The sequence below is a fragment of the Bacillus sp. VA13 genome (genome assembly GCF_055710085.1).
On sequence record NZ_JBVQPP010000002.1, the window covers coordinates 57,301 to 172,643 of the forward strand.

The window sequence follows — 115,343 nt, forward strand, 5'->3', positions numbered from 1 at the left end:
GTATATGAAGAAATGCCAGGATGGACTGAGGATATCACAGGCGCGAAAAGCTTGAGCGAGCTTCCGGAAAACGCGCGTCACTATCTTGAGCGCGTGTCTCAGCTGACAGGCATTCCGCTTTCTATTTTCTCTGTCGGTCCAGACCGTTCACAGACAAATGTCCTTCGCAGCGTGTACCGTGCGAACTAAATAGAATTTGCTTATAAGCCCCTAATTCAGGGGCTTATTTTTTGTTTGAAAGCCGCATATAAGTTGGTCTGAGAAAAAAATATGAAAAAAAACCAAAAAAGTTATTGCCACTTCTATTTGTTCGTGATATTATAAATCTCGTTGTTACGGAAACTGCTTCAATAGAGTACAAGATAGAACTTGTTCCAAGTCGTTTGCTCTATGGAAATTCCGACATCTTAAGAGCCATTAGCTCAGTTGGTAGAGCATCTGACTTTTAATCAGAGGGTCGAAGGTTCGAGTCCTTCATGGCTCACCATTTCGTGAAGGCCCGTTGGTCAAGCGGTTAAGACACCGCCCTTTCACGGCGGTAACACGGGTTCGAATCCCGTACGGGTCATTGATTTACTTTAGCGTTATTGCTAAATTCCTTATTTGTCTGCGAGGGCTGACACGACAGCTCTCGCGGCAAATTACTGTAAGGTCCGGTAGTTCAGTTGGTTAGAATGCCTGCCTGTCACGCAGGAGGTCGCGGGTTCGAGTCCCGTCCGGACCGCCATTTTACTTTACTTAGTAGAGAAAAATAAAACATTTGGCTCGGTAGCTCAGTTGGTAGAGCAACGGACTGAAAATCCGTGTGTCGGCGGTTCGATTCCGTCCCGAGCCACTTACCAAACGCATCTGCAATCGTAGGTGCGTTTTTTCTTTTAGGAAAAAGGCAAACATGAAGAGTGTTATAATAGAAGAAAAAGGGAGAACCGGCCCTGCGGCCGGTTCAAAGAAGAAGACGTCATTGATAAAGACGCACTCCGGTGAGGGGAGGTTTCAGTAAAGTTAACTATTTTAAAAAAAGTTGACCAGCATGACAAAAGATAAACAATGGGCGGATAAAGGTGAAATATGTGTTTTTTTCCAAACCTTTATTTTTTTTATCTTTTGACCTTAAACCGTTATAATAGACAAGGACCCATTGTTTACATGGGCCATAAATGATGAAACGAATGTTATATAGATGAAATGAAGTTATTCGGCAGGAGGAAAATCAAAATGATGGATAAAAAGATCCTTGTAGTAGATGATGAAAAACCGATTGCAGATATATTGGAATTTAACTTAAGAAAAGAAGGCTATGAAGTGCACTGTGCCCACGACGGAAACGAAGCCGTTGAAATGGTAGAAGAGCTTCAGCCTGATTTAATTCTTTTAGATATCATGCTTCCTAATAAAGACGGTGTTGAAGTGTGCCGTGAAGTCAGAAAGAAATACGATATGCCGATCATTATGCTGACGGCTAAGGATTCAGAAATTGACAAGGTCATCGGGCTTGAAATCGGTGCTGATGACTATGTCACAAAACCTTTCAGCACACGCGAGCTCCTGGCACGTGTAAAAGCGAACCTGCGCCGCCAGCTGACAACAGCGCCAGCGGAGGAAGAGCCGTCCTCTAACGAGATTCATATCGGCTCTCTCGTCATCTTCCCTGACGCGTACGTCGTATCAAAAAGAGATGAAACAATTGAGTTGACTCATCGTGAGTTCGAATTGCTTCATTATTTAGCAAAACATATCGGACAAGTGATGACCCGTGAACATTTGCTTCAAACTGTTTGGGGCTACGATTACTTCGGCGATGTCAGAACGGTTGACGTAACAGTCCGCCGGCTTCGTGAAAAAATCGAGGACAACCCGAGCCATCCAAATTGGATTGTCACACGCCGCGGCGTAGGTTATTACTTGAGAAACCCAGAACAGGACTAATGCCCCTATGAATAAGGTTGGTTTTTTTCGGTCGATCCAATTTAAGATTACCTTGATTTATGTGCTTTTGATTATCATTGCAATGCAAATCATTGGTGTATATTTTGTCAATCAGGTAGAGAAGTCGCTGATCAACTCGTATGAACAATCGTTGAATCAGCGAATCGACAACCTTTCTTACTATATCGAACAAGAATATAAAAGCGATAACGACAGCACTGTTATCAAGGATGACGTCAGCCGTATTTTGAATGACTTCACGAAAAGTGATGAGGTTCGGGAAATTAGTTTTGTAGATAAGAGCTATGAAGTGGTCGGTTCTTCAAAGCCGTATGGTGAGGAAGTGGCAGGGAAACAAACGACCGATCTGATCTTTAAAAGAATTTTTTCTACTAAACAATCGTATTTAAGAAAGTATTATGACCCGAAAAGCAAAATCAGAGTTCTCATTTCCGCGAAGCCCGTCATGACTGAAAACCAAGAGGTTGTCGGCGCGATCTATGTTGTCGCGAGTATGGAAGATGTCTTTAACCAAATGAAGACGATCAACACGATACTGGCATCCGGCACAGGTTTGGCACTTGTTTTGACGGCCCTTCTCGGTATTTTTCTGGCAAGAACCATTACCCATCCGCTTTCGGATATGAGAAAGCAGGCGATGGAGCTTGCGAAAGGGAATTTCTCGAGGAAGGTTAAAAAGTACGGGCATGATGAAATTGGGCAGCTCGCCACTACGTTTAATCACTTAACAAGAGAGCTTGAAGATGCCCAGGCGATGACAGAAGGAGAGCGCAGAAAGCTTGCCTCCGTTATTGCCTATATGACAGACGGCGTTATCGCCACAAACCGAAACGGAGCGATTATTCTCTTAAACAGCCCGGCGCTGGAGTTGTTGAACGTTTCACGTGAAACAGCCTTAGAAATGCCGATTACGAGCTTGCTGGGGATTCAAGAGAATTATACATTTGAAGATTTAGTGGAGCAGCAGGATTCTATGCTGCTTGAGATTGAGCGCGATGATCAACTAACGGTGCTTCGCGTGAATTTCTCTGTGATCCAAAGGGAACATGGCAAAATCGATGGTTTAATCGCTGTCATTTACGATGTAACCGAGCAAGAGAAAATGGATCAGGAACGCAGAGAATTCGTTGCGAATGTATCACACGAGCTGCGGACGCCGCTCACGACAATGCGCAGTTATTTAGAGGCGTTAGCTGAAGGTGCGTGGGAAAATAAAGATATTGCCCCGCGTTTCTTAATGGTGACGCAAAATGAAACAGAGCGTATGATCCGGCTTGTCAATGATCTGCTTCAGCTTTCGAAATTTGACAGCAAGGATTATCAATTTAATCGGGAATGGATTCAGATTGTCCGGTTTATGTCGCTTATTATTGACCGTTTTGAAATGACAAAAGAGCAGCATGTGGAATTTATCAGAAATCTGCCGGACAGAAATCTGTACGTCGAGATTGACCAGGATAAAATTACGCAGGTACTCGATAATATTATTTCCAACGCTTTAAAATACTCACCGGAAGGCGGACATGTCACATTCTCAATTGATGTCAATGAAGAGGAAGAACTCCTCTATATCAGCGTCAAGGATGAAGGGATTGGAATTCCGAAAAAGGATGTCGAAAAAGTCTTTGACCGCTTCTACAGGGTTGATAAAGCGAGAACGAGAAAGCTCGGCGGCACCGGTCTGGGATTGGCGATTGCCAGGGAAATGGTTCAGGCGCACGGCGGAGATATTTGGGCGGACAGCATAGAAGGAAAAGGCACGACGATTACATTTACTCTTCCATATAAAGAGGAACAAGAGGATGATTGGGATGAAGCGTGAAAATATAAAAACGATATTACTTACGGTACTCGTCATCATCAGTCTTGTGTTTACGTGGGGGATATGGACGTTCCAGCCAAACTTTTCTGAAGGCTCATCATCAACAGAGTCTACTGTGCGTGAGAAACATAAAATCGAAAAAAATACCCAGAAGTTGTCTGAAACGGTAAGGCCGAGGGACATGTTTATCCATGATGACGGCGCTCATTACAAAGTGGGTGATGAAACCCTCTATGAAGAAGTCTGGTCTGACTTGCCGCATTGGGATGTAAAAGGAATTAAAGATATTTCTGATCAGTATGACAAGGTTGGATTCAAGAGCTGGTTTTATGGAATAGGCGGTTATGAAGCGAAGCTTGATTTGCAATTCAATGACACGATTCCGATTGATATTTTCCAAACGCTGTTTAAATGGTCCAATCAATCGTTTGAATACAGTTCGTTTGATCATATTCTGATTCCGTTCAATGAAACAAAAGCGAACAAGAAAATTTATTTGGTGTCTTACAGCAAACAGCTCATTCTGGAAGTGACCGTTGAATCAGCAAACTACCGGAACATTATGAACGACTTGAAATACAGGCAATCAAACATGCCGGCGTACAGTTTGTTCTCAATCGGCTCAAAGAAAGAGTTCCTGCTGCCGAACAAACCGCTTACGATGGACAAAAAAGAGTTTGTCACAGAATCAATTAAAACAAACACCTTTAAGCAGGCTTTGTTCAGCGATCCGAGCATTGTAAGGGAAGATTCGAATTACAACAACAGAAATGTGCTGACAGATGGGATCAGCCGTTTAGATGTAAATCTAAGCCAGCGCCAGGTGCAATTCCAGCAGCGCAATTTAGTCCAGAGCACATCTTATCAAACAGGTGAGTTAATCAAAAAGAGCCAAAAATACCTAGAGGATACGGGAAGCTGGACGGATAACTATCAATTTTTCAATATCAATGACAGCCAGCAGCTGAGCTTCTATATCTTTATGGATCAGATGCCGGTCATTAACAGCACCGCCAAACCGTTCGGAGCGACATCGGCGATTACGGTGCAATGGGCGAACGATGATATTCTTAGTTATAAGCGGCCGAATTACAGTCTCGGAACGAATCCGATCAAAACAAGCGAGACAGAGCTGATGAGCGGCAGCGAAGTGAAGATGCTGCTTTCTAAACAAACCAAATATGATATGGACAAAATTGATCAGATCTTCCTTGCTTATCAATTGGTATCAACATCAACCAATGATGACCCTCTAGTTGAGCTTGAACCAGTTTGGGCGATGAAAATAAACGGAAAAATGGTGCCTATTACAAAGGACTTATTGACGAAGGAGGGGGCAAACAGTGGAGTGGAATAAGACAAAATCAATCTTCATCGTTGCCTTCCTCATTTTAGATATATTCTTAGGCTATCAGTTTTTTCAAAAATGGCAGGCTACCAGCAAAGAATATGAAGTCATTAAAAATGATGTCGAGCATGACATGAAAGCCGACCATATCACGTATGAAGGCCTGAATAAGGATGCAATAGAAGGCTACCGGATCACAGCAAATCAAAAGGCCTTTACCAAGGAGGAAATTGAGGCACTCAAGGATCAAAAGCCTTTGATGGACATGCCTAGTGATGATCATAAAGTAACGAGCCTGAAAATGAAGTTTACGAATCCGATCGCCCTATCAAAGAAGAATATCGAGGACGATGCCCAGGCACTTGTTTCTTCGAAAATCCAAGATGGTGAAAAATATAAGCTTTGGAAGGTTGACAAATCGAAGAAAGAAATTATTTTCTTCCAAACGTATGAAGGCGATTATATATACCAGAAGACCGATAATTCTTCTAATATGATCGGACAAGTGGTGCTGCACTTAAACGCTAAAAACGAGGTTGTGTCATACGATCAGACAACGCTCGAGACGTTCAAGCAAATTCAGAAAGAAAGCTTAATTACTGAAATGGATGCGGTTGAGCTATTGTACTATCAAAATCAATTAAAAGAATACAGCACTGTGAAGAGCTGTAAATTCGGCTACGTTGCACAATATCCGCTGACAAGTACGCAGGTGCTGGCGCCGGTATGGAGAATTACGGTCGAGTACGATAAAAAAGTGAACGGCGAGAAAAAGACAGTACAAGAGTATTTTACTGTGAATGCTTTGGAGAGTACGATTTTAGATACAGATCAATGAAAATAATGGAGTGAGACAGACATGAGCTTGCAATTTAGCGTACTTGCGAGCGGGAGTACGGGAAATGCGTTTTATCTTGAAACAGAGGATCACGCATTTTTGGTGGACGCCGGTTTGAGCGGGAAAGCCATGGACGGGCTAATGGCGCAAATCGGGCGTAAGCTGGATGATGTAGACGGCATTTTTGTGACGCATGAGCATAGTGACCATATTAAGGGCCTCGGCGTGGTCGCCAGAAAGTACAAGCTTCCGATCTATGCGAATGAGAAGACATGGAAAGCGATGGAGAATCAGATCGGCAAAATAGACACCGATCAAAAGTTTGTGTTTCCGATGGAGACGGTGAAGTCGTTCGGCGGACTTGATGTCGAATCGTTTGGCGTCTCCCACGACGCAGCGGAACCGATGTTTTATGTATTCCATTATAACGGCCGAAAGCTCGCATTAATGACAGATACGGGATATGTCAGCGACCGGATGAAAGGCATCATCCGCTCAGCGAATGTGTTTGTGTTTGAAAGCAATCATGATGTTGGGATGCTGCAAATGGGAAGATACCCATGGAGCATTAAGCGGCGGATTTTAAGTGACGTCGGGCACGTTTCCAATGAAGATGCTGCCTTGGCGATGACTGATGTCATTGGCGACGAGACGTCTCGTATATACCTGGCGCATTTGAGCCAGGACAACAACATGAAGGAGCTGGCGAGAATGTCTGTGCAGCAGACATTGGCTACTAAAGGATTTGTGACGGGTGAGACATTTGATTTGTATGACACCGATCCGAAGAAGGCCACTCCGCTTTGCGCTGTATAATTTTTCTATGTAAATCATGACTATTATAGGAGCTTCTAACCCACAATATAACCATATTAACGTTCTTGGAAAGGATGGAATATGGTGGATTACGATCGTGAGGAAGAACATACTACTCCTGAACAGCCAAAGAGAAGCAAAAAAGGATATTTTCTTTCTAGTCTGATTGGCGTGATTGTCGGTGCCGTATTAATGGCGTTTCTCATGCCGTACTTTTCAAATGAAGGGTTAGATACGGGTGCCTTAGATCAGCAGCAGAACAACAACAATGGCCGGGAATCAATCAGGACGGTGAATGTCAGTGTCAACAATGCGGTCACCAAGATTGTCAGCAATGTGTCGCCTGCCGTTGTCGGCGTTGTGAACATCCAAAAATCAGACATTTGGGGAGAGAGCGGTGAGGCTGGGAGCGGCTCCGGCGTCATCTATAAGAAAAATGACAACTCTGCTTATGTCGTGACCAACCATCATGTCATCGAGGGCGCTTCCCAAATTGAAATCAGCTTGAAAGACGGCTCGCGTGTATCGGCTGAACTTGTCGGCAGTGACCAGCTGATGGATCTTGCCGTTTTACGGGTGAAAAGCGATAAAATTAAAGCAGTCGCCGACTTCGGTAATTCAGATAAAGTCCAATCTGGTGAGCCGGTTATCGCAATCGGGAACCCGTTAGGCCTTGAGTTTGCAGGTTCTGTCACACAGGGCGTCATCTCGGGTACGGAGAGGGCAATTCCTGTGGATTCAAACGATGACGGACAGCCTGACTGGAACGCAGAAGTCCTGCAAACAGATGCGGCCATTAACCCTGGGAACAGCGGCGGCGCTTTGTTAAATATGGATGGGAAAGTCATTGGTATCAATTCAATGAAAATTGCCGAATCGGCGGTTGAAGGGATTGGCCTGTCGATTCCGTCTAAGCTTGTGATCCCTGTGATAGAGGATTTAGAGAAATACGGCAAAGTCAAACGTCCGTTCCTTGGCATTGAGATGAAATCGCTAAGCGATATTGCAAGCTATCATTGGGATGAAACATTGAAGCTTCCTAAGGATGTCACCAATGGAGCGGTTGTGATGGGTGTAGATGCCTTCTCACCTGCCGGAAAAGCAGGGCTGAAGGAACTGGATGTCATCACGGAATTTGACGGATACAAAGTAAATGATATTGTTGATCTGCGGAAACGGCTTTATCAGAAAAAAGTCGGTGACCGGGTGAAGGTGAAGTTTTACCGCAGCGGTAAAGAAAAATCCGTTGACATCAAGCTTTCCTCCGCAGATCAATTAGGAAGTTAGCTAAAAACAGTCTGGCACCGTTGCCAGACTGTTTTTTATGCAAAAAAACTGAACGGGGGTCACGCCCGTTCAGTTGAACAAGGATATATCGAATATGAAGAAAAATACAAGATGGATGTTACACGTGAAACAGCAGGCAATGCCTGTTAACTGTAAATGCTTCCGTTTTCAGCATTGACTTTAATGGTTTGTACTGTGTGGTTGCTGGCTGTGATTTTAATGATGTACACATAGATGCCGTTCTCTTTCTTCAATGCAGAAGACTTGACTGTACCTTTGCATTTGTTCGCCGCAGCTCAGTCTGCTTGCGAAAGAAAGAAAACTGCAGCTGCTGCTTGAGGATCACGCTGAAGCGGTGTTTGACCAGGATAGAATGAAACAGGTCATTCTGAATATGGCTTACAACGCGGTGCAGTATACAGATGAGAAAACCGGCGCTATCACCATCTCGCTGCAAAAAGACCATGATGGCGTTATGCTGATGATAGCGGACAACGGCACAGGCATCGCGCCGGAGCATTTGCCGCATTTATTTGACCGGTTTTACAGGGCAGACCCATCCCGCTCCCGAAAATATGGAGGTTCGGGACTGGGGCTTGCCATTACGAAGTCGATTATCGACAGCCACAATGGGACGATTGAAGTAAAAAGTGAAATCGGCAGAGGCACTGTTTTTCTGATCAGGCTTCCTGCGCCGGAATAGGGTTATGATTCGGCAGGCGGTTGAGAAAATTTCTTCAGCCTGTATTGGAGGCTTTGTCTGCTGATGCCAAGCTCCTGAGCAGCTTGCGAGATGTTATGGCCGTGTTTTCTTAACACGTTCTCAATCACGTATTTTTCGAAGCTCTCCATTTTTTCCTTTAAGTCCGCGGCCGGCTGGTGTCTTGGTGTTTCAGGCTCCGGGATGTCAGCCGGCTTGATTTTCATGCGGTATTGATAGGGCAGATGAGAAGCCGTAATCGTTTGCTCGTCCGTCATGAAATTCATTGCGCCTTCGATCATATGCTCAAGCTCACGTATATTTCCCGGCCAGTCGTAGGATAGGAAAAATTGCTTCACATCTTCGCTGATGTGTTCGACATTCATTTGGAACAGGTGGTTGTTTTTCTGGATGAACTCCGACGCGAGAAGCAAAATGTCTTCCTTTCGTTCCCGAAGCGGTGGGATAATGAGCGTCACGACGCTTAGCCTGTAATACAAGTCCTTCCGCATTCGTTCGCCCGCAATCGCATCAATCGGGTCTTCGTTCATCGTGGCAATAATACGCACGTCAATCGGTGTATCCTTTGTCGAACCAATGCGCCTGATTTTCCGTTCTTGAAGGGCGCGCAGCAGCTTCGCCTGAAGACTGAGATTCAGCGAGTTGATTTCATCTAACAGCAGCGTGCCGCCATGCGCTTGTTCAAACAGGCCGGGCTGGTCTACAGCGCCGGTAAACGCGCCTTTTTTCGTTCCAAACAAAATGCTTTCCACAAGGCTGTCTGGCAGTGCCGCGCAGTTTTGTGAAATAAACGGGCCTCCTGAACGATCGCTGCCGTTGTGGATACTTTGCGCAAACAGCTCTTTTCCAGTGCCGGTTTCGCCTGCGAGAAGGACAGATGATGACGTCCGCGTTGCCCGCTTGGCGTTTTCGATGACGTCTTGAATGGCCGGACTGGTGCCGAGAATGCTGTCAAACGTATAGGTTGTGTTGCCTTTTTTGTTCATATTCTCCCTGATCAGCCGTTCAAGCTTTGTCACATCCTTGGCAATTTCGACTGCGCCCCTGATCTTGCCGTCCTTGACGATGGGATATGTATGATTAATCGTCGTTATTTCCTGCCCTTTATTATTGAAATAGCTCTGTTTGACGTTTTTAATCGTTTTGCCTTCCTGAAGGGCCTGTACAAGCGTGCTGTCCTGCTGTTTTGAAAACATAAACACATCCATCAGGTTTTTATTCAGGACGTCATGCTTCTCCATATCTTCAATTTGCATCATTTTATTGTTATAAACGATCGTGTTTCCGTGCTCGTCTACCACGTGCAGGCCAACATCGATTTCATCCAAAATGCTTTGAAACACTAACGTGAGGAACTCGCTGTCTTTGACCACTGTATGAACCTCCCTCAATTATTTTCTTAATATTGCTTCTATTTTATAAAAGAATGGAGAGGATATGCAAAAGAATTTTGCACTTGCTGAAATTTTTGCTCGAAATATCTGAATGTTTTTGCACCTTGTCCAAGAAATTTGTAGAAAACACACGAAATCTTGATTTGGCACAGAACTTGCATTTATAAAAAGGGAAAGCAGGATAACATGTTGAAACAGAAAACAAGGGGGAATTCAAATATGCCAGCTTTATCTAAATCCAAAGAAATTATTGATCAGACGTCTCATTATGGAGCCAACAATTACCACCCGCTCCCGATTGTCATTTCTGAAGCGCTGGGTGCTTGGGTAAAGGACCCGGAAGGCAATGAATATATGGATATGCTGAGTGCTTATTCTGCGGTAAACCAGGGTCACAGACACCCGAAAATTATTCAGGCATTGAAAGATCAGGCTGATAAAATCACCCTCACATCACGCGCGTTTCACAACGATCAGCTTGGGCCTTTTTACGAAAAAACAGCTAAACTAACGGGCAAAGAGATGATTCTGCCGATGAATACAGGAGCTGAAGCGGTTGAATCTGCGGTGAAAGCGGCAAGACGCTGGGCTTATGAAGTGAAAGGCGTAGCCGACAATCAAGCGGAAATTATCGCATGTGTCGGGAACTTCCACGGCCGGACGATGCTGGCGGTATCTCTTTCTTCTGAAGAGGAATATAAAAGAGGATTCGGCCCGATGCTTCCGGGAATCAAATTAATTCCGTACGGAGATGCGGAAGCGCTTCGTCAGGCGATTACGCCGAATACAGCGGCATTCTTGTTCGAACCGATTCAAGGCGAAGCGGGCATTGTCATTCCGCCTGAAGGGTTTTTGCAGGAAGCGGCGGCGATTTGTAAGGAAGAGAATGTTCTGTTTATTGCTGATGAAATTCAGACGGGTCTTGGACGTACAGGCAAGACGTTTGCCTGTGACTGGGACGGCATTGTTCCGGATATGTACATCTTGGGTAAAGCGCTAGGCGGCGGTGTGTTCCCGATCTCCTGCATTGCGGCGGACCGCGAGATCTTAGGCGTGTTTAACCCTGGCTCACACGGCTCCACATTTGGCGGAAACCCGCTTGCCTGTGCAGTGTCTATCGCCTCATTGGAAGTGCTGGAGGATGAAAAGCTGGCGGATCGTTCTCTTGAGCTTGGCGAATACTTTAAAAGCGAACTTGAGAGCATTGACAACCCTATCATTAAAGAAGTCCGCGGCAGAGGGCTGTTTATCGGTGTGGAATTGACAGAAGCCGCACGCCCTTATTGTGAGCGTTTGAAGGAAGAAGGGCTTTTATGCAAGGAAACGCATGATACAGTCATTCGTTTTGCACCGCCATTAATCATTTCCAAAAAGGATTTAGATTGGGCGATAGAGAAAATTAAGCACGTGCTGCAAAACGCATAATTCCGCACCATGGCGGGATATTCACTTCGTTTGTATAAATTTACAACAGAAAAATAAGCACTCCCTATTTGCTCAGCTACAGTATTTTAGTATAATGTATCTTTATGAGAAGAAGTGAATTTTATATTAAATAGATAGAGACTCTTTGGACAGCAAACTGGGATACGCACCATGTAGATGTTCCAGCTTAGATCCAATACAAGTTGCTGAAGGGGTGCAGAATGTGAATACAAACCAAGATAACGGAAATCAGCTCCAGCGGACAATGAAATCACGCCACTTGTTCATGATTTCATTGGGCGGAGTGATCGGAACCGGTTTCTTCCTTGGAACCGGATTTACCATTAACCAGGCGGGACCGCTCGGCGCGGTTCTGTCCTATTTAGTGGGCGGCTTTATCATGTTTTTGACCATGCTTTGCTTAGGGGAGCTGGCGGTCGCCTTTCCTGTGTCGGGGTCCTTTCAGACCTATGCGACAAAATTTATCAGCCCGGCCTTCGGGTTTGCATTCGGCTGGCTGTACTGGCTCGGCTGGGCAGTTACATGCGCTATTGAATTCTTATCAGCGGGACAGCTGATGCAGCGTTGGTTTCCGCATGTGGAGGTCTGGATTTGGTGTCTTGTATTTGCGGCACTGATGTTTTTACTAAATGCGATAACCGCGAAAGCCTTTGCAGAATCTGAATTTTGGTTTTCCGGGATTAAAATCTTGATTATCCTTTTATTTATTATTCTCGGCGGAGCTGCCATGTTTGGCCTGATTAACCTGAAGGGTGGAGAGCAGGCGCCGTTTCTGACACATTTTTATGAAGACGGGTTATTTCCGAACGGCATAAAGGCAATGCTGATTACGATGATTACCGTGAACTTTGCGTTTCAGGGAACTGAGCTGATCGGGGTTGCAGCAGGAGAAAGTGAAGACCCTGAAAAAACAATTCCGCGGTCCATCAAACAGACAGTATGGAGAACACTTGTCTTCTTTGTTCTTTCCATCGTTGTCATTGCCGGCATGATTCCGTGGAAACAGGCTGGAGTCGTGGAAAGTCCGTTTGTTGTCGTATTTGAGCAAATCGGAATCCCGTATGCTGCTGATATCATGAACTTTGTTATATTGATTGCGCTCTTATCTGTTGCGAATTCAGGTTTATACGCATCGACACGTATCCTGTACGCGATGGCGAATGAAGGACAGGCCTTCAAAGCGCTGGGCAAAACAAATCAACGCGGTGTGCCGATGTACTCGTTAATCGTAACGATGGCTGTGGCCTGCCTGTCACTTCTGACAAAATTTGCGCAGGCTGAAACCGTATATATGGTGCTATTATCATTGGCGGGCATGAGCGCACAGGTCGGCTGGATTACGATTTCGCTTTCCCAAATCATGTTCAGACGCAAATATATCCGTGAAGGCGGCAAGACAGAAGACCTGAAATTCAAAACACCGCTGTATCCAGTGCTTCCGCTGGTTGGCCTGACGTTAAATACGGTCGTTCTCATCAGCCTTGCATTTGATCCAGAGCAGCGTATCGCGCTGTATTGCGGCATACCGTTTATGGTCATTTGCTACATCATTTATCATGTCGTCATTAAAAAACGCCAGCAGGCAAATCGTCAGCTAGAGCTTTAAAAACGTTGTCCGCAAGTCATCTTTGTTATAACCCGCATAGGACATTATCTTATATGTTGAGGTGGAATCACAGATGGATAAAACGATTTCGGTTATTGGAATGCCAATGGATTTAGGACAAGCACGACGCGGAGTGGACATGGGACCGAGTGCCATCCGGTACGCCCATTTGATCGAGAGGCTGTCAGACATGGGCTATACGGTTGAAGATCTCGGTGACATTCCGATCAGCCGCGAAAAAATCAAAAACGATGAAGAATTAAAAAACCTAAATTCCGTATTGGCGGGAAATGAAAAGCTCGCTCAAAAGGTCAACAAAGTCATCGAAGAGAAAAAATTCCCGCTTGTCCTAGGCGGCGACCACAGTATTGCGATCGGCACGCTGGCAGGCACAGCGAAGCATTACGATAATCTCGGCGTCATCTGGTATGACGCGCACGGCGACCTGAATACACTTGAAACATCACCATCAGGAAATATTCACGGCATGCCGCTTGCCGTCAGCCTCGGCATCGGCCACGAGTCACTGGTTAAGCTTGAAGGCTATGCACCTAAAATCAAACCGGAAAACGTCGTCATCATCGGCGCCCGGTCACTTGATGAAGGGGAGCGTAAGTATATTAAGGAAAGCGGCATGAAGGTGTACACGATGCACGAAATCGACCGTCTCGGCATGACAAAGGTGATCGAAGAAACCCTTGATTATTTATCAGCATGTGACGGCGTCCATCTCAGCCTTGATCTGGACGGACTTGATCCAAACGACGCACCGGGTGTCGGAACCCCTGTCGTGGGCGGTATCAGCTACCGGGAGAGCCACCTGGCTATGGAAATGCTGTATGACGCAGGTATCATTACCTCAGCTGAATTCGTTGAGGTCAACCCGATTCTTGATCACGAAAACAAGACTGGCCAAACAGCAGTAGAGCTCGTAGAATCCCTGCTAGGGAAAAAGTTGCTGTAATAAGAAAACCCCCGCATCCCGCGGGGGTTTTTCATTTATCCAATCATTTTCTCAGCGACTTTCATCTCCTGTGAATGGGTTTGATGATCTGCAATAAACCATCCTGATAAAATCACCGCTGCGACGCCTGCACCAATCAGAAATTTTTTCATTTATATAACCTCCGTTCGTTTGATGAGTTCTTCAATTTGTAATGCTTCATAAAAAAAGTGGGCAGCTTCTTTGTAAAGCTCATGCTCCTTATACCGTTCTCCAGCCAAAATGGAAAGTTCTCTTACACTGTCATACTCTTTCTCGGACACCAAATCATCCATATATTGTTTGCATAAGTGAAACGTTTCCGCATGACCTCCTTTTGCATAAATGGCATACAAAATGTCTATTTTTGCCTCACATATTCTATTCGGCTCAGCAGTCAATTTTTCCTTCACATCTTGGTAATAAGATAAGGCCTGTTCTTTCTTTTTGATCTTAAACAGCTCTCGTATGAGCAAGTAGACAGAATGATAGTAATAGGCAGAGCAGGCGTATTCTTCGTTCTGTAAGGCCTCTTCTAATTTAGAGACCGCCTCTTCGGACTTGCCGCTTTGCGCATGAAGAAGGCCGAAGTTATGCAAAAGCTGGGCTTCAAAAAAATGATCCTCTAATTCTCTCGTGATCCGAATTGCTTCGTCCAAATATGTTTCAGCTTCTTCAAACTGCCCAATCTCGGTAAAATTGCCTGACATGGTGATCAGCGCTGAAGCCAGTTTCTTTTTATAATCGGTCTCTTCCCTGAACGTTTTAACTGCTTGCCGTGTATGGTTGAGGGACACAATATTTTGTCCCAGCTTATAATAGAGCTTTCCGACCTTCAGGTGAAATTCGGCTTTCTCAATCGGATCGGGAATGTTGTCGAGATACTGCTCTGCATCTTTATACAGCCCAATGGCAATGTCATAATTATTCTTATAGGCCTCATACATGCCTTCAAACAGAAAAAAGTAATATTTCAGCATGTCAGACGTAGCATTCATATGAGAAGGCTCCTCATGCTGAAAGCCCTGTCCTCTCGCCTCGTGAAGCAAAACCTTGTGTCGCAGTTCCAGCAAGGAGAAGTAGGCAAGAACCTCCTGATCCTCTTCCATGTCATCCAATAAAGGCTTTACTTCTTCAAATAAACGGGAGGACTCTTCAACTTCATGTTTCTTGATGGCAAGGTACCAATCGTTGAGCATGTTAGCGATTTCTGCGGGTGCAATCTTATTCATTTGAAACTCCTTTCTCTAGTGACTTATCAATCTCAGTTGCTTATTCTGATAGTAACACCTCTTTCTATTTTATGTAAAATCCTCTAGTCAATATATAAAGGAGAGATGAGATGACAATCATGCTGACCCCTATGCAGACAGAAGAATTTCGGTCTTACCTCACATACACGGCCAAGCATTACGCGGAAGAAAAGGTGAAGGCGGGAACATGGCTGCCTGAAGACGCATTGCTTTTGTCTAAGCAGGCCTTTTCTGATCTGCTTCCGAGAGGGCTGGAAACACCCCATCATCATTTATGGAGCCTTACGCTGAATGAAAAGGAAATCGTTGGCTGGCTCTGGATACATGCTGAGCCGGAGCATCCGCAGAAGGAAGCGTTTATTTACGATTTCGGGTTATATGAACCGTACCGTGGCAAGGGCTACGCAAAGCAAGCATTAACGGCTTTAGAACAGACGGCACGAAGCATGGGAATCCGGAAGCTGTCCCTCCACGTCTTTGCCCATAATCACACAGCACGGAAGCTATATGAGCGGACCGGATTTCAAGAAACGGACGTGGTCATGAGCAAGAAGCTTTAATAAAAAGGGCCTGAAAAAGGCTTTTTTTTGCGGACAGACTTCTGTAAATGATTTCTAAAAATTCTGTAAATAACCTAGTTACTTTCCTTATTTTCCTAATATAATGTGGGTGAGGAAATCACCTTTCCTACATTCACAAGAAAAGAGGAGATGTAATGAAGTTGAAGAAACGGTTGTCAATGTTTTTGGTAGCGCTTACAATGTGTGGCGGCCTGTTTGTTTCTCCCGCCAAAGCCGTAAAGACCACAAACTATGCTGAAGAAATCGCCGCACTGCAGCCAGGCACGACACCGGAAGAGATCATGAAATCCGCCAGCCAGATTGCCAAACAGCAGCACGTAAAGCAAGACGTTATTCTAGAACAGTTCTATAAGGAAATCACAGCTGATAAAGCTGAAGGAGACCGGCTTGCCAAGGAAAGCGGCATGTCTATCATGGGCGGCTCATCCGGCACGAAAAAACTCCCGACAAGCGCGAAAGGCAATATCTATTACACCAACTCCTACACAGCCTACTATAATCATGGCCACGTCGGCATGTACTCCGCCGCTGACAAAATTGTTGAATCTGTTCCGAGCGACGGCGTCAGGCAGATCGCTTATAATGCCAGAGACGTGGAAGATAACTCCATCGTACAGACAGTCAATGTCACTTCTTCAAAGAAAACATCCGCTGCCGACTGGGCGGTATCAAGAGTCGGCGACCCATACTCATTTAACTTCGTCAATAATAGAAATACCGGCCATGACGGCGCGAAAAACTGTTCGAAGCTCCTATGGTCTGCATTTTTACTGAAAGCAGGCATTGATATAGACAGCAATGGAGGCTTAGGCGTATATCCGCGCGACATCACAAGCTCTTCGTATACGACAACCATCATGACCATTTACTAAGGAGAAGGATATGAAAAAGTGGATGATCACCATTGCCATGCTGATTCTCGCAGTAGTCGCACTATTTGTCTTCATTTCTCCTCTCAAAAGCCATAAAGCCGTGAGTCAGCAGGATCTCAGAGACCCCGATTTTCTTGTTGATAAAGAAGTCCTGCTGTATTTCTCATCCTCTGCGGATCAAGATGCATTTGGCGGCGGGAAAAGCTATGCCCTGTTTATCAGCCAAGACGGGTCGCTGTCTTCATTTAAGATGAAGGGCCTTGAGCTAGGGTCAGCCAAGGTACACGGCGACAGTGTGATGCTGGAGGATAAAAACACGATTTTCACGATCAAAAATGGCTTGCGCTCCTATAAAAGAGCCTATCAGCACACAGGTGACAGCGCGGGCTTTCTGCAAAATACGAACGGCTTTTACACACTCTACAACTCCGGTTACGACAAAAAAGGAGACGGATACCGCTCAGAGCTGTACCGCCAGATGGACGGAGAGTGGAAAAAAGATATCATCCCCTCCTACATCCGGGCCTCCGGTTTTCATGACGGCGCCATTTACGCACTCGTTCCGACAGATGACGAAAAAGGCTATCAGCTCCTTCAGATTCAAGCAGATCAGAGGAAGCTCACCTATCACACCATAACAGAATGGCAGTACCGGGAAGGAGCCTCAGTCGAATCCCAGCTTGCTGTGGACGACCAAGCTGTTTATGCCATGATTCGCGGCCAAAAGGCGCGCAATCTTTATCAAATGGTCAAGATCAACAAGAAAAGCGGAAAAGTAGAGCTTCATGACATCGCCGAATACAAAAACGATGAACAAACGATATACAGCTCCATGCCCTTCAGCTTCAAAAAAAGCTTCTTCTCTTATGGGTACCTGTACTTCATTGACGGCTTCGGAAAGGTATATAAAATCGATGCAAAGACAGGAAAAACAAGCAATGCATTCAACCTTTCGCCGGAAAAAATGAAAGCTGATTTCAAAGAAATCACCCTAAAAGACAACAGCCTCTATTTCTTCACGTACACCTACAACCAGCCTGCAACCATTGAACAATACAGCCTGAAAACCGGAAAGAAAGTGAAAGAAAAAGAGATTAGGAAGGTAAAGGATGTCGTGACGCCGAAGAGTCATTTGAAGCTGTATGATTTTGAGGTGATGAAGGGGTTTTAAGGGCAAGGAGGTTAGTATGGGAGCCATCGCTGTGTTATTTATCGTATTTGGTTTTCCGATCATCGCAGGTGTATTTGGTATAGCGGGTCATTTTTTATTTAAGAGATTTTGGGTGGCGCCGCTCATTGTCCTTATCGCGAGTTTGATATTGTTGTTTACGTTAGCTTCGGGCAACAGTTCTTTCATGTTTTGGGTTGTACTCTATACGGCAATTGCGTTAGTAACCAGTGTTGTCACATTATTTCTCAGGAAATGTTTTTTCAACTAGAGCTGCTTAAAAAGAGACTGGTGAAGTCTCTTTTTCTTTGATACATATATATGTATGAGTCTGCAATTAACTGCGGGTAAGGTATAGGAAACGAATGTAAAGGAGGAATTACATGCACACCAAACGGGTCATTCTTCTGGCAGTGATCATCGGCATAATCTCGACGGCTGTTGTGTTCCTGCTGAATGGAGGAAAAGCGGACTGGTTTGACCTCATCGGAACCATTATCGGCTGCACTCTTGGCATTTTTGTTGTTTTAAGAATGCAGAAAAAACAAGCGTAAAACAGGGAAAGGGTCATGCCGAACCGAAGTCATGTGCTAGGGCGAAGAGTCCAAAAACATGAATGGGAGGAATGGCGTTGACTGGAAACAAAGCGGTTGTGTACAAAGGCAAAGGGACTGTAGCGGTGGAGGATATCGGTTATCCGGAGTTAATCTTGAAGGACGGGCCCGGCGTCCCGAAGGCGAATGTGAATCGAAAATGTGAGCATGGGGTAATTCTCAAAGTCATTACAACCAACATTTGCGGGAGCGACCAGCATATGGTCAGAGGCCGCACAACGGCGCCTGAAGGCTTGGTGCTCGGGCATGAAATTACCGGAGAAGTCATTGAAACGGGGCGTGATGTTGAATTTATCAAAAAAGGCGATATCGTATCCGTTCCTTTCAATATTGCCTGCGGGCGTTGCGTGATGTGCAGAACGCAAAAAACGCATGTGTGCCTGAATGTTAATCCGGACCGGCCGGGATCGGCTTACGGCTACGTCGATATGGGCGGCTGGGTCGGCGGCCAGTCTGAATACGTCATGGTGCCGTACGCTGACTTTCAGCTTTTGGTGTTCCCTGATAAAGAACAGGCGTTAGAAAAGATTCTCGATTTGACCATGCTGTCCGACATATTCCCGACCGGCTTCCACGGAGCTTACACAGCGGGCGTGCAAACAGGTTCAACCGTTTACATCGCGGGAGCGGGTCCTGTCGGCTTGGCAGCTGCACACTCCGCTCAGCTCCTTGGTGCCTCTACCGTGATTGTCGGCGATCTGAACGAAGACAGACTGGCACAGGCGAGAAGCTTCGGCTGTGAAACGGTCAACGTACAAAAACACGACCGCCTCGGCGAGCAAATTGAACAAATACTAGGTGAACCAACCGTTGATGCCGCAGTGGACTGTGTCGGCTTTGAAGCATCCGGACACGGCAACCAAGGGGAAGCGCCAGCCGCCGTGCTGAACTCGATCATGGACGTCACTCAGGTCGGCGGAAGCCTCGGCATTCCAGGCTTATACGTGACCGAAGATCCCGGTGCAAAGGATGCCGAAGCTAAAACAGGCTCTCTAAAGATCCGTTTCGGACTCGGCTGGGCCAAAGCCCATACCTTCGTCACTGGACAAACACCCGCCATGACCTACAACCGCAATTTGATGAAAGCGATTCTGAGCGGCAGAGCGCAAATCGCAAAAGCCGTCAACGCCACCGTTATCTCTCTGGACGACGCACCAAAAGGCTACAGCGACTTCGACAAAGGCGCAGCCAAAAAATTCGTCATCGACCCGCATGGAACGCTGAAGTGAAAAGAAAAAGCCGGACGTTCAGTTGAACGCCGGCTTTATTGCTGGTAATCTGTTTCTTCAAATCGACTTCCCATTTCATCCTGTACGATGAATTCCTCTTCGATTTTGTCCAGTCCAATCAGAATATAAGGGTTTTTCTCATTTGCTTTGGAAGCAGGTTTCCGCTTCACAGTTACAATCGTTTCTTTAGGCGAGTATTTGACGCCTGACACCTCAAGCTTCTTATCCTTCTCGCTGCTTCCGAGAGAGACAATCACCATCTTTCTGCCTTCTAAAACGGTGAAGACTTGATACCCTTTTACGTCATCATGCATTTGAAGATAATTAGCGTATATTTCTAGGTCTGGACTGCCTTCACCGATTCGATCCTTCTCTAATACCCAATAAGACGGCTGACACCCAGCAAGCAGCAACATGATCACAAAAAGCCAAATCCATCTGGAGCGCAAATGCAGACCTCCCCAAACATCGGTTACATCCAAACTAATATACGGGCGAAATAGAGTCATCAACAGCTTGTTTGTCGAATTGTGGATAAAACTCAGCCCGAAGCACTACTAACATGTGAATAAATAGGTTATATTGGGAAGAGAATATTTGCAAAAATGCAAGAAACCATCGGAGGATTTGAACATGAAACAAACGTATTATTCCTGTGAAGAACACATCGAAACCGTGCTAGATATGTACATAGACGACCACGAACTGCCGCCCGAAATCAGAAAAATCGAACATACTAACAGTTTATCCACAGCCTGTGAATTATGTGGAGACCCCGCAGTATATATAGTGGGGAACGAATGATCTTACACAAAATACAGAAAAGATATCCACAATTGTGGACAATATATATGAATAACTTGTTTCTAAAGTGGGGATGACCTGTGAATATCAATATTGTGACAATCGGAAAACTAAAAGAAAAATACCTCAAGCAAGGCATTGAAGAATACACGAAACGACTTTCGGCCTACGCAAAAATCGACATCATCGAACTCCCGGACGAAAAAGCGCCGGAAAACCTAAGTGATCAGGACATGAAAATCATAAAAGACAAAGAAGGCGACCGCATCTTATCCAAAATCAGCCCCGACGCCCACGTGATTGCTCTCGCCATCGAAGGAAAAATGAAAACATCCGAAGAACTGGCCGATACAATAGATAAGCTGGCTACTTATGGAAAAAGCAAAGTCACCTTCGTCATCGGCGGATCACTCGGACTGAGCGACGCAGTGATGAAGCGAGCAGATGAAAAGCTGTCGTTTTCGAAAATGACGTTTCCCCATCAGTTGATGCGTCTTATTCTGGTGGAGCAGATTTATCGGGCTTTTCGGATTAATCGTGGGGAGCCTTATCATAAGTAAATGAGGTTTTTTTGATACTAAAGTGTATTGAGGGTCATTTAAGTTGATTAGAAGCAGAAGTTATAATAATGAATTGATTCTTTATCATCCTCAATAAGGATAATTTACTCGCTAATAAAATACAGCTATTAACCCATTAAACCTATATATAATTAAATTATTAAATATATTCATATTGAATAATTATAGGAAGGAATGAGTATAAATGGAAGAAGAGTATAAGTATAGGTATAATAAATTACCTATAACTCCTACAATTATAGAAGATTTAATAATTGGATTGTTTAATGGGAAAACGGTTAAACGAGATGAAATAGTAACTAAAGTACTGAATCACCATAAGATTAATGGTGGATTACCACCTGAGGCAAAAGATTTTTCAAGGTCAGTAAAAAGAGCGCTTGAAAATATGGCAAAAAAAGAATGGGTAACAAATAGGTCATATGGATTCTGGGAGGTAAATAAGAGAGATTTGCCGGTAATAGAAGATAATGAGGGACAGGAAGAGGATGTAACTAAAGTAGAAGAAATCCCTGCACATGCTGTTTATGGAAATGGTATTTCTGCGGTGTATTTATATTACTTTGACAGTTATAAAAAACTTTCCTTGTTACAGAATAATCGAACATGGCCATGCAAGATTGGACGAACAGATAGAGACCCGATTATCCGAATTCTTTCTCAAGTATCGACGGCATTACCAGAAACCCCAACTATTGAATACATTATTAAAACTGATGATGCATCCCTATTGGAAACAATGTTACATTCTATCTTAAAAGTGAGAGGAAAACAAATTGAAAACTCGCCTGGCTTAGAGTGGTTCGATACAAATCCAGATGAAGTAATTGAATTAGTCGATTTTGTAAATAAAAAATTGCTAGATTCATAAAAGAATTCTGACCACCGTAATAATGCTAGTTTATATAATAAGTATACCTCATTTAGATATTACACAGAGAGCCTTATCATAAATAAGAAGCCTAAAATTAATTTTAAAATAAGTAGGTGAGTTTTTGATACAAGAGTTAGTTAATTTTTTTGAAAAGACTAGTATATCTTTTCTTAAAGAACAGAAAGCCTTTATATCAAGTGGTATTTCTGAACGATCTTTGTGTGGAGAGTTGATGAAGTATTTGACAAGCGAGATAAGAAAAACAACTTTTTCCGATTACCATGTTGACGTTGAGTATAATCGAAACAAGGGGAAAAAAAAGACAATTTTAAATGAAAGAAGGAAAGTAATACCTATTACTAGTGATATTATTATTCATAGTAGAGGAGAAAATATAGAACAGGATAACTTAATTGCAATTGAAATGAAAAAATCTAGTCATCCTCAAAGTGAAAAAAATCAAGATAGAAAAAGATTAATTGCACTTACTAAAAATTTTTTTGATGATATATGGATTTTCGACGGTACAACTTTACCCGACCATGTATGTCGATATGTTTTAGGAGTATACTATGAAATTAATTTAGAGTTGAGAATTGTAGAAATCGAGTATTATCATCAAGGAAAACTATTTTTAAGTAAATTAGAAAGTTATTAATTTTAAATAAGAGGTGTGGTATGAAAAAATATCTGAATACAAGTGGTTCATATTGGAGAAAATGGGACTTGCATATCCACTCTCCTGATTCTATTTTGCATAGTGAATACTCTGGCAATTGGGATTTGTATATAGAAACTTTAGAAAGTCTTACAGATATTAGTGTTATTGGAATAACAGATTATTTTTCAATTGAAGGTTATAAAAAAGTTATTGAACAGAGAAATACAGGTAGACTATCTAATATTGATTTAGTTATACCCAATATTGAACTTAGACTAGATAAAACAACACATAAGGGTGCTCCTATTAATCTACATATACTTTTTGATCCTGAACTACAACCAGAAATTATTGAACGATACTTTCTTAGCGAGTTAGAATTTATATATAAAGGATCTACATATAAATGTATAAATAGTGATTTGCAGAATTTGGGAGAAATATTTCTGAAAGAGGATGAGGCTTTTTCCCGTGAAAAGGCATTGAAAGAAGGAATGAAGCAGTTCAAGGTATCAATTGAGGGAATAGATAAAATCCTAAAAAAACACACTAAATTGCTTAATAATAAATATTTGATTGTCTTACCTAATAGTAATACTGACGGTAACTCAGGTCTAAGAGACGATTCCTTTTTAGCAGTGAGAAGAGAAATTTATCATTTTGCACATGCTATATTTAGTAGCAATCCTAGAGATCGAGAGTTTTTTTTAGGTAAACACAACTATAAAAACACAATAGAACAATGCGGTAAATTAATGCCATGTATTCATGGATCAGACGCTCATTCATTTGATAGAATTGGAAAACCTGATAATGATAGATTTACTTGGATAAAATCTGAACCTACCTTCGAAGGTTTAAAACAAATAGTTCATGAACCATCTAGCAGAGTTTTGATTCAACCTCACCATCCTGATCAAAAAAATAACTATGATGTAATTTCTTCTATAAGTTTTAAATCAGCAACGAGTGACTTTAGTGACAGAGAAATAAAATTAAATCCGGGTCTAAATACTATAATTGGAGGTAAATCATCCGGAAAATCGTTATTACTTTATAAGATTGCCCAATCAATTTCAAAACATGAACTTGATACTAGAGAACAACAAGAGTTATGGAGAAACCCTTATAAAGGGACCTTTATTGAAGAAGCACCATTTGAAGTTAAATGGAGAAATGGATCTGTAACCAGCAACATTTCTGATGAGCAAATAGGTAAAGTAACATATATCCCACAGATGTATATCAACACTTTATCTGAAGATACTGCTAATCATGTTTTACAAGATAAAATTTTATCAATACTGCTTCAAGATCCAAGTAACCAATTTTTTATGAAAGAAAAACAGGAAGCGTTACAAAGCACTAAGAGAAAAACAGCAGAAGCTATAACTAGATTGGATGAAGTTCTTCAAAAAAAGAAAAGTAAGGAGTTAGAAATTATAAAAATAGGCGATGAAAATGCTATTCTGATGGAAATAGAGAAACTTAAAGATGATATGGCAAATAAGTTATCAGTGTCTGAATTAACAGAACTAGAGGAAAAACATATAAAGGAAAAAGAACTAATTAAAGATGAAGTAATAAAGAAAATAGATTTAACAAGAAAAATGGGGAGATACAATCAGGATATATCAAAAGAATTAAATATTATCTATGATCAAGTTAATGAAAGTTTAAAACAGATCGACCGAAAAGACGAATTTTTTGAAAGCAGTATTGATAATTTAAGACAAAAAATTAGTGAAGCCTTTATAGAGATTCAAAATAATATTCAAGAAAGAGTAAGTTCTTTAAATAATGAAAAAGAAAAATTTGAACATGAATTAGTTGCTGTTCAGGATGCGTTAAAGCCTTTAATTACAAAAACAAAAAATATGGGTGAGATCCAACTAATTAAGAGTAAATGTGAGAATGAGGAACAAAACTTAATTCAAATTATAACGAAAAAAGAGGAACTTAAAGTATTAGAGGGACAATTAATACACACAGCTGAAGAATTAGTTGCATTACAAGCTGGAAACATCGATATAAATCAAAGTATAATTGATTATTTTAATCAATCAAAATACTTAAAAGATATATCTATTGATGTGAAATTTGAGTTTAGGCAAGATGCTTTTGATGTGAATTTCATGAATAAGTTTTCAAGGAGAGGAAAAGTAGGAAGTTTATTTCCAGGTTGTGCTGAAAAAGCTATATTTTCAGATGACGAATCTTTTATCTTTAATAAAGAAGACTATGCAACAAAAATAAAATTCTTATTAAAATCAATATTAGAAAATAAGGATTTAAAGTTAAAAAAAGGAACCACAAAAATAAATGCTATACAATCATTGTTCGCTGATTACATTGAAGTTATATTTGATCTCAAAAAAGACAATGATGCACTCTTAGAAATGTCTCCTGGAAAAAGAGGGTTAGTTTTACTAGAACTATTTTTAAACATTAGTAATGAGAGTCATCCTATACTAATAGATCAACCAGAAGATAATTTAGATAATAGAACAATAACTACTGATCTAGTGAAGTTTATTACTGAAAAAAGTCTAAACCGACAAATAATAATTGTTACTCACAATGCAAACCTTGTTGTATTGACAGACAGTGAAAATGTAATAATTGCAAATCAAGACCCAATGTTACTTGAAAATGAAGAACATCGATTTGAGTATATAAACGGTGCAATTGAATGTGATTTTCATGACAAAGATAGTATTAAAATCAAATCAAAAGGGATAAAATCTCATATATGCGAGATTCTCGAAGGTGGAGCGGATGCTTTTACTCAAAGAGAGAAGAAGTACGGTTTTTAAAAACTATCTTCTTAGCAGTCACACTTGTATGTATGAGTCATTGGCTTTTACCAACCTTTTTAGAGGGCTGGAGTTATCAATTTGTATCATGTAAACTGATACATTGATCTTTTCAGTCCTTACAAAAAACTTAGTGATTTGAGTTCAAAAAAAGGAGAAGCTTAACCATAATGACAAAATTTGAAGTGTTTACATCTAGAATGAAAAAAACCCACACTCGTTCTAGAGTAATGACAAATCTTTTTTTATATAATTTTAGTTTTATAAGAGTATCTTTTTTATTTGTTTTAATTTTATCTAGTATGCTTATGATATATTTAGATCCACATAATAAAATAGTTCATAAGCTATTAATATTTTTCGGAGTCTTTTTAGCTGTTTATTGTTGTTTTTATATTTCTAACAAAAATGTTACTAAGGATGTTTTGAAAGCGGATATAAAATATTGTATCCGTACATCTAAAATAGCAGCCTATTTGAATTTTTTTATGTTTTTATTTATTGGAATTTATATGGTGATAAAAAGTGATTTATTTTTAATAATTGCTTCTTTATTTTTATTATTAACAATACTATTTTTCTTGGTGGGTTTATTTTATTATGTTTTATTTTTCATTCTTCAGTTCTTATTTGTGTTTGTACGAGAATGGTTTTTCACAGAAACACTTTTAATTTATGACAGGAAAGAAGTTTCAATTTTTAAAATTAAATTGTCAGTTAGAGAAAAAAATACTTATATTGTTTTTAGTATTTTGGAATTTATTTTGATTATGTCTTCAATTGTTCTTTGTGAAAGTTGGATAATTAATCTAGTGATTGATAGGAAACAAAGTGAGAGCTCACAAATCATTGAATTGTTTTTAAGAGTCTCTGATTGGTTGCCATTTTCTAATTTTATGGCCTATTTGTTTCCTATCTTAATGGTTATAATAAGTCCAGTCAGAAGAAAAAAAGAAAAAATTAGAGAAGTTGCATTTAAAAGGTCAATTATTAATCATAAGAGAAAAAGGAATAGAAAATTAAAGTGATTTCGGCTATTGGATTTCATCAAGGAATTTATAATGTGAATAACAACGTAAAACTAGATTCTAATACAAAATCTGTCAGAATCTTAATAAGGAGAAAGAAGATAATAATTTAGATAAAGTAATTCATTGGATTCTTAAAGAAGCTAATCTTAAGTGAAATCTGAAATAGTATCAAGAGAACAAAGATGGCTAGCTAGGATTGCAGGCATGATAATTTTCTATTTCGACTGGCTTAATAGTTAGTAATAATAGAGTGGGGGTTGTGTTATATTATCTTGTGCCTCCATCCGGTGTGAATTGCCATATTTTTTTGCAACTCTTTCACCGAAGCATTTCTCTGATCACCTTCTGAATGTATGTAGTTTTTTTCTTTTAAGCACTAGTTTCTATCCATGAAAAACTCCCCTAAGGCAACCAGATTTCTTCTTTCATCTGTTTACCTATAGGGGAGGAGTCTATCATCATCCCTGAACCCCATATTCCCTCACTTCATATACCGATACTCCCGCAAACTCTCCAAAATCGCAACCTCCTGCAGCAATTCCTCACCCACATTCGTTTCCTTCACTTTCTTCCGCTCAAGCTCTTTGTCCACTAATCGTTTGACCGTTAAGACATCGGTTCCGGTGCTTAGGACTTCTGCCTTGGAGTTGAAGTGTTTATGGGCGACGAGCTGCATGCCGTAGGAGTTGTATAGCAGCGTGTAGCCGGCGATGCCTGTTGTGGATTGGTAGGCTTTGGAGAAGCCGCCGTCGATGACGATCATTTTTCCGTTTGCTTTGATGGGGTCTTCTCCTTCGATTTCTTTTACGGGTGTATGGCCGTTGATGATATGGCCATGATCTGGATTGAGGCCGAATTCTGCCAGGATGTTTCGGCAGGTTGCCTCGTCTTCGCGTAAATAATAATACGGGTTTTTCTTCTCTTTATGCGTTTCCTTCTCTTTAATGAAATACCGCTCAAATGTGGTCATGGCGCGTTTTCCGAAGAGGGAGGAGTACTCGCCTGTCCATAAATACCAGGCCATATCTGTCGCCAGGTCATCGGTTTCTTCCGGGTGGGCAAACGCTTCCCGTAAGAATCGTTCAAATACATCGAGCAGCTCACGGCCCGCATACGGTTTATCCTCAATCATCATCGTTTCCATATTGCCGTTTTCATCGACTGGAATACAGCCATGAATTAACAGGTTGCCGTTATATTTTAAATAAAGGCTGCCTTTTTTCATCATAAAATTCATATGGCGGCCCAGCTTTTCGGAATGCTGGACAGAGAATAGCAGTTTGTCTATGACTTCTGCTTCTTCTTCTAATAGCTGATCTGGCTGTTCCGGATTGATTGTCGCAAAGCAGGTGTTTTCCAGTTGATATGTTTTTCCATGCAGCGTGATTTCATTTTTGTCATAATCTATTTTCTCTAATAACAGCCGCTCTTCCATATTAAAGTTCGGCCGTCTCTTGATAATCGGGCTCTCAAGCTTGAATTGGATCATGGCAATCGCTTGATGGATTTTTGTGATTTGCTTAATCTCATCCTCTGGCCTGTTGTCGTCTGCTTTTGGACGGAACGCTGGATTATCATCGTAATATTTTTCGGCCAGGTTCAGCAGCGGTCTTAGATTGATGCCATATACGTCTTCAATAATATCCAGGTTGTCGTAGCGGGCACAGATGCGGATAATATTGGCCAGGCATACTTTGGAACCGGAATAGGCGCCGATCCAAAGGACATCGTGATTTCCCCACTGAATATCGACAGAATGATAGTTGATCAGTTCTTCCATAATTCTATCCGGCTGCGGTCCGCGATCGTAAATATCGCCGACCACATGCAAATGGTCGACCACCAATCGCTGAACGCTGTAAGCAAGACCGGTGATCAGCTTATCAGCTTGGCCAAGTTCAATGATCTGATCAATGATTTCGGAGTAATATTGCTCCTTGTTGCCAGCTTGTTCTGTTTTATATAGCAGCTCCTCCGTAATATAAGCAAACTGGGCAGGCAGTGCTTTGCGTAATTTGGAGCGGGTATACTTGGAGGAGCAATATGAAACGAGCTTAATCATTCGATTTATCGTTTCTTTATACCACTCGTTTAATGCGGGTTTCGCATCAAAGTCATGTTTGATTAACTTCAGTTTGTCTTCCGGATAATAGACCAATGCCGCTAATTCATCGATTTCTCTATCGTAAATGACACCGCTGAAGATGTCGCGTATCTTCTCTTTGACTCGTCCTGAACCATTGCGCAGCACGTGCTGGAATGCTTGATACTCCCCGTGCAAATCACTGACGAAATGCTCAGTGCCTTTTGGCAGGTTCAATATCGCTTTCAAATTGATGATTTCTGTTACCACTTTTTCTTCACAATCGTATTTTTGTGCGAGTAGATCTAAGTACTTGCTTTCCAAAATCGTCCATCCCCTTTTTAGAATAAACCCCTATTTATGAGCATGTGCATGATAAGGTGAATTTAAAAGTATGACATTATTTTTAAACATTGGACCTTTATATGATAGTAACTCATAACTGCTTTTAGAGACAATTGAAATGAGTAAGAGAGGAGCAGAGATGAGCGTGGAATTAAGAAAAGTGGAAACAGGAGAGAAAGCAGAGCTCAAAAAAACCTTTAACAACAGTCTCCACGGAGAGAGCTATTTGGTCCGGGGTTAGGCTGAAGGGACAGAGCTCCTTATTCTTGTTATCAAATTTGCATTATTAATATAGTGATAACAATCATTTGTTTACCCTAATCACTACTTGATTATCTAAGAGTGGGAGTAATTGTTGTCTTTGTTTCTATCTTCTTGAAGACCTGTATACCTGTTGTAGTCTATTAATGATGTTTTGATTCGGAAGTGAGACATGACTTTTAATCTATATGATATAGGTTTCAGTGGATCTATATCAATTGCGAATGAGTGATATATCCTAGAACCAGAAAAAATATTCTGATTTTTTAGTCTAATGTGTTGACTCATATTGGACTATATGGAATAATTGGGTTATATTAGTAGAGAAGGAGGGGATATTATGAAAAAGGAAAACACAAACAATGAGCCTGTAAAAAACTTAGAGTTTAAGGGTCTATTAGACGAATCACAGAAGTTAGCAAAAGTGAATGACCTTTGGTACTTTGTGAAATCAAAAGAAAATCGCTGGATTCTTGGAAGTGGTCATTAATTAGGGGGTATAAAGGAGAGTTTAACTCTCCTTTACCATTTTTCGGGGGGGTTAATCATGTATGACAAAACAGTATCAATCAATTTAGATTCTAAGTGTAATGCGTCTTGTGATCATTGTTGTTTTTCTAGTTCGCCAACTTCTACAATTAAGATGGAAAAGGATTATATAAGAGACTTAGTTACTGAATTTGCAAAAAATAAAACCATTCAAGTGATTTCATTTACAGGCGGGGAAATTTTTTTAGATTATATATTTTTAAAAGAACTAATGGAAATCATTAAACCATATGAAAAACAAATAACGTTGATTTCTAATGGGTTTTGGGGTGTCAGCAGGAAAAGGGTTCAAGAATACTTTTATGATATGAATTCGTTAAATGTCGTAGCCTTAACTATAAGTTATGATGAGTACCATGCTCCATTTGTTAAATCGTCCAGTATTAAAAACATATTAGAACATAGCAGGAAATACCCTGATATCGACATTTCTCTTAATATGGCAGTTACTAAAGACAAGATGTCAAACCACATTTTGGAGGAGTTGGGTGATTCAATCTTAGGTGTAAAGATTACAAAATTTCCAATGATATCAGTTGGTGCTGCCAGAACTAGGATTAGACAAGAAAATATACATAAGTTTTACAATCTTGATGATGAGGATTCCTTATATTGTCCCGGATATGAGATTGTATATCATCATGACGGAGAGATTTATCCGTGTTGTTCACCCGCTATTTTTGAAACAAAAATAACCTTAAGAGAAGAGTATAATCAGAATTTTGAAAGAACAGTGGAAAAGTTAAATTCAAATTTGCTATTATTTATTCTTAGGAAAGAAGGATTCAAATGGTTCTTGGACATTTTAAAAGAAAACAATAAAATAGAGGAATTTGATATCCCTTATGAATTTTCTTCGATTTGTGGTGTTTGTGGTTCTCTATTCAACTCCGCGGAAAAAATAAACTACTTTTATCCTCACATGGAAAAATATTATTATGAAAATTTTGAAGTATGAAGATGAAAAATATGAAGTGATTGTACAAAAAAACGTTTTTATAAAAGATAAAACAAGTGGAGATTATTATAAGAAAAACTTAGATTCTCTTACAGATGAACAATTATCATACTTTAAAACTTATAAAGAGAAAGTGTCATCAAAGTTTTTTTACCTGTTCTTATCTTTTACGGCTACAATGTTCATGTTGAATTATATCCATTTGATAAAATTGCAAAAAGAGTTAACCACTGTAATATTCGGATGGGAAATCTGGATAATTATAGCTATTTACTTTATAATGAATATAGTGCTTCATGAAATGGGACATATTTATTCTTTAAAATTTTTTGGGAAAAACTTTGATAAATTTGGTTTTAAACTGAACTTTTATGTGTTCCCTGCTTTTTATGTCCAATTGAATGAAACCTATATGCTATCCAGAAATGAAAAGATAATCGTTCATTTATTCGGCTTGTTTATCAATTACTTTATAATTAATATTCTAGAACTAATAAATCATTTTACAATTTCCAGTGAACCCTTAACGGTGGCATTTATGCTATTCTCATCTACTTTACTGTGGAACTTAGTTCCAATATTGAATTCTGATGGATACAAAATTCTTTTGGCTTATCTTGGCTTAGACGAATATAGCCGCTTTAAAACAAATCATTGGTTAGTGCTTACTATTCAAATTATAGGAGTTGGCCTTGCGGTAAATTCCGTTGTACATTGGATATTATTTATTGTAAACTAGAGTAAAAGATCTCCAAATTAATCATCGAAAAAACATTTCTTCCAGTGCTGAATCGGAAACGAAAGAGGTACTTCAAAAGTGAAAACAGTAGTAACCAATTAACAAAGTAGAAGTAGCTCTTTCTTTATGTAAATATTTCCTAGGAGTATGCATATGAACATAGCGAATTATACTTTAAAAGTGAAGGGCAAAACGTTACTTCAGGACACTGACTTACATTTTTCGAGTGGGAAAATCAACCATGTTGTCGGAAAAAATGGAGTCGGTAAATCACAGCTTGCTAAAGACTTTTTGTTGAATAATAGCAAACGAATCGGCAGAGATATTCGTCAAAATGTTTCTTTAATATCCAGCTCGTCGAATATACCTAATGATGTTTCTAAGGACTTTTTATTACACTTTTTGAGTAAAAAATTTGATGCAGAAATGATAGATAAAATTGCACATTTACTTAATCTGGATAATATTGATGGAAAAGTTCTGATCAAAAATTTGAGTGATGGACAAAAGCAAAAATTAAAATTGCTCAGCTTCTTATTAGAGGATAAAAATATTATTGTTTTAGATGAAATAACGAATTCATTAGACAAAAAAACGGTTATAGAGATTCATGGCTTCTTAAACAAGTATATTCAGGAGAACCCCGAGAAGATTATCATTAACATTACACATGATTTGTCTGATTTAAAGGCGATAGAAGGGGATTATTATATATTTAATCACCAAGAAATTCAACAATATCATTCAGTGGATAAATTAATTGAAGTGTATATAAATGAGTAATAAAACAGTGGGGGCTTGAGATGAATTTAGAGTTTAAAAAGAGTATTAGCAACAAAGTTATCATTATTTTAGGAGCAATGTTTGTATTTTTATTTTTGCTGGGATATTTTTTACTTGTTGGAATTGATAAAGTCAGCAATGTTACACCTGAAATGTTTTTCTTTAGCTCCTATACTGTTGCAACCCAGTTTGGTTTGATGTTATTTTCATTTGTTATAGCTTTCTTTATTAATAGAGAGTATTCAAACAAAAATATTCTCTTTTACAAATTAATTGGAGAGAACATCTATACTTTCTTTTATAAAAAGATAGCTGTTTTATTTTTGGAATGTTTTGCATTTATAACGCTAGGCCTGCTAATCATATCATTGATGTACCATGATTTTTCGCATTTTGCATTATTACTTTTTTTATTTTCTGCAGTTATACTGCAGTATATTCTAATTATCGGAACTATAAGCATGTTATGTCCTAATATATTAATTAGTATAGGTGTCAGTATCGTTTATTGGATGACTTCTGTTATCTTAGTAGCTATAAGCAATAAAACGTTTGGTTTCATTGCTCCTTTTGAGGCAGGTAACACTATGTATCCCCGAATAGAAAGAGTGCTGCAATCTGATAACATGACACTTGGGAGTAATGATATTTTATACATTATTTTATATTTAGTTTCAATCATGATTATAAATGCGATTATACTTCGTTTTTCTAAAACGAGATGGATCAAAATGGGCATATGATAAAGGAAGCTACTTCTCTCAGTGAAGTAGCTTTTTGTGTGCATCTATATTATCGTTACTCTGAGATAAATGCATGTGGCCTGTTGATTTTGTTAAGGGGAGGGCGTCTTTCTGCTTGCATCACCCAATCTATTGTTGTTTTTCTTTCACCATCTTTATAAAGAGGAAAAAGATAATGAATACGATAAAGTAATTCATTGGATTCTTAAAGATGCTCATCACTAATGAAATCTGTAATAGTATCCAAAGTATGAAGATGGCTAGTATTGCAGGAATGATGATTTTGTACATGTCGACCACCTTCCATAGTTAATTGTCCCTTGTTTCTTTATTAGAAGCAAGATGCAGTAGCCTACAACAAAAAACTATTAGCCTGCACCACAAACTGCGACTGCTCATAATTATAAGAAATCTTCGAGTAATCAAACGGAATCCCATTCGTCAGATGAAAGATACTCTCAATATAAAGCTTCGGCAGTCCAGCTTTCAGCCCCAAATACTCCGCTTCCTCCTCATTCAGCTGGCCCACGTGCAGAAACAAATCAGAAAAACCAATCTTCAATCCCAGTCCTTCCCTGATGTAATGGAAGATGGAGTGGGAGACGATTTCGTTGTTTAAATACGTCACGATGGATTTGTTGTAATAGGATTCTTCGTAGCATAGGGTTTGGCCGTTGATGTAGCGGATCCTTTTGACAAAGTAGATGTCTTCATCAAGTCCGATGTTTAGATTTTCTGCCGCTTCCGGTGTCGGCTTTCTCACGTCCAGCTCAATGACTTTTGAGGTGACATTGAAATCCTCGAGGTCTTTTTTAAATCCTTGATTTGACAGAAGGCTGATGTAGCCTTTTCGTTTATGTTTTCTGACGAAGATGCCGCTTCCTCTGAGCTGAAAGATTGCGCCTTTTTGCTCTAATAGATCCAGGGACTTTGTGATTGTGCTTTTGCTGACTTCAAATTGGGCCATGAGGGTTTCTAGCACTGGCAGTTTATCTCCCTGCTGAAGCTCATTTTCTTCTATATAATTTTCGATTTCTTCTGCGATTTGCTGGTACTTTAACATACACATTCCTCATTTATTCGTTTAGTTTCACTTGTCAAAATTATAGCATAAACCGCTTACAATCATAGTAAGTATACAAATATTTTGTAAGGCTATTGATAAATTATACCGGTACAATTATAATGAAAGCGTAACCAAACAAAGGGGTGGGTGAAAATGTCGGGGAAAGTGAGAGATTATACAAGACTAGCGAAAGACATTTTGGAGGCCGTAGGCGGGGAAGAGAATGTAATAGGAGCTTCTCGCTGTGCTACTAGGCTTCGGTTGGTGCTGAAGCGATCTAACCCTAAAGCGAAGGATATCGTGAAGTCGATGCCCGGCGTCATTACGGTTGTAGAGAACAGCGGTCAATTCCAGGTTGTCATTGGACAGCATGTAGGGGAAGTTTTCGAGGAGTTTTCAAAGCTGGTCCATATTGATCTTTCTGGCGAACAGAGCGAGAATAAAGGAACGATGTTGAACCGGATCATTGCGACGATGTCAGCTGTGTTTGCGCCGTTTGTATACATTCTGGCCGCTGCTGGTATTTTGCAAGGGGCATTAATTATCATTAACTTATTGTTTGCTGGTTTTGAGAAAACAGGAGTTTATCAGGTTTTCAGTTTCATATCTTGGGCGCCGTTTACGTTTTTGCCTATTTTTATCGCGATTACGGCATCAAAGCATTTTAAGACCAACACGTATATCGCTGTAGCGTGCTGTGCCGCGTTAGTCAGTCCGACATGGGCGGAGATGGCAGCTCAAATCGCAGACGGAAAGAGCATTTCTTTCTTAGGGATTGCTTTATCGCAAACGACATACACGTCTTCCGTGCTGCCGCCATTATTTTTAGTGTGGATATTGTCTTATCTTGAACGATTCTTGAATAAGAGAATGAACGAAGTGGTCAGACCGTTATTTGTTCCGTTTCTATGCATGGTCATCATGGTGCCGCTAACGATTGTCCTCATAGGCCCTGTGACAACATTAGGCGCAAACGGAATTGCAAACGGTTACAACTTCTTGGCGGAAAACGTGCCGGCTTTGGCAGGAGCAATCATCGGGGCATTCTGGCAGGTCATCGTCATCTTCGGTGTACATTGGGGCATCACGCCGATGGTATTGGCAAACTTTGATTTATACGGTCGAGATTCATTTCAAGCGTATCAAACGATTGCGGTCATTGCGCAGGTTGGGGCCGTGCTTGGCGTCATTTTGAAAGCGAGAAACAAGGAAACGAGAAAAGTCAGCGTCTCAGCTGGAATCACAGGATTGTTTGGCATTACAGAGCCGGCGATCTATGGTGTAACCTTGAGATTTAAGAAGCCGTTTATCTTTGGCTGTATTTCCGGCGCGGTTGGCGCAATCGTGGCAAGCTTCTTTCATCCGTATTACTTTGCCTATGCGGGACTTCCGGGACCGCTGACGATCGTGAATGGTATCAATGAACAATTCCCGACATCCATTTGGGGCATTTTAATCGGTGCTGCGATTGCGGTGATTCTCCCTGTTGTGCTGATTCAGATCTTTGGCTACGGTGAAGATACTGCTGCACAGACGGAAAAGGAAAATGGTCAAACGGCACAGGCAAATGAAGAAACCGTATATGCTCCGTTTAGCGGCAAGGTGATCCCGCTTTCTAAGGTGCCTGATGAGGTATTCAGTTCAGGTGCAATGGGACAAGGGTTGGCGATTGAGCCATCCGATAATAAATTGTTTGCCCCGTTTGACGGAACCGTCGTCATGGTCGCGCCTACAAAGCATGCGATCGGCCTTCGTTCGGCGTCTGGCGTCGAATTGCTTGTGCACGTCGGACTGGATACGGTGACATTAGACGGCACTCCTTTTACATTGAAGGTGAAAGAGGGCGATACCGTCAAAAAAGGCGAAGTGCTTGTTGAATTTGATAAAGCTTTCATTGAAGAGAAAGGGTTAACAACGATTACCCCAGTCATCATCACGAATTCACATGCGTATCAAGAAATTCTCATCGAGGATCTTGAAGAAAGTACGTTAGACCAAAAATTATTTACAGTCGTAAGCTGAGGAGGAATGAAACATGGGAAACATGCCGAAGGATTTTTTATGGGGCGGTGCTTTAGCTGCCCACCAATTTGAAGGCGGATGGAATCAGGGCGGTAAAGGGCCGAGTGTCGTCGATGTCATGACAGCGGGTGCGCACGGTGTGCCGAGAAAAATCACTGACACTATTGAAGAAAACGAATTTTATCCGAATCATGAAGCCATTGATTTCTATCACAGATACAAGGAAGATATCGCTTTGTTTGCAGAAATGGGATTAAAATGCTTGCGGACGTCCATCGGCTGGAGCCGGATTTTTCCGAAAGGCGATGAGGCTGAACCGAACGAAGCGGGTTTGCAGTTCTATGATGATGTGTTTGATGAATTGCTGAAGCACGGGATCGAGCCGGTCATTACCCTGTCTCATTTTGAAATGCCGCTGCATTTGGCAAGAGAATATGGCGGCTTCAGAAACCGGAAAGTCGTGGACTTCTTCGTCAACTTCGCAGAGGCTTGCTTCAACCGTTACAAAGATAAAGTGAAGTACTGGATGACATTTAACGAGATCAACAACCAAATGGACGTGAACAATCCGCTGTTCCTATGGACGAATTCAGGTGTGGTGGTTGGAGAAAACGAAAACGCCAAGGAAGTCATGTACCAAACGGCGCACCACGAATTAGTGGCGAGCGCTTTAGCAGTGGCAAAAGGAAAAGACATCAATCCAGACTTCCAGATTGGGGCCATGGTGTCACACGTGCCGATTTATCCTTTCTCCTCCAATCCTGAAGATGTGATGCTGGCTGAAGAAGAAATGAGACAGCGCTATTTCTTCCCGGATGTGCAGGTTCGCGGTTATTATCCAAGCTACGCGTTGAAGGAATTTGAACGGGAAGGCTACCATATCACATTTGAAGACGGCGATGATGAGATTTTAAGAAACGGAACCGTTGATTACTTAGGCTTCAGCTATTATATGTCCACAACTGTGAAAAGCGATGTGGAAAATGATAATACGGGCGATATCGTCAACGGCGGCTTGCCGAATGGTGTCGAAAATCCGTACATCACATCGAGTGACTGGGGGTGGGCAATTGATCCAACTGGGCTGAGATATACGTTAAACCGTTTTTATGACCGGTACCAAATCCCGTTATTCATCGTTGAAAACGGCTTTGGCGCGGTGGATACGCTGGAGGAAGACGGCAAGATTCATGATCCGGAACGAATTCAATATTTGAAATCACATATTGAAGCATTGGAAAAAGCGGTTACTTACGATGGTGTAGATTTAATTGGCTACACGCCGTGGGGAATTATTGATATCGTCTCCTTCACAACAGGGGAAATGAAAAAACGCTACGGCATGATCTATGTTGATCGTGATAATGAAGGAAACGGATCCATGAAGCGATATAAGAAAGATTCATTTGAGTGGTACAAAAACGTCATTCAAACGAACGGCGAGGAATTATAAGCTGCTGGCCCGAATTGAGTACTTTTACTGAAGTGCCTGATTCGGGTTTTTTAGTATTAGTTGTTAATTTTTAGAGGTGAGGGATTAATAAGAGGAACAGATCACTTTTTTCTGAGAGTAAAAATAATATACAGTAATGGAAGCACTTTACCAATATTGATTTTGTTATTTTAGTTCACCTATAAGGTTCTTTTTTGTATAATTAAAAATTAGGATGATAAATAGGGTTGGTAGATGTATTTCAAACGAGGCGGAAATAAAATGTCTAAATAATTAAAATGATTCCCTAAGTAAATCTCCTAATATGAAGTTTTAGTGGAAAGGAGCAACATTAGAAAATGAAAAATATCTTAATTAGAGCTGGTATATCACCATTTGATACATTTGACGCAGCCGAAATGATTGTTCGCAACTCCATTGGCGGTAACGTAGGAAACTTAGTCTACGCATACAGTGTATTTCGTACGTTGATGACCGAAGGAACTACAATTACACCTGATTATTATAGAATTAACCCAAAAGATGCCGATAAAATTAATAAAAAGTATGATATGTATATCATACCGCTGGCAGATGCATTCAGGGAGGATTTTGTACCTTCATTACGCAAATACACACAATTAATAAAGAAATTAACCATCCCAGTTGTTGTGATTGGTGTTGGTTTGCGGGCGCCGTTTGAACCAAAGTTAAATGAAGGTTTTCCTTTTGATGAGGATGTAAAGGCGTTCGTGAGTGCCGTGCTGGAGAGATCAAATATGATCGGTGTCCGCGGTGAGATTACAGCGAAATACCTTTCCAGATTAGGATTCCGTGAAGGTATTGACCATACGGTAATTGGCTGTCCTTCTATGTATGCGTTTGGAAGAGAACTGAAGATAAGAGAAACCCATATCACACCAGATTCAATGGTGACGGTTAACTCATCAAGATTGTCTCCTAAGCATGTGCTGGACTTTATTACGAGAAGCATGAAAGAGTTCCCGAATCATTACTTTATTCCGCAATGGCGAAAAGAAATGATCCTGACTTATGCTGGTGCGCCTGCTATAGCGGAACCTGCAGATAACTATCCGGTCAGCATGGAAGATCCAGCTTATCAGAATAATAGAGTACGGTTCTTTTTGAATGTACCGACTTGGTTAGACTTTCTAAGACAAGCTGATTTGAGCTTTGGTGCAAGATTGCATGGAAATATTGCAGCTACCATTGCTGGAACACCGAGTCTATTGCTTCCGAAAGATGCGAGAATGAGAGAATTGGCTGAATATCATCAGTTAACACATGTTATGGCTAATGAGATAACAGAGGGCACAAAACTGTCAGAACTCATCGAAACACTTGATTTTCAACAGCCTGTGAAACGTCAGGCGCAAAATTTTGATCATTTCATCAGCTTCTTAAACAAGAATGAATTGGATCATATTTATAGAGAAACTCTGACTCCTAATACTATCCCTTTTGATGAAAAACTATCCAGCATCAAGCTTCTTCCATATGTAACTCCTGTCAGCGGCTGCAGTTCAACAGAAACTGCTCAGCGTTGGGAAGCACTTGTTACATTAGAAAATGCCAAAAAGGAAAAAGCCATTAAAGATCTAAAAAAGAAAATGGCTGATAAAGACAAAAAAATTAAAAAGTATCAAGGCACTTTAAATCGAAAATCAGTGCGCTTGGCTTTAAAAACAGCAGATATGCTAGGCAAGAAATAATTTCATCCACTAACATTACAACTATATTACAATTGTATAAAACATGCAATATTTTTGGAATAAAAAAGAAAGCCGCAATGCTGCCAATCTGGCAATATTGCGGCTTTCTTATATTAGTTGCGGATAAGGTAATCAAACGCGCCGAGAGCGGCAGTTGCACCTGATCCCATCGAAATAATGATTTGGTTGTACGCGCTGTCTGTGCAGTCGCCGGCAGCGAATAAGCCTGGGACGCTTGTCGCGCCGTGTTTGTCGACGATGATTTCGCCGATGCGGTTGCGTTCAACCGTTCCGTCTAACCATTCTGTGTTTGGCACGAGACCGATTTGGACGAATACACCTTGGAGTTCAACGTGTTTTTCTTCGCCTGTTTCGCGGTCTACGTATGTGATGCCGTTAACGCTCTGATCGCCTGTGATTTCTTTTGTTTGTGCATTTTTCACGACAGTGACGTTTGGCAGGCTGTAGAGACGTTTTTGCAGGACTTCGTCTGCTTTCAGTTCTGGCGCGAACTCTAGCACAGTAACGTGATTGACAATACCTGCAAGGTCAATCGCTGCTTCAATTCCAGAGTTTCCGCCGCCGATAACCGCTACGTCTTTGCCTTCAAACAATGGCCCATCACAGTGCGGGCAGTATGCGACACCTTTGTTTTTGAACTCTTGTTCACCAGGTACGTTGACATTGCGCCAGCGGGCACCTGTTGACAGGATCACTGTTTTACTTTTCAGGACAGCGCCGTTTTCAAGTTCAAGTTCAAACAGATCTTTCTTCTCAAGGCGTTTTGCGCGCTGGAGGTTCATGACGTCAATATCATATTCCTTCACGTGCTCTTCAAGACTTGCAGCAAGCTTTGGACCTTCCGTCGCTTTGACGCTGATGAAGTTTTCGATGCTCATTGTGTCGAGAACCTGTCCGCCGAAGCGCTCAGCGACAACACCAGTGCGGATGCCTTTACGCGCAGTGTAGATGGCTGCACTTGCGCCAGCAGGTCCGCCTCCGACAACAAGAACGTCAAACGGGTCTTTGTCAGCAAACTCAGATGCATCTGCGCCGCTGCCCAATTTCGCAAGAATTTCTTCAAGCGTCATACGGCCGCTTCCGAAGGATTCGCCATTCAGGTAAACGGTCGGCACTGCCATGATATTTTTGCTTTCAACTTCTGATTTGTATGCTGCACCGTCGATCATCGTGTGCGTAATGTTCGGGTTCAGCACGCTCATCATGTTTAAAGCTTGTACAACGTCAGGACAGTTGTGGCATGTCAGGCTGATATAAGATTCAAAGTGGTATTCACCGCTGATCTTTTTCACCTGATCAATGACTTTTTGGTCTACCTTAGGCGGTCTGCCGCTCACTTGGAGCAATGCCAAGACTAATGATGTGAATTCGTGGCCCAGAGGGATACCGGCGAATGTAACGCCAGTGTCTTCTCCGACACGATTGACACTGAAGCTTGGCGTTCTGTTTAATTCAGCTTTTTCAACTGAAATTTTTGATGACATGGAAGCCAGCTCATCAACGAGAGCCAGCATGTCCTTAGAAGTGTCATCTTCGCCTGCGCTAACTTTGAGAACAATATCATTCTCAATTAGCTGCATGTATTGATTTAATTGTGCTTTGATATTTGCATCAAGTACCAATGGAATGCACTCCTTAGATTTTACCTACTAGATCAAGGCTAGGTGTAAGAGTTTCGCCGCCTTCTTCCCATTTAGCCGGGCAAACTTCACCTGGGTTTTGACGAACGTATTGTGCTGCTTTTACTTTGCTGATAAGGTTGCTTGCGTCACGGCCGATACCGCCTGCATTGATTTCTACAGTTTGGATGACGCCATCTGGATCGATGATGAATGTTCCGCGGTCAGCAAGACCAGTTTCTTCGTCAAGAACATCGAAATTGCGAGAGATCGTTTGAGATGGGTCACCGATCATAGCGTAAGTGATTTTGCCGATTTTTTCAGAGCTGTCATGCCAGCCTTTGTGTACGAAGTGAGTATCTGTAGAGATAGAGTATACTTCAACACCTAATTCTTTTAGCGTAGCGTATTGTTCTTGAAGATCTTCAAGCTCAGTTGGGCATACGAAAGAGAAATCTGCTGGGTAGAAGCAGAATACGCTCCATTGGCCTTTCAAATCTTCGTTTGTCACATCGATGAATTCACCGTTTTTGAATGCTTTTGCTTCGAATGGAAGTACTTCTTTACCGATTAAAGACATAATGTTTATTCCTCCTAAAAATGTATTAGAAAGCATAAGTGCTTTCAATAATAATTCTAATTATATATGAATTATTAATTAATATATATTTTTTGTCAAGCCATAACCCCATGAATATCATTCTTTTTTTCGTTTTATTTAAGGGTGACAGGAAAGATTTAGGCATCCCTTTTATAGCAAATGAGAATATTAATAAGGGTTGATTCTCAATTAGACAAGGTTTTCCGGGACTTTTGTGAATCAGAATGTCAGTCCGTTTAAGCATTTGAACATTTTATGACACAATGAGCAAGGGGCAAATCGTTTGATCATTTTTCTCAATAAACAAATAGCAGAAAGAACGGAACAGCAAGCATGCTATCACATGATGATCTTGGGGATTGTTTCTAGCTATTATTGTATCACTGTTTATGATATTTAAAACATAGCTTATGTCTCCTGTTATTTGAGATAGAAGAAATCATAGATGAAAAAAACACGGTTCAGTTGAAACTGACCGTGTTTTTTTATGACTGTTATTCAGACCAATTCGTATGGAAAACGCCGTCCATATCTGTCCGTTCGTACGTATGGGCGCCGAAGTAATCGCGCTGCGCCTGCAAGAGGTTCGAATTGGAACGTCCTGTGCGGTAGCCGTCGTAATAAGAGAGCGCAGTGGTTAAGCATGGGAATGAGATTCCTGTGCTGATGCCCTCGCAAACGACTTTTCGCAGGCCTGTTTGATAGGCTTGGAGCTTATCTGTGAAATAAGGCGCGATCAGCAGGTTTGCCAGATTTGGCTGCTCGCTGAATGCTTCGCTGATCACATTTAGGAAATCTGCGCGAATGATGCAGCCGCCTCGGAAAATCAAGGCGATGTCTTTGAGCGGCAGGTTCCATCCGTAAAGCTCAGATGACATTTTGTATTGGGCAAAGCCCTGTGCGTAGGCGCATACTTTCCCCATATAAAGAGCCTGTCTGACGTATTCAATCCAAGTGTCTTTATCTAAATGTTTTTCTTCGGCTTCCGGGCCTGCTAACATGTCTTGAGCTGCCACCCGTTCTTCTTTTAAGGATGACAAGTAGCGGGCGAACAAGGACTCTGTGATGATTGTGGACGGGATGCCATTATCAATCGCCTGCATGCTCGTCCATTTTCCGGTGCCTTTTTGGCCGGTTTTATCAAGGATGACATCAATCAGAGGCTGTCCTGTTTTTTCGTCTTTTTTGCGTAAAATCTCAGCTGTAATCTCTATTAAATAGCTTTTCAGCTCACCTTGATTCCATGTTTCAAAAATAGATGCAATTTCATCAAGCGGCAGACGCAGCGTTTCTCTCAGAAACGTATAGGCTTCTGCAATTAGCTGCATGTCGGCATACTCAATGCCGTTGTGTACCATTTTTGTAAAGTGCCCTGCCCCTTTTGGACCGATGTAGACACAGCACGGATCATCTCCAACTTGAGCTGCGATTTTCGTCAGGATAGGAGCGACTTTCTCATAGACTTCGCGATCTCCGCCCGGCATGATGGAAGGCCCTGTTAATGCGCCGACTTCGCCGCCGGAAATGCCGACTCCCAGGTAGCCGATGCCTTTTTCCTTCAGCTCGTCATATCTTCTTTCTGTGTCCTCATAGTGGGAGTTGCCCCCGTCCATGATGACGTCGCCTTCTTCAAGTAAAGGCATTAATGATTGGATGACGGAATCTACGGGTTTTCCCGCTGTGACCATCAAAAAGATTTTTCTTGGTTTCTCTAACGATTGAACAAAATCTTCAAGCTCGTAATATGGGTTGAGAGATTGTCCATCCAGCTTTTGGACAAGCTGGTCCGTTAGATCTCTGGTGTAATTATAGACGGCGACGTTTTCACCTTTGTTTGCCATGTTTAAGGCGATATTGCTTCCCATTACGCCTAAGCCTATGACACCAATCGTATTGAACATGTGTTACAGCTCCTTCATCAATTTCATACAACTAAACTTAACAATAATATGAATCCCAGTCCAGCAACGGAAATAATCGTTTCCAGTAACGTCCATGTGGCAAATGTTTCTTTCATGCTTAATCCGAAGTATTCCTTGAACATCCAGAAGCCGGCATCATTGACGTGTGAAGCGATGACACTTCCTGCGCCTGTTGCTAGCACGACTAATGCCAGGTTAACATCAGAATGTCCCAATAACGGAATGACGAGCCCTGTTGTGCTTAGCGCGGCAACGGTGGCTGACCCTAGAGAAATGCGCAGGATCGCCGCGATGAGCCATGCTAAGACGATTGGCGATAATGCAGTACCTTTGAATAAGTCTGCCACGTAATCGCCGACACCGCCGTTGATCAGCACTTGTTTGAAGGCGCCGCCTCCTCCGATGATCAGAAGCATCATGCCGATTTGTGAAATGGCTGTTGAACAAGAGTCCATCACGGTTTTGACTGGAATGTTGCGTTTGATGCCCATTGTATAGACTGCAACCAATAACGAAATAATCATAGCAGTCGATGCGTTTCCAATCAATCGGATAAAAGCTAAAACTCCGTTATCCGCAAATCCGATTGTTTCTTGAAGCAGATCGATAATGGTCGCGACCGACATGATGATAATAGGAAGCATTGCCGTAAAGACGCTGACTCCAAAGCCAGGTGTTTCCTCAAGTTTGAACGTTTTTTGCGTACCAAGTGATGCAATATTGCCGTTTTTCTCAAATGAGGCAGGAACGATTTTTTTCGCGAGCTTTGTAAACAAAGGCCCTGCGATGAGCACTGTCGGAACAGCAACGATAAAGCCGTACAGCAGCACTTCCCCAATGTTTGCGCCGTACTCACCAGCAATCGCTGTAGGTCCGGGGTGCGGCGGCAGGAAACCGTGTGTGACCGATAGTGCTGCGACCATCGGAATTCCGAGATATAAAATAGAAATCTTCAATTCTCTTGAAATCGCAAATACAATCGGAATTAATAGAACCAATCCTACTTCAAAAAATAACGCAATACCGATAATGAATGAGGCAATGACAACGGCCCATTGAATGTTTTTTTCTCCGAATTTGTTGACGAGTGTCATCGCAATTCGCTGTGCGCCTCCTGAATCGGCGATCAGCTTGCCCAGCATCGCACCGAGTCCGAAGATGAGTGCGATGTGGCCAAGAGTTCCCCCTATTCCTGCTTCAATGGAGCTGACAACTTTATCGAACGGCATCCCGAGTGCCAATGCCACGCCGAACGATACGACCAGTAAGGAAATAAATGTGTTTAACTTTAAGCCCATAATCAAAAGTAGTAAAGCTAGGATCCCAAGTGCAACGATGATTAACGGCATGGTAATGCCCTCCCCTTCATGTCATGTACTAGTTGTGTGTGATTAAGTCCCTCTGATAATTTGCAATTTGTGTATATTGATTTTCTAATGATCTTGATAGGTTAATGAAAATCGGCATTAATTTTCTGTATTCTTTGGCTGAGTCTTCGATCGGCGTATGTCTGTGCGTACTGCCGACCATGTCGGACACGACATCGAATGAATCAATTTTCCCTGTTGCATATAGGCCTAAAATGCAGGCGCCGAGACATGAGCTTTCGTAGCTTTCCGGAACGACAACCTCTGATTCGAAGATATCTGACATCATTTGGCGCCAAACCTCCGACCTTGCAAATCCCCCTGTCGCCTGAATGCGGGTTACCGGGCCGTCCATGCATTCTGTTAACGCAAGGAACACCGTGTACAGGTTGTAAATGACGCCCTCTAATGCCGCCCGTATCATATGCTCTTTCTTATGCGACATAGTCAGGCCGAAAAATGAGCCGCGTACATCCGGATTCCACAACGGAGCACGTTCGCCGGCGAGGTACGGGTGGAACAGCAGGCCGTCAGAACCAGGTCTGACACGTTCGGCGATCTTCGTCAGCACATCATATGGATCAATGCCCAACCGTGTCGCTGTCTCGATTTCGGAAGAGGCAAACTCGTCTCTGATCCAGCGAAGGATGATACCCCCATTGTTTACCGGTCCGCCGATAACCCAATGCTTGTCCGTTAAGGCGTAGCAGAAAATCCGTCCCTTTTCATCAGTTTGCGGCTGGTCAATAATTGTGCGGATGGCACCGCTTGTCCCGATGGTGACGGCGATTTCGCCCTTTTTAATGGCGTTGACGCCGAGATTAGACAGTACGCCGTCGCTGGCGCCGATGACAAAGGGTGTTTCCGGATCGATTCCCATCTGTATCGCTAATTCCGGGCTGCAGTGCTGAAAGATCTCGGTTGTCGGCACGAGTTTGGATAAGTGATCCTGCGTGATGCCTGCGATACGCAGTGCCTCTTCGTCCCAATTCAAGCTTTTCAGGTTCATCATGCCTGTCGCTGATGCCAATGAGTAATCGATGACATACTCATTGAACAGCTGTTTAAAAATGTACTCTTTGATGCCGATATATTTTTTTGCTTTGGAAGCGATTTCTTTTTGTTCATTCGTGATCCAGGCAATTTTGCTTAAAGGTGCCATTGGATGGATCGGTGTTCCTGTCCGTTTGTACACCTCATGCCCGTTCAATTCATCTTTGATCTTATGCGCCCAGCCCTCGCTCCGGTTGTCGGCCCATGTGATACATGGCGTCAGCGGCTGGTCCTTTTCATCGATTGCGATGACGCTGTGCATGGCGCTGCTGAACGAGATGAATGAGATCTGTTTTTCCGGATGCTGTTTTGTAATTCTCGCTGTTGTTTGGATGACTGCCTGAAAAATCTCTTCCGGGTTTTGTTCAGCTGTTGAGATGTCCGGTGTATAGAGCGGGTAGCCGATGCTTTCTTTCTGTACCACGTCTCCGTTTTCACTGAACAACACAGCTTTTGTGCTTGTCGTGCCGATATCGATTCCTAACATATACCTAGTCATTGTTGTATTCAGCTCCTTTTGCCAGCATTTGTTGTGAGAGCCACAGGTCTTCTACCTTTTCTTGCACATCATCAAAGTTTTGGTGAAGGGACTGAATCATCAGCGCCCTATCCTTTGCTTTAATGGCCTGAATGTAAAGCTCATGGTTATCTAAAATCCTTGTGAAGTCTTCATATTTTTCCTTTAACCGTACCCGCATTGATAAGAGAATAAAGCTTTCCATTACGGGTTTTAGATTGTTCCAGATCATCTGAATGTATGAATGATCGATAGCTCGGATAATCGTTTCATGGAACAGCACATCTTGAAATGAAAATTCATCAGCGTCCTCATATTTGATGGAGACTTTCATCATTTCAAGTATTTTGCTGAGATCCTTAACTAAAGGCTCAGTGTCGATTTTGACAAGCCGTTCAAAGACAAACGTTTCTATTAGTAAACGCACATCATAAATTTCTGCGATTTCCTTTTCAGTTAACCCAATAACAACCGCTCCCATTCGTTCTAAGCGGATGATTTTTTCGGAAGCGAGTATTTTTAACGCTTCGCGAACTGGTGAACGGCTTACGGAAAACTCAGCGGCGATCGTATTTTCTGATACAATGGTACCGCTTTCAATCATGCCTGAAATGATCCGCATTCTCAGCTCGTATGCGACACGAACACCGGTTGACGCTTTTGAGAGCCACTTTGCAGGATACAACAGGTCCTTGGAGTCTAGCATACACTCACCTTCCTCACTCAAGGAGTATACTTGTATACAAGTATGATAACGTGAATGTTTCGTTTATGCAAACACTTTCATTACTAATTTTTAATTAAATTTTTACCATAAGTAATGGTATGTATTTCCATTACGGGTGTGGTACATTGTAGATAAATAGGTTAAGTGAATCATGTTTTGAAAGAGGCGATTTGGATGAAAATCATCATTGCACCTGATTCTTTTAAGGAAAGTTTATCAGCTCTGGAGGCCGCTGGCGCGATAGAAAGAGGTTTCAAATCGGTTTTTCCGGGTGCTGATTACAGAAAATTGCCGATGGCGGACGGCGGTGAGGGTACCGTTCAGTCTCTGGTTGATGCCACAAGCGGATGGTTCAAAGAGCAGGTTGTCACAGGACCGCTGGGGGAACCGGTGAAAGCGTTTTTTGGCATGATGGGAGATGGGAAAACAGCTGTGATTGAAATGGCTGCCGCCTCAGGGCTGCATCTCGTGCCCGTTGATAAGCGAAATCCGCTCATCACCACAACAAGGGGAACGGGAGAATTAATCGGAGCGGCTCTTGATGCGGGCGCAGAGCGTTTGATCATCGGGATCGGCGGAAGTGCCACGAACGACGGAGGAGCCGGAATGATTCAAGCATTGGGCGGAAGGCTTCTTGATGACTCAGGCCGTGAGATCGGGCCCGGGGGCGGCGCATTAGCTCAGCTTGCCTCAATAGATGTAAGCGGGCTTGATTCCAGATTGCAGAGTGTCAAACTAGAGGTCGCTTGTGATGTGGACAATCCGTTAACAGGGCCAAGAGGAGCTTCGGCTGTTTTCGGGCCGCAAAAAGGCGCGACAGAAGACATGGTGGATGTGCTGGATCAGAACTTGATCCATTTCGCGGATGTGGCAGAAAAAGTGCTCGGAACAACCTGCAGAGAAACAGAGGGCGCCGGTGCAGCGGGCGGTCTCGGGTGGAGTCTGTTGGCTTTTCTTCATGCTAATCTGAAAAGAGGCATTGATATTGTCCTTGAAGCGGTTGATTTTGAAAATGAAGTTCAAGATGCAGACCTTGTGATTACCGGTGAGGGGCGAATTGACAGCCAAACGATTTATGGAAAAACGCCGATCGGCGTGGCCAAAGCGGCTAAATCATATGATGTGCCCGTCATTGGCATTGCTGGATCAATATCGCGAGACAGTGATGCCGTCTATCAACACGGAATCGATGCGCTTTTCAGCATCGTTCCCGGATCCGTGCCTCTTGAAGACGCGATTGAACATGCCGCAGAATATATGGAAAGAACGGCTCGGGACATTGCGGCATCCATCAAATTGGCGAAAACGATGTTTCTGATATAGCCTGCGCACATGCCGATGCATAGTCATCCTCCTTTTTGGGTAGAGACAGTTAACCACACAATGAGGCATTCATCCCAGAAGGAGGACGACGACATGACTGTACAAGAAATCAAAGGCAAAAAACTAGTAAAAGGCATTGCGCCAAATGTAGAACCAGAAGCCCTGTTAAATGATAAACGAAAAGTATTTTTGTTTGGTTCCCCGAGTTACACAAACATTGGTGACCAAGCGATTGCGTATGCGGAAGAGAAATTTATAAAAAACCATTTTCCGTACTATGAATACATTGAGATTATGGATTATGCGACGGATGAGGGCATTGAACTGGTGAAGGAGATCATCCGTGAAGACGATATTGTCTGCTTTACAGGCGGAGGGAATTTAGGAAACCTCTATCTCGATATTGAGGAAGACAGAAGAAAGGTCTTCTCGGCGTTTAAAGACTACAAATCGATTTCTCTGCCGCAATCCGTTTATTTTGAAGATACAGAGGACGGAAATAAAGAAAAGAAAAAAACACAGGATGCGTACCATCAAAATCCAAACTTAACGATTGCTGCGCGTGAGACGCAGACACTGGATGTTGTAAAAAAGACCTTCAACTCCAATGTAATCTTTACACCGGACATGGTGCTTTCCTTGGATATTGTGCCGCGAGACCTCGAACGGGACGGCGTTCTCTTTATTTTAAGAGCGGATAAGGAGAAAGTGACTGACGAAGATTTTATTTCACACATGAGGAAATGGGCAGAAAAAACAACTTATACGGAGCGTACTGATACGGTGCTGGATACGGTAGACATGATTGATTACGCCGATCGCGAAAAGCATTTTATGGAGATGCTTGACCGCATCGGTTCAAGTAAATTGGTCATTACCGACCGCCTTCACGCGATGATTTTCTCGATTATCACCAAAACACCTTGCCTCGTCTTTGGAAACAGCTACGGCAAAGCTAAACATTCGTATCGGGATTGGCTCGAAAGCTTAAACTTCATTGAATACACAGATCAAAATGATATGAAGGAATTGGAGCGCATGATTGACCGCCTGCTTCAAGCAGAGCCGAATGACGTTGATTTATCAAAGGATTTTCAGCCGCTGGTTGATTTTTTCAAATCATAAAAGAAAAAGCAGACTAATGACAGTCTGCTTTTTTGTGTTAATAATCGTTTTCCAAACGAACGATTTCATCAATGATCTGTGCTTGCTCTTGCTCAGCTACTTCGTTTGAGATGATACCTTCCTTTGATAAGTTCTCGATCGATTGGTATTGGGCGTATAACGAATGTTTTTTTAAGATGGTTTGCTGTTTGTTTTTGAGTTCCGGGTATGTTTCGAATAATTTGTTTGTTTGTTGATGGAGCTGGCTGACCTCTTCTTTGTACTGGTCTGTCAGTTCACTGGAGACAGCTTCGTGTATAAGCAAATGGTGTTTAACTTGCTGGACTTCTTGGATGGCGGTTTCTAAGCGATGTCCTTTTGCGAGCAATTCCTCGTATTCCTGATTACCTTCTTCTTTTTGATTCACGCCTAACCGTTCAAGAAGCGGCTTGATGGTGAGGCCCTGAACAACAAGGGAAAACAAAACGACACTGAAGGCGAAAACCAGAATGTCTTCACGTCCCGGGAAGTCTCGCGGCAGGCTCAGCACGAGTGCAATGGACAGAGAGCCCTTCAGTCCGCCCCAATTGATGGTATGCTGCCATGTAACCGGGAATTTTTTGATAAAGGCCAAACTGATGTAGACGGCGGCACTTCGGGCGATGAGCACAATCACAATCGCCATAATGGCCCATCCCCATTTATCAGTCAGGTCAATTCTCGTGATCTCGAGCCCGACCATTAAAAAGACAAGGGAGTTCGCGAGCAAGGCAGCGACATCCCAAAAGTTATTGATATTCAGCTTTGTCGTCGGGCTCATGCCGATTTTGGCGCCATAATTGCCGAAAATAAGGGCGGCGACAACGACGGCGATTACCCCGGAGGCACCTGCCATTTCTGCCAAAAGAAATGAACTGTAAAACAGAATGATACTGAAAATAATTTCTAAAGGATAATCATCAAAATACTTGGTGAGCTGGGAAAAGACATATCCAAGAGCGCCTCCGATGATAAGGCCGAGAGAAATGACTTTGACAAACTCCCACAAGCCTAAACCGGCGCCTTGGATGCCGAGATCCAAATAGGTCATCAAGTAAAAAGCGGAAATGTTGAACAGCACAACCGCCAGTCCGTCATTGAACAGGCTTTCTCCTTCAACGACGATCGAAAGCTTTTTCGGTGCGCCGACACTTTTAAAAATGGACAGCACACTAACAGGATCTGTCGCACTCATCAGAGCGGCAAAGACAAACGCTGCCGGAATGGCCAAATGCATAAGCCACATGGAAGAAAAGCCGACGATCAGAAAAGAGATGAGCGTACCGCCGAAGGCCAATGCCAGAACGGGCCGTTTGTTTTCTCTCAAGTGTGAAAAAGGAAGCTTCAGCGCCGCTTCTCCTAATAAAGCCGGCAAGAACAACGTAATGATGACGAAGTTAAAGACTTCTCCTTCAGTAATAAAATCTTTCAGCGGTTCAAAGAGCGGAATATGTACAAGTCCAATGATCGTTCCGACAATCACAAGCGCGATGGGATAAGGCTGCCTGCACTTCTTGGCAATCGCGGTGATCCCGGCTGCAATCATGACTAACAAAAAACCTAGTTCGAATATATGATGCAAGTCTAAGTGTTCCATTGAGACCTCCTTTTGTTCATCGTGCAACGAAGAATTACCCTCAGTTTGTGAATGATAAACATATAATATGTAAGACAGCCCTTTGTCAGTCTGTTTTTTCAGCTTATTTCCTCCTCTTCGGCCATCCCCCAAACCAGCCCGGCAACAACAGCGTAAAATAGATAAGAAAAGACTGCCCTCCTCCGGGGCAGTCTTTCTTTGTTAAATATGAAACAGCCAGACGATTAGCGGCCCAAAGAATGAGCCAAGCACCGCACAAAGCGTCATTGAGACGGAACTCATGGATACGGCCAGTTCCCCATATTCCAATGCTTTGGAGGTGCCCAGTGCATGGGAGGCGCTGCCTAATGCGATGCCTTGGCCAAGTGAGCTGCGTATGCGAAGCCATTTTAAGACAAGCGGCCCGAGGATGACGCCTGAGAAGCCGGCAATCATGACAAATACGACTGTCATAGAAGGAACACCGCCAAGACCGGCGGCGATCTGAATAGCGACAGGAGTTGTGATCGACTTTGGCAGAATAGATAATAAGAGATCATGATCAATCCCGAATGCTTCTGCGAAGATCAGCCCGCTGATCATTCCCATGCATAATCCGACCAGGACTCCGCCTAGGATGGGAACACAATGTTTTACAATGATATGCCATTGTTTATAAAGCGGATAGGCCAGCGCCACAACAGCAGGCCCAAGCAAAGAATTGATCCATTTCCCCCCGATCATATAGCCTTCATACGAAACATGGAACATTATCAAAACCGCGACAATCAAAATTGTCGTTGTCAGAACAGGGATAAGAAATGGAAGCGGGAATCGCTTATAGAGTTTGACCATCGCTAAGTAAGCGGCAACTGTTAAAAGAATTATAATGATTGCGATACTTGCTTGCTGCATTTCTCTTTCTCCTCACGTTTTTTTGCTTTTTTCTCTAATAGCTGGCTGGCGAATCCAGCCGCAATGATCGTGACGATGGTGCTCAGAACGACTGTAATCAGCAACATCAAACCATTGAATGAAATGAGCGACGGGTATTTCATTACACCTGTCATAGCCGGGATGAACAACAATGGAAGAAAGGACAATAAAAACCCTGCTCCGTCTTGAATAAAGGAGACGGGAACAATACGGAGACCTAAACAGATCAGCAGCAATACCAATCCGACTATGCTACCTGACACCGGTAAATGAAACAGATGCTGAATGGCTTCCCCGATCATAAAAAATACATATAATATCAACACTTGCAACATAATTCGAATGACTTTCACATCAAGTGCCGCTCTCCAATGAGAACAGCTTCCTCCTTTCAGGTGACTTGCTTCTAGGATGGTTCTGAGGAATCGCTTTACTTTCTTTTTATATGATTGTACTATACAAGTATAATGATTGATTTAGTCATATAACGACTTGTATTCATTCAATTAATATACATTTGTATTATACAAGTATATATGATGTTGTCAATGCCGGAGATTGGAATAGGGAGCGAGAGCGATTGCAAAAACAAAATCCAGTTGAATTAATTGAATATGAGCTGACGACTTTTATCAGGAGAGCTGTTTATCTGGATCAATCTGAGAAAAGAACAGGGAATTTGGAGAGATCTTCGTACTTATTGCTGAGACAATTGGATGAGTTTGGGCCTGCCCGCGTAAAGGAATTAGCAGAATCGTTTAAGCTTGATATATCTACTCTTTCAAGACAAGCAGCTGCATTAGAGGCGAAGGAGCTCATCTATCGCTTCTCAGACCCTTCCGATGGGAGAGTCAGCCTATTTACCATTACAAAACTCGGCAAACAAACATTAAAAGCCGATCAGCAAAAGCGTCTTGAACGTTATGAACAGATGCTGAAAGAATGGTCAACAAAGGAAAAAGAGATGTTCGGCGAGCTACTGCAGCGTATGAACAAGGCCTTTATCGACTAACATTTAAAAACCCATGTGTTCGATGGAACAGCATGGGTTTTTCTTATGGTCAGAGATTATCTGCATCGTTTGACGGCAGCTAAAGCGACCAGTCCGGCAACAACAGCCGCTGATACAATCGGGCGCTTCGTAGCTTTCGTGTAGTAGCTTCTTGACCGCTTCCAGCCTTTATTTGTGCCCCTGTCATGCATGCCGTAGCCCGCTTCATAAAGCGCGCTTTCTTCCCGCTGTTTGGACGGTCTTTCAGCATGCTGGCTGTGGTACATGATTTTTTCCATCAGTCTGTCGGTCAGCCGGGGGAAAAGAGCACCCAGCATGGCAATGGCTTTTGCCTGTGAGCCGATGTACACGTCGCGCTTCGGGTGTTCGGCGGCAAAAAGGATGGCTTCGGCGGCCGCTTCCGGAGGGTAGATCAGCGAGCGGTAATGAGCCGGCTGTTTGTCCAGGTAGCTGTGCGCGTGTTCGTTGTAAGGTGTGTCAATTCTGCCTGGATGAATGAGCGTAACCGAGACGGGCGCCTGTTCTTTTTCGAGCTCCATTCGGATGCTTTCCGTCCAGCCGTGGAGCGCAAATTTGGCTGAGGCGTATGTGGATTGAATGACCGTTCCCCTGTCGCCGAACAGGCTTCCTACATTGATGAGTGCGCCCGGCACGCCTCTGCTGGTGTAGTGTTTGACGGCCGCTCTTGTTCCGTAAACAGGTCCCCAAAAGTTTGCGTCGAACATGCGCTTCATGTCTTCGACGGTGACGTCCATGGCATGTCCGAAGATCGAGACGCCGGCATTGTTGACCCATGTGTCAAAGCGGCCAAATGTGCTGATTGCAGTTTCTGCGATGCGGTTGACGTCTTCTTCTTTTCCGACATCCGCTTTCACCCATATGGCGTCGTGCCCTTTTTCCTTTAGTTCATCAGCGAGCTCCTTCAGCGCATCTTCATTTCGCGCTGCTGCGACAACCTTTGCGCCTTTTTCAGCTGCCATTCGTGCAGTGACAAGTCCGATTCCGCTTGAAGCGCCGGTAATGACAATCACTTGATCCTTGAGTTTTTTCAGTTTGATCTTCATTTTCATGCCCGGGTTCTGTTGTTCAAGCTTTTCTGTATTCGTGACTGAATAATCGTTTGTCATTGAGATCCCTCCTAGACGCTGTTTTTCTACATTTACCCCATCCGGGAGGGTCTTACCCTTTTTGACAATCACAGGGTTCTTTTTTATATTATATAAGTCGCTCTACCATACCTAGGAGGGAATGTTTTAATGACTAGCAGAGGAGATTCACGTGAAAAAATCCTTCACACGGCGTCACGTCTGTTCCAGCTGCAAGGATATCACGCGACAGGTTTGAACCAGATTGTGAAAGAAAGCGGTGCTCCTAAGGGATCGCTTTATCACTTTTTTCCGAATGGCAAAGAAGAATTAGCAATTGAAGCGGTTACATATACAGGGAAATTGATTGAACATTTGATACAGCAAAGCATGGATGAATCCTCTGATCCAATAGAAGCGATTCAGCAATTTATCAAAAAAACAGCCAGCCAATTTGACAACACAGAAAGCATTAAAGGGATTCCAGTCGGTTTGCTGGCGAGTGAGACAGCGTTAATCAGTGAACCGCTGCGGACGGTTTGTATGAAGGTGTTTAAAAGCTGGGAAGCGGTTTTTGCCAGAAAATTAGTGGAAAACGGATTTGCAGAAGAAGAAGCAAATCAGCTTGGAATGCTGATCAATTCGATGATTGAGGGCGGGATCATGCTTTCGTTAACGAATAAAGACAAAACGCCTCTTCTTCTCATTGCCGAACAAATTCCAGTGCTGGTGAGAAAAAAAGGGTAGCATTTTGTTATCCTTTCTCCTACAATTATATAGAACGGTCTAGTCAGATAGATGGTAGTATATAGACTAGTCTAAATTGGAGGAACAATATATGAAATCATTATGTGAAAATTCATTGCCTAAAGAAAAAATACCTTATTTGCTCCGCAGCGGAGAAGGTGAGCGCTATTTGTTCGGCAGACAGGTTGCCACGGTGATGGCGAATGGGAAGAGCACCGGCGATCTGTTTGAGATCGTGCTGCTTTCCGGGGGGAAAGGAGATGCCTTTCCGCTTCACGTCCACAAGGACACACATGAAGGGATTCTCGTTTTGGACGGGAAGCTTGAGTTGACGCTTGCCGGAGAACGCTATTTATTAGTGTCAGGCGATTATGCGAACATTCCAGCCGGAACACCACACAGCTACCGAATGCAAAGCCACAGAACAAGACTGGTGTCTTACACGATGAAAGGACATGTGGCACACATGTATTCCGTTATTGGGAATCCATATGATCACGCTGAACATCCGCCGCACGCAAGCGAAGAGGTGTCAAATGGGCAATTTGCAGAAGCAGCTACAGTAGCGGACATTACATTTCTGGATGAAGAAAAGGCTGCCGGTGCGGCAAAATTAGCGGAACTTGCAGAGCTTCCGGATGGATCGGTTCCATACGTGCTTGAGTCTGGAGAAGGCGACCGTCTATTGACGGGAGATCAGCTTCACCGCATTGTGGCTGCGCAAAAAAATACAGACGGCCAGTTTATCGTTGTAGTATCGGATGGCCCTAAAGGCGACCGAATCGTTGATCACTACCATGAACATCATACAGAAACATTTTATTGCCTTGAAGGGCAGATGACCATGTGGGCGGATGGAAAAGAAATCCAGCTGGATCCTGGAGATTTTCTGCATGTTCCTGCGAATACTGTTCACTCCTATCGCCTGGATTCCCATTATACAAAAATGGTGGGCGTATTGGTTCCCGGCTTATTTGAACCGTTTTTCCGGACGCTAGGTGAGCCGTATGAAGGCCACATCTTCCCAAGTGAGCCTCAGGCGCTGCGCTTTGATCGCGTTTTGCAGAATATCGAAGCATTAGATTTAAAGGTGATGAAACCATAAAAATGACAAGATTGTAAGGTTTCCATGTCTGCATGACACCTAAATCGATGTTTCTGCGCTCCTTTTTTTCATACCCTTAAAGTACAGAAAAAAGGAGCGTGATGGCTATGTCTTCATTACAGCCGACTTTGGCAAATGAGCGGATCGGCGTGCTTGATGTGCTAAGGGGAATGGCGATTTTCGGCATTTTATTTGTCAATCTGGCACATTTCAGTTATCCGGATATGTATTTGTCTATGCTTGGAAAAGAGAACTTTTTTACAGAAAAGTGGTCTGAAGCAGATTTTGCAGCAGCAGCCATACTGAAATTCTTCATCCAAACAAAATGTATTTTATTGTTTTCCTTTTTATTTGGATTTGGCATGGTTGTCATGATGGAGAGAACAGTAAGCAAAGGGAAACGGTTTGTTCCGCTATATGCGAGAAGGTTAGCGGCGCTTCTCTTGTTTGGAACGATTCATGCCTTTTTGATTTGGGACGGGGATATTTTAACGGAATACGCCCTGCTCGGCTTTGTTCTGCTTTTATTTCGAAAAGCAAAGCCGAAAACACTGTTGATATGGGCGGTTTCTTTGTATCTTTTGTTTTGCATTCCGTTTATTTTGACCAGCTTTTATCCATCAAACGGACAGGAATGGGCACAAGCGGTAACTCAGCAGGCAAAACAAGCGCTCCATGTGTACGGAAGCGGCAGCTTGAAGGACATTGCGGAACAGCGGATCCACGATCGTCTTGTTTACATGTCTTCAAATGGCATGCTTACGTATAACCCGCTCAACTTCTTCTTTGCATCCATTCCTTATTTCAGCATGTTTTTGCTGGGAGCTGCGGCGGCGAAGTCACGATATTTGCACGAACCCGGAAAGCATCGCAAAGGATTAAAAAGGGTGTGGATGGCTGGGCTAGTCATCGGCATCAGCGCCCAAGTGCTGTACAGTGTAACGGATAGGGAAGTATTTTTGCTGATTGGTGCGCCTTTTCTCATGTTTTTCTATGTCACAACGGTTGTCTATCTTTATCATAAAACAAGAGTGAAAACAGTGCTGCAATCTTTCTCCGCTGTTGGACGGATGGCATTTACCAATTATCTGATGCAGTCTATCGTGTGTACGTGGATTTTCTATCATTACGGCTTGGGGTTGTACGGGAAAGTGTATCCTGCTGCCGGCGTGCTCATCACGATTGCTATTTGTGCCGTTCAAATGGTCTTCAGCCATCTTTGGCTTCGGGTATTTCGGATGGGGCCGTTTGAGTGGCTGTGGAGGAGCGCTACGTATCTGGCGTGGCAGCCTATTGTAAAGAAAACAAAAGTCTAGATGCTTATTGGCGTCTAGACTTTTTTCTATTATTTATACACAACACGTGTTTTGCAAATGATGTCATGCAGGCCTTTTTTCTCTCCAAAGGCGATCATAATAAAACCAATATAAAAGATGATTCCAGATAAGATGTATGCAAAGTAACGGCCGATTCCCTGTCCGACAGAGACCCGTTCGCCTTGTTCATTGACCACTTTAAGGCCAAGAATTTTTTTGCCGAGTGTGCCCTGCATTTTAGAAGCAGTGAGCAGACCGTAATATAATACACTGATGACGAGCGTGATCAGCATAGTAGGCAAAAATGCAAGCGTCATGTATGTCACCATATACTCCTCTTGCGTCATGTAAGGGTCTGCTGCCACGGATCCAGCTACAAAAACAGTATTGATAATAAATAGAATAATATAACTAGGAACAGATACAATAATGCCATCAATAAAATAAGCTAAAAAACGAATCCAAAATCCTGCTGGTTTTTCCATGTATTTTTTTCTCTCCTTTGAATTAATCTGGAATAGTATACTTTGAAAAAAAAGCATGTGCAATATGATATGGTGATAAAATCCTGATATGCCTGAAAAATGAGTCTTTTATCCTTTGTTTTTTACTATATAAATATACTAGGAAGAACCATACGTTTGTGCATGTGTTCTGGAATTTTTTTTAAATGTAATGAATTTTCTATTCGGCTTATTTATAATGAAAAGGTTAATATTTCTATTTAAAGGAGGGGTTTGATGTCTAGAAAAAACAGCGTGGCAATCGTAACAATCATTTCTGCGTTCCTTTTTTGCGCCATGATTGCCGCTGCTTCACTTTCGCCGCTGGCCGAAACGGGAGGGGCGGCCAATCAGTTTAACTCAGTCGGCATGTGGTCAGCTATCGGTATGATCCTTGTGTTGTATCTCATTCCTTTTCTCATTTACATGCTTGGAGTTGATGCGATGAGGTATGTAATGGCGGTGCTTTGCGGCTTTGGGCTGCTGATTCATTTATCTTCGGCCGGTTTTATCTTGATGTTTAGTTTGTTCAGTGACCATCTGCTTTCTGAGGTGATCCTTGTGATTGGGGTTTGTCTCGCTGCGGCTGCTGTAAACGTCATTTGGTTTTTTGCCGCTTTTCGTTCTGCATCAAAAAAACCCGTTACAAGAAGTTTCACATAATTCCCTATATTTTGCTGTTCATAAAATGGATAATATGCTGTGCCTATTGCGATCAGAAACTATCAAAAAATAGTGGCTTTTGGGAAATAATCGAATGTGAGAAAAGGCTGGCGAGAAGGTCTCGGCAGCCTTTTTTGGTTAGTCAATCCAAATATTTATTTTTATAGATAACCTTTGTCCCGCAAATATAATCATGCAATGCCAGTTTAGAGGGAAAGGCGGCCATGATATAACCGATATACAAAATTCCTGATAGTGTGTAAGCGAAGAAACGGCCGAAGCTGTGCCAAAATGAAATTCGCACGCCATACTGATTGACAACGATTATTCCCATGAGTTTTTTGCCCAGTGTTGCTTGCATTTTTGAAGACGTCAGTAGGCTATAATAAAGAATACCGAAGATATATATGATGGCAATAACAGGGATTGTCCCGAATATCAATATAGAAAATGTATATTGTTCTTCTGTCATATAAAGGCTTGCTGAATCAATGAGAGGCAGGACAATTAAAGTGTTAATGAGAATCATAATAAAAGCAAAAAAATAGATAATCAAATCATCAATTATAGAGCGATTGCCCGAATCCAAAACCCTGCTGGTTTTCTATGTATGAATTTCTCTCCTTTGAAGTTTTCTGGGATATTATATGTTAGAGACTATAGGGTTTCAATGAAATATACTAGAGGAACTTTATCTTGTAACAAAATAGTGTTTTGTTGCTGTATATTGATTTATTTTCCTATTTGTATTGTAGATTAATAGGAAAATAGAAGAGTTTGGTGAAAAATAAAAGAGAACCTGCAAAATGATGCAGATTCTCTTTATTGTGATTATTTAGCGGCTTGAATAAATACACCTTTCTCATGAGAAAACTCTTTAAATCCGTATACCCCATGATAGGAGCCGATTCCGCTTGTGTTGACACCGCCGAATGGCAGGTTGACGTCACTGAAATGGACGACAACATCATTGATGGCGGCATTTCCTGATGTCGTATGCTGAAGGACGTTGTCAATCAGGTCTTGGTTGTGGCTGAATACATAAAGCGCAAGCGGTTTATCACGATCATTTACATAATCGATGACCTCGTCGATGTCTTCATAGTTCATCATCGGCAGGATCGGTGCGAAGATTTCCTCCTGCATGATTTTCATGTCAGGTGTGACGTTTTTCAAAACGGTTGGCGAGATCGTGCGGTCGCTGGCATCAAACACGCCTCCGAATACGACTTCCGCCCCTTTTTCGATGGCGTCGTCGAACAGGTCTTTGACGCGGTTGAAGTTGCGGTCATTGACGATCTGCGTAAATTTGCTGCGGTCTGGGTTGTAATCATCCTCCATAAATCCTGCGTTGACGATTGTTTGTAAAATCCCCGCGAACCTGTCCTGAACGTCTTTTTTAATGAACAGATAATCAGGTGCGATGCAGGTTTGGCCGGCGTTTACGAATTTCCCGACGGCGATCTTTTTCGCTGCGTCCGTGAGATCGTATTCACTGTCAATGATCGTTGGGCTCTTGCCGCCAAGCTCAAGTGTGACAGATGCCAAGTGTTTGGCCGCTGCTGTCATGACGATTTTTCCGACATTTGTGCTTCCAGTGAAGAAAATGTGGTCAAACGGCTGATCTAGAAGCTCGGTTGCCACCTCAACCTCTCCTTCAAAAATCGCGACTTCTTTTTCGTCAAAAGCGTCTCGAATCACTTTTGCGGCAATGTTGCTTGTGTTCATCGTAAAATCAGACAGCTTCACAATCGCGCTGTTTCCGGCTGCGAGAGAAGCGGCAAGCGGCGCCATCGTCAGCATAAACGGATAGTTCCACGGACCGAGGATGAGCGTTACGCCTTTAGGCTCGTACATGAGAATTCCGTTTGCGTCAGGGCTTAAAGATGAACCGACTTCTTTAGGCGCCATCCATTGTTCCAGATTGTTCATATTATCTCTGATCGCTTTTTTCGTTCCTTCGATTTCCGCTTTTTTGACCTCGTGATATGGTTTACGGACGTCTTTTCGAATCGCTTCGATGATTTCTTCTTCATGGGCAATGACGGAATCTAAAAAGCGCTGAAGCTTCTCTATGCGCTGTTCCGCTGTTGAAGCGCGCAGTGCTTTTTGCTGTTTTTTCTGAAGCTGAAAGACACGCTGAATGTCGTCTTTTACTTGCTGTTCCATTGTAAAATCCCCCTCATTTGCTTTCTTCTTTTCTCAGACCTATTATAAAGTGGTACCTTTTCTGTAAGAAAGACAACGGTGAACCATCTATACGTTACCGTACATATATCGAACATCTGTCTAATGATTGGGGGTGTCTTTTGTGCCGGAATCTGCTGAAGCTCAAGTGAAACAGGCGCTGCTGGCCTTATTGGAAGAAAGGGATATTCAACATATCACAATGAAAGAAATTGCTGAGAAGGCCAAAGTGAGCCGCGGGACGCTCTACCTTTATTATGAAGACAAGTTTTCAATCATTGAGGATGTGATTGAAGACATGAAGGAGGGGCTGGGCAAAGCGCTCTATGAGGCCTTCAGGCATATGGATACCCTCCATTTGAACAAAAAACGGCAAACTGTGCATCCGACTCTGTCCTTTGTTCACGAGCATCGATCCTTTTTTGGTACGATGATGAACAGAGAAAATGTTCATCGTTTTTTTAAGGATGTGTTTCAGCAGGATGTCCTGCTGGCTCCAATCCATGTGAACTTGACGCCGATCGAACGGGAAATCTACGGACATTACCGGGCTTTGTACACGTACGCGATTATCCTGTATTGGCTGAATGAGGATGCCGCGGCTTCTCCGGAAGCCATCAGCCAAAAGGTATGGGAGCTTGTTTCTCAAAAGAGGTTTTATTGGCTGTTTGGACAGGCTGCGTCAGGGGAGCGGCAAGAGGACAAGCAAATCGACAGGCGTGTGGTTCGAACGAGAGGGGCGCTGCAGAAAGCTTTGCTGGACGTATTGGCGGAGAAACAAGACTACGCGGCCATCACGATTTCGGATATTACCCGTAAAAGCAATATCCGCCGCGCAACCTTTTATGATCACTATGCCAGTAAAGAGGAATTGCTGCAAACCATGATTCAGCAATCATGTGCGGAGATCATAGATCACCTGACGATTGCCCCAAGTCCGAATGAGCTTTCTTTAGAGGATGCGGAGGAGGCGCTCGCCAGTCTGCTTTCTGCTTTATCAAACATGCCCATTGTGCATTTTCTCAATCGGGAATGGGGTGTTCCTCATGTGATACCTGATATGTTCAAAGCGCTGGAATCGTTTTATCTGCATCAGCAGACTGAGATTCATGCGGAGAAAAAGCTTTATGCCTATTATGTATCCGCGATGATTATCGGGCTGATTTTGTATCGGCTGGATGAAGGGAAGACGCATGCGCCAGAAGTGCTGGCGAGGGAGTTTTTGCAGTTTTTGGATGTGAAGAAGTATAAGGTGGTCTTGCTTTGAAGTGGCCCGGAGACTTGACCCGGGCTTTGTGTGGTTATGATACTTGGTCTTTTGCTTTTCTTTCTTTTAAGGTGAGATTGAAATAGAAGAGCCAATAGAATAAAAGCAATATTCACCGTCCAAGACTTCCAGCTTACAGTGGGGTCTAAAATCGTATTGAAGAGCAGGTGAACGATAGAAGAAAATGAAAAGAGTAAAAATAGTAGTTTGTTTTGTGACATAAATTGCGTGCCTTTCTGTCAAATACTAGAATTATACTAAAAACTAAAATAATTATACTGAAAAATGAACGAATAAATACGACTATAACCTATTAAGGGATATACTAAGTATTTCATTGAACTTTTGGCGCTTTAGCTCGTTTATATAAAAAAAGTGCATAGTTAAAATAGATTAGATATAAAGCAAGATTAAAAATACCTAACTCAAAAAAACAAGAAAGAGATATGCTAATGAAACCTCCTAAAATGATATAGGTATATAGCAATTTCATTCTACCAACTCCTAATAAATGCTAAATTTATTGTAAGATATAATAAACAATATGTAAAATATATATGGATAAGTGCAATATGTAGTTTTCATTTCTTTTTCCTGCCAGACAGCGGAAAAAAGAAATAGAGTAAATGAAGAGGGAGCTTAACCTAATGATTCAGGTTGAGCTCCCTTTTATTTAGCTATATCTATGGCTGATTCATATTTGATCATTAACGCATAAAATTGCGCAGACCATGTCTATTTCATTTCTTCCTTCCACTTCTCATCAATCAACATCTTCCCAGGCCATGTGTACGCCATGATGCCGCCGTCTGCGGTGATGTCCTCTCCTGTGACGTATGAGCTGTCGTCTGAGGCGAGGAATAACGCCACTGTCGCCATTTCCTTCGGCTGGCCGAGGCGGCCGAGCGGCGTGATCCATTTGTTGGCTTCGCGGAATTTTTCGCCCATTTCCTGTTCTTTGGTGCCAGCCAGTTTATCAATCAGCGGGGTTTCAATCGTTCCCGGAGAAATAGAATTGACGCGGATGCCGTTTCTTGCGTAGTCGATTGCCATCGCTCTAGTCAGGTTGGTGATTCCTCCTTTTGCAGCGTTGTAGCCGGAGCGGTCGAGGTCCGCGGCCCGGCCTGACATGGAGGAGGTGTTGATGATGGAGCCTCCATTTTCGAGCATGAGCGGAATCAAGTATTTGCTGCAAAGGAACGTGCCGCGCAGGTCGACGGCGATAATGCGGTCAAACAGGTCAACCGGATATTCGTGCACTTTTCCGCCTTCCTGATCAACCCCGGCGTTATTAAACAGAATATCAATCGTTCCGCAAGCATCCTTGATTTGATCAGCAAATGCTTTCACACTGTTTTCATCTGACACATCGAGGTGAAAAGCGTCCGCCTCTCCTCCGTTTTTTCTGATCGCTTCAACGGTTTCTTTCATTTGGTCTTCATTGATGTCTCCGATCATCACACGCGCGCCTTCATTGGCAAAAACCTCTGCCGTCGCTTGTCCAATGCCTGTCGCGGCGCCTGTGATGACTGCGGTTTTGTTTTCAAGTTTTCCCATTACACGAGTCCTCCTTTTTCTATTTGTCTTCCCGCTACGTGCAGTGATAAACATGCGAGAAAAGAAATGCCAGCATATGTTAAGATAGACTAGAAATTGTTGGGAGGTTTGTGTATTTTGAAAGTACAGCATAAGAAGGAGCTCAAGTTTTATTGCTTCGCCACGATTCCGTCCGCGTTTGTTGTGCTGACTGTCATCTCTTTTTTATTTAAAGAGATTACGTTTCCGATTGCAGCAAGTGCATTTCTCAATGCCTCGTGGCATAATCTATTGTTTTTGATCCCGTTCGGTTTGTTTTTCTACCCGGTGCATATATGGATGAAGCGGGAGTTTGGCCGCTGGAATGATGCAGAAAAAAAGAGAGGATGATGAAGCCTCTCTTTTTTTATGAGAATGACCGAGAAAAAATAGTGAAAGCAGACCTAAATAGTGTTAAATTTACATATATATGCATCTATCAATCTAATTGACAATTGTCACATCATGTGATAAATAGATGCTGAAAAGAGTTTACATAGCGTAACAACATATCAAAAAGGAGCGATCTAGAGTGGCTAAAAAAGAGTTTAAAGCAGAGTCCAAACGACTGCTGGATATGATGATTAACTCCATTTATACCCAAAAAGAAATTTTCCTGCGCGAGTTAATCTCCAATTCGAGTGACGCGATTGACAAGATCTATTACAAAGCGCTGACGGACGATGCGCTTACGTTTGATAAAGACAGTTACTACATAAAGGTCGCAGCTGATAAAAGTGCGAGAACGTTAACGATCTCTGATACGGGGATCGGGATGACAAAGGATGAGCTTGAGCAGCATCTCGGCACCATTGCAAAAAGCGGTTCCCTTGCGTTTAAAAAGGAAAACGAGCTGAAAGACGGCCATGACATCATCGGGCAATTCGGTGTCGGCTTTTACGCGGCGTTTATGGTTGCTGATGTCGTGACTGTCATCAGTAAGGCGCTCGGCAGCGAAGAGGCGTATAAATGGGAGTCTGCGGGTGCAGACGGCTATACGATTGAGCCGTGTGAAAAGGATTCTGTCGGTACAGACATTATCCTGAAAATCAAAGAGAATACAGAAGATGACAGCTATGACGAGTTCTTAGAAGAATATCGTTTAAAAGCAATCATTAAAAAGTACTCCGACTTCATTCGCTACCCGATCAAAATGGATACAACCATTAATAAGCCGAAGGAAGGCAGCGAAAATGAATTTGAAGAGGTACAGGAAGAACAGACAGTTAACAGCATGGTGCCGATCTGGAGAAAAAACAAAAGCGAGCTGACAGATGAGGACTATGAAAAGTTTTATGCTGAAAAGCATTACGGGTTTGATAAACCGCTGACACACGTTCATATCAGTGTGGATGGCGCCGTTCGCTACAACGCGATTTTATTTATTCCTGAAAACATGCCGTTTGACTATTATTCTAAGGAATATGAGAAAGGCTTGGAGCTGTATTCTAATGGCGTTCTGATCATGAACAAATGCGCGGATCTGCTTCCGGACCACTTCAGCTTCGTGAAAGGCATGGTCGATTCTGAGGATCTGTCTCTGAACATTTCCAGAGAAATGCTCCAGCATGACCGCCAGCTGAAGCTGATCGCGAAAAATATCAGCAAAAAAATCAAAAGCGAGCTGCAAAGCCTGCTGAAAAAAGACCGAGAGAAATACGAGACGTTCTACAAATCATTCGGCAGACAGCTGAAATTCGGCGTGTACAATGATTTTGGCGCGAATAAGGATCAATTGAAGGACCTCTTATTATTCTACTCTTCCAAAGAGAAAAACCTGGTCAGCTTAGATGAGTACGTATCCAGAATGCCCGAGGAGCAGAAATACATTTATTATGCGACCGGTGATTCATACGATCGCATAGAAAAACTGCCGCAAACGGAAATGGTAGCGGACAAAGGCTATGAAATTCTCTACTTCACTGAGGACATTGATGAGTTTGCGATTAAAATGCTGGCATCTTATCAGGAAAAAGAGTTTAAATCCGTATCAAGCGGAGACCTAGGCATAGACACGGATGAGGACCAAAAGCAGTCCGAGGAAGAAGAAAGCAAGTACAAGGATCTGTTTGAGGAAATGAAAAACATTCTGTCAGATAAAGTGAAAAACGTCAGAATCTCAAAACGACTCAAATCACATCCGGTCTGCCTTGCTGCTGACGGCGAAGTGACAATCGAGATGGAAAAAATCTTAAACGCGATGCCGGACAGCCAAAATGTAAAGGCGGAAAAAGTGCTTGAAATCAACCCGAATCATGAGGTATTCCAAACGCTGCAGGACGCATTTGAACAGGATAAAGAGAAGCTGAGCCTGTACACAAATCTTCTGTACAATCAGGCGCTTCTCATCGAAGGCTTACCGATTCAGGACCCTGTGGAATTCACGAACAATATTTGCAAGGTTATGGTGTAATAAAAAAGGAATCGTCCCTTGAGACGATTCCTTTTTTTATAATGTACGCTCACTCAGCACTTGGTTTTGGCTGCTTTTCTTCTTTTTAAACCGTTTTTTCAGGCTTGCTTCAATTTCCTCCAAGCTTTTCCCTTTGGTTTCCGGAACCATGTAGAGGGCGAAGAAAAATGAAAGCAGGCAGATGACTGAAAAAATTGTAAAGACCCATGCGATGCCCATGGCGCTGAGCATCAGCGGGAAGACGAGCGACACGATCAGGTTGGTTGCTGATAACACTAAAGTAGTAAAGCCTGTTGCGGCTCCGCGTACTTTGGATGGGAAGAGCTCAGGCATCAGAACCCATACAACCGGACCCCATGTTGCCTGGTAAAATACGATATAGACTCCGAGAAAAACGACAGTCAGCCATGCTGTTGATGTAGAGAGACCCAGTGTCAGGAGCACAGCTGCTAATGCAGCCAAGCTCAGTGTAATGCCGACGCTTCCCCAAATCAGCAGCTTTTTGCGGCCGATGCGGTCGATCAAAATCATAGCTGTAATACACATCATCACGTTGAGTACACCGATACCCATTGTGCCGAGCACTGACGCCGATGTGCCGAGACCGGCCTTTGTAAAAATGGTTGGCGCATAGTAGATGACCGTGTTAATGCCGACCGCCTGCTGAAAAACGGCAAGGCCGATGCCAATGAGAAGCATAGGACGAATCCATTTTGCTTTTAGCAAACCGAGTGTTGTTTCTTTTTTCCCAGCTTCCGCTTCTTTCATATCTGCTAGTTCCTGCTCAATATTTTCTTGGTCATGAGTGATTTTCATAATGTCTTTCGCTTCATCTTCACGCCCGCGCTTTACGAGCCATCTTGGTGATTCAGGCATAAATGCGATCCCGATTAATAAAAGCACTGCAGGCACCGCAGCCAGTCCCACCATCCAGCGCCACGCTTCAAACGGCGTGAACAGATAGTTTACGATATATGCTAATAAAATACCGGTAACAACCATTAAGTTGTTCATTGTGCCGAGTGTCCCGCGGATTTTCGTCGGTGCCATTTCTGACAGGTACACGGGCACAAGCGCCGTTGAACCGCCGACGGCCAACCCGAGTATCACCCGAGATGCAATCAGCATGCCGACCGTTTGAGAAAACGCGCAAGCGAGCGCACCAATAATAAAAATGATGGAAAGCACAAATACAACTTTTCTCCTGCCCCAGCGATCGGAGCATGTGCCGCTTAAGGCAGAACCGAAAATCGCGCCAAGGAGCAGCATGCTGACAACCAATCCTTCTGTCAATGTCGTTAAAGGAATATCATTGTTGATAAACAGCAGCGCTCCAGAGATGACGCCCGTATCATAACCGTAAAGCAGCCCTCCTAAAGCGCCAAAAAAGTAGATCAAATATTTCCTTGTGTTTGTCTTCACAAATGTTCCCCCTCAGTTGTTAGGCCAATGAGTATCTCTTATGTTTAACAAAGTTAATAGAGTAGTACCCTTTTCCTATCTGATTTGAAACATTTGTTTTAAAAAAGTTAGTGATTTTTACGTAAGGTGACAGATCCAGTGAGTACGGGAATGCTAAGCATCTCAAAGCATATGCCCAGGACAAATCATCATAAAAAACCTTACTCGCACGGAGTAAGGTTTTGTTTTTTATTCTTCCTCGTTGACGAAAACCAAGGCGGAGAATCCTTTTTTCTTATCAAATTGCAATTCAACTGCTGTAACGTCTGGATTGAAGTTGTGGTATTCCTCTAAGAACTGAATAATGCCTTCTGAAATGTCATCTGACACAAGCTGTTTGTGGTGCAGGCCATATTTGGCTTCAGCGAAGAATCCTGTCCGCTTGTTGTAAGACAGCTCTTTTACTTCAACGTCCTCAGGGTAAATCTCTTCTTCATTAGAAATATACACACAAATCCCGTCTACAATTTCTTGCTCATTTAATACTAATTTCATTACCTAAAAGCTCCTTCTGTACGTCTTCGGTGTTTTGAATGCGCGGATCAATGCGATGACAATGAGTAAAATAATGATCAGAGCAATGACGTCAACGATCCAGGCAATGGGCGAAGCGCCATAAGAAACATAGCCTGGGCCCCCGACTGGATGATAGGTGTAACCCCAAGGGTGCATCATGCTTATCATGAACATGCCCATTGTAAATCCGCTATAATATCCAAACCATCCCGATGGCGAGAATCCTGCATTGTAGTAATGATTGACTGAAACATAACGTCCGCCTACATAAGCTTTAGACGTTTTTCCGCTGTATGTCTTTCCGCTTACTTTTGAGGTGGCGCCGGAAAATGTGCCTGACGATTTTTTAGCGCTTGATGAGCTAGACTCTTCCGAAGGTTTCTTTTTTAGAGAAATCGATGAGGATGAATCGTCAGACGTCTTGGAATTTTTGCTTGAAGAGCTTGCTCCTGAACTATAGTTTGATTTTGGGCTGGATTTATAGCTTCCGCTGTATGATGAACTTGAACTTCGGCTGCTGTAACTAGATGATGAGCGGCCGCTAAAACTTTTTGCATGAGAAATGGTTGATGGCAGCAGTACACCTAAAGCAACGATTACTGCAACAAAAGCTTTTACATATGTAAGTTTCATTCTGCTTCCTCCATAGACCGCCGAAACGGCCCGTTATTCTGAGCAGCAAATAAAAGTAGCTGGTCAGATTTTTTTAACACATGAGTCTCTTATTTCTAGATGATACTAACGTTTCATATCTTGTTTTGCTTTTTCAATCACTTTCTTTCTGAGATAACCTACCTTTATTTTATCGGATTTATGGCTCTTTTTGTAAGTTTTTGCTTCAACATCAGTTATTCACTGAAACTACTAATGATGCTTTCTCATCATGCTATCATAGGATGATAGATAATTTTGCACAAATAAAAACAGCCTTCCCAGTGGGGAAGGCTGTTTTCTGCTTCTTATGAGAACAGCTTATCAATAAACGAAATATCCTCTTGAGAAAGCGTCACGTCAGCTGTTTTGATGTTATCAATCAACTGATCGGCACGTTTTGCTCCAGGGATTAAAATATCAATTTCCGGTCTTGCCAAATACCAAGCCAATACGATGTGTGGGATGTCTACGTTGTGCTTTTCAGCAATCGGCGCAAGCTTGTTGACCTTTCTGATATTTTCTTTGAAACGCTCGCCCTTGAAGTGTTCCTGTTCGTTTCGCAGGTCTCCTTCAGGGAACGTTGTATCTTCTGTATACTTTCCGGCCAATAATCCTGATACGAGCGGGAAGTAAGGGATAAATGAAATATTATGCTCCTTCGTATACGGGAAGAATGTCTTTTCCGCTTCACGGTTTAACAGGTTGTATTCGCCTTGCAATACATCTACCAATCCGTCTCTGTTTGCTTCTTTCAATTGCTCTAAAGAGAAGTTGGATACACCGATGGAGCGGATTTTTCCGGCTTGCTTCATCTCATTCAGCGCGTTGACTGCTTCATCCTTAGGCGTATGTTCGTCCGGGAAGTGAATGTAGAACAAATCGATATAATCCGTATTCAAACGCTTCAGGCTTTCATCAACTGATTTCTTAAGGAATTCTGGTGAATTATCAAAGACAAAGTCATTTCCTTGTTTTCTGTGCGCGGCTTTCGTCGCGATGACAACATCTTCACGGTTGAATTCGCGCAGCACTTCACCAATTAATTCTTCGGAACGGCCGATCCCGTAAATATAAGCGGTATCTAACATCGTCACGCCATTACGGATCGCCTCGCGAACCAATTCTTTTCCGGTTTCTTCATTCAGGTTCGGGTAGAGGTTATGTCCTCCGACAGCATTTGTTCCTAATCCGATAGGGAATACCTGCAAGTCTGATTTTCCGAGCGTAGCTTTTTTCATGATCTGCCTCCTAGAATAAAATGGATGAAAGACTCTCAACACTATTGTAACCGCTAGGCCAGATGAATGCCGATTTGGTGCTCATTGCAATACTGCGTGTACTCGTCATCTAATGGCTGGGATGTCACAATGCAATGCAGCCTGTCAAACGGCGCATACGTCAGTAGCGTTGATTTTCCGAATTTAGAATGGTCAGCCAATAAATACACTTCTTTTGCTTTTTCCGAAATCCTTTTTTTAATTTCGTACTCGAGCAGATCCGAATTGGTCAATCCGTGTGTCAGCGTCGTTCCGGTAGCAGACATAAAGGCTTTGTTGATATTGTACTTATCAAGCATAGCCGGGTCGTCCATGCCGACAAAGGAGCGCGTTTTTCTCTTATAATTGTTTCCGATAATGATTAAGTTGATATGCTTCAAAGCTGATGCCGCATTGATAATGTCTAAACTGTTGGTTAAAATGGTGACATTTTTGGCAGGATCAAGCGTATCGAGAATAGACTTTGTTGTTGTTCCTGAATCAATGAAAATCAAATCGTGATCTTCAATAAAACGGGAAGCATAGTGAGCAATTTTTGTTTTTTCATCTTGGTGCTGAATGGTGCGATTCTCAAAAGGAACTAATGCGGTTTTCTCAATAGATGTTACGCCGCCGTATACTTTTTCAATCGCACCCTTTTCTGTTAGCTTGTTGATATCACGTCTGACTGTGTTTTTAGAGACATTGAACACCTGGCACAGCTCATCTAAGGAAACAGTGCCATGAGATAAAATGTACTCCTCCATTTCCTGAATCCGCATCAGTTTCATATAAATAAACTCCTTCTTGAATCTTTACGTAACATAAATATATAATAAAACCCAAGAGTTGATCAATAGTTGCTTAAAAAATGATAACATCGGTGTATATCTTTTGCAAGATTCGATGGACTTCTCGTTACTCTCTTAATGAGTTAAAAGATTAGTATAATAAAAATAATGAAAAAATTTAGTGTTTATGATTGACTTATGGGTATTATGCAATTAGAATATAACCAAGAAATGACCAAAAAGTAACCTGTTGTGCATGAAATGGATGCTTGTATCTAAAATTGGATCGACTTTTATTTTTTTGGTTTTTTTGAAAGCGTTTAATTCTTGGCTTACTGAAACAGTGGATATTGATATGAATCTATCCTGAACCATCCATACAAGTGTATGTGTTTACTAATGAAGGAGGCAATAAGAATGGCAGAAATCAGAAAATTAAAAAACTACATCAACGGTGAATGGGTTGAAAGCAAAACAGATAAATACGAAGACGTTGTGAATCCGGCGACGAAAGAAGTGCTGTGCCAAGTGCCGATTTCAACAAAAGAGGATATCGATTACGCAGCGCAAACAGCGGCTGAGGCGTTTAAAACTTGGTCAAAAGTGGCGGTTCCGCGCCGTGCCAGAATCCTATTTAACTTCCAGCAGCTGCTGTCTCAGCATAGAGAAGAACTTGCTCATCTGATTACCATTGAAAATGGAAAAAACACAAAAGAAGCACTTGGAGAAGTGGGACGCGGAATTGAAAACGTAGAATTCGCGGCTGGAGCACCTTCCCTGATGATGGGTGACTCACTTGCTTCCATTGCAACAGATGTTGAAGCGGCCAACTACCGCTACCCAATCGGAGTTGTCGGCGGAATCGCGCCATTCAACTTCCCGATGATGGTTCCTTGCTGGATGTTCCCGATGGCAATCGCGCTCGGCAACACATTTATTTTAAAACCATCTGAGCGGACACCGCTGTTAACAGAGAAATTGGTTGAGCTTTTTGAAAAAGCGGGCCTTCCGAAAGGGGTATTCAACGTCGTATACGGTGCGCATGACGTTGTGAACGGCATCCTCGAGCATCCTGAAATTAAAGCGATTTCATTCGTAGGCTCCAAGCCGGTCGGCGAATATGTCTACAAAAAAGGAAGCGAAAACTTAAAACGCGTTCAATCTCTGACTGGCGCGAAAAACCATACGATTGTCCTGAACGATGCGAATCTCGAAGACACAATCACAAACATTATTGGAGCAGCCTTTGGTTCTGCCGGTGAACGCTGCATGGCTTGTGCGGTTGTGACGGTTGAAGAAGGAATCGCTGATGAGTTTATGGCGAAGCTGCAGGAAAAAGTGGCTGACATTAAAATCGGTAACGGCCTTGATGACGGCGTGTTCTTAGGACCGGTTATTCGCGAAGACAACAAGAAGCGCACGCTCAGCTATATCGAAAAAGGGCTTGAAGAAGGCGCGAGACTCGTATGTGACGGACGTGAAAATGTGTCTGACGACGGCTACTTTGTCGGCCCGACGATCTTTGATAATGTCACGACAGAGATGACGATCTGGAAAGATGAAATTTTTGCTCCGGTCTTATCTGTCATCCGCGTGAAAAACCTGAAAGAAGCAATTGAGATTGCCAATAAGTCTGAGTTTGCGAACGGTGCTTGCCTGTTCACATCCAACTCAAACGCAATCCGCTACTTCCGTGAAAACATTGATGCGGGTATGCTCGGCATCAACTTGGGTGTTCCGGCTCCGATGGCGTTCTTCCCATTCTCAGGCTGGAAGTCATCATTCTTTGGAACGCTGCATGCGAACGGAAAAGACAGCGTCGACTTCTATACACGTAAAAAAGTGGTTACGGCAAGATATCCGGCACCTGATTTCAACTAAACGACGAACATCCGAACGGCGTCCATGTGCGCTGTTCGGACTCATTCTTACAATAGAAAGAGGAGGGCTTCACTATGAGTTATTTGTTGCGTAAGCCGCAGTCGAATGAAGTATCTAATGGGGTCAAACTGGTGCAAGAAGTAACAAAATCCAACTCTGATCTCACCTATGTAGAGTTTAAAGTGTTAGATCTCGCTTCCGGTTCCAGCTATGCAGAAGAATTGAAAAAACAAGAAATCTGTATTGTTGCGGTCACGGGAAAAATTACAGTCACCGATCATGAGTCAACTTTTGAGAATATCGGTACGCGTGAAAGCGTATTCGAACGAAAACCGACAGACAGCGTCTATATTTCAAATGATCGTGCATTTGAGATCACAGCGGTCAGCGACGCAAGAGTGGCGCTTTGCTATTCTCCATCGGAAAAACAGCTTCCGACAAAGCTGATCAAAGCGGAAGACAACGGAATTGAGCATCGCGGGAAGTTTTCAAACAAACGTACTGTTCACAACATTCTTCCGGATTCAGACCCTTCAGCTAACAGCCTATTAGTAGTTGAAGTCTATACAGACAGCGGCAACTGGTCCAGCTACCCGCCTCATAAACACGATCAAGACAACTTGCCGGAGGAATCTTTCTTAGAAGAAACGTACTACCATGAATTAGACCCGGGACAGGGCTTTGTGTTTCAGCGTGTATACACAGATGACCGCTCTATTGACGAGACAATGACTGTAGAAAATGAAAACGTTGTCATTGTTCCTGCTGGATACCACCCGGTAGGCGTGCCGGACGGATACACATCCTACTATTTAAATGTCATGGCAGGGCCGACGCGGAAATGGAAGTTTCATAATGACCCGGCGCATGAGTGGATTTTAGAACGCTAACAAGTGAGGAGTGGCTGTTTACGATGAAGTATACATTCAATGAAGAGAAGGCTTTTGATATTGTTGCCATCGGCCGGGCATGTATTGATCTGAACGCAGTCGAATACAACCGCCCAATGGAAGAAACGATGACATTTTCGAAATATGTCGGCGGTTCACCTGCGAATATCGCGATCGGAAGCGCGAAGCTTGGCTTAAAAGCGGGCTTTATCGGCAAAATTCCAGATGACCAGCATGGAAGATTCATAGAGTCCTATATGAGAAATACCGGCGTTGATACAACGCAGATGATTGTTGATCAAGATGGACACAAAGCAGGTCTTGCATTTACAGAAATCCTCAGTCCTGAAGAATGCAGCATCTTAATGTATCGCGATGATGTGGCGGATCTTTATCTTGAGCCTTCAGAGGTAAGCGAGGACTATATCGCAAATGCGAAAATGCTGCTTGTTTCCGGGACAGCGCTCGCCAAAAGCCCGTCACGGGAAGCGGTGTTAAAAGCTGTTCAATATGCGAAAAAGCATCAGGTCAAAGTGGTGTTCGAACTGGATTACCGCCCGTATACGTGGCAGTCAGCAGATGAAACAGCCGTTTACTATTCTTTGGTTGCCGAGCAGTCTGATATCGTCATCGGCACACGCGATGAATTTGATGTGATGGAAAACCGCACAGGCGGAAGCAATGAAGAATCCGTCAATCATTTATTTGACCATTCAGCCGACCTCGTTGTCATCAAACACGGCGTCGAAGGCTCTTATGCATACAGCAAATCTGGCGAGGTATTCCGCGCCCAAGCGTACAAGACAAAAGTGCTGAAAACCTTTGGAGCCGGTGACTCCTATGCGTCAGCCTTTATCTATGGCCTTGTCCGCGGAAAAGACATCGAAACGGCATTGAAATACGGCAGCGCTTCAGCCTCCATTGTGGTGAGCAAGCACAGTTCGTCAGAAGCGATGCCGACTGCGGATGAAATCGTACAGCTTATTGAAGCACAGTCATAATTGAAAAAGATCGAGTAAAGGTGGGATCGTTTGTGGGTAAGAAAATTCGCTTAACAACAGCACAAGCGCTGATTAAATTCTTAAACCAGCAGTACATCCATGTAGATGGAAAGGAAGAGCCTTTTGTAGAAGGGATTTTCACAATTTTCGGTCATGGAAACGTGTTAGGGATTGGCCAGGCGCTTGAGCAGGATGCAGGCCATTTGAAAGTCTATCAAGGGAAAAATGAACAAGGAATGGCGCATGCCGCAATGGCGTACAGCAAACAAATGCTGAGAAGAAAAATATATGCGGTCTCTACATCCGTCGGACCGGGAGCGGCCAACTTAGTGGCGGCAGCCGGTACTGCATTGGCAAACAATATCCCGGTTCTCTTGATTCCGGCAGATACATTTGCAACAAGACAGCCAGACCCTGTACTGCAGCAAATGGAGCAAGAATACAGTGCGGCGATTACAACAAACGATGCATTGAAACCTGTATCGAGATACTGGGACCGCATTACGCGCCCTGAGCAGCTTATGAGCAGTTTGCTGCGCGCGTTTGAAGTCATGACTGATCCGGCAAAAGCAGGTCCAGCAACGATTTGTATTTCTCAGGATGTCGAAGGAGAAGCATACGATTTTGATGAAAGTTTCTTCGTCAAACGGGTTCACTATATTGATCGCATGCAGCCGAGCGAGCGCGAGCTTCAAGGTGCGGCGGAGCTGATTAAAGCCAGCAAAAATCCTGTGATCCTCGTCGGCGGAGGCGCAAAATACTCCGGTGCGCGCGATGAATTGGTTGCCATTTCTGAAGCGTATAACATTCCGTTAGTTGAAACGCAGGCAGGAAAGTCGACAGTTGAAGCTGATTTTGCGAACAACCTTGGCGGAATGGGCATCACAGGTACACTTGCGGCAAATAAAGCGGCCCGCCAAGCTGACTTGATTATTGGTATCGGCACAAGATATACGGATTTTGCGACATCCTCTAAGACCGCTTTTGACTTTGATAAAGCGAAGTTTCTGAACATCAATGTCAGCCGAATGCAGGCGTATAAACTCGATGCGTTCCAAGTGGTAGCGGATGCGAAAGTGACGCTTGGCAAACTGCACGGCTTGCTTGAAGGCTATAAGAGTGAATTCGGCTCAACGATTAAGGAGCTGAAGGACGAATGGCTCGCTGAACGCGAACGCCTCAGCAAAGTGACGTTTAAACGGGAAGCATTTGATCCGGAAATCAAAAATCATTTCTCTCAAGAGGTTCTAAATGAATACGCTGACACGTTGAATACTGAGCTTCCGCAAACAACGGCATTGCTGACAATCAACGAGACAATTCCTGAAGACAGTGTGATCATCTGCTCAGCAGGCTCCCTTCCAGGAGATTTGCAGCGTCTGTGGCATTCAAATGTTCCGAATACGTATCACCTGGAATACGGGTATTCCTGCATGGGCTATGAAGTGTCCGGGACACTGGGTCTGAAACTGGCCCATCCTGACAGAGAAGTGTATTCCATTGTCGGAGACGGCAGCTTTCTAATGCTACACTCCGAGCTGATTACGGCGATTCAGTACAACAAGAAAATCAATGTGCTGCTCTTTGATAACTCTGGTTTTGGATGTATCAACAACTTGCAAATGGATCATGGCAGCGGCAGCTACTATTGTGAGTTCCGCACAGATGACAACCAGATTTTAAATGTCGATTATGCGAAAGTTGCTGAGGGATACGGAGCGAAAACCTATCGTGCAAACACAGTAGAAGAATTAAAAGCGGCGTTAGAGGATGCGAAGAAACAAGACGTATCAACGTTAATTGAAATGAAGGTTCTGCCAAAAACAATGACTGACGGCTATGACAGCTGGTGGCATGTCGGCGTAGCAGAGGTGTCTGAACAAGAAAGCGTTCAGAAAGCATACGAAGCAAAAGAGAAAATGCTGGAATCTGCGAAGCAGTATTAGAGGGGAGGCACCATAGATGGGCAAAAATGAAATCCTGTGGGGGATCGCTCCCATTGGATGGCGGAATGATGATATGCCTGAAATTGGAGCGGGAAATACACTTCAGCATTTGTTAAGTGATATTGTTGTCGCACGTTTTCAAGGCACGGAGGTCGGGGGCTTTTTCCCCGAACCTGCCATCCTGAACAAAGAGCTGAAGCTTCGGAATTTACGCATTGCGGGAAAATGGTTCAGCAGTTTTATTTTGCGTGACGGACTTGGTGAAGCGGCAAAAGCATTTACCCTGCATTGTGAGTATTTGCAGCAAGTAAACGCGGATGTCGCAGTTGTCTCTGAACAAACCTACAGCGTGCAAAGCTTGGAGAAAAACGTGTTCACAGAGAAGCCGCACTTTACGGATGATGAATGGGAACGGCTTTGCGAAGGGCTGAATCACCTTGGAAAAATTGCTGACCAGCATGGCCTGAAGCTCGTCTATCATCACCATCTCGGTACTGGCGTCCAAACGGCAGAAGAAGTCGACCGCCTGATGGCAGGAACAGACCCTGCGCATGTACACCTCCTTTATGATACAGGCCATGCGTATATTTCTGACGGTGACTACTTGGGGATGCTTGAGAAGCATATCAACCGCATTAAGCATGTGCACTTTAAAGATGCCCGCCTGAATGTCATGGAACAATGCAGGCTTGAAGGGAAATCGTTTCAGCAATCGTTTTTAAAAGGCATGTTTACGGTTCCCGGTGATGGATGCATTGATTTTAGAGAAGTATATCAGCAGCTGTTGAAGCACGATTATTCCGGATGGATTGTCGTTGAAGCTGAACAGGACCCCGATGTTGCAAACCCGCTTGAGTATGCATTGATCGCGAGAAACTATATTGATGAGCAGTTGTTGGATCTGGCTTAATGGGGACTGAATATATGGGTAATACCAATGGAGATTCGGCCTTCAATAAACGGACAATCGCAGCAGCATTGGCCAACTATATTGATGCAGGTTCCATTGTGGCGGGCTCTGCTGGTTTATCATTATGGGTCAGTTACCTAAAGCTATCTGATACGCAAATCGGGCTGCTCGGCGCGCTAAGCGCAAACGCAATTTCTGCCGCTGTCGGCGCACTGCTTGGCGGATTTCTGGCAGATAAAGTCGGGCGGAAGGCTGTTTATACCAATAGCATGCTGGTTTATGCAATAGGGATTTGTTTGGTTCTGTTTGGGGTTAATTTCCCCATGTTGTTAAGCGGTTACATGATCATCGGTTTATCAGTAGGAGCTGATATTACCGCATCATGGACCATTATTGCAGAAAATGCGCCAAAGAAAAATCGGGCCCGTCATTGCGGCGTGGCACAAGTCGCTTGGGCAGCAGGGGCAGTCGTTGTGCTGCTTCTCTCCGTACTGGTCGGTGATTTAGGCCTCTTGGGGAATAAAATCGTATTTGCCCATCTGCTTGTCATTGCGCTGATTACGTACATCCTGAGAATCAGGCTTCCGGAGTCAGACGCCTGGCAGACAAAAAATCAGCCGGGAGATGCTCAGGAAGAGAAGCCGGCCGTACTGAACAAAACATCGTATTTTGATTTGCTCAAGCCAATGTATCTAAAAAGCATACTGTTTTTGATGGGTGTGTACCTGGTTTGGAATTTAGCCGCCGGGGTGATGGGCTTCTTCATGCCATACATTTATCAGCAAGTCGGCGGTGTATCTGCCAATATGGCAAACCTTTTGCAAATGGGACTGTTTATCTTCACGGGATTGGGGGTCGCTTTGATCTTCATGCCCTTTGCCGACAAATATAGAAAAACTGTGTTTGGAATCGCCGCTTTTATGGCAGTGATCGGATGGACGCTGTTTCTGCTGCCGGTTGAAGGCCTGCCGGTTCTGCTTCTGTTTATTGTCGTGATCGGCATCAATAACGGAGCCGGGCAGCAAGCCAACTATCAGTTATGGGCCAGTGAAATCTTTCCTACGCAATATCGTGCTTCTGCACAAGGACTGATGTTTTTCCTCGTCCGTATTTCAATAGGGATTTGGAGTCTGTTTGTCCCAATGATTATGACCAATTTCGGCATTGGAACGATGGCTGCAATTCTCCTCGGATGTGTGACGGCCAGTATGATCATCGGGCTTCTCTTCGCGCCGAATACGTCTGGCAAGTCGCTTGAACAAATTCAGGAGGAACTCTACGGATCTCCTCAGAGCCAAGTAAAGCAAGGAACAGAAAGCAAAATGATGTAACCAACAGAAGGAGTGGCTGTCAATGAGTTTACGTATTGGCGTAATTGGAACTGGAGCAATTGGAAAAGAACATATTAACCGTATTACGAACAAGCTGTCCGGCGCAGAAATCGTTGCTGTAACGGATGTCAATCAAGAAGCTGCACAAAAGGTCGTTGAGCAATACCAATTAAACGCGACGGTTTATCCGAATGATGACAGCCTGCTTGCAGACGAAAATGTAGATGCTGTCTTAGTGACAAGCTGGGGTCCTGCGCATGAATCGAGCGTGCTGAAAGCGATTAAAGCCCAGAAATATGTGTTCTGTGAAAAACCGCTCGCGACAACGGCTGAAGGATGCATGCGCATCGTCGAAGAGGAAATCAAAGTGGGCAAACGCCTAGTTCAAGTTGGCTTCATGCGCCGTTATGACAGCGGTTACGTACAGCTGAAGGAAGCACTCGATAATCATGTTATTGGCGAGCCGCTTATGATTCACTGCGCGCACCGCAACCCGACTGTGGGAGATAACTACACAACGGATATGGCCGTAGTCGACACGCTTGTTCATGAAATTGATGTACTGCACTGGCTCGTCAATGATGACTACGAGTCCGTTCAAGTCATCTATCCAAAAAAATCGAAAAATGCACTTCCGCATTTGAAAGATCCGCAAATCGTATTGATTGAAACGAAAGGCGGCATCGTCATCAATGCTGAAATCTATGTGAACTGTAAATACGGCTATGACATTCAATGTGAAATTGTAGGAGAAGACGGCGTTATCAAGCTTCCTGAACCATCAAGCATCAGCATGAGAAAAGAAGGCAAATTCAGCACAGATATTTTGATGGATTGGCAGAGACGCTTTGTGGCTGCGTACGATGTGGAAATCCAAGACTTCATTGATTCGATTCAAAAGAAAGGCGAGGTCAGCGGGCCGACGGCATGGGACGGCTATATTGCTGCTGTTACGACTGACGCGTGTGTAAAAGCCCAGGAATCTGGACAAAAAGAAAAGGTTGAATTGAAGGAAAAACCGGAATTCTATCAATCGTTTACAACAGTTAAAAATTAAAAAAATAGAGGAGTGAAAATATGAAATTAGCATTGGATCCATCGATGTATCGTGATGATTTAACTTTGGAGGAAATGGTTTATAAAACAGCGGAGCTTGGCTATGAATATATTGAGCTATCGCCACGCGAGGATTTTTGTCCATTCTATAAATATCCGAAAGTCGATTCAGCAAAGATCAAACAATTAAAGCGTCTATTAAAGGATACAGGTGTTAAGCTATCATCGCTCCTTCCTCTTTACCACTGGGCGGGTCCTGATGAAGACCGCCGCCAGGCTGCGGTGCGCAACTGGAAAAGGGCGATCGAAATTGCAGTTGAACTTGAAGTGGATTTGATGAACAGCGAATTCAGCGGTTCAAAATATGATCCTTTAACAAGTGAAGAAAAATTTATCAAATCCATGGATGAGCTTCTGCCAGTCTTTGAAAAAGAAGGCATTAAACTCAATCTTCAAGCCCATCCATACGATTTTATCGAAACGCACAAAGGTGCGATGGATATGATCCGCGCGCTTGACAAGGATTGGATCAATCTTGTCTACTCGACTGCGCATACGTTCTTCTATGATGACGGCAAAGGCGACATTGAGACAATGTTTGACGAAGCCGGCGACCGCCTCACACATGTTTTATTTGCAGATACTTTTAATCATAAAGCGGCTCATGGCTTGCGCTACATCGTCAATCCGCCTGACGCGAAAGTAACGGTTCACCAGCATTTGGACATTGGTCAAGGCGAGGTTGATTTTGATACGATTTTCAGAAAGCTGAGAGAGATGAAGTTCGACGGAATTGCGACGAATGCAGTATTTGCTTGGGTCGACGAAAGAGCGGATGAATCAAGCCGATTTATGCTTAAAAAAATGAAAGAAGAATTAGGTCTGGCATAAGCTGAGCATGGAGTTCGGCGGGATATGGCGAACAGCCTTCCTGCCGAACGCCCTTCATATCTAAAACGCAGATGGGGGAGTCTGACATGAAACTTTGTTTCAATGAAGCAACAACATTGGAAAACTCAAACCTTAAACAGGATTTAGAACTATGCGAAAAGCATGGCTATGATTATATTGAAATCCGCACAATGGATAAGCTGCCGGAGTACTTAAAAGACCATTCATTGGCTGATCTTGCGGAATATTTTCAAACCCATCACATCAAGCCGCTTGCCTTAAACGCACTCGTTTTTTTCAACAACCGTGATGAAAAGGGCCACAATGAGATCATCGCTGAATTTAAAGACATGATGGAAACGTGCAAAACCCTCGGTGTGAAATATGTCGTGGCCGTCCCGCTTGTGACTGAGCAGAAGATTGTAAAAGAAGAGATCAAAAAGAGCAGTGTTGAGGTGCTGACTGAGCTTTCAGATATCGCGGAGCCGTATCGCGTAAAAATCGCGCTCGAATTTGTCGGCCATCCGCAGTGTACAGTTAATACGTTTGAACAGGCGTACGACATCGTAAACACAGTCGACCGTGACAATGTCGGGCTTGTCCTTGACAGTTTCCACTTCCATGCAATGGGGTCAAATATTGAAAGCTTAAAGCAGGCGGACGGAAAGAAAATTTTCATCTATCATATCGACGATACCGAAGATTTCCCAATCGGCTTTTTAACGGATGAGGATCGTGTATGGCCGGGCCAAGGGGCGATTGACTTAGATGCCCACTTATCAGCACTAAAGGAAATTGGCTTCTCTGATGTTGTATCAGTTGAGCTCTTCCGGCCTGAATACTATAAGCTGAGTGCTGAGGAAGCCATTCAAACAGCGAAAAAAACAACGGTTGATATCGTATCAAAATACTTCAACATGTAATGGATAAAGGAGGGGTGGACATGGCTTTTGTATCGATGAAAGAGCTTCTTGAAGATGCAAAGCGGGAGAAATACGCAGTCGGCCAGTTTAATATCAACGGCCTGCAGTGGACGAAGGCGATTTTGCAGGCTGCGCAAAAGGAGCAATCACCGGTCATCGCCGCTGCTTCCGATCGCCTGGTCGACTATTTAGGCGGATTTAAAACGATTGCCGCCATGGTCGGCGCGTTAATGGAGGACATGGCGATTACCGTTCCCGTGGTGCTTCATCTTGATCACGGAAGCAGTGCGGAACGCTGCAGACAGGCCATTGACGCCGGATTCAGCTCAGTGATGATTGACGGCTCTCATCAGCCGATTGACGAGAATATCGCGATGACAAAAGAAGTCACCGATTATGCCGCAAAGCACGGCGTGTCAGTAGAAGCCGAAGTCGGCACGGTCGGCGGAATGGAAGACGGACTGGTCGGCGGGGTACGCTATGCCGATATCACGGAATGTGAGCGGATCGTCAAAGAAACCAATATCGACGCGCTGGCCGCCGCCCTCGGCTCTGTACACGGCAAATATCAGGGTGAGCCGAATCTCGGATTTAAGGAAATGGAGGCTATCTCCCGCATGACTGATATTCCCCTCGTTCTTCACGGGGCATCCGGAATTCCGCAGGATCAGATCAAAAAAGCCATCACGCTCGGCCACGCGAAGATCAATATCAATACCGAATGTATGGTAGCCTGGACAGACGAAACACGCCGCATGTTTCAGGAAAACAGCGATCTGTACGAACCGCGCGGCTATATGACACCCGGCATTAAAGCCGTGGAAGAGACAGTGCGAAGCAAAATGAGAGAGTTCGGATCAGCCGGTAAAGCCGTAAAACAGCAGGTCGGCTGATGAGACCAGAAACCGCCGAGATGGCGGTTTTTTTGTGCGGTGTTGCGTCCATACGCCCAAAACGATTATGATGATGGCAGCAGTGTAAGAAACGGGAGTGGTTCAGTTTGAATAAAATCATGATTGTGGAAGACAGTGAAGACATTCGTGGACTGTTGCAGAATTACCTTGAAAAATACGGATATCAAACAGTGGTCACCGCGGATTTCACGGCTGTTCTTGATGTTTTTTTGCAGGAAAAGCCTGATGTAGTGCTGCTTGATATCAATTTGCCGGCATATGACGGATATTATTGGTGCCGCCAGATCCGCCAGCATTCCACCAGCCCGATCATTTTTATTTCAGCCAGAAGCGGGGAAATGGATCAGGTGATGGCGATTGAAAACGGGGGAGACGATTATATCGAAAAACCGTTTTCTTATGATATTGTGCTGGCGAAAATCAAAAGCCAGATCCGTAGGGCGTACGGGGAGTACGCCGCAAAGCAGGGGGAGAAAGTGGTTGAATATGCCGGCGTTCAGCTCTTTGTAGAACGGTTTGAACTGCGTTTTCAGGATGAAAAAAGCGAGCTTTCTAAAAAAGAAAGTAAGCTTTTGGAAGTGTTGCTGGAGCGGGGAGAAAAGGTGACGGGTCGGGACCGTCTCATGGAAAAGACGTGGGACACCGACATTTTCGTCGATGATAATACACTTAACGTGTATATCACGCGGCTCAGAAAAAAACTGCGGGAGCTGAATGCGCCTGTTTCTATTGAACCGGTGCGGGGCGAAGGCTACCAGCTGAGGGCGCAGTCATGAAGCTGTTTCTCCGGTCTCATACAGTCCTGATTCTGCTATTTCTCCTTCAAGGGCTGTTTGTCTTCTTTTATTACTGGTTTGCGGGTCTTCATTCTTTTTCTCACTTGTTTTACATATTGGGCGTGCAGCTTCTCATTTTGGCGGGCTATCTTGCCTACCGCTGGTACAAAGACCGCGGCGTGTATCAATGGCTCAGCTCGGGGCAGGAAGGGACGGATATCCCGTATCTCGGTTCTTCAGTGTTCTGTTCAGAGCTGTATGAAAAGCAGATGGAGCTGATCCGGCTGCAGCACCAAAAGCTCCATGAGACCGAAGCCAAGCTTGACGCGAGGGTGACGTATATGAATCAATGGGTGCACCAAGTAAAGACGCCGCTGTCGGTTATTAATTTAATCATTCAAGAAGAGGATGAGCCCGTTTTTGAACAAATCAAAAAAGAAGTCCGGCAGATTGAATTCGGGCTGGAGACGCTTCTTTATTCTTCAAGGCTCGACCTGTTTGAACGGGATTTTAAAATCGAAGCGGTTTCCCTGTCTGAGCTTCTCCAATCAGTTATTCAAAGCTATAAACGATTTTTTATTCAATACCGCGTTTATCCGAAAATGGACATTTGCGATGATCATCAGATTTACACCGATGCAAAATGGCTCAAATTTGCGATCGGCCAAGTGATCACAAATGCGGTCAAGTATTCAGCGGGCAAGAGTGACAGACTTGAGCTGAATGTCTTCCGCGATGAAGACAGGACGGTGCTTGAAGTCAAAGATTACGGCGTCGGGATTCCCTCCCAAGACATCAAGCGGGTGTTTGACCCTTATTACACCGGTGAAAACGGGCGGCGTTACCAAGAATCTACGGGAATCGGCCTCCATCTCGTCAAAGAAATTACAGGTAAGCTCAATCATACGGTAGACATCAGCTCGTCTCCCGGTGAAGGGACATCAGTTCGATTTTCATTTCTTACAAAAATGTAAGGCTGCGTTAAGAAAACAACATAGCTCGCTTTGTTTCCCCTTGATAACATGGATTTATGTCAAGGGGATTTTTATGTTGAACGTCCCGGCACTACATGAAAGTAGCCCAGATCAACAAGAATAAAACCATAAGGAGGATTCTCATGGCGAATATGCTTGAAGTTAAACATATAAATAAAACCTATAAAGGACAAGTGTCCTATCAAGCCTTAAAGCAAATTTCATTTTCAATAGAAGAAGGCGAGTTCACGGCGGTGATGGGGCCGTCCGGGTCCGGAAAAACAACGCTTTTGAATATCATTTCAACGATCGACCGTCCGGATTCAGGCGATATCCTGATTCATGGAGAAAACCCGCATCGCCTGAAGCGGACAAAGCTCGCTCATTTCCGCCGCAAGCAGCTCGGATTTGTGTTTCAGGATTTCAACCTTCTGGACACGCTGACAATCGGTGAAAATATCATGCTGCCGTTAACGCTTGAAAAAGAAGCGCCGTCTGTAATGGAAGAAAAACTGCAAGGCATCGCGGCAAAGCTCGGTATCGAAAACCTGCTCAACAAACGGACGTTTGAAGTATCCGGAGGACAGCGCCAGCGTGCCGCCATTGCAAGAGCGGTCATTCATAAGCCGTCACTCATTCTGGCCGATGAACCGACGGGAAACCTTGATTCCAAAGCGTCAAAAGACGTCATGGAAACGATGCAGAGCCTGAATCAGGATGATCATGTCACGGCTTTGATGGTGACCCACGATCCTGTTGCGGCAAGCTACTGCCGCCGCGTCATCTTTATAAAAGACGGCGAACTGTTTAATGAGATTTACCGCGGGGAAAACCGCCAAGTATTTTATGAACAAATTCTCGATGTGCTGTCTATGCTGGGGGGAAACGCAAATGACCTTTCTTCAGTTCGCCTATAAAAACGTCACGAGAAACAAAAGGGCCTATCTTGCATTCTTTTTAAGCAGCGCCTTTTCCGTTTTGATTTTCTTTACCTTTGCGATGTTCCTGTTTCATCCGGCATTAAAGGAAGGCTACCTGAATAACATCGCCAAAAAAGGCTTAACCGCCGCGGAATGGATGATCTTTGTTTTTTCTTTCTTATTTGTTCTGTATTCGGTTAATGCGTTTTTGAAATCGAGAAATAAAGAATTCGGCATCCTGCTCATGCAGGGCATCACGCCGGGGCAGCTGAGAAAGCTCATTACTGCGGAAAATATGATCATCGGCGTCATGTCAATTGCAGCCGGCATAATCGGAGGATTCATTTTTTCAAAGACGTTCTTTACGGTTGGCGCTTATATTTTAGAAATGGACGCGCTGCCTTTGTATATGCCTTGGAAAGCGCTCGGTATTACGGCCGGCGGATTTCTGCTCTTATTTTTCCTTTTATCGCAGTTTACGATCCTTTTTGTCAGATCAAATACGGTTATCAAATTAATAAAGGGCACTGACAAGATTAAGCCGGAGCCTAAGCCGTCCGTGCTTCTGTCCTTATTCGGCATCGGCTGTCTGTGCGGCGGGTACGGCATGGTCCTTAAAGGCAATGTCCACGGGACCGAACCGTTTATCATTTTACTGCTCACCGTCATCGGAACGTATTTCTTTTTCAGCCAAAGCAGCATATGGATTCTGCGCGCGCTGAAGAAGTGGAAAACCTTTTATCTGCGCGGGAAAAATGTCATTTGGGTTTCTGACCTTGTCTATCGTTTAAAAGACAACGCCCGCCTGTTCTTTATTGTCAGCATTATTTCCGCGGTTGCGTTTACGGCTACGGGTGTGCTCGCGATGTACAAATCGACCGTCGGGGCGGAAGAGTCCGCTTATGAAATGGAGTATTTATCTTACAGCAACAATCCAAAAGAACAGACTCATTTGAAAAAAATTGACCATGAACTGAAAACACACGGCTTTACGTATAAGAAAGACAAAATAGATGTTTCCAATATTCGCTATCAGGCAGGGGATACTGTTCCGCCTGTTTACATGATCAGTGAATCGGATGCGGTAAAATACTTCCATGTCAAAGTGAACGGCCTGAAAGAAGACGAGGCTGTCTATTTCCCGGGCACGTATGACCGCAATTTCAAAAACAAAGCGCCGGATCAGCTGAAGCTGCTGAACCAAAAAGGCAAGCTGTCCGGACAAAAACTGTCAGTAAAAGAAGTCAAAAAACCGCTGATCTCATTGAATGCCATCATCGCGGTGAACGATAAAACCTTTGATCAGCTCAAATCACTCGGTGATAAAGCGTCATTATACGGCTACAGCTACGATCATTGGAAAGACAGTCTTGGTTTCAGCCAATCTCTGAAAGATGAGATCTACGGCAACTATATCGACGTGCATTCTGATTTTATGTCAAAAGCCGGCACCTACTATGATACGGTGCAGCTGCCGAGCCTGAGTTTATTTATCGGCCTGTTTATCGCAATTGTATTCTTTGTCGCGGCAGCAAGTTTCTTATATTTCAGGCTGTTCACTGATTTAGATGAAGACCGGGAGCGCTACCGGTCACTGGCCAAAATCGGCCTGAGTGAGCGTGAAATGGCACAAAGCGTAACGATACAATTGGCAATTCTTTTCTTCTTTCCATTTGTCATTGCCGTCATGCATACGCTGTTTGCCTTGAGAACATTGGCTGTGGAAGGCTATTCCGATGTAGCGGGGCCGCTCAGTCTCACCATCGGAGGGTTTTTCATTTTTCAGCTTCTATTCTTCCTCGCGGTGCGGTCAAGCTATTTGAAAAAAATGAACAAGTAAGGGGAGTGCAAAGATGAAAAAAGCAATGGCAATCCTGGCCGTCTTGGCGGCTGCTGCCGTAATATGCGGGCTTCTCTTTTTTCATAACGATGTTACAGACAGATTTAATCCGTTTATTCACCAGCAAGATGTCTATGTTCAGATTGATCGAGATGGCAGACATCTTAGCCCGGGCGGTACTGAATATACATTAGACGGATATAATGCATCCGGGAAAAAAGAAGAAGTGACCTTTTTCGCCGGCAAAGAGCTTCGGAAGAACGCGTATTTGAAGGTGAAGGCGAAAGGAAAGTATGTCGAGACTTGGGAAGAAGTCAAGTTTGAAGATATGCCGGACTCCGTACAGTCAACATTAAAGTGAATCATAATAAACGGCACAGCGTCATGACTGTGCCGTTTTTTTATTTTTTATTTTCTTCGGCCCGTTTGATCAGCATGTCGGTGATGATATCCACCTGTTTGCTGACAGAAATCGGATCGTACGGATAAAACGTGTCAAAGTCATTGATAAACACGCGATTATGTTTGACAGCGTCCAGGTTCTTCCAAATAGAGGAATTCTCCAGCTTGTCGAGTGTTTTGCTTTCGCCTTTCGGGTTGTAGTCCGTAATGAACATATAATCTGCGGCATACTCAGGTATAACCTCTTGGGAGAGCTGTTTCATTTTTCCTTTTTTAATAACATCTTGTTCAATTTTTTCAGGCGCTTTTAACCCGAGTGCATTGTATACAGCTTGGCCGCCGCGTCCGCCATTGTCATTGAACACCCAGAATTCGCCCTTGTCCGTGTTTTCATAAATGCCGAAGGTCGCATCTTTGTCGATGACGCCGGCAATTTTCTTTTTAGCAGCTTCCGCTTTTTTGTTAAAGTCAGCCATAAATGATTTTGCTTTGTCTTTCGCTCCGGCGATATCTCCGAACATGCTGACTGTGTCTTCTACGTTTTTCGCTGTGTTATAAGGAACGACAACAGTTGGAGCGATTTTCTTTAATTTATCGACATTCTCTTCATTCATGACAACAATTAAGTCAGGCTGAAGCTCCATCACTTTTTCAACACTGATTGGATCACCGACATCCTTCACATCTTTCAGCTTTGATTTTAAAAACGGATTATCAAATGACCATGAGCCTGAGCCGACCACATTGGCCCCGACAGACAGCAATTCACCGGCATAAAAATCAGTGACAATGCGTTTCGGATGTGCAGGAATGTTTACGTTCCCTTTTGTTGATTTGTATGTTCTCATTTCTGTCTTTTCGGAAGCTGAATCACTTGAGCTTCCTTTCGAAGCCGTGCCGCTGCAAGCGCTGGCAAACATGAGAAGCAGCACCAGCATGCCCACGAGCAATGTGTTCTTTTTCATCAAGAACCCTCCAATATGTATTTTAATTGATTAGTAATGATTATCATTATCAATTAATAATATAGCAAGAAACCTGTTCGCCGTCTATCACTATTTTAAAGGGAGAAAGTTTTTCCCGTTTATGGGTGACGCGGTATGCCTAATCGATTATTATAGGTAAATAGGAGGAGAAAAATATGGGAATTACAAAAAGAGGTGCCGCTTGGGAATGGCTGCATAGCTGGTGGATGTTGTTTATTTTCATGCCTTTTGCCATTACCAGTTTTTTTGCCTTTTTATTTATTGGCATCAAGGTTAGAAATAGAAAGTGGATCATGTACGGAATCATTTATTTTTTCATTTTTGCGTTTGGTTTTGTTTTGCCCGATCTGCCCGGTGTTTTTATTGTGGTCCCGTTATGGGCGGTGACCATTATTCATGGATTTAAAGTACGCCCGCTGTATTTGATTCAGCTGGATGTCTACAAAGATCATGTGGAGGCGCGGGCTTTTGCCGAGGCAAGAAGTGAAGCCGAGAGCAGATTTCATGCCCCGAAACAGTCAATTCAAGATATACATATTCGCAAAGAACAGTAAGAAAAAAGCTCAACACTAGCATTGTGTTGAGCTTTTTATATGTTACTGCTGGTAGGATTGCTGCTGGAATGGCGTATTTTGGCCGAATGGAAGTGTAGACACATTCGTATTCATCACGCTGGATTGTCCAGTGAATTCCTGCTGCATTTGGTTGCACATGTTGACAACCTGCTGGCATTTTTGAATGGCCATGTCATGTCCGTGCAGCGCTTGCTGAATGGTATGTGCCGCTTGTTGTTCGTGGTTTAGAATCTGCTGCAGCATTTGGATGTTTTGCTGCTCCTGATGAAGCATTTGGCGATATTGCTGGCTGCTTTGCTGTGTTTGCTGAATGAGCTGCTGAGCAGTCTGGCGGCATTGGTTCAGCTGCTGCAAGCCGTGTTGTGTATGATGCATGAATCATTCCTCCATGTGATCGATTGATGTGAGTCGGTATTATCATGCAACTTGAATGAAAAGAAATTCTGTAAAAGTGGAACTACAATTATTTTCCTCAGCTCCTCTATCTTTGAATGAAAACGGTAAAGATTGTATACTGGTACAAACCCTTTTTATGTAAATGTTCCGTTTTAAAACCATAAGGATTGCGGAAAACGAAACCCTGAAATCGGGAGAATCGTATTCCGCTTTTTTTCTTTGCCTGCTTCAGAAACCGCCTTCCCCAGCAGTAAATGGGATATTCAGCCTGTTTTCTACTGTGCGGAGGCGCTGATTGAGCCGGTTTAAACGGCGTGTATGGCGTTCAACAGCCTGGCTTAACTGATTGACCTGTTCGGCAATCCGTGCAATTTCCCGATTTTGACGGCGGTCTTCATTCGTAAGGCGTGTTAACTCTCTTGATTGCTGTTCGTTTTGCCGTTCAAGTGCCGCAACTCTTCTTTCTAACGCCGGCGGCTGTCTGTCCGTCTGGTAAGGATCATAATAATCCTGCTGCGGATAAGGATTGTATTCATGTTGGCTATAGTAAGGTTCCTGCTGAGGCAGCTGCGGGCTGTAATATTGATATGGATTCATGTAATCAATCTCCTTAAAAATAAAATGTGGGTGAATTCCTTATAACTTATGTAGTCATTGGCACAGTGCCACGGCATTTGCCTAAAAAGGTGAGAAAGGGCGGTGATCAAGTTGCGCAGCAAAGGTCTTATCGCTTTGCTGCTGGCCGCTGTAAGCGTCATGATATCGGGCTGCCAACAACAAAAAGAGGAAACGCCGTTTTATTACGGAACGTGGGATGAGGGAATTGCCCAGGGACCCATGGATGGCGTGAAATCAGCAACAGTCACCTTTACCAAAGACGAGGTGATGGAGACGGAAGTGATTGAAGGAATAGGAGAGGTACAGCTGCCTTTTATGGCATACAAGGTGATTTCCCAAAGCACTGACGGGTCTATCGGGATTCAGTATCTCGGACCTTATTATCCGCTCAAAAGCACGCTGAAAAGAGGAGAAAATGGGACGCTGATATGGGAGCAAAATGGCCAGACAAAAACGATGACAAGAATCACATCAAAGACCGGCAAGGAGGAGAAATATGAGAAATAAAAAAGCTGAAAGACTGGTGTTAACAGGACTTATTTTACATATCATTCAGTGGATATTTATATTATGGGCTTTTCTCAAGATCAAAGACTTATTTAGTGATTATACGATCTATAACCCTAATGTTATCAGCGGATCCATGCAGTCCTTATCGTTTATACAAATGATGCGCGCTATGATGTACTCAGGGGCAATCGTGAATTATGTATTGTTTTTTGCGCTTGTATGGCTTATGTATTGTGTAGTTCTTCATGCCATCTTGATTGTTCTGGAAATGACGGCTTACGTCATGATTAGGCGGAATCCTGCATCTTCATGGGGATTCTTTTTGACGGCGGCGGGTGTGAAGCTCGCCATCTTGAATATAACCGGCATTCCTTTTTTAGCTGCCGGCTTCCTGCTAATGAAACAGGAAAAAACAGAAAACGGCGGCATGGAGACAAGTAGAAAGCGGAAACCGCGCACGCGTACTCGAAGACAAGGCCGGCGTCTAAACAGAATCCGGAGAAAATCATCTCTTCCAGTTGAATATCAAAAAGAAAAAACGATATGATGGGACTATAGCCTGAAAACGACATGAAGGAGATGCAGGATGTATAAACTAATTGCAATTGATATGGATGGAACACTTTTAAATGATCATCATGAAGTAACAGAGGAAGTCCGCAACGCTCTTCACGCGGCTAAAGCGGAAGGTGTCAAAATTGTGCTTTGCACCGGCCGGCCGATAGGGGGTGTGCGGAGATATTTAGATGAACTGAATTTAATTGAAGAAGGCGACTATGTTATTGCGTATAATGGAGCGCTTGTTCAAAATACCTATACAAACGAAGTGGTCACGGAGCTGTCTCTCGGTTATGATGATTTGACTTCATTATATGACCTGAGCTTAGAGCTGAAGACGCCGATGCATTTCTTTGACTCATCTAATTTGTATACGCCTAACCGGGATATTAGCGAATTTACCGTATACGAATCCTATGTGACGCAAGTGCCGCTTCATTTCCGCGAGATTGACGAGGTGCCAAAAGATATCCTCATCCCGAAAGTGATGTTTATTGATAAACCGGAGAACTTAAGCCACGTCATTACATCGATTCCAAAAGACGTGAGAGAAAAATATACAATGGTAAGAAGCGCGCCTTTCTTTTATGAAATTCTGCATCCGGAAGCCAGCAAAGGAAATGCCGTACGCCAGCTAGCACAGCTGCTTGGAATTGAACAAGCGGAAGTCATGAGCATAGGGGACAACGGGAACGACCTGACAATGATTGAATGGGCGGGCTGCGGCGTTGCCATGGCAAACGCCATCCCAGAAGTATTGGAAGCCGCAAACTTTCAAACACGCTCCAACAATGAACATGGTGTTGCGCATGCGATTCACGAGCTTGTTTTGGCGAAATAATGAAATCCAGCCTTTTAGGAGGCTGGATTTTTTTGTTATGGCGGCGGCTTTATTGTGCCTGTCTGGTCTGTAATCATCATCAGCCCTTTTTGCGGAATGGACGCTAAGATTTCTTTTTCCTGCTGCCCTTTTAGAACATCAGCGATGAATTATGAACCTGCATAATTTCTTATTGGCTCTGCTGCTGCAGAGGCCTGTAGAAATAAAAAGGAAGCAATCACCATAAACATCAGCATCGTACATTTTTTTCTCATGAACGAATCTTCTTGTCATTCTTTGCTTTGGGATGGATTCCTCGTTTTGATTAATGTTAATCTTTTGACGAATCTATTTGACTTTCGTTATGCTGATAAAACAAGTTGTTCACAAAATGTATGATTTTAGCCTGATTGGAAAGGGGACTGAATCAGATGTGCACAAGTCTTACATTGGAAACTGCTGACCGGAATCATTTATTAGCGAGAACAATGGATTTTGCATTTCAGCTGGGGACGGAGGTCATTCTCTATCCGCGCCGTTACAGCTGGACGAGTGAAGCTGACGGAAAGGTGCATCAAACACAGTACGCGTTTATCGGTATGGGGAGAAAACTTGGAAATATATTATTTGCCGACGGTGTTAATGAAAGCGGTTTATCTTGTGCGGCGCTTTATTTTATGGGATATGCGGAGTACGAAAAAACGAGACGGGAAGACGGCGTTCAAATTGCCCCGCATGAGTTTGTAACATGGGCGCTGTCAGTTTGTAAGTCTTTGGAAGACGTAAAAGAAAAGATCCGCTCTTTAACGATTGTGGAGAAGAAATTAGAGCTATTGGATACCGTTTTACCGCTACACTGGATATTGTCAGACCGGACGGGACGCAGCCTGACGATAGAACCGAGAGCAGACGGCATCAAAATCTATGACAATCAACCAGGTGTCATGACGAACAGTCCCGACTTTTTATGGCATGTGACCAATCTTCGGCAATATATAGGAATAAGGCCGAAACAATTCGAGAGCAAGGAGATGGGCGGCTTGATGCTATCCGCTTTTGGCCAAGGCTCGGGTACAGTGGGTCTGCCGGGAGATTATACACCGCCTTCACGGTTTGTCAGAGCTGTTTTTCTGAAAGAACATCTAGAGCCAGCAGCAGATGAAACGAGAGGTGTATCAGCTGCTTTTCAGCTTTTGGCAAACATGGCGATACCCAAGGGTGCTGTGATAACGGAAGAAGACGAGATTGATTATACGCAATATACTTCTGTGATGTGCAACGACACGGGAAACTACTACTTTCACCACTACGACAATCGGCAAATCCAAAAAGTAAGTTTATTTCATGAAGACCTTGACTGTCTGGAGCCTAAAGTGTTTTCTGCTAAAGCAGAAGAAAATATTCTAGAGCTTAATTAAGATTCAATAAGCTGATTCCGGTATGAATCCGGGATCAGCTTATTTTTTTGTACGATGTCACAGCTTCTGAATCATTGGCAAAATGGACCGTGCTAAATCTACAACGCCGATCACGCGCAAGCTATATTTATATAAACTTTGGATCAAAACTGAGTCTCAGCATCATCAGACTAGTTTTACGAGTACACAGGTTGCACAAATGCCGCCCCATGATTCCACGAGATATGAAAAATTTGATCTTAACTCATTGACAAACGCCTAAGACAAGGGTACATTTTGATTTATTCATATTAAACGACTAGGAATATAGGTGTTTATTTTTCGGATTTTTCAGCCTAAAACATGATAAAAGGAGTAACGTCATGACAAGCAAAAAGAAACAAATCAAATTAGGGGTTTTTCTAGCGGGTACAGGACATCATGTGGCGTCTTGGCGGCATCCGGACGCGCCTGCCGATGCGAGCATGAATTTGGATTATTTTAAAGAGCTTGCGAAAACAGCGGAGCGGGGCAAGCTGGATATGCTGTTTTTAGCGGATAGCCTATCAATTGACAGCAAGTCTCATCCAAATGTGTTAACAAGGTTTGAGCCATTCACCTTGCTCTCTGCTTTGGCGCAGGTAACATCAAGAATCGGACTGACAGCAACAGCTTCCACTACATACAGCGAGCCGTTTCACATTGCCAGACAGTTTGCGTCATTGGATCATCTGTCTAACGGCCGTGCCGGATGGAATGTCGTCACTTCGTCTATTGAATCAACAGCGCTGAATTTCAGTGGTGAAAAGCATCTTGAACACCATTTGCGCTATCAGCGGGCAGAGGAATTTGTCGAGGTTGTAAAGGGACTTTGGGATTCATGGGAAGAGGACGCTTTTATCCGCAATAAAGAAACAGGTGAATTCTTTGAGAAGGAAAAAATGCACGAGCTGAACCACAAAGGAGAATATTTCTCGGTTCGCGGGCCTCTGAACGTTTCAAGAACGCCGCAGGGCCAGCCGGTCATTATCCAGGCAGGATCATCAGGAGACGGAAAAGCACTGGCTGCCAGAACAGCAGAAGTGATCTTCACAGCGCAAAACCACCTGGAATCAGCTCAAGATTTTTATCAATCGATTAAAGAGCAGGCTGCGGAATTCGGACGTGATCCAGAAAAAATTGCAATCATGCCGGGTATTTTCCCGATCATTGCTGATACCGAAGAAGCAGCGCAAGCCAAATACAAGGAGCTTCAAGATCTGATTATTCCATCTGTCGGTCTGCAAATTCTCCAAAATTATTTAGGAGGAATTGATTTGTCAGCATATCCGCTTGACGGGCCGCTGCCGAAGCTTGACGCAGATGCTTCCAATGCGGTGAAGAGCCGCTTCAAGCTTGTTCAGGAAATGGCTGAACGTGACAATATGACGATACGCGAGCTTTACAAATACGTTGCAGGCTCCAGAGGCCACCATATCTTCGTCGGCACGCCGGAGCAGCTCGCCGACAAGATGCAGGAATGGGTGGATAAGAAGGCATGTGACGGGTTTAACATCATGCCTCCGCTTCTTCCGGAAGGAATTGAAGTGTTTGTTGATCAAGTGGTTCCGATTTTACAGGAGCGCGGGGTGTTCAGAAAAGAATATGAAGGCACTACATTGAGAGACCACTTCGGTTTGGAAAAGCCGGTAAACCGTTATGCAAAGTAAGGAGGAACGCTAGATGAAGGCACAATATCGTCTTGCAGTTGAACGTGATGCCGAACAGCTTCTAGAGCTGACACTGCGGGCTTATGAACCGATTCGAAAGCTCGGTATTCGTTTTGCTGCCGCTCATGCGGATCTGGATTTGGTGTTAAATAACATCGGGAAAAACGCCTGCTACGTCATGGAAGAGGACGGGCGGATCATCGCGACCATTACCTTAAGAATGCCTTGGGGACAGCAGCCGGGACCGTATGGCGTTCCGCATATCTGGTGGTTCGCTGTGGACCCTGACACCGGTCAAAAAGGAGTCGGAACAAAGCTGCTTCAATGGCTGGAGGAAACAATCCTCCGCGATACGTTAAAGGTTCCGTTTGTCTCACTCGGAACAGCGGATAAGCATCCGTGGCTGATTGAGATGTATGAACGAAAAGGGTATGTCCGCTCAGGTGAACAAGACCTTGGCAAAGGGCATATGACAATCTATATGAAAAAACAATTGCGAAATGACCTATAAAATAGAAAAGGCGGGAAATCAAATGAAAATGAAAAAATGGACTGTGCTGTTCGTTGCTGCATTATTAGCGGTGCTCTCAGCTTGCGGCAATGGAAACAGCAGCAGTAAAGAGGATGACAATGTACTTCATGTCGGTGCGACAGGACAAAGTTACCCATTTGCTTATAAAGAAGACGGAAAGCTGACAGGTTTTGATGTGGAAGTGATGGAAGCGGTCGCGAAGAAAATTGACATGAAACTGGACTGGAAGCTGCTTGAATTCAGCGGGCTGATGGGAGAGCTTCAAACAGGCAAGCTTGATACCATTTCCAACCAGGTAGCTGTGACTGATGAACGTAAGGAAACGTATCACTTTACTGAACCATACGCTTATGCGGGAACACAGATTGTTGTCAAAAAAGACAATCATGACATCAAGTCAGTAGACGATTTAAAAGGGAAGACAGTCGCTGCCGTTCTCGGTTCAAATCACGCAAAAAATCTTGAAAGCAAAGATCCTGATAAAAAAATCAATATCAAAACATACGAAACACAAGAAGGCACGCTGAAGGATGTCGCTTACGGCCGTGTAGACGCTTATGTCAACAGCCGAACTGTGCTGATCGCGCAAATGAAGAAAACCGGATTGCCGTTAAAGCTTGCAGGGGATCCGATTGTGTACGAACAAGTTGCATTCCCATTTGCCAAGGACGACGCACACGATAAGCTCCGCAAAAAAGTTAATAAAGCGCTTGATGAATTGCGGAAAGACGGAACACTGAAAAAGCTTTCCGAAAAATATTTTAATGAAGATATCACAGTAGAACAGAAGCATTAAGAAACGGCGGTGAATCACCAGAATGAACACAATTGATTGGGAATTCATGATATCAGCGTTCCCGACTTTAATTCAGGCCCTTCCGATCACCTTGTTTATGGCCGTAGCGGCTATGATTTTTGCCATTATCGGAGGACTTATTCTCGCACTTATCACAAAGAACAAAATTCCAGTGCTTCATCAGCTGTCAAAGCTGTATATATCCTTTTTCCGGGGCGTGCCGACACTTGTGCAGCTGTTCTTAATCTACTACGGGCTGCCGCAGTTATTTCCAGAGATGAGCAAAATGACAGCTCTCACAGCTGCCATCATCGGGTTAAGTTTAAAAAACGCCGCTTATTTGGCAGAAATCTTCCGTGCCGCCCTCAATTCTGTTGATGAAGGGCAGCTGGAGGCATGCCTGTCTGTCGGCATGACAAAACTTCAGGCATACAGACGGATTATTTTGCCGCAAGCCGTCCGAAATGCGATTCCGGCAACGGGAAATACATTTATCGGACTACTCAAAGAAACCTCACTGGCCTTTACATTAGGGGTCATGGAGATGTTCGCCCAAGGGAAGATGTACGCTTCAGGAAACCTCAAATATTTTGAGACGTACTTAGCGGTTGCGATTGTCTATTGGGTTCTTACCATTATCTACAGCATTTTGCAGGACATGTTTGAACGCGCCATGAGCAAGCCATACCGGACTTAGAGGTGAAATCAGTTGATAACAGTAAAAAATATTCGCAAAGCGTTTAAAGATCTCGTCGTGCTCGACGGAATCGATCTAGAAGTGAAACGCGGAGAAGTAGTGGCGATCATCGGTCCGTCCGGTTCTGGAAAATCAACGCTTCTCCGGTGCTTAAATCTATTAGAACGTCCGGATCAAGGCCACATTGAAATCGGAGAAGCCAAACTGAACGCGGAAAAGTTCACACGCAAGGAAGCACACCGGCTTCGCCAGCAAACGGCCATGGTCTTTCAAAACTACAATCTGTTTAAAAATAAAACGGCTCTGCAAAACATTACAGAAGCTTTAATCGTGGCTCAACACAAATCACGCGACGAAGCGAAACGCATTGGAATGGATATTCTGAAACAAGTTGGTTTAGAGCATAAGGCTGACAGCTATCCGATCACAATGTCCGGCGGCCAGCAGCAGCGAATCGGCATCGCGCGGGCACTTGCGGTCAATCCGCATGCGATCTTGCTGGATGAACCAACTTCGGCGCTTGACCCTGAGCTCGTCGCAGGGGTGCTTCAGGTCATCAAGTCCATTGCGGAAAAACAAACAACGATGATCATTGTTACACACGAAATGGCGTTTGCGAAAGAGGTCGCTGATAAAGTGATTTTTATGGCAGACGGCCATATTATCGAGCAGGGAACGCCAGAAGAACTGTTTGACCATCCGAAAAACGAACGGACGAAACGATTTATCAAGCAGGTGGGAGAGCCTGCAGAGCTTATATAAGAAAGGGAGAAGAACAATGGCCGACAAAACGTTTCATACCCGTTTAATCAATATGCGGCGTGATCTTCATGAACATCCTGAACTGTCATTTCAAGAGGTTGAAACGACGAAAAAAATCCGCCGCTGGCTTGAAGAAGAACATATTGAGATTCTTGACGTTCCTCTATTGGAAACAGGCGTGATTGCGGAAATCAAAGGGCACGAAGACGGACCCGTGATAGCGATACGAGCTGACATTGATGCGCTCCCGATCCAAGAACAGACGAATCTGCCGTTTGCATCTAAGGTTGACGGTACGATGCATGCGTGCGGACACGATTTTCATACAGCTTCCATTATCGGCACGGCCATTTTGCTGAATCAAAGAAGAGCCGAGCTGAAAGGTACTGTCCGCTTTATTTTTCAGCCAGCGGAAGAAATTGCCGCAGGAGCAAGAAAGGTAATCGAAGCTGGCGTACTTGATGGCGTTTCCGCGATTTTCGGCATGCACAATAAGCCGGATCTGCCTGTCGGGACCATAGGTGTAAAAGAAGGTCCGCTCATGGCAAGTGTTGACCGATTTGAGATCGTCGTCAAAGGGAAAGGCGGACACGCCGGCATCCCGAATAACAGTATTGATCCAATCGTTGCAGCCGGACAAATCATCAGCGGCCTGCAATCTGTGGTCAGCCGCAACATCAGCTCATTGCAAAACGCGGTCGTTAGTATTACAAGAGTACAGGCGGGCACTTCGTGGAACGTGATTCCGGACCAGGCTGAAATGGAGGGGACGGTTCGAACCTTTCAAAAAGAAGCGAGACAGGCTGTTCCGGAACATATGAAACGAGTGGCTGAAGGAATTGCCGCGGGCTATGGGGCACAAGCAGAATTCAAGTGGTTTCCTTATTTGCCTTCCGTTCAGAATGACGGCACATTTTTGAATGCGGCATCCGAAGCTGCGGAACGGCTTGGCTATCAAACTGTTCACGCTGAGCAGTCTCCGGGCGGAGAAGACTTCGCTCTGTATCAAGAGAAGATCCCGGGATTTTTTGTGTGGATGGGAACGAACGGTACGGAGGAGTGGCATCACCCGGCCTTTACATTGGATGAAGAAGCCTTGACGGTTGCATCTCAATATTTCGCTGAGCTGGCTGTTATCGTACTGGAGACCATCAAATGAGCAGACAAGGGCTGACAGCAGGTCTCGCGGAGGCTGTGAGAACGTCACAGCCTGAGCGTGCAATTGCCGCGATGCGTGAAGCAAAAAAAGGGTTACTCGATTTTACAGCCGCTTCATTCGCAGGAAGAGAAGATAAAGGAATTCAAAAGCTCCTCCGCCTGATAGAGGATGAAGGAGGCGCGTCCCTTGTTCCTATTATCGGGCAAGGAAAAAAGGCCGCGCCATTACAATCCGCGATGCTCAATGGATTTATCGCCCATGCATTGGATTTTGATGATGTCCACTCCGATGTAAGAGGACACCCCAGTGCTGTCATCGTGCCGGCTCTTATAGCTTCTGCCGCTCGCGGATATGACGAGCGGCTTCTTGGCGCTTATATTGTTGGTGTTGAAGTGATGGCAAGGCTGGGAGAATCGATTGGCAGCCGCCACTATGAAAAGGGCTGGCATAATACAGGAACGCTTGGCGCGATCGCTGCTGCCTGCGCCGCAGGTTACGCAGAGGAACTGACTCAGGAAGAGCTGGAAAAAGCCATTGGTTTTGCAGCAACGCAATCTGCCGGGATGAGGGTGCAATTTGGGACAGAAATGAAACCGCTGCACGCCGGGCTGGCGGCTCAGGCTGGCTTGCTTGCCGTTAAGCTGGCCCAATCAGAATTCGGCGGGTCCCGTACGGCACTTGATGGAGATACAGGTTTCTTCGGCCTGTACGGTGATTTAGAAAAAGCACAAAACACGTTGCTAAACCGTTGGGGCGCATCATGGAGAATCGTGAAGCCTGGCCTATGGTTTAAGATTTACCCATTTTGCTCTGCGGCACACCATGCTGCAGATGCGGTACGAAAGCTTGTCTCTGAAGAAGCTATTTCTGCTGCCAATACCGAGCGGATTGAAGTGATTTTTCCGCCAGGCGGAGATGCTGCATTGACGGAAAGATCGCCGAAGACTGGAGAGGAAGGCCGTTTCAGCGTTGAATATGTGATTGCTCTTGCTTTGCACGGACATGAGCTGAACGCTGAGCATTTCAACAGCCAGCCGATCCCAAGCGTCATTCAAACGACAATAGGGCATATTCAGCGAGTATATGACAATGCCATTCAGCCGGCCCCTCATGCCGTTCCAAAAGGCCGTTTCACGATTGTCCGGGCCTATTTATCAGACGGCCGGATTTGCGAAGCGCGTGTGGACTGTCCAAAAGGAGCCCCAGGAAACGAGCTGTCTGAAGAAGACATAAAAGAAAAATTGACATTAACGGTTCCACATGAAAAAGCACGGCACATCATAACAGCCGTTGAGAAAGCCGATATAAAAGAATTTTTAGCGCATATTGGATAAGATTCAGCTCTACTAACCGATTTCAGATGATATGATAAAACCAATCATACGTTTGAAAAAGGAGAAACCATGACGGTGAATGACGCGGTTGTATTCATTTTGGCTGCCTTTTTACTATTGGGAGCGGCGGATTATTGTTTGGGAAACAGGTGGGGGCTTGGCGAGCGGTTTGCCGACGGCTTCAAGGCCATGGGGCCGCTGGCGCTGTCCATGATCGGAATTGTGTCGCTGGCACCCGTGCTGGCAGCTATCCTGATTCCCATCGTCTCTCCGGTTTATACAGCGATTGGCGCCGATCCTTCATCCTTTGCGAACACTATCTTGGCCATTGATATGGGAGGATATGCGCTCGCTGGAGAAATGGCGAAAGATCCACAAGCCGGATTGTTTTCATGGGTGTTTTTAGGAACGATGATGGGACCGGCTATTGTCTTCACAATTCCCGTCGCTCTAGGCATCATCGAAAAAGAGGATCACCCGTACTTTGCAAAAGGCATTTTAATCGGGCTGTGTACAGTGCCGATCGGGTGCTTAACCGGCGGATTATGCGCAGGCCTTAACATCATCATGATAGGTCAAAACCTCCTGATTCCGAGTCTTTTATCTGCTGTGATCGCTTTTGGATTATGGCGGTACACCGATATCATCATTCGGTTATTTCATCTCTTCGGGAAGGCTGTCAGTATGGTTGCAATTATCGGGCTTGCAGCTGTCTCCGTTGAAACGATGACTGGCATTGTGCTGATTCCAGGGATGGAAAACGTCGAAACAGGGATACAAACGACAGGGACCATCGCCATTGCGTTGGCAGGGGCGTTTCCGATGACCGCCTTTATCACAAAAGTCTTTAAAAAGCCTCTTCAGGCACTGGGGAGATGCTTTCATTTAGATGAGACAGCAACAGCAGGCTTGGTGACTTCTTTGGCTCATCATATTCCCATGTTGGCTTCATTAAAAGATATGACGCCGAGAGGAAAGGTCATCAATGTCGCGTTTTCGGTTAGCGCAGCCTTTGTGCTTGGCAGCCATCTCGGTTTTGTAGCCGGAATGAAAAAAGAAATGGCGGCTGCTATGATCATTGGAAAATTAGCGGGCGGAATCACAGCTGCCGCAGCGGCTGCTTGGATGACGCCTGCACAGTCAGCTGACTAGCAAAAACATGTCTCAGCCAGCCATAGCTAAGGCAGCAGCTGTTTCAATTTTGTCCAATCGGGAATGTTACAGTAAGGATTCTGTGAAAGAGGGTTGGACACATGGCCGTGAAAGACCAGTACATGTCAAAAATCAAACAGGAAACCAAGCCTTGGGTCAAGCGATTCGGGAGGCTTGGTTATTTTGCATTCGGCGGCGTGTTTATCCTGCTCGGGATTTTAGCATGTATGACGGCAGCTGGGGCGGGCGGCGCAAAAGATTCGAGCGGAGCGCTCCAAACGTTATCACGCATGCCGTACGGGTCATTCTTGCTTTTTTTCATTGGCGTCGGTCTCGTCGGTTATGTGATCTGGATGGTGCTGAGCGCGCTCAAGGACACGGAAGGCCACGGAACAAGCAGGCGCGGCCTGACGCGGAGAACAGGAAACTTTTTCAGCGCCGCCGTTTATGCATCCATTGCTTGGAATGCCTTGCGCTTTGTGTTTGGCCAAGGAGACGGCGGCACTTCAGAACAGACGTGGTCCGCTTATATATTGGCCCAGCCGTTCGGCCAATGGCTCACAGGGCTTACGGGTGCTGGTTTTATCCTATTTGCGATCGTTCAATTTGTGAAGGGTGTCCGGGCTGCTTTTATGAAAGAATTCGATACGTCGAAAATGGACAAACACATGATATGCATCGCGAAAAACACCGGGCGAGCAGGCAATATCGCCCGGGCCATTATTTTCTCAGCTATCGGCTATTTTCTCATCAAGACAGCCATGACCGCTGATCCTGACGATACAAAAGGCTTTGACGGCGCGCTCGCCGAACTCGCGCAGCAGCCGCATGGTAAAATGATTCTGTCTATATTAGCGTGCGGGCTGATCCTATATGGACTTTACGCCATTATGAAAGGGATTTATCAGCATATGACATGGGAGAAGTAAGCTCTGGACAGGTCCGTGTTTAGAGCGTTTTTCAGTTTCTCAGAAATCAGGTGGATGAAAGCTGGGGCCAGCCTGTATAATAAAAGCAAATCGAAAGCAGTTTCATCATGAACTGATCCAAAGGGAGGTGCAGAATGGATCGGGAAAAACAGCAATTAAGCATAGAAGCGGCAAGGCTTTACTATCAGTCTGACTACAGTCAGCAGCAAATTGCTGAGCAGCTCAACATTTCAAGGCCGACCGTTTCCCGGCTGCTGCAATATGCAAAAGCAAAAGGGTTTGTCCAGATTCGCGTCTTGGACCCTTTTGAGGATTTGGATGCGCTCGGTTCCATGCTTGAAGAGAAATACGGGCTTCTCGAGGCGCATGTTGTATTTTCTCCGACACCTGATTATGCAGGAATTACACATGACCTAAGCCGCTATGGTGCAGAATATATGCATGAAACGGTGAAAGACGGCGACATTGTCGGTGTCAGCTGGGGAACCACGATGTATCAAATTGCGCAAAATATGCAGCCGAAGCAGGTAAAAGGCGTCGAGGTCGTCCAGCTGAAAGGCGGCATCAGCCATTCCCGGGTAAACACGTATTCCGCTGAAACGATTCAGCTGTTTGCAGAGGCATTTCAAACGATGCCGCGCTATCTCCCGCTTCCCGTCGTGTTTGATAATGCCGATGTGAAGAAAATGGTGGAGAAAGACCGTCATATTGAGCGGATCATCGAGATGGGCAAGCAGGCGAATATCGCTCTCTTCACGGTGGGAACTGTCCGTGAAGAAGCGCTGTTGTTCCGGCTCGGATACTTTAACGAAGAAGAGAAAGCCCTGCTGAAAAAACAGGCCGTCGGGGATATCTGTTCACGCTTTTTTGATGCGAAAGGAAATATTTGCAGCAGAGCCATCAATGACCGGACCATCGGCGTTGAGCTTGAAGACCTTAGGCTGAAGGAACGCTCGATTTTAGTGGCCGGCGGGAGCAGAAAAGTGTCCTCCATACACGGTGCATTAACCGGAAAATATGCCAACGTTTTGATCATTGACCAGCATACTGCAAGGGCGCTTGTTAATGATTTGTGACACGTGCAAACCGTTCGTTGAACAAAATTTCAATTACCAATTTACATATGTTCAAAAGTCGGTTATGCTAAAAAATATCTTAACAAAAAAGGAAGTGTGCGAAGGATGTCATTAGCTAACATAATTGATCATACAGCTTTGAAACCGCATACACAAAAAGCGGAGATTCTAACATTAATTCAAGAAGCAAAAACATACAAATTTGCTTCAGTATGTGTCAATCCGACATGGGTAGAGCTTGCTGCAAAAGAGCTTGAGGGAACTGGAGTTGACGTCTGTACGGTCATCGGCTTCCCGCTCGGTGCCAACACAACTGAAACAAAAGCGTTCGAAACAAAAGACGCGATTTCAAAAGGCGCCACTGAAGTGGACATGGTTATTAACATTGCGGCGTTGAAAGACAAAGAAGACGATATAGTTGAAGCGGATATCCGCGGTGTGGTGGAAGCTGCAGCCGGAAAAGCGCTTGTCAAAGTCATTATCGAAACGTGCCTTCTGACTGATGAAGAAAAAGAACGCGCGTGCCGTTTAGCGGTTTCTGCGGGAGCGGATTTCGTGAAAACATCAACGGGATTCTCTACAGGCGGTGCAACGAAGGAAGATATCGCCTTAATGCGCAAAACGGTAGGCCCTGATATCGGCGTGAAAGCATCCGGCGGCGTCAGAACGAAAGAAGATGTAGACACAATGGTCGAGGCGGGAGCGAGCCGAATCGGCGCAAGCGCAGGCGTTTCCATTGTAAAAGGCGAAAACGCATCAGGCGGAGACAACTATTAAGAAGTAGACGGAAGGCACATTGCTTTCCGTTACTCTTCTATCTTTTCTGGGGAAGTAGTTATTGTAAGCGAATACAAACAAAGGAGAAACACATATGAAGTATTTGATTGGGATAATCGGTTTGATCGTGTTTTTAGGCCTTGCGTGGATCGCAAGCAGCGGGAAAAAAAGAATTAAGATCCGCCCAATTGTTGTTATGCTCATTCTGCAATTTATTCTCGGCTACATTCTCCTCAATACCGGGGTAGGGAATTTCCTCGTAGGAGGATTTGCAAAAGGATTCGGTTACCTGCTTGAATACGCGGCAGAAGGAATCAACTTTGTGTTTGGCGGCTTGGTGAATGCGGATCAAACGACATTCTTTATGAACGTTCTCTTGCCAATCGTGTTTATTTCCGCCTTGATTGGGATTCTGCAAAAATGGAAGATCCTCCCGTTTATTATTAAATATATCGGCCTTGCCCTCAGCAAGGTAAACGGTATGGGAAGACTGGAGTCGTATAACGCAGTTGCTTCAGCCATTTTAGGGCAGTCAGAAGTATTTATCTCCTTGAAGAAAGAACTCGGTCTTTTAAATCAGCAGCGCTTGTACACGCTTTGCGCTTCTGCGATGTCAACCGTATCAATGTCAATCGTCGGCGCATATATGACGATGCTGAAACCGGAATATGTCGTAACGGCACTGGTCTTGAACTTATTTGGCGGTTTCATCATCGCTTCAATTATTAATCCTTATGATGTGAAAAAAGAAGAGGATATGCTTCGTGTCGAAGAAGAGGAAAAACAATCCTTCTTCGAGGTACTCGGAGAATACATCCTTGACGGCTTCAAAGTAGCGGTGGTCGTCGCTGCGATGCTGATCGGATTTGTTGCGATTATTGCCTTAATTAACGGCATTTTTAATGCAGTATTCGGTATTTCCTTCCAAGGCATTCTTGGATATGTGTTTGCTCCATTCGCTTTTCTTGTGGGTATCCCATGGAACGAAGCAGTTAATGCGGGAAGCATTATGGCAACAAAAATGGTATCGAATGAATTTGTTGCCATGACGTCGCTAACGCAAAACGGCTTCCATTTCAGCGGCCGTACAACAGCGATCGTATCGGTATTCCTTGTGTCATTTGCGAACTTCTCCTCGATCGGTATCATTGCCGGTGCCGTAAAAGGACTGAATGAAAAGCAAGGAAATGTTGTCGCTCGTTTTGGCCTGAAATTATTATACGGCGCTACGCTTGTCAGCTTTTTATCAGCAGCAATTGTGGGCTTGATTTACTGAACTTAATCGAAAAGGATCGGTGACCAAACATGAGAATGGTAGATATCATCATCAAAAAACAAAACGGAAAAGAACTCACCACTGAAGAAATTCAATTTTTCGTGAAAGGTTATACAGATGGAAGCATTCCTGATTATCAAGCAAGCGCGCTTGCTATGGCGATTTTCTTCCAGGATATGAGTGACCGTGAACGCGCGGACTTGACGATGGCGATGGTGAACTCCGGTGAAACGATTGATCTTTCTGCCATTGAAGGGATTAAAGTGGATAAACACTCCACCGGCGGCGTCGGCGACACGACAACACTCGTTCTCGCCCCGCTTGTTGCGGCTCTTGATGTGCCGGTTGCCAAAATGTCCGGCCGCGGCCTCGGCCATACGGGCGGTACGATTGATAAATTAGAGGCAATCGACGGTTTTCACGTGGAACTTTCAAAGGACGAATTTATTAAGCTTGTGAACCGCGACAAGGTCGCCGTCATCGGCCAAAGCGGCAATTTAACGCCGGCTGATAAAAAACTGTACGCGCTTCGTGATGTAACGGGAACGGTCAATTCCATTCCGCTGATCGCAAGCTCGATTATGAGCAAAAAAATCGCTGCCGGGGCGGACGCCATCGTGCTTGACGTAAAAACGGGAGCGGGCGCCTTCATGAAAACAGAAGAAGACGCAGCTGAACTTGCCAAAGCGATGGTTCGTATCGGCAATAACGTCGGCCGCCAAACAATGGCTGTCATTTCTGACATGTCCCAGCCGCTCGGCTTTGCGATCGGAAATGCCCTTGAAGTTAAAGAAGCGATCGACACGCTCAAAGGCGAGGGCCCTGAGGATCTTCATGAGCTTGTCTTAACGCTCGGAAGCCAAATGGTTGTGCTTGCGAAAAAAGCTGATACATTGGACGAAGCGAGAACGAAGCTGGAAGAAGTCATGAAAAACGGCAAAGCGCTTGAAAAATTCAAGGACTTCCTCAAAAACCAAGGCGGCGACAGCTCGATTGTTGACGATCCATCTAAGCTTCCGCAAGCTGCATATCAAATTGATGTGCCTGCCAAAGAAGCCGGTGTTGTCTCCGAAATTGTCGCGGACGAAATCGGCGTTGCAGCGATGCTGTTAGGTGCCGGACGCGCCACAAAAGAAGACGAAATCGATTTAGCTGTCGGCATCATGCTCCGCAAAAAGGTCGGCGACAAGGTAGAAAAAGGCGAGCCTCTTGTTACGCTTTACGCCAACCGCGAAAACGTCGATGAAGTCGTCGCAAAAGTCTATGACAACATCTGTATCGCAGCGGAAGCGAAGGCGCCGAAGCTGATTCATACGTTAATTACGGAATAAAAATAAAGCACATCCCATCCTGAGTGGGGTGTGCTGTTTTGATTAAAGGATATGATCGATCTGATATTCTTCTTGGCTGATTTTTTTTGCTTTCTCAAACTTTCTTTTGAAATAGAAGATGAGATAGCATAGGATGATACAAGGAACTCCGCAGAAGAGTGCGATTCTTTGATTGGGATCAAAAGCAAGACCGATACAAGAAGCTGAACATAATAAAAGAGCGGCTATAGGCATAAGAGGATAAAGCGGCGTGCGAAATGTCAGATCTTTTACATTCCCCCCTTTTTTAAGAAATCTCTTTCGAAACAAGAGTTGAGACAACGCAATACTCATCCAGACCACGACTCCTGCAAATCCAGCAATCGCTACCATCACCACATATACAGTTCCGGGCGCCACGATACTGGAAACGAGAGATAAACAAGATACGGCCATACTGATCATTAAGGCATTTAAGGGAATGCCTTTAGATGTGACTTTCTTAAAACGGGAGCTGATCATGTTTTCGTTTGCTAACGACCACATCATACGGGTTGAAGCATATAGGCCCGAGTTGGCGACGGACAGCAAGGCAGTTAATATGACGAAATTCATAATATCAGCGGCATAAGGGATTCCGATCTCCGCAAATACGGCTACAAACGGGCTTTCAATCACGCCTGCTTCTTTCCATGAAATCAGCCCGGATAATACGAAGACAGCGCCAATGAAAAAAATGACTGTTCTCCATGCAACATTACGGATGGATCGCGGAATATCCTTTTGAGGATTTGCTGATTCTCCGGCTGTGACTCCGATTAATTCTGTACCGGAAAAGGCGAAGCTCACAGATATCATGGCGATAAAAACGGCGAGAAAACCATTCGGAAACAACCCTCCATGACCTGTGAAATTTGACAACATAGGAGCATCTGCCGTCCCGTTTAAAGAGATCAAACCAAACATGGCGGCTCCTCCTAAAATGATAAATAAAATGATCGTGACAATCTTCACGCTGGAAAACCAGAATTCGGTTTCCGCAAATAGCTTGACTGAAAATGCGTTGCATATGAAAAGGAGAGCTGCAAAAACCGCACTCCACATCCATACGCTGCTGTCAGGAAACCAGCGCTGCATGAGAATACCTGATGCGGTAAACTCAGAACCTACCGTCACCACCCAATTCACCCAGTACATGATGCCGACCATAAAACCGGTAGATGGCCCGATGAATGTGGTAGCATATTTTTGAAAAGATCCGGTCACCGGCATGGCGACTGACAATTCACCGAGACATTGCATGACGAGGTACATCATCAACCCGCCGATTAAATAAGCGAGTATCGTACCGCCGGGTCCAGCTTGGTTTAACGTATAACCCGTGCTGAGGAAAAGCCCTGTCCCTATGACGCCTCCCAATGAGATCATAAATAAGTGCCTGCTTTTCATCGTGCGTTTTAGCTGTTGGCCGCTGTTCTCCTGTAGATCCACCGTCTCGCCCTCCTTTTAGCTGCCATTCATTAGGCAGATGAGTTTCTCATACCCAAAATACAACCTGCCAGAAGATCACTTGAATGGGGAGCGTTTCATTCCTTTTAATGCGTGTAACAGAACGTGAGCTGCGGCTCTGCTTGTCATATCTCGAAAATCGAGGGTAGGATCAACTTCAACGATTTCAATCCCGGCAACATTGGGCTGTTGTGCGATGTACTTGACTGCTTCGAGCAATTCGTCTGTATAGAGGCCGCCCGGGCCAATCGCTGGACAGCCGGGTGCATGGGACTGGTCTAAGACATCCATATCAACGGATATAAAAATGGAGTCTGTTCTTGATTGAATATCAGGCAAAATCTCTTTTATCGTCGGGACTAGTCCTTTTTCACGAATCATGCCCATCGTGTGAATGTTCACGTTGTGTTTTTTTGCATATGCTTCATATGCCTGACTGTTGCTGAATTCTCTGATACCCAGCTGGATCAAATGTTGGCCTTCAATGATCTCTTCATCCAAAAGGCGGCGGAAGGGGGTGCCGTTTGTCGGCCCCCCGTCCTCCGTATTTCGAACATCGTGATGGGCATCAAATTGAATAACTGCTGCCGTTCCTTTTGTTTGTGCTATCGCTTTTATGGTGGAGTAGCTGATCGAGTTATCTCCCCCGAGTATGAGCGGCACCCAATCTGGATGGTCCGAAAGCAGAGCGTGCATGGTATGGAAGATTTGCTGATGTGACTTTACGATATCAGTTACATGAATGTCGATATCCCCCAGATCGTAAAGAAAATCTGATACGACATGTCCTTCAAGCTCCGCAGAATAGGCCGATGAATGTTTGAGTGCCTGGCGGATTGTTCCGGGAGCAAAGGAAGCGCCTGAATGACTGATAGAGGATTTTGATAGAGGGACACCTATCAATGCTGGCCCTTTAATACTTTGGCCGTCCCATTTTGATATCAGGTCGCTCATTTTTGTTACATCCCGGTCTTTAAACGAAGAACCTGCCTCTCTGAGAAAAGGGTATTTATCCAAGAATGGCTCCCTCCCTGTTAACTACAATTGTTCCGTTTTTCATGACTTGATGTACATGATTGACGCCGTAGTGATACGGAATATACATGTAATTCGAGGCTTGCCAAATGACTAGATCAGCTGATCGGCCGGCTTTGAGCTGACCGGCTTCTTCTCCTTTTCCTATGGCGTGTGCGGCATTGACTGTGACCGCATGCCATATTTCTTCCGCAGTCATTTTCAGATGAAGCGCGGCAATCGACATGATCAGCTGGATATTTTCAGTCGGCGAGCTGCCAGGATTAAAATCCGTTGCCAAGCTGACACATACACCTTCATCAATCATAGCTCTTGCCCTGGCGTATGTGCTTTTGCCAAGATAAAATGTCGTGCCCGGCAAGAGGACGGCGATTGTTCCTGACTCAGCCAATTTCTTTATGCCTTCGTCTGAGGCACCTACCAAATGGTCGGCTGAGATAGCCTTTAGCTCACCCGCTAATTCAGCTCCTCCAAGCGGATCAATTTCATCTGCGTGTATTTTTAACCCGAATCCCGCCTCGGCCGCTTTTCTTAAATATCTGCGGGATTGACTGACGGTAAAAACGCCTGTTTCTGTAAAAATATCTGCAAAGCTGGCGAGCTCTTGCTCTTTGATTTCCGGCAAAAGGCAAAGCATTTGATCCAGAAATTCATCCGGATTGTGTTGATATTCGGGAGGTATCGCATGGGCTCCCATAAACGTGGAGACAAGGTCAACAGGCTGGTTTTCATGCAGTTTTTTTGCGACACGCAATTGCTTCAGCTCTGTTTCTTTTTCCAAGCCATAGCCGCTTTTCACTTCAGCCGTGGTCGTACCGTAGGACAGCATTCTTTGCAGGTGAAAATGGCCTTTTTGCAGCAGCTCTTCCTCTGAAGCCGTCCTAGTGTCTTTGACAGTAGACAGAATCCCGCCGCCCTGCGCCAGAATATCTAAATATGAGATGCCCTGAAGCTTAAGATTCATCTCCTTTTCCCGAGATCCGCCAAATACAAGATGGGTGTGCGGATCAACGAGGCCCGGCGTTACAAGCCGTCCCGAACAGTCAATGATTTCGTCTGCCTCATAACCGGCTTCAGCCCCTTTTTTTCCGGCGAACACAATCTTCTGTTCATGGATGCCGACAACAGCGTCTTCGATCATATGAAGATCCTGCATGCTTTTGCCCGCACGGGGGCCGCTGCTTTCCATCGTTAAAAGCTGACCAATGTTAATGAGCATCGTATCAATTTGTTTCGGCATGTCATCACTCCTTTATTTTTGCATCGGCACGATAATGTCCTGTTCCTTCGCTACTTCAACGGCACGTTCATAACCCGCATCCGCATGACGGATAATGCCCATTCCCGGGTCGCTCGTTAAGACTCTGGCAAGCCGCTCGTCAGCCAGCTCACTTCCATCGGCAACCGCGACCATGCCGGCATGCAGGGAATAGCCCATTCCAACGCCTCCGCCATGGTGGAAGGAAACCCAGCTTGCACCCGCCGCCGTATTGACAAGCGCATTTAGCACAGCCCAATCGCCGACAGCATCACTTCCGTCCTTCATCGCTTCTGTCTCCCGGTTTGGAGAGGCGACAGACCCGCAGTCCAAATGATCTCTTCCAATGACGACAGGCGCTTTTAGCTCTCCGTTTCTAACCAACTCGTTAATGGCGAGGCCCATCTTTTTTCGTTCTCCATATCCAAGCCAGCAAATACGGGACGGCAAGCCTTGGAACGTGACTTTTTCCTGTGCCATATCAATCCAGCGGTGAAGAGCTTTATGTTCCGGGAACAGTTCTTTTAATAACGCATCCGTACGGTAAATATCTGCCGGATCACCGGAAAGCGCCGCCCAGCGGAACGGTCCTTTTCCTTCGCAGAATAAGGGGCGAATGTAGGCAGGGACAAACCCCGGAAAATCGAAGGCATTCTCCAGCCCTTCATCCTTTGCGACTTGCCGGATATTGTTGCCGTAGTCAAATACAACAGAGCCCTTTTGTTGAAAGGCCAGCATGGCTTCCACATGTTTTTTCATGCTTTGCTTCGCAAGGCGCACGTAAAGGTCTGGATTGTCTTGCCGCAAACGGTCAGCTTCATCAAGTGAATAGCCCTCGGGAACATAACCGATTAAAGGGTCATGGGCAGATGTCTGATCCGTCACAATATCAATTTTGACGCCTCGGTTCAAAAGTGTGTGATGAACCTCAGCCGCGTTTCCGAGAAGAGCGATGGACAAAGGTTTTCCTGCCAGCTTTGCCCCTTCAGCCCACGCTAATGCTTCCTCAATCGAGGCTGTTTTACGGTCGCAGTATTTTGTTTCAATGCGCTTGTCGATGCGTTTCTCATCAACCTCAACGGCAATGACGACTCCTTCATTCATCGTGACAGACAGCGGCTGGGCGCCTCCCATTCCGCCGAGCCCGGCTGTCAGCGTCAATGTTCCTTTTAAACTTCCTCCGAAATGCTGTCTCGCCAGCTCAGCGAAGGTTTCATAGGTTCCTTGCAATATGCCTTGTGAGCCAATGTAAATCCAGCTGCCTGCCGTCATTTGCCCGTACATCATTAACCCTTTTTTCTCAAGCTCGTGGAAATGCTCCCAGTCCGCCCACTTCGGAACAAGAACAGAATTTGCTAAAAGCACGCGCGGGGCCTGCGGGTGTGTACGGAACATGCCAACGGGCTTTCCGGATTGCACGAGCAATGTTTCATCATTTTTTAGTGTTTTCAAGGAATGCTCAATGGCGTGAAAAGCGTCCCAATCCCGTGCGGCTTTGCCAATCCCGCCGTATACGATGAGGTCCTCCGGCTTCTCGGCGACTTCCGGATCAAGGTTGTTTCGAAGCATCCGAAGCACCGCCTCTTGCTCCCACCCTAAGCATTCAAGCTCTGTTCCCCTGTTGGCACGGATTGATTTTTTTACATCAGTCATATGTTCATCCCCCTCAGTTCTTCATTTTGATGATCTGGTAATAAAGATTCCTTCTTCAGCCAGTCCGTCAAGCGTTCAATGTCATAGGAAAACACACGGTCCTGCTGAATGGACGGCACGACTTTTCTCATTTCCTGAAAAAGCTGTTTGGTATAGGACGCTGCATGTTCTATGCCTCTGTATTCAACCGCCTGCAATGCGCAAATCGCTTCGATCGCAATGACTCTTCTTGCATTCGCGATCACCTGATAAGCATGCCGAGCGGCGATGGTTCCCATGCTGACATGGTCCTCTTGGTTTGCGGATGACGGAATAGAATCCACACTTGCAGGATGGGCCAGTGTTTTATTTTCAGAAACGAGTGAGGCCGCGGCATACTGCATGATCATTGCACCGGATTGCAGACCGGGATGAGGGCTTAGGAACGGCGGCAGGTCATTCAGCTGTGGATTTACAAGTCTCTCGATCCGGCGCTCTGCGATATTCGCAAGCTCTGAAATTGCGATTTTCAGAAAATCCATGGCAAAGGCAATCGGCTGTCCGTGAAAGTTTCCGCCAGAGATGACTTTGTCACCATCATTGAAAATGAGAGGATTGTCCGTAGCTGCATTCATTTCAATCTCTAATTTTTCTTTGACATAGCCTAACGTCTGCCAAGTCGCACCGTGTACCTGCGGAATACAGCGCAATGAATATGCATCCTGTACCCGCAGTTCTCCTTGGGAGGTTGTCAGGCTGCTGTCAGATAGATAGAAACGTATTCGTTCTGCGACATCGATCTGCTCCTGATAGCCGCGGGCTAAGTGAATATCCTCGTCAAAGGCATCTATAATTCCTCGCAGCCCTTCAATCGTTAAGCTGGCAATGCGCTCAGTTTGATAGGCTAGTTTTTCAGCTTCAATGTATGAGACCACACCCATAGCGGTCATGGCCTGAGTCCCGTTAATCAAGGCAAGCCCTTCCTTGGATGTCAGCGTTACCGGCTGAATACCGGCTTTTTTCAATCCCGTCATTGCTGGCATTCTTTCCCCCTCAAAAAAGACTTCTCCTTGGCCGATCAACGCAAGTGCCAGATGGGAAAGCGGTGCCAGATCCCCGCTTGCGCCAAGTGATCCCTGCTGGGGGATGACAGGATGGACGCGTTTATTTAAAAAAGCAAGCAATTGTTCAATCAGCTCAGCACGTACACCGGAAAACCCTTTTAACAGCGCATTGGCGCGTAAAAGCAGCATTGCCCTGGAAACACACTCAGGAAAAGGGTCGCCGACACCGCAGGCATGAGAAAGGATTAAATTCAGCTGCAGCGCCGCCGAGTCTTCTTTCTGAATCAGGACATCACTGAACTTGCCAAATCCGGTGGTAATGCCGTAGATTGTCTTTTCTTCGTGAACAATCCGTTCCACTGCCGCTCTGCTTTTTTTTACGCGCTCCATACTTTCTTCAGAAGCCGCTGCTTCTTCAAAATCAAACAGCACACGCGCGACATCGGTTGTTGTCAATGAAGAACCGTCTAAAATCACCATAAGTCCAACTCCTTTGTCTTTACTTTGGTAAAGCGCCCATACAAAAAGGGGCTATGCTGTGAAAATCTGTTTTCACGCATAGCCCCCTATCGCCTAAGATCTATGGGCTGTTTCATATGTGATTGATTCCAACGCCGAATGTCTCATGCTCAAGTCCTTTGATCGGCGCCCCAATTGTTCCGTAAAGCGAGACAGCGATCCAATCGCCTTCTGCTTCACTTTCATAAGGATTTCCCCTCAAAACAGCAAACCTCAAGCCCACTGTCCGAAGCAGCGATCCAAGCAGCATTTCACCTCTGGTCACGCCATGCAAAGCCTCCATCGTCGCATGATATAACGCATGTGACTCGCGATAACCCTCAGATTGAATGACACCACTCTTTTTGGAAGCGGTTTCAATTGCGGCTACTACTTTATGCGCGTCCATTGATCCTACCTTGCCGAGACAGACCTTCCATCCATCTCGCTCCAGCTCCTCGACCTGTGTACTCTCTTCCGCCTCATTCAGCAGCAGAAGAACAGACAGCCGGCCGATCCGACGCTCTTTATGCAGTGTCATATGAATCACTCAATTCCTAAAAATTCTGATAACTATTAACTGAGTATTATATTAATTGGTTCAGCAGCAGAAGTCAAAAGGTTTTTTACAGTCTTTAACAAGTTAGATTGCTATTGTAATAGCGTGACGCAGAAAGCAGGACGGGTTTTCTTTCAGCACATTGCATACCGTAGCCAGACAGGAGTGCGGGCGGCGGCTGTCGTACTCTAGATATAAATTTCAATAAAAGAGGAGCGAAGTGCAGTGAAGAGCTTAAATTGGGGAATCATCGGACTTGGCGCAATCGCTTCAGATTTCGCCAAAGCACTGAGAGAAGTAAACGGAACGGTCTATGCCGCAGGGTCACGAAACTTAGACAAAGCAAAGAAGTTCGCCAAGGAGCATCATGTCGATAAAGCATACGGCAGCTATGAAGAACTGCTGCAAGATGAGAATGTCGATATTGTCTACATTGCCACTCCGCATTCCAATCACTATGAATATATGATGAAATGCCTTCAGCATCACAAGCATGTTCTTTGTGAGAAGGCCATTACCGTCAATGCGAGACAGCTAAAGGAGATCATCAGCATGGCTCAAGAAAAACAGCTGATTGTGTCTGAAGCGATGACCATCTACCATATGCCGCTGTACAAAAAACTCCGTGAGATTGTGAAGATGGGTCGCATCGGGCCTCTTAAAATGGTTCAAGTCTCCTTTGGAACGCGCAAGCCATACGACGTCACAAATCGGTTCTTTAATAAAGAACTGGCTGGCGGCGCACTACTAGACACGGGAGCCTATGCGCTCGCTTTCGCAAGGTACTTTCTCACGAGCCAGCCAAATGAGATCCTCAGCACGGCCAAGCCGACTGACACAGGTGTAGACGAGCAGTCAGGCATGATTCTAAAAAACGCAGACAACGAAATGGCTGTCATATCACTGACAATGAGGGCGAAAATGCCAAAAAGAGGCGTAGTCGCTGGAGAAAACGGCTTTATCACAGTCGACGACTTTACAAGGCCGGACAAAGCGTTCATTA

Annotated in this window: 109 protein-coding genes, 4 tRNA genes and 3 pseudogenes (2 of these 116 only partly in view); 80 read left to right on the plus strand and 36 right to left on the minus strand. The window is 44.1% G+C overall.

The window, feature by feature from the left end:
- The 12 genes and pseudogenes from purA to AC0C66_RS08605 form a co-directional block, all read left to right on the plus strand.
- A protein-coding gene (gene purA / locus AC0C66_RS08550; RefSeq protein ID WP_024713335.1) for an adenylosuccinate synthase crosses the window boundary here: on the plus strand, positions 1-189 show its end. The gene continues 1,104 nt to the left of window position 1, outside the view; the window shows 189 of its 1,293 coding nt (coding positions 1,105-1,293); its start codon lies off the left edge, out of view; its stop codon occupies positions 187-189.
- A gap of 222 nt (positions 190-411) precedes the next feature.
- A tRNA-Lys gene (locus tag AC0C66_RS08555) sits at positions 412-487 on the plus strand.
- Positions 488-496: 9 nt separating this feature from the next.
- A tRNA-Glu gene (locus AC0C66_RS08560) sits at positions 497-568 on the plus strand.
- Between the two features lie 82 nt (positions 569-650).
- Positions 651-727: transfer RNA gene (locus AC0C66_RS08565), tRNA-Asp, on the plus strand.
- A gap of 35 nt (positions 728-762) precedes the next feature.
- Positions 763-835 (plus strand) — tRNA-Phe (locus AC0C66_RS08570).
- A gap of 383 nt (positions 836-1,218) precedes the next feature.
- The gene (walR, locus tag AC0C66_RS08575; RefSeq protein ID WP_003244363.1) at positions 1,219-1,926 is read left to right on the plus strand and encodes a cell wall metabolism DNA-binding response regulator WalR; all 708 of its coding nucleotides are present in this window, start codon (positions 1,219-1,221) and stop codon (positions 1,924-1,926) included.
- Positions 1,927-1,933: 7 nt separating this feature from the next.
- Positions 1,934-3,769, plus strand: coding sequence for a cell wall metabolism sensor histidine kinase WalK (gene walK, locus AC0C66_RS08580; protein ID WP_064815423.1), 1,836 nt, complete (start codon positions 1,934-1,936; stop codon positions 3,767-3,769).
- Positions 3,759-5,126, plus strand: a complete 1,368-nt coding sequence (walH, locus tag AC0C66_RS08585; protein WP_072181832.1) for a WalRK two-component regulatory system regulator WalH — start codon at positions 3,759-3,761, stop codon at positions 5,124-5,126. The genes walK and walH overlap by 11 nt, the downstream gene beginning before the upstream one ends.
- Positions 5,113-5,955 carry a WalRK two-component regulatory system regulator WalI gene (gene walI / locus AC0C66_RS08590; protein WP_014115843.1) on the plus strand — a complete coding sequence of 281 codons (843 nt, stop codon included), beginning with the start codon at positions 5,113-5,115 and terminating at the stop codon, positions 5,953-5,955. The genes walH and walI overlap by 14 nt, the downstream gene beginning before the upstream one ends.
- 21 nt (positions 5,956-5,976) lie before the next feature.
- The gene (locus AC0C66_RS08595) at positions 5,977-6,771 is read left to right on the plus strand and encodes an MBL fold metallo-hydrolase (RefSeq protein ID WP_014115842.1); all 795 of its coding nucleotides are present in this window, start codon (positions 5,977-5,979) and stop codon (positions 6,769-6,771) included.
- 81 nt (positions 6,772-6,852) lie between these two features.
- Positions 6,853-8,058 carry a serine protease HtrC gene (htrC, locus tag AC0C66_RS08600; RefSeq protein WP_061187129.1) on the plus strand — a complete coding sequence of 402 codons (1,206 nt, stop codon included), beginning with the start codon at positions 6,853-6,855 and terminating at the stop codon, positions 8,056-8,058.
- Positions 8,059-8,078: 20 nt separating this feature from the next.
- Positions 8,079-8,208, plus strand: a pseudogene (locus AC0C66_RS08605) (hypothetical protein).
- Here the strand turns inward: AC0C66_RS08605 and AC0C66_RS08610 are convergent.
- Positions 8,205-8,351: pseudogene (locus tag AC0C66_RS08610) on the minus strand (PepSY domain-containing protein); the annotation flags it as partial. The pseudogenes AC0C66_RS08605 and AC0C66_RS08610 sit on opposite strands and share 4 nt — an antisense overlap.
- On the opposite strand from AC0C66_RS08610, the pseudogene AC0C66_RS08615 reads away from it, so the two are divergent.
- Positions 8,351-8,761 (plus strand): annotated as a pseudogene (locus tag AC0C66_RS08615) (sensor histidine kinase); the annotation flags it as partial. The pseudogenes AC0C66_RS08610 and AC0C66_RS08615 overlap by 1 nt on opposite strands.
- 2 nt (positions 8,762-8,763) lie before the next feature.
- Here AC0C66_RS08615 and rocR read toward each other — a convergent pair.
- Positions 8,764-10,152 (minus strand): arginine utilization regulatory protein RocR, encoded by a 1,389-nt coding sequence (gene rocR / locus AC0C66_RS08620; protein ID WP_014115836.1) that lies wholly within the window; start codon positions 10,150-10,152, stop codon positions 8,764-8,766.
- 240 nt (positions 10,153-10,392) lie between these two features.
- Between rocR and rocD the strand changes: the two genes are divergently transcribed.
- From rocD to rocF, 3 genes are all read left to right on the plus strand, one after another.
- Positions 10,393-11,598 carry an ornithine aminotransferase gene (gene rocD, locus AC0C66_RS08625; protein WP_061187132.1) on the plus strand — a complete coding sequence of 402 codons (1,206 nt, stop codon included), beginning with the start codon at positions 10,393-10,395 and terminating at the stop codon, positions 11,596-11,598.
- Between the two features lie 223 nt (positions 11,599-11,821).
- Complete coding sequence (locus AC0C66_RS08630) at positions 11,822-13,225, plus strand: amino acid permease (RefSeq protein WP_014115834.1); 1,404 nt, start codon at positions 11,822-11,824, stop codon at positions 13,223-13,225.
- Between the two features lie 73 nt (positions 13,226-13,298).
- Entirely contained in the window at positions 13,299-14,189 is an 891-nt protein-coding gene (gene rocF, locus AC0C66_RS08635) for an arginase (protein WP_014115833.1), read from the plus strand.
- A gap of 35 nt (positions 14,190-14,224) precedes the next feature.
- Here rocF and AC0C66_RS08640 read toward each other — a convergent pair whose 3' ends face one another.
- Both AC0C66_RS08640 and rapG read right to left on the minus strand, forming a co-directional pair.
- Positions 14,225-14,341 carry a Phr family secreted Rap phosphatase inhibitor gene (locus AC0C66_RS08640; protein ID WP_003219133.1) on the minus strand — a complete coding sequence of 39 codons (117 nt, stop codon included), beginning with the start codon at positions 14,339-14,341 and terminating at the stop codon, positions 14,225-14,227.
- Complete coding sequence (gene rapG / locus AC0C66_RS08645; protein WP_014115832.1) at positions 14,342-15,439, minus strand: response regulator aspartate phosphatase RapG; 1,098 nt, start codon at positions 15,437-15,439, stop codon at positions 14,342-14,344.
- 110 nt (positions 15,440-15,549) lie between these two features.
- Here rapG and AC0C66_RS08650 point away from each other — a divergent pair, with 110 nt between their 5' ends.
- The 6 genes from AC0C66_RS08650 (at position 15,550) to fdhA (ending at position 19,924) form a co-directional block, all read left to right on the plus strand.
- Positions 15,550-16,020, plus strand: a complete 471-nt coding sequence (locus tag AC0C66_RS08650; protein WP_072181825.1) for a GNAT family N-acetyltransferase — start codon at positions 15,550-15,552, stop codon at positions 16,018-16,020.
- 155 nt (positions 16,021-16,175) lie between these two features.
- The gene (locus AC0C66_RS08655; protein WP_072181826.1) at positions 16,176-16,913 is read left to right on the plus strand and encodes a YiiX/YebB-like N1pC/P60 family cysteine hydrolase; all 738 of its coding nucleotides are present in this window, start codon (positions 16,176-16,178) and stop codon (positions 16,911-16,913) included.
- A gap of 10 nt (positions 16,914-16,923) precedes the next feature.
- On the plus strand, positions 16,924-18,084 hold the full coding sequence (locus AC0C66_RS08660; RefSeq protein ID WP_072181827.1) for a hypothetical protein: 1,161 nt from the start codon (positions 16,924-16,926) through the stop codon (positions 18,082-18,084).
- A gap of 16 nt (positions 18,085-18,100) precedes the next feature.
- The gene (locus AC0C66_RS08665; RefSeq protein ID WP_332606610.1) at positions 18,101-18,352 is read left to right on the plus strand and encodes a DUF2651 family protein; all 252 of its coding nucleotides are present in this window, start codon (positions 18,101-18,103) and stop codon (positions 18,350-18,352) included.
- A 112-nt stretch (positions 18,353-18,464) separates the two neighbouring features.
- Positions 18,465-18,635, plus strand: coding sequence for a hypothetical protein (locus AC0C66_RS08670; protein WP_072181829.1), 171 nt, complete (start codon positions 18,465-18,467; stop codon positions 18,633-18,635).
- A gap of 62 nt (positions 18,636-18,697) precedes the next feature.
- Positions 18,698-19,924: a formaldehyde dehydrogenase, glutathione-independent gene (fdhA, locus tag AC0C66_RS08675; RefSeq protein ID WP_461845853.1), complete on the plus strand. Its 1,227-nt coding sequence runs from the start codon at positions 18,698-18,700 to the stop codon at positions 19,922-19,924.
- A gap of 35 nt (positions 19,925-19,959) precedes the next feature.
- Here fdhA and AC0C66_RS08680 read toward each other — a convergent pair whose 3' ends face one another.
- Positions 19,960-20,373: a hypothetical protein gene (locus tag AC0C66_RS08680; RefSeq protein WP_072181831.1), complete on the minus strand. Its 414-nt coding sequence runs from the start codon at positions 20,371-20,373 to the stop codon at positions 19,960-19,962.
- A gap of 184 nt (positions 20,374-20,557) precedes the next feature.
- Here AC0C66_RS08680 and AC0C66_RS08685 point away from each other — a divergent pair, with 184 nt between their 5' ends.
- The 6 genes from AC0C66_RS08685 (at position 20,558) to AC0C66_RS08710 (ending at position 26,688) form a co-directional block, all read left to right on the plus strand.
- Positions 20,558-20,728, plus strand: a complete 171-nt coding sequence (locus tag AC0C66_RS08685) for a CxxH/CxxC protein (RefSeq protein WP_003236479.1) — start codon at positions 20,558-20,560, stop codon at positions 20,726-20,728.
- A gap of 80 nt (positions 20,729-20,808) precedes the next feature.
- The gene (gene rlmH, locus AC0C66_RS08690; RefSeq protein ID WP_003226975.1) at positions 20,809-21,288 is read left to right on the plus strand and encodes a 23S rRNA (pseudouridine(1915)-N(3))-methyltransferase RlmH; all 480 of its coding nucleotides are present in this window, start codon (positions 20,809-20,811) and stop codon (positions 21,286-21,288) included.
- 205 nt (positions 21,289-21,493) lie between these two features.
- On the plus strand, positions 21,494-22,180 hold the full coding sequence (locus AC0C66_RS08695; RefSeq protein ID WP_472973540.1) for a GIY-YIG nuclease family protein: 687 nt from the start codon (positions 21,494-21,496) through the stop codon (positions 22,178-22,180).
- 124 nt (positions 22,181-22,304) lie between these two features.
- Positions 22,305-22,841: a hypothetical protein gene (locus AC0C66_RS08700; protein ID WP_133485297.1), complete on the plus strand. Its 537-nt coding sequence runs from the start codon at positions 22,305-22,307 to the stop codon at positions 22,839-22,841.
- Positions 22,842-22,861: 20 nt separating this feature from the next.
- Positions 22,862-25,660, plus strand: a complete 2,799-nt coding sequence (locus AC0C66_RS08705) for a TrlF family AAA-like ATPase (protein ID WP_461845855.1) — start codon at positions 22,862-22,864, stop codon at positions 25,658-25,660.
- A 170-nt stretch (positions 25,661-25,830) separates the two neighbouring features.
- Entirely contained in the window at positions 25,831-26,688 is an 858-nt protein-coding gene (locus tag AC0C66_RS08710) for a hypothetical protein (protein WP_461845856.1), read from the plus strand.
- Positions 26,689-27,172: 484 nt separating this feature from the next.
- Here the strand turns inward: AC0C66_RS08710 and fbp are convergent, their stop codons facing one another.
- Positions 27,173-29,098: a fructose-1,6-bisphosphatase gene (fbp, locus tag AC0C66_RS08715; RefSeq protein ID WP_072183395.1), complete on the minus strand. Its 1,926-nt coding sequence runs from the start codon at positions 29,096-29,098 to the stop codon at positions 27,173-27,175.
- Positions 29,099-29,720: 622 nt separating this feature from the next.
- Here fbp and AC0C66_RS08720 point away from each other — a divergent pair.
- From AC0C66_RS08720 to AC0C66_RS08740, 5 genes are all read left to right on the plus strand, one after another.
- A complete protein-coding gene (locus AC0C66_RS08720) occupies positions 29,721-29,870 on the plus strand; it encodes an epipeptide YydF family RiPP (RefSeq protein ID WP_014115819.1) in 150 nt (49 codons plus the stop codon).
- A 57-nt stretch (positions 29,871-29,927) separates the two neighbouring features.
- A complete protein-coding gene (locus AC0C66_RS08725) occupies positions 29,928-30,887 on the plus strand; it encodes a YydG family radical SAM peptide epimerase (protein ID WP_014115818.1) in 960 nt (319 codons plus the stop codon).
- Positions 30,868-31,626 (plus strand): peptidase, encoded by a 759-nt coding sequence (locus AC0C66_RS08730; protein ID WP_072183396.1) that lies wholly within the window; start codon positions 30,868-30,870, stop codon positions 31,624-31,626. The genes AC0C66_RS08725 and AC0C66_RS08730 overlap by 20 nt, the downstream gene beginning before the upstream one ends.
- 153 nt (positions 31,627-31,779) lie before the next feature.
- Entirely contained in the window at positions 31,780-32,409 is a 630-nt protein-coding gene (locus tag AC0C66_RS08735; RefSeq protein WP_014481448.1) for an ATP-binding cassette domain-containing protein, read from the plus strand.
- Positions 32,410-32,429: 20 nt separating this feature from the next.
- A complete protein-coding gene (locus tag AC0C66_RS08740) occupies positions 32,430-33,152 on the plus strand; it encodes a peptide ABC transporter permease (protein WP_072183397.1) in 723 nt (240 codons plus the stop codon).
- 129 nt (positions 33,153-33,281) lie between these two features.
- Here AC0C66_RS08740 and AC0C66_RS08745 read toward each other — a convergent pair whose 3' ends face one another.
- A complete protein-coding gene (locus tag AC0C66_RS08745; RefSeq protein ID WP_072183398.1) occupies positions 33,282-33,443 on the minus strand; it encodes a hypothetical protein in 162 nt (53 codons plus the stop codon).
- A gap of 61 nt (positions 33,444-33,504) precedes the next feature.
- Positions 33,505-34,215, minus strand: coding sequence for a GntR family transcriptional regulator (locus AC0C66_RS08750; RefSeq protein WP_461845857.1), 711 nt, complete (start codon positions 34,213-34,215; stop codon positions 33,505-33,507).
- 156 nt (positions 34,216-34,371) lie between these two features.
- Here AC0C66_RS08750 and AC0C66_RS08755 point away from each other — a divergent pair, with 156 nt between their 5' ends.
- The 3 genes from AC0C66_RS08755 to AC0C66_RS08765 all read left to right on the plus strand — a co-directional run bounded on the left by AC0C66_RS08755 (position 34,372) and on the right by AC0C66_RS08765 (position 39,405).
- Complete coding sequence (locus tag AC0C66_RS08755) at positions 34,372-36,240, plus strand: beta-glucoside-specific PTS transporter subunit IIABC (RefSeq protein WP_088680255.1); 1,869 nt, start codon at positions 34,372-34,374, stop codon at positions 36,238-36,240.
- 13 nt (positions 36,241-36,253) lie between these two features.
- Positions 36,254-37,693 carry a 6-phospho-beta-glucosidase BglA gene (gene bglA, locus AC0C66_RS08760; RefSeq protein ID WP_079287660.1) on the plus strand — a complete coding sequence of 480 codons (1,440 nt, stop codon included), beginning with the start codon at positions 36,254-36,256 and terminating at the stop codon, positions 37,691-37,693.
- A 338-nt stretch (positions 37,694-38,031) separates the two neighbouring features.
- A complete protein-coding gene (locus tag AC0C66_RS08765) occupies positions 38,032-39,405 on the plus strand; it encodes a polysaccharide pyruvyl transferase family protein (RefSeq protein WP_079287659.1) in 1,374 nt (457 codons plus the stop codon).
- A gap of 113 nt (positions 39,406-39,518) precedes the next feature.
- Here AC0C66_RS08765 and ahpF read toward each other — a convergent pair whose 3' ends face one another.
- The 6 genes from ahpF to gntR form a co-directional block, all read right to left on the minus strand.
- Entirely contained in the window at positions 39,519-41,048 is a 1,530-nt protein-coding gene (ahpF, locus tag AC0C66_RS08770) for an alkyl hydroperoxide reductase subunit F (protein ID WP_268455607.1), read from the minus strand.
- A 13-nt stretch (positions 41,049-41,061) separates the two neighbouring features.
- Positions 41,062-41,625, minus strand: coding sequence for an alkyl hydroperoxide reductase subunit C (ahpC, locus tag AC0C66_RS08775; RefSeq protein ID WP_014115806.1), 564 nt, complete (start codon positions 41,623-41,625; stop codon positions 41,062-41,064).
- A gap of 515 nt (positions 41,626-42,140) precedes the next feature.
- Positions 42,141-43,547: a decarboxylating NADP(+)-dependent phosphogluconate dehydrogenase gene (gene gnd / locus AC0C66_RS08780; protein ID WP_014115804.1), complete on the minus strand. Its 1,407-nt coding sequence runs from the start codon at positions 43,545-43,547 to the stop codon at positions 42,141-42,143.
- A 23-nt stretch (positions 43,548-43,570) separates the two neighbouring features.
- Positions 43,571-44,917 carry a gluconate permease GntP gene (gene gntP / locus AC0C66_RS08785; RefSeq protein WP_014115803.1) on the minus strand — a complete coding sequence of 449 codons (1,347 nt, stop codon included), beginning with the start codon at positions 44,915-44,917 and terminating at the stop codon, positions 43,571-43,573.
- Positions 44,918-44,945: 28 nt separating this feature from the next.
- Positions 44,946-46,487 carry a gluconokinase gene (gene gntK, locus AC0C66_RS08790; protein WP_072182358.1) on the minus strand — a complete coding sequence of 514 codons (1,542 nt, stop codon included), beginning with the start codon at positions 46,485-46,487 and terminating at the stop codon, positions 44,946-44,948.
- Positions 46,480-47,211, minus strand: a complete 732-nt coding sequence (gntR, locus tag AC0C66_RS08795) for a gluconate operon transcriptional repressor GntR (protein WP_072182357.1) — start codon at positions 47,209-47,211, stop codon at positions 46,480-46,482. Before gntR ends, gntK begins: the two co-directional genes overlap by 8 nt.
- A 195-nt stretch (positions 47,212-47,406) precedes the next feature.
- On the opposite strand from gntR, the gene AC0C66_RS08800 reads away from it, so the two are divergent.
- Both AC0C66_RS08800 and AC0C66_RS08805 read left to right on the plus strand, forming a co-directional pair.
- The gene (locus AC0C66_RS08800; protein WP_072182356.1) at positions 47,407-48,555 is read left to right on the plus strand and encodes a glycerate kinase; all 1,149 of its coding nucleotides are present in this window, start codon (positions 47,407-47,409) and stop codon (positions 48,553-48,555) included.
- Between the two features lie 93 nt (positions 48,556-48,648).
- Positions 48,649-49,680: a polysaccharide pyruvyl transferase family protein gene (locus AC0C66_RS08805; RefSeq protein WP_072182355.1), complete on the plus strand. Its 1,032-nt coding sequence runs from the start codon at positions 48,649-48,651 to the stop codon at positions 49,678-49,680.
- Positions 49,681-49,717: 37 nt separating this feature from the next.
- On the opposite strand, the gene AC0C66_RS08810 is transcribed toward AC0C66_RS08805, so the two are convergent.
- From AC0C66_RS08810 to AC0C66_RS08820, 3 genes are all read right to left on the minus strand, one after another.
- On the minus strand, positions 49,718-51,295 hold the full coding sequence (locus AC0C66_RS08810) for a Na+/H+ antiporter (protein ID WP_072182354.1): 1,578 nt from the start codon (positions 51,293-51,295) through the stop codon (positions 49,718-49,720).
- Between the two features lie 201 nt (positions 51,296-51,496).
- Positions 51,497-52,189, minus strand: a complete 693-nt coding sequence (locus AC0C66_RS08815) for an LrgB family protein (protein ID WP_072182353.1) — start codon at positions 52,187-52,189, stop codon at positions 51,497-51,499.
- Entirely contained in the window at positions 52,159-52,563 is a 405-nt protein-coding gene (locus tag AC0C66_RS08820) for a CidA/LrgA family holin-like protein (RefSeq protein WP_041521109.1), read from the minus strand. Before AC0C66_RS08820 ends, AC0C66_RS08815 begins: the two co-directional genes overlap by 31 nt.
- Before the next feature lie 227 nt (positions 52,564-52,790).
- Between AC0C66_RS08820 and AC0C66_RS08825 the strand changes: the two genes are divergently transcribed.
- Positions 52,791-53,222, plus strand: coding sequence for a MarR family winged helix-turn-helix transcriptional regulator (locus tag AC0C66_RS08825; RefSeq protein ID WP_014115795.1), 432 nt, complete (start codon positions 52,791-52,793; stop codon positions 53,220-53,222).
- Positions 53,223-53,278: 56 nt separating this feature from the next.
- On the opposite strand, the gene AC0C66_RS08830 is transcribed toward AC0C66_RS08825, so the two are convergent.
- Positions 53,279-54,349, minus strand: a complete 1,071-nt coding sequence (locus AC0C66_RS08830; RefSeq protein ID WP_072182351.1) for an SDR family oxidoreductase — start codon at positions 54,347-54,349, stop codon at positions 53,279-53,281.
- A 129-nt stretch (positions 54,350-54,478) separates the two neighbouring features.
- Here AC0C66_RS08830 and yxaF point away from each other — a divergent pair, with 129 nt between their 5' ends.
- The 3 genes from yxaF to AC0C66_RS08845 all read left to right on the plus strand — a co-directional run bounded on the left by yxaF (position 54,479) and on the right by AC0C66_RS08845 (position 57,475).
- Positions 54,479-55,054: a transcriptional regulator YxaF gene (gene yxaF / locus AC0C66_RS08835; RefSeq protein WP_014115793.1), complete on the plus strand. Its 576-nt coding sequence runs from the start codon at positions 54,479-54,481 to the stop codon at positions 55,052-55,054.
- A 91-nt stretch (positions 55,055-55,145) separates the two neighbouring features.
- A complete protein-coding gene (locus tag AC0C66_RS08840; RefSeq protein WP_090556848.1) occupies positions 55,146-56,159 on the plus strand; it encodes a quercetin 2,3-dioxygenase in 1,014 nt (337 codons plus the stop codon).
- Positions 56,160-56,266: 107 nt separating this feature from the next.
- A complete protein-coding gene (locus AC0C66_RS08845) occupies positions 56,267-57,475 on the plus strand; it encodes a DUF418 domain-containing protein (RefSeq protein ID WP_014115791.1) in 1,209 nt (402 codons plus the stop codon).
- Positions 57,476-57,504: 29 nt separating this feature from the next.
- Here the strand turns inward: AC0C66_RS08845 and AC0C66_RS08850 are convergent, their stop codons facing one another.
- The gene (locus AC0C66_RS08850; RefSeq protein ID WP_014115790.1) at positions 57,505-57,960 is read right to left on the minus strand and encodes an RDD family protein; all 456 of its coding nucleotides are present in this window, start codon (positions 57,958-57,960) and stop codon (positions 57,505-57,507) included.
- Between the two features lie 255 nt (positions 57,961-58,215).
- Between AC0C66_RS08850 and AC0C66_RS08855 the strand changes: the two genes are divergently transcribed.
- Positions 58,216-58,641: a DUF5391 family protein gene (locus AC0C66_RS08855; RefSeq protein WP_090556850.1), complete on the plus strand. Its 426-nt coding sequence runs from the start codon at positions 58,216-58,218 to the stop codon at positions 58,639-58,641.
- Positions 58,642-58,783: 142 nt separating this feature from the next.
- Here the strand turns inward: AC0C66_RS08855 and AC0C66_RS08860 are convergent, their stop codons facing one another.
- The gene (locus AC0C66_RS08860) at positions 58,784-59,170 is read right to left on the minus strand and encodes an RDD family protein (protein WP_250621485.1); all 387 of its coding nucleotides are present in this window, start codon (positions 59,168-59,170) and stop codon (positions 58,784-58,786) included.
- Positions 59,171-59,472: 302 nt separating this feature from the next.
- Positions 59,473-60,810, minus strand: a complete 1,338-nt coding sequence (locus AC0C66_RS08865; protein WP_061186807.1) for an aldehyde dehydrogenase family protein — start codon at positions 60,808-60,810, stop codon at positions 59,473-59,475.
- Positions 60,811-60,952: 142 nt separating this feature from the next.
- On the opposite strand from AC0C66_RS08865, the gene AC0C66_RS08870 reads away from it, so the two are divergent.
- Positions 60,953-62,095, plus strand: a complete 1,143-nt coding sequence (locus AC0C66_RS08870; RefSeq protein WP_072183548.1) for a TetR/AcrR family transcriptional regulator — start codon at positions 60,953-60,955, stop codon at positions 62,093-62,095.
- Positions 62,096-62,830: 735 nt separating this feature from the next.
- On the opposite strand, the gene AC0C66_RS08875 is transcribed toward AC0C66_RS08870, so the two are convergent.
- Complete coding sequence (locus AC0C66_RS08875; protein ID WP_409509342.1) at positions 62,831-63,652, minus strand: SDR family oxidoreductase; 822 nt, start codon at positions 63,650-63,652, stop codon at positions 62,831-62,833.
- 117 nt (positions 63,653-63,769) lie between these two features.
- Here AC0C66_RS08875 and AC0C66_RS08880 point away from each other — a divergent pair, with 117 nt between their 5' ends.
- Positions 63,770-64,021, plus strand: coding sequence for a hypothetical protein (locus tag AC0C66_RS08880; RefSeq protein WP_014115784.1), 252 nt, complete (start codon positions 63,770-63,772; stop codon positions 64,019-64,021).
- A gap of 181 nt (positions 64,022-64,202) precedes the next feature.
- On the plus strand, positions 64,203-66,083 hold the full coding sequence (gene htpG / locus AC0C66_RS08885; RefSeq protein ID WP_461845867.1) for a molecular chaperone HtpG: 1,881 nt from the start codon (positions 64,203-64,205) through the stop codon (positions 66,081-66,083).
- A gap of 36 nt (positions 66,084-66,119) precedes the next feature.
- On the opposite strand, the gene AC0C66_RS08890 is transcribed toward htpG, so the two are convergent.
- The 5 genes from AC0C66_RS08890 to iolR form a co-directional block, all read right to left on the minus strand.
- Positions 66,120-67,505, minus strand: coding sequence for a sugar porter family MFS transporter (locus AC0C66_RS08890; protein WP_014115782.1), 1,386 nt, complete (start codon positions 67,503-67,505; stop codon positions 66,120-66,122).
- 228 nt (positions 67,506-67,733) lie between these two features.
- Positions 67,734-68,039 (minus strand): DUF2653 family protein, encoded by a 306-nt coding sequence (locus tag AC0C66_RS08895; RefSeq protein ID WP_326229387.1) that lies wholly within the window; start codon positions 68,037-68,039, stop codon positions 67,734-67,736.
- A 3-nt stretch (positions 68,040-68,042) separates the two neighbouring features.
- Positions 68,043-68,693, minus strand: a complete 651-nt coding sequence (locus AC0C66_RS08900; RefSeq protein WP_072181620.1) for a hypothetical protein — start codon at positions 68,691-68,693, stop codon at positions 68,043-68,045.
- A gap of 326 nt (positions 68,694-69,019) precedes the next feature.
- Positions 69,020-69,952 (minus strand): aldo/keto reductase, encoded by a 933-nt coding sequence (locus AC0C66_RS08905; RefSeq protein ID WP_019716280.1) that lies wholly within the window; start codon positions 69,950-69,952, stop codon positions 69,020-69,022.
- A 53-nt stretch (positions 69,953-70,005) separates the two neighbouring features.
- Entirely contained in the window at positions 70,006-70,761 is a 756-nt protein-coding gene (gene iolR, locus AC0C66_RS08910) for a myo-inositol utilization transcriptional regulator IolR (RefSeq protein ID WP_061186813.1), read from the minus strand.
- 417 nt (positions 70,762-71,178) lie between these two features.
- Between iolR and iolA the strand changes: the two genes are divergently transcribed.
- The 15 genes from iolA (at position 71,179) to AC0C66_RS08985 (ending at position 87,375) form a co-directional block, all read left to right on the plus strand.
- Positions 71,179-72,642, plus strand: a complete 1,464-nt coding sequence (gene iolA / locus AC0C66_RS08915) for a methylmalonate-semialdehyde dehydrogenase (protein ID WP_072181624.1) — start codon at positions 71,179-71,181, stop codon at positions 72,640-72,642.
- 74 nt (positions 72,643-72,716) lie between these two features.
- Positions 72,717-73,532 (plus strand): 5-deoxy-glucuronate isomerase, encoded by an 816-nt coding sequence (gene iolB / locus AC0C66_RS08920; RefSeq protein WP_072181625.1) that lies wholly within the window; start codon positions 72,717-72,719, stop codon positions 73,530-73,532.
- 23 nt (positions 73,533-73,555) lie between these two features.
- Complete coding sequence (gene iolC, locus AC0C66_RS08925) at positions 73,556-74,533, plus strand: 5-dehydro-2-deoxygluconokinase (RefSeq protein ID WP_014115775.1); 978 nt, start codon at positions 73,556-73,558, stop codon at positions 74,531-74,533.
- A gap of 32 nt (positions 74,534-74,565) precedes the next feature.
- Positions 74,566-76,479 (plus strand): 3D-(3,5/4)-trihydroxycyclohexane-1,2-dione acylhydrolase (decyclizing), encoded by a 1,914-nt coding sequence (iolD, locus tag AC0C66_RS08930; RefSeq protein ID WP_072181626.1) that lies wholly within the window; start codon positions 74,566-74,568, stop codon positions 76,477-76,479.
- A gap of 16 nt (positions 76,480-76,495) precedes the next feature.
- Entirely contained in the window at positions 76,496-77,389 is an 894-nt protein-coding gene (iolE, locus tag AC0C66_RS08935) for a myo-inosose-2 dehydratase (RefSeq protein ID WP_014115773.1), read from the plus strand.
- Positions 77,390-77,403: 14 nt separating this feature from the next.
- Positions 77,404-78,720 carry a myo-inositol transporter IolF gene (gene iolF, locus AC0C66_RS08940; protein ID WP_072181627.1) on the plus strand — a complete coding sequence of 439 codons (1,317 nt, stop codon included), beginning with the start codon at positions 77,404-77,406 and terminating at the stop codon, positions 78,718-78,720.
- Positions 78,721-78,742: 22 nt separating this feature from the next.
- On the plus strand, positions 78,743-79,777 hold the full coding sequence (gene iolG, locus AC0C66_RS08945) for a bifunctional inositol 2-dehydrogenase/D-chiro-inositol 1-dehydrogenase (RefSeq protein ID WP_014115771.1): 1,035 nt from the start codon (positions 78,743-78,745) through the stop codon (positions 79,775-79,777).
- 20 nt (positions 79,778-79,797) lie between these two features.
- Positions 79,798-80,667 (plus strand): sugar phosphate isomerase/epimerase family protein, encoded by an 870-nt coding sequence (locus tag AC0C66_RS08950; protein ID WP_014115770.1) that lies wholly within the window; start codon positions 79,798-79,800, stop codon positions 80,665-80,667.
- An 86-nt stretch (positions 80,668-80,753) separates the two neighbouring features.
- Positions 80,754-81,590, plus strand: a complete 837-nt coding sequence (iolI, locus tag AC0C66_RS08955; protein WP_461845869.1) for a 2-keto-myo-inositol isomerase — start codon at positions 80,754-80,756, stop codon at positions 81,588-81,590.
- A 20-nt stretch (positions 81,591-81,610) separates the two neighbouring features.
- Entirely contained in the window at positions 81,611-82,483 is an 873-nt protein-coding gene (gene iolJ, locus AC0C66_RS08960; protein ID WP_061186819.1) for a 6-phospho-5-dehydro-2-deoxy-D-gluconate aldolase, read from the plus strand.
- Between the two features lie 107 nt (positions 82,484-82,590).
- Positions 82,591-83,280: a two-component system response regulator YxdJ gene (yxdJ, locus tag AC0C66_RS08965; protein WP_014115767.1), complete on the plus strand. Its 690-nt coding sequence runs from the start codon at positions 82,591-82,593 to the stop codon at positions 83,278-83,280.
- A complete protein-coding gene (gene yxdK, locus AC0C66_RS08970; protein ID WP_072181630.1) occupies positions 83,277-84,254 on the plus strand; it encodes a two-component system sensor histidine kinase YxdK in 978 nt (325 codons plus the stop codon). Before yxdJ ends, yxdK begins: the two co-directional genes overlap by 4 nt.
- A 143-nt stretch (positions 84,255-84,397) precedes the next feature.
- Positions 84,398-85,171: an ABC transporter ATP-binding protein YxdL gene (gene yxdL, locus AC0C66_RS08975; RefSeq protein WP_014115765.1), complete on the plus strand. Its 774-nt coding sequence runs from the start codon at positions 84,398-84,400 to the stop codon at positions 85,169-85,171.
- Positions 85,146-87,014: an ABC transporter permease YxdM gene (yxdM, locus tag AC0C66_RS08980; RefSeq protein WP_072181631.1), complete on the plus strand. Its 1,869-nt coding sequence runs from the start codon at positions 85,146-85,148 to the stop codon at positions 87,012-87,014. The genes yxdL and yxdM overlap by 26 nt, the downstream gene beginning before the upstream one ends.
- 13 nt (positions 87,015-87,027) lie before the next feature.
- On the plus strand, positions 87,028-87,375 hold the full coding sequence (locus AC0C66_RS08985) for a YxeA family protein (protein WP_072181632.1): 348 nt from the start codon (positions 87,028-87,030) through the stop codon (positions 87,373-87,375).
- Between the two features lie 40 nt (positions 87,376-87,415).
- Here AC0C66_RS08985 and AC0C66_RS08990 read toward each other — a convergent pair whose 3' ends face one another.
- Positions 87,416-88,381: an iron-hydroxamate ABC transporter substrate-binding protein gene (locus tag AC0C66_RS08990; RefSeq protein ID WP_090556862.1), complete on the minus strand. Its 966-nt coding sequence runs from the start codon at positions 88,379-88,381 to the stop codon at positions 87,416-87,418.
- Positions 88,382-88,557: 176 nt separating this feature from the next.
- Between AC0C66_RS08990 and AC0C66_RS08995 the strand changes: the two genes are divergently transcribed.
- Positions 88,558-88,956, plus strand: a complete 399-nt coding sequence (locus AC0C66_RS08995; protein ID WP_003243293.1) for a hypothetical protein — start codon at positions 88,558-88,560, stop codon at positions 88,954-88,956.
- A 42-nt stretch (positions 88,957-88,998) separates the two neighbouring features.
- Here AC0C66_RS08995 and AC0C66_RS09000 read toward each other — a convergent pair whose 3' ends face one another.
- Positions 88,999-89,352: a hypothetical protein gene (locus AC0C66_RS09000; RefSeq protein WP_014115761.1), complete on the minus strand. Its 354-nt coding sequence runs from the start codon at positions 89,350-89,352 to the stop codon at positions 88,999-89,001.
- A gap of 249 nt (positions 89,353-89,601) precedes the next feature.
- Positions 89,602-89,970, minus strand: a complete 369-nt coding sequence (cotNE, locus tag AC0C66_RS09005) for an inner spore coat protein CotNE (RefSeq protein ID WP_014115760.1) — start codon at positions 89,968-89,970, stop codon at positions 89,602-89,604.
- Between the two features lie 159 nt (positions 89,971-90,129).
- Here cotNE and AC0C66_RS09010 point away from each other — a divergent pair, with 159 nt between their 5' ends.
- The 17 genes from AC0C66_RS09010 to AC0C66_RS09090 all read left to right on the plus strand — a co-directional run bounded on the left by AC0C66_RS09010 (position 90,130) and on the right by AC0C66_RS09090 (position 106,806).
- On the plus strand, positions 90,130-90,498 hold the full coding sequence (locus AC0C66_RS09010) for a DUF3255 family protein (RefSeq protein ID WP_072181682.1): 369 nt from the start codon (positions 90,130-90,132) through the stop codon (positions 90,496-90,498).
- On the plus strand, positions 90,488-91,048 hold the full coding sequence (locus AC0C66_RS09015; protein WP_072181635.1) for a hypothetical protein: 561 nt from the start codon (positions 90,488-90,490) through the stop codon (positions 91,046-91,048). Before AC0C66_RS09010 ends, AC0C66_RS09015 begins: the two co-directional genes overlap by 11 nt.
- A gap of 39 nt (positions 91,049-91,087) precedes the next feature.
- The gene (gene yidA, locus AC0C66_RS09020; protein ID WP_014115757.1) at positions 91,088-91,900 is read left to right on the plus strand and encodes a sugar-phosphatase; all 813 of its coding nucleotides are present in this window, start codon (positions 91,088-91,090) and stop codon (positions 91,898-91,900) included.
- Positions 91,901-92,310: 410 nt separating this feature from the next.
- On the plus strand, positions 92,311-93,297 hold the full coding sequence (locus AC0C66_RS09025) for a choloylglycine hydrolase family protein (protein WP_014115756.1): 987 nt from the start codon (positions 92,311-92,313) through the stop codon (positions 93,295-93,297).
- 362 nt (positions 93,298-93,659) lie between these two features.
- On the plus strand, positions 93,660-94,985 hold the full coding sequence (locus AC0C66_RS09030) for an LLM class flavin-dependent oxidoreductase (protein ID WP_061186826.1): 1,326 nt from the start codon (positions 93,660-93,662) through the stop codon (positions 94,983-94,985).
- Positions 94,986-94,998: 13 nt separating this feature from the next.
- The gene (locus tag AC0C66_RS09035) at positions 94,999-95,496 is read left to right on the plus strand and encodes a GNAT family N-acetyltransferase (RefSeq protein WP_072181637.1); all 498 of its coding nucleotides are present in this window, start codon (positions 94,999-95,001) and stop codon (positions 95,494-95,496) included.
- A 22-nt stretch (positions 95,497-95,518) separates the two neighbouring features.
- A complete protein-coding gene (locus AC0C66_RS09040; RefSeq protein ID WP_061186828.1) occupies positions 95,519-96,313 on the plus strand; it encodes an amino acid ABC transporter substrate-binding protein in 795 nt (264 codons plus the stop codon).
- A gap of 22 nt (positions 96,314-96,335) precedes the next feature.
- Positions 96,336-97,010, plus strand: coding sequence for an amino acid ABC transporter permease (locus tag AC0C66_RS09045; RefSeq protein ID WP_072181639.1), 675 nt, complete (start codon positions 96,336-96,338; stop codon positions 97,008-97,010).
- 12 nt (positions 97,011-97,022) lie between these two features.
- Positions 97,023-97,772, plus strand: a complete 750-nt coding sequence (locus AC0C66_RS09050) for an amino acid ABC transporter ATP-binding protein (protein ID WP_014115751.1) — start codon at positions 97,023-97,025, stop codon at positions 97,770-97,772.
- Between the two features lie 16 nt (positions 97,773-97,788).
- Positions 97,789-98,931 carry an N-acetyl-sulfur-metabolite deacetylase SndB gene (gene sndB, locus AC0C66_RS09055; protein WP_072181640.1) on the plus strand — a complete coding sequence of 381 codons (1,143 nt, stop codon included), beginning with the start codon at positions 97,789-97,791 and terminating at the stop codon, positions 98,929-98,931.
- Positions 98,928-100,265: an MmgE/PrpD family protein gene (locus AC0C66_RS09060; RefSeq protein WP_072181641.1), complete on the plus strand. Its 1,338-nt coding sequence runs from the start codon at positions 98,928-98,930 to the stop codon at positions 100,263-100,265. The genes sndB and AC0C66_RS09060 overlap by 4 nt, the downstream gene beginning before the upstream one ends.
- Positions 100,266-100,334: 69 nt before the next feature.
- Positions 100,335-101,417, plus strand: a complete 1,083-nt coding sequence (gene eutH / locus AC0C66_RS09065) for an ethanolamine utilization protein EutH (RefSeq protein WP_072181642.1) — start codon at positions 100,335-100,337, stop codon at positions 101,415-101,417.
- Positions 101,418-101,518: 101 nt separating this feature from the next.
- Positions 101,519-102,346, plus strand: a complete 828-nt coding sequence (locus tag AC0C66_RS09070; protein ID WP_072181643.1) for a DUF1206 domain-containing protein — start codon at positions 101,519-101,521, stop codon at positions 102,344-102,346.
- A gap of 134 nt (positions 102,347-102,480) precedes the next feature.
- A complete protein-coding gene (gene deoR / locus AC0C66_RS09075; protein ID WP_072181644.1) occupies positions 102,481-103,422 on the plus strand; it encodes a DNA-binding transcriptional repressor DeoR in 942 nt (313 codons plus the stop codon).
- Positions 103,423-103,527: 105 nt separating this feature from the next.
- The gene (deoC, locus tag AC0C66_RS09080; protein ID WP_014115744.1) at positions 103,528-104,199 is read left to right on the plus strand and encodes a deoxyribose-phosphate aldolase; all 672 of its coding nucleotides are present in this window, start codon (positions 103,528-103,530) and stop codon (positions 104,197-104,199) included.
- A gap of 94 nt (positions 104,200-104,293) precedes the next feature.
- The gene (gene nupC, locus AC0C66_RS09085; RefSeq protein ID WP_014115743.1) at positions 104,294-105,475 is read left to right on the plus strand and encodes a nucleoside permease NupC; all 1,182 of its coding nucleotides are present in this window, start codon (positions 104,294-104,296) and stop codon (positions 105,473-105,475) included.
- Positions 105,476-105,504: 29 nt separating this feature from the next.
- On the plus strand, positions 105,505-106,806 hold the full coding sequence (locus AC0C66_RS09090; RefSeq protein WP_072181645.1) for a pyrimidine-nucleoside phosphorylase: 1,302 nt from the start codon (positions 105,505-105,507) through the stop codon (positions 106,804-106,806).
- A gap of 42 nt (positions 106,807-106,848) precedes the next feature.
- On the opposite strand, the gene AC0C66_RS09095 is transcribed toward AC0C66_RS09090, so the two are convergent.
- The 6 genes from AC0C66_RS09095 to hutP all read right to left on the minus strand — a co-directional run bounded on the left by AC0C66_RS09095 (position 106,849) and on the right by hutP (position 114,322).
- A complete protein-coding gene (locus tag AC0C66_RS09095) occupies positions 106,849-108,276 on the minus strand; it encodes an amino acid permease (RefSeq protein ID WP_072181646.1) in 1,428 nt (475 codons plus the stop codon).
- A 75-nt stretch (positions 108,277-108,351) separates the two neighbouring features.
- Complete coding sequence (hutG, locus tag AC0C66_RS09100) at positions 108,352-109,311, minus strand: formimidoylglutamase (RefSeq protein WP_072181647.1); 960 nt, start codon at positions 109,309-109,311, stop codon at positions 108,352-108,354.
- On the minus strand, positions 109,304-110,569 hold the full coding sequence (hutI, locus tag AC0C66_RS09105) for an imidazolonepropionase (RefSeq protein ID WP_072181648.1): 1,266 nt from the start codon (positions 110,567-110,569) through the stop codon (positions 109,304-109,306). Before hutI ends, hutG begins: the two co-directional genes overlap by 8 nt.
- Before the next feature lie 12 nt (positions 110,570-110,581).
- A complete protein-coding gene (gene hutU / locus AC0C66_RS09110; protein ID WP_072181649.1) occupies positions 110,582-112,240 on the minus strand; it encodes a urocanate hydratase in 1,659 nt (552 codons plus the stop codon).
- Entirely contained in the window at positions 112,237-113,763 is a 1,527-nt protein-coding gene (hutH, locus tag AC0C66_RS09115; protein ID WP_014115737.1) for a histidine ammonia-lyase, read from the minus strand. Before hutH ends, hutU begins: the two co-directional genes overlap by 4 nt.
- 112 nt (positions 113,764-113,875) lie before the next feature.
- Positions 113,876-114,322 (minus strand): hut operon transcriptional regulator HutP, encoded by a 447-nt coding sequence (hutP, locus tag AC0C66_RS09120; RefSeq protein ID WP_003243875.1) that lies wholly within the window; start codon positions 114,320-114,322, stop codon positions 113,876-113,878.
- Between the two features lie 243 nt (positions 114,323-114,565).
- Between hutP and AC0C66_RS09125 the strand changes: the two genes are divergently transcribed.
- Positions 114,566-115,343: the 5' portion of a Gfo/Idh/MocA family protein gene (locus tag AC0C66_RS09125; RefSeq protein WP_072181650.1), read on the plus strand. The gene runs 212 nt beyond the window's last position; the window shows 778 of its 990 coding nt (coding positions 1-778); the start codon lies at positions 114,566-114,568; its stop codon lies beyond the right edge, outside the window.

Excerpts from the sequence above, each read along its gene's own strand:
- walR (WP_003244363.1), top strand. The coding sequence starts at position 1,219 with ATGGATAAAAAGATCCTTGTAGTAGATGATGAAAAACCGATTGCAGAT.
- walK (WP_064815423.1), top strand. The coding sequence starts at position 1,934 with ATGAATAAGGTTGGTTTTTTTCGGTCGATCCAATTTAAGATTACCTTG.
- walH (WP_072181832.1), top strand. The coding sequence starts at position 3,759 with ATGAAGCGTGAAAATATAAAAACGATATTACTTACGGTACTCGTCATC.
- AC0C66_RS08595 (WP_014115842.1), top strand. The coding sequence starts at position 5,977 with ATGAGCTTGCAATTTAGCGTACTTGCGAGCGGGAGTACGGGAAATGCG.
- htrC (WP_061187129.1), top strand. The coding sequence starts at position 6,853 with ATGGTGGATTACGATCGTGAGGAAGAACATACTACTCCTGAACAGCCA.
- rocD (WP_061187132.1), top strand. The coding sequence starts at position 10,393 with ATGCCAGCTTTATCTAAATCCAAAGAAATTATTGATCAGACGTCTCAT.
- rocF (WP_014115833.1), top strand. The coding sequence starts at position 13,299 with ATGGATAAAACGATTTCGGTTATTGGAATGCCAATGGATTTAGGACAA.
- AC0C66_RS08640 (WP_003219133.1), bottom strand. The coding sequence starts at position 14,341 with ATGAAAAAATTTCTGATTGGTGCAGGCGTCGCAGCGGTGATTTTATCA.
- rapG (WP_014115832.1), bottom strand. The coding sequence starts at position 15,439 with ATGAATAAGATTGCACCCGCAGAAATCGCTAACATGCTCAACGATTGG.
- AC0C66_RS08650 (WP_072181825.1), top strand. The coding sequence starts at position 15,550 with ATGACAATCATGCTGACCCCTATGCAGACAGAAGAATTTCGGTCTTAC.
- AC0C66_RS08655 (WP_072181826.1), top strand. The coding sequence starts at position 16,176 with ATGAAGTTGAAGAAACGGTTGTCAATGTTTTTGGTAGCGCTTACAATG.
- AC0C66_RS08660 (WP_072181827.1), top strand. The coding sequence starts at position 16,924 with ATGAAAAAGTGGATGATCACCATTGCCATGCTGATTCTCGCAGTAGTC.
- AC0C66_RS08665 (WP_332606610.1), top strand. The coding sequence starts at position 18,101 with ATGGGAGCCATCGCTGTGTTATTTATCGTATTTGGTTTTCCGATCATC.
- AC0C66_RS08670 (WP_072181829.1), top strand. The coding sequence starts at position 18,465 with ATGCACACCAAACGGGTCATTCTTCTGGCAGTGATCATCGGCATAATC.
- fdhA (WP_461845853.1), top strand. The coding sequence starts at position 18,698 with ATGGGAGGAATGGCGTTGACTGGAAACAAAGCGGTTGTGTACAAAGGC.
- AC0C66_RS08685 (WP_003236479.1), top strand. The coding sequence starts at position 20,558 with ATGAAACAAACGTATTATTCCTGTGAAGAACACATCGAAACCGTGCTA.
- AC0C66_RS08695 (WP_472973540.1), top strand. The coding sequence starts at position 21,494 with ATGGAAGAAGAGTATAAGTATAGGTATAATAAATTACCTATAACTCCT.
- AC0C66_RS08705 (WP_461845855.1), top strand. The coding sequence starts at position 22,862 with ATGAAAAAATATCTGAATACAAGTGGTTCATATTGGAGAAAATGGGAC.
- AC0C66_RS08710 (WP_461845856.1), top strand. The coding sequence starts at position 25,831 with ATGACAAAATTTGAAGTGTTTACATCTAGAATGAAAAAAACCCACACT.
- AC0C66_RS08720 (WP_014115819.1), top strand. The coding sequence starts at position 29,721 with ATGAAAAAGGAAAACACAAACAATGAGCCTGTAAAAAACTTAGAGTTT.
- AC0C66_RS08725 (WP_014115818.1), top strand. The coding sequence starts at position 29,928 with ATGTATGACAAAACAGTATCAATCAATTTAGATTCTAAGTGTAATGCG.
- AC0C66_RS08730 (WP_072183396.1), top strand. The coding sequence starts at position 30,868 with ATGAAAATTTTGAAGTATGAAGATGAAAAATATGAAGTGATTGTACAA.
- AC0C66_RS08735 (WP_014481448.1), top strand. The coding sequence starts at position 31,780 with ATGAACATAGCGAATTATACTTTAAAAGTGAAGGGCAAAACGTTACTT.
- AC0C66_RS08740 (WP_072183397.1), top strand. The coding sequence starts at position 32,430 with ATGAATTTAGAGTTTAAAAAGAGTATTAGCAACAAAGTTATCATTATT.
- AC0C66_RS08745 (WP_072183398.1), bottom strand. The coding sequence starts at position 33,443 with ATGTACAAAATCATCATTCCTGCAATACTAGCCATCTTCATACTTTGG.
- AC0C66_RS08750 (WP_461845857.1), bottom strand. The coding sequence starts at position 34,215 with ATGTTAAAGTACCAGCAAATCGCAGAAGAAATCGAAAATTATATAGAA.
- AC0C66_RS08755 (WP_088680255.1), top strand. The coding sequence starts at position 34,372 with ATGTCGGGGAAAGTGAGAGATTATACAAGACTAGCGAAAGACATTTTG.
- bglA (WP_079287660.1), top strand. The coding sequence starts at position 36,254 with ATGGGAAACATGCCGAAGGATTTTTTATGGGGCGGTGCTTTAGCTGCC.
- AC0C66_RS08765 (WP_079287659.1), top strand. The coding sequence starts at position 38,032 with ATGAAAAATATCTTAATTAGAGCTGGTATATCACCATTTGATACATTT.
- ahpC (WP_014115806.1), bottom strand. The coding sequence starts at position 41,625 with ATGTCTTTAATCGGTAAAGAAGTACTTCCATTCGAAGCAAAAGCATTC.
- gnd (WP_014115804.1), bottom strand. The coding sequence starts at position 43,547 with ATGTTCAATACGATTGGTGTCATAGGCTTAGGCGTAATGGGAAGCAAT.
- gntP (WP_014115803.1), bottom strand. The coding sequence starts at position 44,917 with ATGCCGTTAATCATCGTTGCACTTGGGATCCTAGCTTTACTACTTTTG.
- gntK (WP_072182358.1), bottom strand. The coding sequence starts at position 46,487 with ATGACTAGGTATATGTTAGGAATCGATATCGGCACGACAAGCACAAAA.
- gntR (WP_072182357.1), bottom strand. The coding sequence starts at position 47,211 with ATGCTAGACTCCAAGGACCTGTTGTATCCTGCAAAGTGGCTCTCAAAA.
- AC0C66_RS08800 (WP_072182356.1), top strand. The coding sequence starts at position 47,407 with ATGAAAATCATCATTGCACCTGATTCTTTTAAGGAAAGTTTATCAGCT.
- AC0C66_RS08805 (WP_072182355.1), top strand. The coding sequence starts at position 48,649 with ATGACTGTACAAGAAATCAAAGGCAAAAAACTAGTAAAAGGCATTGCG.
- AC0C66_RS08810 (WP_072182354.1), bottom strand. The coding sequence starts at position 51,295 with ATGGAACACTTAGACTTGCATCATATATTCGAACTAGGTTTTTTGTTA.
- AC0C66_RS08815 (WP_072182353.1), bottom strand. The coding sequence starts at position 52,189 with ATGCAGCAAGCAAGTATCGCAATCATTATAATTCTTTTAACAGTTGCC.
- AC0C66_RS08830 (WP_072182351.1), bottom strand. The coding sequence starts at position 54,349 with ATGACAAACGATTATTCAGTCACGAATACAGAAAAGCTTGAACAACAG.
- yxaF (WP_014115793.1), top strand. The coding sequence starts at position 54,479 with ATGACTAGCAGAGGAGATTCACGTGAAAAAATCCTTCACACGGCGTCA.
- AC0C66_RS08840 (WP_090556848.1), top strand. The coding sequence starts at position 55,146 with ATGAAATCATTATGTGAAAATTCATTGCCTAAAGAAAAAATACCTTAT.
- AC0C66_RS08845 (WP_014115791.1), top strand. The coding sequence starts at position 56,267 with ATGTCTTCATTACAGCCGACTTTGGCAAATGAGCGGATCGGCGTGCTT.
- AC0C66_RS08850 (WP_014115790.1), bottom strand. The coding sequence starts at position 57,960 with ATGGAAAAACCAGCAGGATTTTGGATTCGTTTTTTAGCTTATTTTATT.
- AC0C66_RS08855 (WP_090556850.1), top strand. The coding sequence starts at position 58,216 with ATGTCTAGAAAAAACAGCGTGGCAATCGTAACAATCATTTCTGCGTTC.
- AC0C66_RS08860 (WP_250621485.1), bottom strand. The coding sequence starts at position 59,170 with ATGATTCTCATTAACACTTTAATTGTCCTGCCTCTCATTGATTCAGCA.
- AC0C66_RS08865 (WP_061186807.1), bottom strand. The coding sequence starts at position 60,810 with ATGGAACAGCAAGTAAAAGACGACATTCAGCGTGTCTTTCAGCTTCAG.
- AC0C66_RS08875 (WP_409509342.1), bottom strand. The coding sequence starts at position 63,652 with ATGGGAAAACTTGAAAACAAAACCGCAGTCATCACAGGCGCCGCGACA.
- AC0C66_RS08895 (WP_326229387.1), bottom strand. The coding sequence starts at position 68,039 with ATGAAATTAGTATTAAATGAGCAAGAAATTGTAGACGGGATTTGTGTG.
- AC0C66_RS08900 (WP_072181620.1), bottom strand. The coding sequence starts at position 68,693 with ATGAAACTTACATATGTAAAAGCTTTTGTTGCAGTAATCGTTGCTTTA.
- AC0C66_RS08905 (WP_019716280.1), bottom strand. The coding sequence starts at position 69,952 with ATGAAAAAAGCTACGCTCGGAAAATCAGACTTGCAGGTATTCCCTATC.
- iolR (WP_061186813.1), bottom strand. The coding sequence starts at position 70,761 with ATGAAACTGATGCGGATTCAGGAAATGGAGGAGTACATTTTATCTCAT.
- iolA (WP_072181624.1), top strand. The coding sequence starts at position 71,179 with ATGGCAGAAATCAGAAAATTAAAAAACTACATCAACGGTGAATGGGTT.
- iolB (WP_072181625.1), top strand. The coding sequence starts at position 72,717 with ATGAGTTATTTGTTGCGTAAGCCGCAGTCGAATGAAGTATCTAATGGG.
- iolC (WP_014115775.1), top strand. The coding sequence starts at position 73,556 with ATGAAGTATACATTCAATGAAGAGAAGGCTTTTGATATTGTTGCCATC.
- iolE (WP_014115773.1), top strand. The coding sequence starts at position 76,496 with ATGGGCAAAAATGAAATCCTGTGGGGGATCGCTCCCATTGGATGGCGG.
- iolF (WP_072181627.1), top strand. The coding sequence starts at position 77,404 with ATGGGTAATACCAATGGAGATTCGGCCTTCAATAAACGGACAATCGCA.
- iolG (WP_014115771.1), top strand. The coding sequence starts at position 78,743 with ATGAGTTTACGTATTGGCGTAATTGGAACTGGAGCAATTGGAAAAGAA.
- AC0C66_RS08950 (WP_014115770.1), top strand. The coding sequence starts at position 79,798 with ATGAAATTAGCATTGGATCCATCGATGTATCGTGATGATTTAACTTTG.
- iolI (WP_461845869.1), top strand. The coding sequence starts at position 80,754 with ATGAAACTTTGTTTCAATGAAGCAACAACATTGGAAAACTCAAACCTT.
- iolJ (WP_061186819.1), top strand. The coding sequence starts at position 81,611 with ATGGCTTTTGTATCGATGAAAGAGCTTCTTGAAGATGCAAAGCGGGAG.
- yxdK (WP_072181630.1), top strand. The coding sequence starts at position 83,277 with ATGAAGCTGTTTCTCCGGTCTCATACAGTCCTGATTCTGCTATTTCTC.
- yxdL (WP_014115765.1), top strand. The coding sequence starts at position 84,398 with ATGGCGAATATGCTTGAAGTTAAACATATAAATAAAACCTATAAAGGA.
- yxdM (WP_072181631.1), top strand. The coding sequence starts at position 85,146 with ATGACCTTTCTTCAGTTCGCCTATAAAAACGTCACGAGAAACAAAAGG.
- AC0C66_RS08985 (WP_072181632.1), top strand. The coding sequence starts at position 87,028 with ATGAAAAAAGCAATGGCAATCCTGGCCGTCTTGGCGGCTGCTGCCGTA.
- AC0C66_RS08990 (WP_090556862.1), bottom strand. The coding sequence starts at position 88,381 with ATGAAAAAGAACACATTGCTCGTGGGCATGCTGGTGCTGCTTCTCATG.
- AC0C66_RS08995 (WP_003243293.1), top strand. The coding sequence starts at position 88,558 with ATGGGAATTACAAAAAGAGGTGCCGCTTGGGAATGGCTGCATAGCTGG.
- AC0C66_RS09000 (WP_014115761.1), bottom strand. The coding sequence starts at position 89,352 with ATGCATCATACACAACACGGCTTGCAGCAGCTGAACCAATGCCGCCAG.
- cotNE (WP_014115760.1), bottom strand. The coding sequence starts at position 89,970 with ATGAATCCATATCAATATTACAGCCCGCAGCTGCCTCAGCAGGAACCT.
- AC0C66_RS09010 (WP_072181682.1), top strand. The coding sequence starts at position 90,130 with ATGATATCGGGCTGCCAACAACAAAAAGAGGAAACGCCGTTTTATTAC.
- AC0C66_RS09015 (WP_072181635.1), top strand. The coding sequence starts at position 90,488 with ATGAGAAATAAAAAAGCTGAAAGACTGGTGTTAACAGGACTTATTTTA.
- yidA (WP_014115757.1), top strand. The coding sequence starts at position 91,088 with ATGTATAAACTAATTGCAATTGATATGGATGGAACACTTTTAAATGAT.
- AC0C66_RS09025 (WP_014115756.1), top strand. The coding sequence starts at position 92,311 with ATGTGCACAAGTCTTACATTGGAAACTGCTGACCGGAATCATTTATTA.
- AC0C66_RS09030 (WP_061186826.1), top strand. The coding sequence starts at position 93,660 with ATGACAAGCAAAAAGAAACAAATCAAATTAGGGGTTTTTCTAGCGGGT.
- AC0C66_RS09035 (WP_072181637.1), top strand. The coding sequence starts at position 94,999 with ATGAAGGCACAATATCGTCTTGCAGTTGAACGTGATGCCGAACAGCTT.
- AC0C66_RS09040 (WP_061186828.1), top strand. The coding sequence starts at position 95,519 with ATGAAAATGAAAAAATGGACTGTGCTGTTCGTTGCTGCATTATTAGCG.
- AC0C66_RS09045 (WP_072181639.1), top strand. The coding sequence starts at position 96,336 with ATGAACACAATTGATTGGGAATTCATGATATCAGCGTTCCCGACTTTA.
- sndB (WP_072181640.1), top strand. The coding sequence starts at position 97,789 with ATGGCCGACAAAACGTTTCATACCCGTTTAATCAATATGCGGCGTGAT.
- AC0C66_RS09060 (WP_072181641.1), top strand. The coding sequence starts at position 98,928 with ATGAGCAGACAAGGGCTGACAGCAGGTCTCGCGGAGGCTGTGAGAACG.
- eutH (WP_072181642.1), top strand. The coding sequence starts at position 100,335 with ATGACGGTGAATGACGCGGTTGTATTCATTTTGGCTGCCTTTTTACTA.
- AC0C66_RS09070 (WP_072181643.1), top strand. The coding sequence starts at position 101,519 with ATGGCCGTGAAAGACCAGTACATGTCAAAAATCAAACAGGAAACCAAG.
- deoR (WP_072181644.1), top strand. The coding sequence starts at position 102,481 with ATGGATCGGGAAAAACAGCAATTAAGCATAGAAGCGGCAAGGCTTTAC.
- deoC (WP_014115744.1), top strand. The coding sequence starts at position 103,528 with ATGTCATTAGCTAACATAATTGATCATACAGCTTTGAAACCGCATACA.
- nupC (WP_014115743.1), top strand. The coding sequence starts at position 104,294 with ATGAAGTATTTGATTGGGATAATCGGTTTGATCGTGTTTTTAGGCCTT.
- AC0C66_RS09090 (WP_072181645.1), top strand. The coding sequence starts at position 105,505 with ATGAGAATGGTAGATATCATCATCAAAAAACAAAACGGAAAAGAACTC.
- hutI (WP_072181648.1), bottom strand. The coding sequence starts at position 110,569 with ATGCCGAAACAAATTGATACGATGCTCATTAACATTGGTCAGCTTTTA.
- hutU (WP_072181649.1), bottom strand. The coding sequence starts at position 112,240 with ATGACTGATGTAAAAAAATCAATCCGTGCCAACAGGGGAACAGAGCTT.
- hutH (WP_014115737.1), bottom strand. The coding sequence starts at position 113,763 with ATGGTGATTTTAGACGGTTCTTCATTGACAACAACCGATGTCGCGCGT.
- hutP (WP_003243875.1), bottom strand. The coding sequence starts at position 114,322 with ATGACACTGCATAAAGAGCGTCGGATCGGCCGGCTGTCTGTTCTTCTG.